The sequence below is a fragment of the Flavobacterium sp. LB2P53 genome (genome assembly GCF_003970305.1).
Classification (GTDB): Bacteria; Bacteroidota; Bacteroidia; order Flavobacteriales; family Flavobacteriaceae; genus Flavobacterium.
On sequence record NZ_RYDG01000006.1, the window covers coordinates 1 to 115,343 of the forward strand.

At 35.0% G+C, this 115,343-nt stretch carries 103 protein-coding genes and 3 pseudogenes; 58 read left to right on the forward strand and 48 right to left on the reverse strand.

Going from position 1 to position 115,343, the window contains the following annotated elements; translation table 11 throughout:
• The first annotated feature begins 681 nt into the window (after positions 1–681).
• Together sbcD and EKL95_RS08795 are read left to right on the forward strand one after the other, a co-directional pair.
• Positions 682–1,914 (forward strand): exonuclease subunit SbcD, encoded by a 1,233-nt coding sequence (gene sbcD, locus EKL95_RS08790; RefSeq protein ID WP_126563985.1) that lies wholly within the window; start codon positions 682–684, stop codon positions 1,912–1,914.
• 176 nt (positions 1,915–2,090) lie between these two features.
• Positions 2,091–5,675 (forward strand): AAA family ATPase, encoded by a 3,585-nt coding sequence (locus EKL95_RS08795; RefSeq protein WP_126563986.1) that lies wholly within the window; start codon positions 2,091–2,093, stop codon positions 5,673–5,675.
• A gap of 106 nt (positions 5,676–5,781) precedes the next feature.
• Here EKL95_RS08795 and EKL95_RS08800 read toward each other — a convergent pair whose 3' ends face one another.
• From EKL95_RS08800 to EKL95_RS08825, 6 genes are all read right to left on the reverse strand, one after another.
• Positions 5,782–6,132 (reverse strand): glycoside hydrolase domain-containing protein, encoded by a 351-nt coding sequence (locus tag EKL95_RS08800; protein ID WP_231507430.1) that lies wholly within the window; start codon positions 6,130–6,132, stop codon positions 5,782–5,784.
• Between the two features lie 144 nt (positions 6,133–6,276).
• Entirely contained in the window at positions 6,277–7,803 is a 1,527-nt protein-coding gene (locus EKL95_RS08805) for an alkaline phosphatase family protein (protein WP_126563987.1), read from the reverse strand.
• A 129-nt stretch (positions 7,804–7,932) separates the two neighbouring features.
• A complete protein-coding gene (locus EKL95_RS08810) occupies positions 7,933–9,408 on the reverse strand; it encodes a SusD/RagB family nutrient-binding outer membrane lipoprotein (protein WP_126554287.1) in 1,476 nt (491 codons plus the stop codon).
• Positions 9,409–9,428: 20 nt separating this feature from the next.
• Positions 9,429–12,890: a SusC/RagA family TonB-linked outer membrane protein gene (locus EKL95_RS08815; protein WP_199736799.1), complete on the reverse strand. Its 3,462-nt coding sequence runs from the start codon at positions 12,888–12,890 to the stop codon at positions 9,429–9,431.
• A gap of 71 nt (positions 12,891–12,961) precedes the next feature.
• Positions 12,962–13,570, reverse strand: coding sequence for an RNA polymerase sigma factor (locus EKL95_RS08820; RefSeq protein WP_126563988.1), 609 nt, complete (start codon positions 13,568–13,570; stop codon positions 12,962–12,964).
• Positions 13,560–14,543: a FecR family protein gene (locus EKL95_RS08825; RefSeq protein WP_233589400.1), complete on the reverse strand. Its 984-nt coding sequence runs from the start codon at positions 14,541–14,543 to the stop codon at positions 13,560–13,562. Before EKL95_RS08825 ends, EKL95_RS08820 begins: the two co-directional genes overlap by 11 nt.
• 513 nt (positions 14,544–15,056) lie before the next feature.
• Here EKL95_RS08825 and EKL95_RS08830 point away from each other — a divergent pair.
• The 3 genes from EKL95_RS08830 (at position 15,057) to EKL95_RS08840 (ending at position 23,570) form a co-directional block, all read left to right on the forward strand.
• Positions 15,057–15,866: an NIPSNAP family protein gene (locus tag EKL95_RS08830; RefSeq protein WP_126563989.1), complete on the forward strand. Its 810-nt coding sequence runs from the start codon at positions 15,057–15,059 to the stop codon at positions 15,864–15,866.
• Between the two features lie 338 nt (positions 15,867–16,204).
• Complete coding sequence (locus EKL95_RS08835; protein WP_126563990.1) at positions 16,205–21,178, forward strand: translocation/assembly module TamB domain-containing protein; 4,974 nt, start codon at positions 16,205–16,207, stop codon at positions 21,176–21,178.
• 97 nt (positions 21,179–21,275) lie between these two features.
• Positions 21,276–23,570 carry a BamA/TamA family outer membrane protein gene (locus EKL95_RS08840; RefSeq protein ID WP_126563991.1) on the forward strand — a complete coding sequence of 765 codons (2,295 nt, stop codon included), beginning with the start codon at positions 21,276–21,278 and terminating at the stop codon, positions 23,568–23,570.
• Positions 23,571–23,638: 68 nt separating this feature from the next.
• Here the strand turns inward: EKL95_RS08840 and EKL95_RS08845 are convergent, their stop codons facing one another.
• On the reverse strand, positions 23,639–26,146 hold the full coding sequence (locus EKL95_RS08845; RefSeq protein ID WP_126563992.1) for a M14 family zinc carboxypeptidase: 2,508 nt from the start codon (positions 26,144–26,146) through the stop codon (positions 23,639–23,641).
• Positions 26,147–26,383: 237 nt separating this feature from the next.
• Between EKL95_RS08845 and EKL95_RS08850 the strand changes: the two genes are divergently transcribed.
• From EKL95_RS08850 to EKL95_RS08865, 5 genes are all read left to right on the forward strand, one after another.
• Positions 26,384–27,811 (forward strand): L-serine ammonia-lyase, encoded by a 1,428-nt coding sequence (locus EKL95_RS08850; protein WP_126462207.1) that lies wholly within the window; start codon positions 26,384–26,386, stop codon positions 27,809–27,811.
• 23 nt (positions 27,812–27,834) lie between these two features.
• Positions 27,835–28,005: a hypothetical protein gene (locus EKL95_RS15040; RefSeq protein ID WP_197037241.1), complete on the forward strand. Its 171-nt coding sequence runs from the start codon at positions 27,835–27,837 to the stop codon at positions 28,003–28,005.
• A gap of 260 nt (positions 28,006–28,265) precedes the next feature.
• Positions 28,266–28,655: a hypothetical protein gene (locus tag EKL95_RS08855; RefSeq protein WP_126563993.1), complete on the forward strand. Its 390-nt coding sequence runs from the start codon at positions 28,266–28,268 to the stop codon at positions 28,653–28,655.
• An 87-nt stretch (positions 28,656–28,742) separates the two neighbouring features.
• The gene (locus EKL95_RS08860) at positions 28,743–29,618 is read left to right on the forward strand and encodes an HAEPLYID family protein (protein WP_126563994.1); all 876 of its coding nucleotides are present in this window, start codon (positions 28,743–28,745) and stop codon (positions 29,616–29,618) included.
• Positions 29,619–29,965: 347 nt separating this feature from the next.
• Complete coding sequence (locus EKL95_RS08865; protein ID WP_126454498.1) at positions 29,966–30,418, forward strand: endo-arabinase; 453 nt, start codon at positions 29,966–29,968, stop codon at positions 30,416–30,418.
• A 238-nt stretch (positions 30,419–30,656) separates the two neighbouring features.
• On the opposite strand, the gene EKL95_RS08870 is transcribed toward EKL95_RS08865, so the two are convergent.
• The gene (locus tag EKL95_RS08870; protein WP_126563995.1) at positions 30,657–31,781 is read right to left on the reverse strand and encodes a cysteine desulfurase family protein; all 1,125 of its coding nucleotides are present in this window, start codon (positions 31,779–31,781) and stop codon (positions 30,657–30,659) included.
• A 16-nt stretch (positions 31,782–31,797) separates the two neighbouring features.
• On the reverse strand, positions 31,798–32,718 hold the full coding sequence (locus tag EKL95_RS08875) for an EamA family transporter (protein ID WP_126563996.1): 921 nt from the start codon (positions 32,716–32,718) through the stop codon (positions 31,798–31,800).
• A gap of 204 nt (positions 32,719–32,922) precedes the next feature.
• Between EKL95_RS08875 and EKL95_RS08880 the strand changes: the two genes are divergently transcribed.
• Entirely contained in the window at positions 32,923–33,867 is a 945-nt protein-coding gene (locus tag EKL95_RS08880) for a hypothetical protein (RefSeq protein ID WP_126554266.1), read from the forward strand.
• A gap of 138 nt (positions 33,868–34,005) precedes the next feature.
• On the opposite strand, the gene EKL95_RS08885 is transcribed toward EKL95_RS08880, so the two are convergent.
• Together EKL95_RS08885 and EKL95_RS08890 are read right to left on the reverse strand one after the other, a co-directional pair.
• Entirely contained in the window at positions 34,006–34,557 is a 552-nt protein-coding gene (locus EKL95_RS08885; RefSeq protein ID WP_126554264.1) for a Smr/MutS family protein, read from the reverse strand.
• Positions 34,547–34,732 carry a hypothetical protein gene (locus EKL95_RS08890; protein WP_126462226.1) on the reverse strand — a complete coding sequence of 62 codons (186 nt, stop codon included), beginning with the start codon at positions 34,730–34,732 and terminating at the stop codon, positions 34,547–34,549. Before EKL95_RS08890 ends, EKL95_RS08885 begins: the two co-directional genes overlap by 11 nt.
• Positions 34,733–34,834: 102 nt before the next feature.
• Between EKL95_RS08890 and EKL95_RS08895 the strand changes: the two genes are divergently transcribed.
• Positions 34,835–35,113 carry a DUF2752 domain-containing protein gene (locus EKL95_RS08895; protein WP_126554262.1) on the forward strand — a complete coding sequence of 93 codons (279 nt, stop codon included), beginning with the start codon at positions 34,835–34,837 and terminating at the stop codon, positions 35,111–35,113.
• 35 nt (positions 35,114–35,148) lie between these two features.
• On the opposite strand, the gene EKL95_RS08900 is transcribed toward EKL95_RS08895, so the two are convergent.
• The gene (locus EKL95_RS08900) at positions 35,149–35,847 is read right to left on the reverse strand and encodes a DUF1003 domain-containing protein (RefSeq protein ID WP_126462232.1); all 699 of its coding nucleotides are present in this window, start codon (positions 35,845–35,847) and stop codon (positions 35,149–35,151) included.
• A 444-nt stretch (positions 35,848–36,291) separates the two neighbouring features.
• On the opposite strand from EKL95_RS08900, the gene cysM reads away from it, so the two are divergent.
• The 3 genes from cysM to EKL95_RS08915 all read left to right on the forward strand — a co-directional run bounded on the left by cysM (position 36,292) and on the right by EKL95_RS08915 (position 39,414).
• On the forward strand, positions 36,292–37,179 hold the full coding sequence (gene cysM / locus EKL95_RS08905) for a cysteine synthase CysM (protein ID WP_126454514.1): 888 nt from the start codon (positions 36,292–36,294) through the stop codon (positions 37,177–37,179).
• 122 nt (positions 37,180–37,301) lie between these two features.
• Entirely contained in the window at positions 37,302–37,997 is a 696-nt protein-coding gene (locus tag EKL95_RS08910; protein WP_233589392.1) for an SGNH/GDSL hydrolase family protein, read from the forward strand.
• Positions 37,998–38,061: 64 nt separating this feature from the next.
• Positions 38,062–39,414 (forward strand): M28 family metallopeptidase, encoded by a 1,353-nt coding sequence (locus EKL95_RS08915; protein ID WP_126554260.1) that lies wholly within the window; start codon positions 38,062–38,064, stop codon positions 39,412–39,414.
• A gap of 181 nt (positions 39,415–39,595) precedes the next feature.
• On the opposite strand, the gene menD is transcribed toward EKL95_RS08915, so the two are convergent.
• On the reverse strand, positions 39,596–41,257 hold the full coding sequence (gene menD / locus EKL95_RS08920) for a 2-succinyl-5-enolpyruvyl-6-hydroxy-3-cyclohexene-1-carboxylic-acid synthase (RefSeq protein ID WP_126563997.1): 1,662 nt from the start codon (positions 41,255–41,257) through the stop codon (positions 39,596–39,598).
• Between the two features lie 94 nt (positions 41,258–41,351).
• Here menD and EKL95_RS08925 point away from each other — a divergent pair, with 94 nt between their 5' ends.
• Positions 41,352–41,849, forward strand: a complete 498-nt coding sequence (locus EKL95_RS08925) for a GNAT family N-acetyltransferase (protein WP_126454520.1) — start codon at positions 41,352–41,354, stop codon at positions 41,847–41,849.
• A gap of 111 nt (positions 41,850–41,960) precedes the next feature.
• Positions 41,961–42,911, forward strand: a complete 951-nt coding sequence (locus tag EKL95_RS08930) for a tRNA dihydrouridine synthase (RefSeq protein WP_126562006.1) — start codon at positions 41,961–41,963, stop codon at positions 42,909–42,911.
• A 188-nt stretch (positions 42,912–43,099) separates the two neighbouring features.
• On the opposite strand, the gene EKL95_RS08935 is transcribed toward EKL95_RS08930, so the two are convergent.
• The 5 genes from EKL95_RS08935 to EKL95_RS08955 all read right to left on the reverse strand — a co-directional run bounded on the left by EKL95_RS08935 (position 43,100) and on the right by EKL95_RS08955 (position 48,742).
• Complete coding sequence (locus tag EKL95_RS08935; RefSeq protein ID WP_126562005.1) at positions 43,100–43,687, reverse strand: glutathione peroxidase; 588 nt, start codon at positions 43,685–43,687, stop codon at positions 43,100–43,102.
• 143 nt (positions 43,688–43,830) lie between these two features.
• Positions 43,831–46,044 (reverse strand): TonB-dependent receptor, encoded by a 2,214-nt coding sequence (locus EKL95_RS08940; RefSeq protein ID WP_126563998.1) that lies wholly within the window; start codon positions 46,042–46,044, stop codon positions 43,831–43,833.
• 6 nt (positions 46,045–46,050) lie between these two features.
• On the reverse strand, positions 46,051–47,346 hold the full coding sequence (locus EKL95_RS08945) for a tetratricopeptide repeat protein (RefSeq protein WP_126563999.1): 1,296 nt from the start codon (positions 47,344–47,346) through the stop codon (positions 46,051–46,053).
• A gap of 123 nt (positions 47,347–47,469) precedes the next feature.
• Positions 47,470–48,024: a DUF4331 family protein gene (locus tag EKL95_RS08950; RefSeq protein ID WP_126562002.1), complete on the reverse strand. Its 555-nt coding sequence runs from the start codon at positions 48,022–48,024 to the stop codon at positions 47,470–47,472.
• Between the two features lie 64 nt (positions 48,025–48,088).
• Positions 48,089–48,742, reverse strand: coding sequence for a DUF4331 family protein (locus tag EKL95_RS08955; RefSeq protein ID WP_126462256.1), 654 nt, complete (start codon positions 48,740–48,742; stop codon positions 48,089–48,091).
• Between the two features lie 234 nt (positions 48,743–48,976).
• Between EKL95_RS08955 and EKL95_RS08960 the strand changes: the two genes are divergently transcribed.
• From EKL95_RS08960 to EKL95_RS08970, 3 genes are all read left to right on the forward strand, one after another.
• A complete protein-coding gene (locus tag EKL95_RS08960; RefSeq protein ID WP_126462259.1) occupies positions 48,977–49,507 on the forward strand; it encodes an RNA polymerase sigma factor in 531 nt (176 codons plus the stop codon).
• A complete protein-coding gene (locus EKL95_RS08965; protein ID WP_126462262.1) occupies positions 49,507–50,292 on the forward strand; it encodes an anti-sigma factor domain-containing protein in 786 nt (261 codons plus the stop codon). The genes EKL95_RS08960 and EKL95_RS08965 overlap by 1 nt, the downstream gene beginning before the upstream one ends.
• Before the next feature lie 493 nt (positions 50,293–50,785).
• Positions 50,786–51,526 (forward strand): class I SAM-dependent DNA methyltransferase, encoded by a 741-nt coding sequence (locus EKL95_RS08970; RefSeq protein WP_126564000.1) that lies wholly within the window; start codon positions 50,786–50,788, stop codon positions 51,524–51,526.
• A 53-nt stretch (positions 51,527–51,579) separates the two neighbouring features.
• Here EKL95_RS08970 and EKL95_RS08975 read toward each other — a convergent pair whose 3' ends face one another.
• Positions 51,580–51,930 carry a 4Fe-4S dicluster domain-containing protein gene (locus EKL95_RS08975; RefSeq protein WP_126454541.1) on the reverse strand — a complete coding sequence of 117 codons (351 nt, stop codon included), beginning with the start codon at positions 51,928–51,930 and terminating at the stop codon, positions 51,580–51,582.
• 136 nt (positions 51,931–52,066) lie between these two features.
• Between EKL95_RS08975 and EKL95_RS08980 the strand changes: the two genes are divergently transcribed.
• The 5 genes from EKL95_RS08980 (at position 52,067) to EKL95_RS09000 (ending at position 56,242) form a co-directional block, all read left to right on the forward strand.
• A complete protein-coding gene (locus EKL95_RS08980) occupies positions 52,067–53,125 on the forward strand; it encodes an acyl-CoA reductase (protein ID WP_126462269.1) in 1,059 nt (352 codons plus the stop codon).
• Between the two features lie 93 nt (positions 53,126–53,218).
• On the forward strand, positions 53,219–54,289 hold the full coding sequence (gene serC, locus EKL95_RS08985; protein WP_126564001.1) for a 3-phosphoserine/phosphohydroxythreonine transaminase: 1,071 nt from the start codon (positions 53,219–53,221) through the stop codon (positions 54,287–54,289).
• A gap of 113 nt (positions 54,290–54,402) precedes the next feature.
• Positions 54,403–55,353 (forward strand): D-2-hydroxyacid dehydrogenase, encoded by a 951-nt coding sequence (locus EKL95_RS08990; protein ID WP_126554246.1) that lies wholly within the window; start codon positions 54,403–54,405, stop codon positions 55,351–55,353.
• A 164-nt stretch (positions 55,354–55,517) separates the two neighbouring features.
• A complete protein-coding gene (locus EKL95_RS08995; RefSeq protein WP_410503653.1) occupies positions 55,518–55,907 on the forward strand; it encodes a DUF6146 family protein in 390 nt (129 codons plus the stop codon).
• Between the two features lie 32 nt (positions 55,908–55,939).
• Entirely contained in the window at positions 55,940–56,242 is a 303-nt protein-coding gene (locus EKL95_RS09000) for a DUF6787 family protein (RefSeq protein WP_126454551.1), read from the forward strand.
• 16 nt (positions 56,243–56,258) lie between these two features.
• On the opposite strand, the gene EKL95_RS09005 is transcribed toward EKL95_RS09000, so the two are convergent.
• Together EKL95_RS09005 and msrA are read right to left on the reverse strand one after the other, a co-directional pair.
• Positions 56,259–56,558 carry a hypothetical protein gene (locus tag EKL95_RS09005; protein ID WP_126462282.1) on the reverse strand — a complete coding sequence of 100 codons (300 nt, stop codon included), beginning with the start codon at positions 56,556–56,558 and terminating at the stop codon, positions 56,259–56,261.
• Positions 56,559–56,602: 44 nt separating this feature from the next.
• On the reverse strand, positions 56,603–57,250 hold the full coding sequence (gene msrA / locus EKL95_RS09010; protein ID WP_126462285.1) for a peptide-methionine (S)-S-oxide reductase MsrA: 648 nt from the start codon (positions 57,248–57,250) through the stop codon (positions 56,603–56,605).
• 145 nt (positions 57,251–57,395) lie between these two features.
• Between msrA and EKL95_RS09015 the strand changes: the two genes are divergently transcribed.
• From EKL95_RS09015 to EKL95_RS09165, 32 genes and pseudogenes are all read left to right on the forward strand, one after another.
• The gene (locus EKL95_RS09015) at positions 57,396–58,058 is read left to right on the forward strand and encodes an ABC transporter ATP-binding protein (RefSeq protein WP_126454557.1); all 663 of its coding nucleotides are present in this window, start codon (positions 57,396–57,398) and stop codon (positions 58,056–58,058) included.
• Between the two features lie 137 nt (positions 58,059–58,195).
• Complete coding sequence (locus tag EKL95_RS09020) at positions 58,196–58,960, forward strand: TIGR02757 family protein (protein WP_126554242.1); 765 nt, start codon at positions 58,196–58,198, stop codon at positions 58,958–58,960.
• Between the two features lie 418 nt (positions 58,961–59,378).
• A pseudogene (locus EKL95_RS09025) lies at positions 59,379–59,758 on the forward strand (IS1595 family transposase); the annotation flags it as partial.
• 249 nt (positions 59,759–60,007) lie between these two features.
• Positions 60,008–60,136, forward strand: a complete 129-nt coding sequence (locus tag EKL95_RS15300) for a hypothetical protein (protein WP_255416239.1) — start codon at positions 60,008–60,010, stop codon at positions 60,134–60,136.
• Complete coding sequence (locus EKL95_RS09030; protein WP_126462291.1) at positions 60,129–60,497, forward strand: response regulator transcription factor; 369 nt, start codon at positions 60,129–60,131, stop codon at positions 60,495–60,497. The genes EKL95_RS15300 and EKL95_RS09030 overlap by 8 nt, the downstream gene beginning before the upstream one ends.
• Positions 60,498–60,529: 32 nt before the next feature.
• Complete coding sequence (locus tag EKL95_RS09035; RefSeq protein WP_126564003.1) at positions 60,530–61,633, forward strand: hypothetical protein; 1,104 nt, start codon at positions 60,530–60,532, stop codon at positions 61,631–61,633.
• A gap of 2 nt (positions 61,634–61,635) precedes the next feature.
• Positions 61,636–63,072, forward strand: coding sequence for a glycosyltransferase family 2 protein (locus EKL95_RS09040; RefSeq protein WP_126462297.1), 1,437 nt, complete (start codon positions 61,636–61,638; stop codon positions 63,070–63,072).
• 6 nt (positions 63,073–63,078) lie between these two features.
• Positions 63,079–65,469 carry an LTA synthase family protein gene (locus tag EKL95_RS09045; protein ID WP_126564004.1) on the forward strand — a complete coding sequence of 797 codons (2,391 nt, stop codon included), beginning with the start codon at positions 63,079–63,081 and terminating at the stop codon, positions 65,467–65,469.
• Positions 65,466–66,731 (forward strand): YaiO family outer membrane beta-barrel protein, encoded by a 1,266-nt coding sequence (locus EKL95_RS09050; RefSeq protein ID WP_126462303.1) that lies wholly within the window; start codon positions 65,466–65,468, stop codon positions 66,729–66,731. The genes EKL95_RS09045 and EKL95_RS09050 overlap by 4 nt, the downstream gene beginning before the upstream one ends.
• Positions 66,732–67,541: 810 nt before the next feature.
• On the forward strand, positions 67,542–69,023 hold the full coding sequence (locus tag EKL95_RS09055; RefSeq protein WP_158614852.1) for a PAS domain S-box protein: 1,482 nt from the start codon (positions 67,542–67,544) through the stop codon (positions 69,021–69,023).
• 2 nt (positions 69,024–69,025) lie between these two features.
• Positions 69,026–70,417 carry a sigma-54-dependent transcriptional regulator gene (locus EKL95_RS09060; protein ID WP_126462309.1) on the forward strand — a complete coding sequence of 464 codons (1,392 nt, stop codon included), beginning with the start codon at positions 69,026–69,028 and terminating at the stop codon, positions 70,415–70,417.
• 649 nt (positions 70,418–71,066) lie between these two features.
• Positions 71,067–71,273: a gas vesicle structural protein GvpA gene (gvpA, locus tag EKL95_RS09065; RefSeq protein ID WP_126462316.1), complete on the forward strand. Its 207-nt coding sequence runs from the start codon at positions 71,067–71,069 to the stop codon at positions 71,271–71,273.
• A 130-nt stretch (positions 71,274–71,403) separates the two neighbouring features.
• Positions 71,404–72,033 carry a hypothetical protein gene (locus EKL95_RS09070; RefSeq protein WP_126462319.1) on the forward strand — a complete coding sequence of 210 codons (630 nt, stop codon included), beginning with the start codon at positions 71,404–71,406 and terminating at the stop codon, positions 72,031–72,033.
• A gap of 51 nt (positions 72,034–72,084) precedes the next feature.
• A complete protein-coding gene (locus tag EKL95_RS09075; RefSeq protein WP_126462322.1) occupies positions 72,085–73,152 on the forward strand; it encodes a hypothetical protein in 1,068 nt (355 codons plus the stop codon).
• Positions 73,153–73,227: 75 nt separating this feature from the next.
• Positions 73,228–73,545 carry a hypothetical protein gene (locus tag EKL95_RS14930; RefSeq protein ID WP_158614853.1) on the forward strand — a complete coding sequence of 106 codons (318 nt, stop codon included), beginning with the start codon at positions 73,228–73,230 and terminating at the stop codon, positions 73,543–73,545.
• Positions 73,546–73,749: 204 nt separating this feature from the next.
• Positions 73,750–74,676, forward strand: coding sequence for a gas vesicle protein GvpN (gvpN, locus tag EKL95_RS09085; protein WP_233579299.1), 927 nt, complete (start codon positions 73,750–73,752; stop codon positions 74,674–74,676).
• Positions 74,677–74,702: 26 nt separating this feature from the next.
• A complete protein-coding gene (locus tag EKL95_RS09090; RefSeq protein ID WP_126554233.1) occupies positions 74,703–75,017 on the forward strand; it encodes a hypothetical protein in 315 nt (104 codons plus the stop codon).
• A gap of 16 nt (positions 75,018–75,033) precedes the next feature.
• Positions 75,034–75,339 (forward strand): gas vesicle protein, encoded by a 306-nt coding sequence (locus EKL95_RS09095; RefSeq protein ID WP_126462327.1) that lies wholly within the window; start codon positions 75,034–75,036, stop codon positions 75,337–75,339.
• Between the two features lie 29 nt (positions 75,340–75,368).
• A complete protein-coding gene (locus EKL95_RS09100) occupies positions 75,369–75,887 on the forward strand; it encodes an Hsp20/alpha crystallin family protein (RefSeq protein WP_126462330.1) in 519 nt (172 codons plus the stop codon).
• Between the two features lie 4 nt (positions 75,888–75,891).
• Positions 75,892–76,827, forward strand: a complete 936-nt coding sequence (locus EKL95_RS09105; protein WP_126462333.1) for an ArsA family ATPase — start codon at positions 75,892–75,894, stop codon at positions 76,825–76,827.
• A gap of 166 nt (positions 76,828–76,993) precedes the next feature.
• Complete coding sequence (locus EKL95_RS09110; protein WP_126561993.1) at positions 76,994–79,147, forward strand: CDC48 family AAA ATPase; 2,154 nt, start codon at positions 76,994–76,996, stop codon at positions 79,145–79,147.
• A 105-nt stretch (positions 79,148–79,252) separates the two neighbouring features.
• Positions 79,253–80,293: a GvpL/GvpF family gas vesicle protein gene (locus EKL95_RS09115; RefSeq protein WP_126564006.1), complete on the forward strand. Its 1,041-nt coding sequence runs from the start codon at positions 79,253–79,255 to the stop codon at positions 80,291–80,293.
• Position 80,294: 1 nt separating this feature from the next.
• Positions 80,295–81,068: a GvpL/GvpF family gas vesicle protein gene (locus tag EKL95_RS09120; protein ID WP_126462343.1), complete on the forward strand. Its 774-nt coding sequence runs from the start codon at positions 80,295–80,297 to the stop codon at positions 81,066–81,068.
• 67 nt (positions 81,069–81,135) lie between these two features.
• Positions 81,136–81,918 carry a GvpL/GvpF family gas vesicle protein gene (locus EKL95_RS09125; RefSeq protein WP_126554227.1) on the forward strand — a complete coding sequence of 261 codons (783 nt, stop codon included), beginning with the start codon at positions 81,136–81,138 and terminating at the stop codon, positions 81,916–81,918.
• Between the two features lies 1 nt (position 81,919).
• On the forward strand, positions 81,920–82,147 hold the full coding sequence (locus tag EKL95_RS09130) for a gas vesicle protein GvpG (protein ID WP_126462349.1): 228 nt from the start codon (positions 81,920–81,922) through the stop codon (positions 82,145–82,147).
• A 12-nt stretch (positions 82,148–82,159) separates the two neighbouring features.
• Complete coding sequence (locus tag EKL95_RS09135; protein WP_126462352.1) at positions 82,160–82,441, forward strand: gas vesicle protein GvpO; 282 nt, start codon at positions 82,160–82,162, stop codon at positions 82,439–82,441.
• Positions 82,442–82,453: 12 nt separating this feature from the next.
• Complete coding sequence (locus EKL95_RS09140) at positions 82,454–83,248, forward strand: GvpL/GvpF family gas vesicle protein (protein ID WP_126564007.1); 795 nt, start codon at positions 82,454–82,456, stop codon at positions 83,246–83,248.
• A 38-nt stretch (positions 83,249–83,286) separates the two neighbouring features.
• The gene (locus EKL95_RS09145) at positions 83,287–83,451 is read left to right on the forward strand and encodes a gas vesicle protein (RefSeq protein ID WP_231507445.1); all 165 of its coding nucleotides are present in this window, start codon (positions 83,287–83,289) and stop codon (positions 83,449–83,451) included.
• Between the two features lie 2 nt (positions 83,452–83,453).
• Positions 83,454–84,212, forward strand: coding sequence for a GvpL/GvpF family gas vesicle protein (locus EKL95_RS09150; RefSeq protein ID WP_126564008.1), 759 nt, complete (start codon positions 83,454–83,456; stop codon positions 84,210–84,212).
• A 5-nt stretch (positions 84,213–84,217) separates the two neighbouring features.
• Positions 84,218–84,565, forward strand: a complete 348-nt coding sequence (locus tag EKL95_RS09155) for a gas vesicle protein K (RefSeq protein ID WP_231507434.1) — start codon at positions 84,218–84,220, stop codon at positions 84,563–84,565.
• Between the two features lie 4 nt (positions 84,566–84,569).
• Entirely contained in the window at positions 84,570–86,375 is a 1,806-nt protein-coding gene (dnaK, locus tag EKL95_RS09160) for a molecular chaperone DnaK (protein WP_126564009.1), read from the forward strand.
• 12 nt (positions 86,376–86,387) lie between these two features.
• Positions 86,388–87,080, forward strand: coding sequence for a hypothetical protein (locus EKL95_RS09165; RefSeq protein WP_233579300.1), 693 nt, complete (start codon positions 86,388–86,390; stop codon positions 87,078–87,080).
• 366 nt (positions 87,081–87,446) lie between these two features.
• On the opposite strand, the gene EKL95_RS09170 is transcribed toward EKL95_RS09165, so the two are convergent.
• The 16 genes and pseudogenes from EKL95_RS09170 to sufB form a co-directional block, all read right to left on the reverse strand.
• On the reverse strand, positions 87,447–87,869 hold the full coding sequence (locus EKL95_RS09170) for a SufE family protein (protein ID WP_126564010.1): 423 nt from the start codon (positions 87,867–87,869) through the stop codon (positions 87,447–87,449).
• A 5-nt stretch (positions 87,870–87,874) separates the two neighbouring features.
• The gene (locus EKL95_RS09175) at positions 87,875–89,131 is read right to left on the reverse strand and encodes a cysteine desulfurase (RefSeq protein WP_317125156.1); all 1,257 of its coding nucleotides are present in this window, start codon (positions 89,129–89,131) and stop codon (positions 87,875–87,877) included.
• The gene (locus tag EKL95_RS09180; RefSeq protein ID WP_126564011.1) at positions 89,128–90,306 is read right to left on the reverse strand and encodes a stage 0 sporulation family protein; all 1,179 of its coding nucleotides are present in this window, start codon (positions 90,304–90,306) and stop codon (positions 89,128–89,130) included. The genes EKL95_RS09175 and EKL95_RS09180 overlap by 4 nt, the downstream gene beginning before the upstream one ends.
• 5 nt (positions 90,307–90,311) lie before the next feature.
• Positions 90,312–90,764 carry an OsmC family protein gene (locus EKL95_RS09185; RefSeq protein ID WP_126564012.1) on the reverse strand — a complete coding sequence of 151 codons (453 nt, stop codon included), beginning with the start codon at positions 90,762–90,764 and terminating at the stop codon, positions 90,312–90,314.
• A 21-nt stretch (positions 90,765–90,785) separates the two neighbouring features.
• Positions 90,786–91,355: pseudogene (locus EKL95_RS15415) on the reverse strand (protein adenylyltransferase SelO family protein).
• A gap of 196 nt (positions 91,356–91,551) precedes the next feature.
• Complete coding sequence (locus tag EKL95_RS09195) at positions 91,552–91,773, reverse strand: CDGSH iron-sulfur domain-containing protein (protein ID WP_126554213.1); 222 nt, start codon at positions 91,771–91,773, stop codon at positions 91,552–91,554.
• A 41-nt stretch (positions 91,774–91,814) separates the two neighbouring features.
• Positions 91,815–92,684 (reverse strand): lipoyl synthase, encoded by an 870-nt coding sequence (gene lipA, locus EKL95_RS09200; protein ID WP_126554211.1) that lies wholly within the window; start codon positions 92,682–92,684, stop codon positions 91,815–91,817.
• Between the two features lie 36 nt (positions 92,685–92,720).
• Positions 92,721–93,662, reverse strand: a complete 942-nt coding sequence (locus EKL95_RS09205; RefSeq protein WP_126554209.1) for a WD40 repeat domain-containing protein — start codon at positions 93,660–93,662, stop codon at positions 92,721–92,723.
• Positions 93,659–94,012 (reverse strand): 4Fe-4S binding protein, encoded by a 354-nt coding sequence (locus EKL95_RS09210; RefSeq protein WP_126462383.1) that lies wholly within the window; start codon positions 94,010–94,012, stop codon positions 93,659–93,661. The genes EKL95_RS09205 and EKL95_RS09210 overlap by 4 nt, the downstream gene beginning before the upstream one ends.
• A 38-nt stretch (positions 94,013–94,050) precedes the next feature.
• Positions 94,051–94,515 carry an RrF2 family transcriptional regulator gene (locus EKL95_RS09215; protein WP_126554207.1) on the reverse strand — a complete coding sequence of 155 codons (465 nt, stop codon included), beginning with the start codon at positions 94,513–94,515 and terminating at the stop codon, positions 94,051–94,053.
• A 127-nt stretch (positions 94,516–94,642) separates the two neighbouring features.
• Positions 94,643–95,194 carry a BrxA/BrxB family bacilliredoxin gene (locus EKL95_RS09220; RefSeq protein WP_126554205.1) on the reverse strand — a complete coding sequence of 184 codons (552 nt, stop codon included), beginning with the start codon at positions 95,192–95,194 and terminating at the stop codon, positions 94,643–94,645.
• Between the two features lie 32 nt (positions 95,195–95,226).
• Complete coding sequence (locus EKL95_RS09225) at positions 95,227–95,547, reverse strand: iron-sulfur cluster assembly protein (protein ID WP_126462392.1); 321 nt, start codon at positions 95,545–95,547, stop codon at positions 95,227–95,229.
• 10 nt (positions 95,548–95,557) lie between these two features.
• Positions 95,558–96,646, reverse strand: a complete 1,089-nt coding sequence (locus tag EKL95_RS09230) for an Mrp/NBP35 family ATP-binding protein (protein ID WP_126554203.1) — start codon at positions 96,644–96,646, stop codon at positions 95,558–95,560.
• Positions 96,647–96,666: 20 nt separating this feature from the next.
• Complete coding sequence (gene sufD, locus EKL95_RS09235; RefSeq protein WP_126554201.1) at positions 96,667–98,031, reverse strand: Fe-S cluster assembly protein SufD; 1,365 nt, start codon at positions 98,029–98,031, stop codon at positions 96,667–96,669.
• A gap of 10 nt (positions 98,032–98,041) precedes the next feature.
• Positions 98,042–98,806, reverse strand: coding sequence for a Fe-S cluster assembly ATPase SufC (gene sufC / locus EKL95_RS09240; protein ID WP_126554198.1), 765 nt, complete (start codon positions 98,804–98,806; stop codon positions 98,042–98,044).
• A gap of 26 nt (positions 98,807–98,832) precedes the next feature.
• Positions 98,833–100,284: a Fe-S cluster assembly protein SufB gene (gene sufB, locus EKL95_RS09245; RefSeq protein ID WP_126561984.1), complete on the reverse strand. Its 1,452-nt coding sequence runs from the start codon at positions 100,282–100,284 to the stop codon at positions 98,833–98,835.
• A gap of 440 nt (positions 100,285–100,724) precedes the next feature.
• Here sufB and EKL95_RS09250 point away from each other — a divergent pair, with 440 nt between their 5' ends.
• Positions 100,725–101,699 carry a hypothetical protein gene (locus EKL95_RS09250; RefSeq protein WP_126462408.1) on the forward strand — a complete coding sequence of 325 codons (975 nt, stop codon included), beginning with the start codon at positions 100,725–100,727 and terminating at the stop codon, positions 101,697–101,699.
• Positions 101,700–101,846: 147 nt separating this feature from the next.
• Here the strand turns inward: EKL95_RS09250 and EKL95_RS09255 are convergent, their stop codons facing one another.
• The 11 genes and pseudogenes from EKL95_RS09255 to EKL95_RS15305 form a co-directional block, all read right to left on the reverse strand.
• On the reverse strand, positions 101,847–104,258 hold the full coding sequence (locus tag EKL95_RS09255) for an outer membrane beta-barrel protein (RefSeq protein WP_126564013.1): 2,412 nt from the start codon (positions 104,256–104,258) through the stop codon (positions 101,847–101,849).
• 66 nt (positions 104,259–104,324) lie between these two features.
• Positions 104,325–105,593 carry a sensor histidine kinase gene (locus EKL95_RS09260; protein WP_126462413.1) on the reverse strand — a complete coding sequence of 423 codons (1,269 nt, stop codon included), beginning with the start codon at positions 105,591–105,593 and terminating at the stop codon, positions 104,325–104,327.
• On the reverse strand, positions 105,586–106,263 hold the full coding sequence (locus EKL95_RS09265) for a response regulator transcription factor (protein ID WP_126456009.1): 678 nt from the start codon (positions 106,261–106,263) through the stop codon (positions 105,586–105,588). Before EKL95_RS09265 ends, EKL95_RS09260 begins: the two co-directional genes overlap by 8 nt.
• Positions 106,264–106,436: 173 nt before the next feature.
• On the reverse strand, positions 106,437–107,564 hold the full coding sequence (locus EKL95_RS09270) for an efflux RND transporter periplasmic adaptor subunit (protein WP_126554188.1): 1,128 nt from the start codon (positions 107,562–107,564) through the stop codon (positions 106,437–106,439).
• Between the two features lie 182 nt (positions 107,565–107,746).
• Positions 107,747–112,087: a CusA/CzcA family heavy metal efflux RND transporter gene (locus EKL95_RS09275; protein ID WP_126564014.1), complete on the reverse strand. Its 4,341-nt coding sequence runs from the start codon at positions 112,085–112,087 to the stop codon at positions 107,747–107,749.
• Positions 112,088–112,116: 29 nt separating this feature from the next.
• Positions 112,117–112,740 carry a hypothetical protein gene (locus tag EKL95_RS09280; protein ID WP_126564015.1) on the reverse strand — a complete coding sequence of 208 codons (624 nt, stop codon included), beginning with the start codon at positions 112,738–112,740 and terminating at the stop codon, positions 112,117–112,119.
• A 10-nt stretch (positions 112,741–112,750) separates the two neighbouring features.
• The gene (locus tag EKL95_RS09285; protein ID WP_126462428.1) at positions 112,751–113,434 is read right to left on the reverse strand and encodes a HupE/UreJ family protein; all 684 of its coding nucleotides are present in this window, start codon (positions 113,432–113,434) and stop codon (positions 112,751–112,753) included.
• Positions 113,435–113,505: 71 nt separating this feature from the next.
• Positions 113,506–113,721, reverse strand: a complete 216-nt coding sequence (locus EKL95_RS09290) for a hypothetical protein (RefSeq protein WP_126515421.1) — start codon at positions 113,719–113,721, stop codon at positions 113,506–113,508.
• Positions 113,722–113,759: 38 nt separating this feature from the next.
• A complete protein-coding gene (locus EKL95_RS09295; protein WP_126564016.1) occupies positions 113,760–114,188 on the reverse strand; it encodes a hypothetical protein in 429 nt (142 codons plus the stop codon).
• 251 nt (positions 114,189–114,439) lie between these two features.
• Entirely contained in the window at positions 114,440–114,829 is a 390-nt protein-coding gene (locus tag EKL95_RS09300) for a hypothetical protein (RefSeq protein ID WP_126554177.1), read from the reverse strand.
• A 334-nt stretch (positions 114,830–115,163) separates the two neighbouring features.
• Positions 115,164–115,262 (reverse strand): annotated as a pseudogene (locus EKL95_RS15305) (heavy metal-binding domain-containing protein); the annotation flags it as partial.
• Positions 115,263–115,343 lie beyond the last annotated feature (81 nt).

The window sequence follows — 115,343 nt, forward strand, 5'->3', positions numbered from 1 at the left end:
AAGCTTTATCAAATCTTTTTTTGAAAATAAATTTTCCTTTTGATCTAAGTAACTTGCCAGTATTTTAAAGAACTTCTAAACCATTACCTCACTATAATTATATTCTAATTGGTGTTCGGTAAACTTGTTTGCGGGTGCAAAACTACACCCTTTATTCGCTTTTACAAGCTTTTTAATCCCTTTTTTTTATCCTTTTCTTAACTTTTTCTTTAACTAGCTGATATCACGTTTTTTGAAGATCAAAGTTTTTTAAATAATCCTAATTCTTAACTCCCCTTTTAATCCGTTTCAATCCTAAATCACCTTTTATCTATCCTCACAAAGCTTTAATCTCCATTCCCTTTTTTGAAACCTATCCAAATCACGCTTTATTACACTTTTTATGCGCTTCCTTCTTTTTCATTTACTGGAAATTAACGCCACCATACACTATCCTAACAAAAAATCGCAACACAGTAAACGATTTTATACTATACCATATATAATGACTGAACAGCTCTTTGCTTTACTATAACTCATACAAGCTACAATTACTTGCGGCAAAACAACAAAATATTCTGGTTTCCAAATCTTCGCGTTAGGGATAGTAGTGGAAAGTCAATAAAAAAACTGAAATTGCATCATTATTTAGTCAGTAGCATCTTCTAAAACTAGTAAAACAATCTCATTAACAAAAAATTCATGTCGTTAAAAATAATACACACCGCCGATTGGCATCTTGGACAAACCTTTTTGCAAAAATCAAGAATAGAGGAACACCAATATTTTATAGAGTGGTTGTTAAAAACCATACAAACGCAGGCTATTGATGCCATTATTATTGCAGGTGATGTTTTTGATGTTTCGAGTCCTTCGGTAGAAGCCATAAATAAATACCATTATTTTTTATTGGAGGCTTATAACTTAAATGTACAGGTCATCATTATTGGTGGGAATCATGATTCGGCGTCTCGATTAAATTCTTATAAAGATATTTTCAAAATTTTAAATGTAAGTATTGTCGGTGGAGATCTGAACAATGTGGGAGAATTAATCCCAGTTTACAAACGCGGAACAACAAATGCCGCAGCCGTTATTGCCGCAGTGCCTTACCTTCGTGATGGTGATATTCGTAAAATTACCGAGGGCGAAACCGTCAATGAAGCCCATGGTTTATTTACATCGGAAGTAAAAAAGCACTACGATAATTTGTTGAAACAGGCAAAAACGAATTATCCAGGTGTACCCGTTATTGGCACGGCGCATTTGTATGTAACCGGCTGTATTCTAAGTGAACCCGCCGAAAAAAGAATGCATTCTTTAGTGGGCACACTCGGACAAATCCCATCGAGTGTATTTTCAGCCGGATATGATTATATTGCCATGGGGCACATTCACAAACCTCAGATGGTCCAACATCCGGATAATGTGATTGCAAAATATGCCGGTTCCCCTATTCCACTCAGTTTTAACGAACGCAATGATCTTAAAGAAATAACTGTTTTGACGATTGCCGATAATAAAATAGCCCATGAATCTCTGTCCATACCTTTGCAAAGGAGTGTGATACGATTTGAAGGAAAGGCTGATGAAATTATTGAAAAAATAAAATTACATAAACCGTCACAAGTATTGCCAACTTGGGCAGAAATCATAATTACTGAAGCTGTCAATTTTATTGACTTTAATAACGAGATAAATGATTTATGTATTGATAGAAAAATAGAAATTTTGAACCGAACTACTAAGTATACCTCAATTAATAATCAATCAATAAGAGAAGAATATATTGCCGGTACCGATAATAATCCTTTGGATAATATCCCAAAAATCTTTACTATAAGATGCGAAAAGAAAGGAATGAATGAAGAAAGTATTGCCGGAATAATGCCGTTGTTTATGCAGATATTGAATGAAATTAATAACACACATTAGGTTTTCAAAAACATTTTTTGACCCAAGCGATAACCCACCGGCGAAGCATTACAGAATTCTGTCCGATTTCAATAAAAAAATAGCATCTTCTTATGAAATCGCTATGATTCCAAATCACAAACAGGAATGAAGAATGGCGATACCATATTCCTTTAAAAAGCAAATATTATCTTAGTATGAAAATTTTAAAAATAAACATCAACAACATACAGTCTTTGAAAGGGGTTCAACCCGAAATTAATTTTACAGATGGAATTTTAGCCCATGCGGGTTTGTATGCTATTACCGGTCAAACAGGAGCCGGAAAATCGACCATTTTGGATGCAATTACTTTGGCGTTATACGGTAAAATAAATCGATATGGTAATGACAAACCGAGTTCTGAAATAATCACCCGCAATCAAAAAGAAGCTTATGCAGAGGTTACATTCGAAGTAAATGACATCGTTTATTTGGCCAGATGGGCAGCTTCATTCAATAAAAATAACAAAATAAATGCGACGGATGACAGAAAATTGTCTAGAAAAGAGAATGGTGAATTTCGGTTAATTGCCGAAAAAGTATCAAACGTCAATCCAATGATAGAAGAAATTATTGGGCTAAAATACGAGCAATTTACCAAATCCATTTTATTGGCTCAAAATAATTTTTCAGCGTTTTTAAAAGCAAAACCGGATGAACGTGCCGAAATGTTGAGCAAAATAACGGGAACACAAATTTATGAAGAAATCTCGAAGAAGGTTTTTGAGCATACAAAAGCCTTTGAAACTGAAATTAATAACCTAAGAGCCACCATAAACGGAAATATTTTAAATGAAGAAGAATTAAATGCTATTGCCGTTTCATTTGAAGAAAAAGAAAATACGATTAAGGAAATAGAACCGAAATTAACACGAATTCTGGCGGAAATTGCTTGGTTGGCGGCTGTTGAAAACACGAAAACAGAAATAAATCAGCATAAAAATTCGCTTGAATTGGTGAAACAACACTTTTTAGATAATATCGAATTATATCAAAAATTAGAGCATTACAGCAAAGCAAAACTAATAGAAAGAGATTGGCTAGCTTTTCAAAACAGTGAAAAAGAGTGCGCTAAAAATACCGTAAACACGCAAAGAACGACTGATGAAATTGAAAGTCTAAATAAAAATTTGTCTACCACTGAACCCGAATTAGAAAGGGCACTCCTTACATTTGGAGAAATTCAGAAGGAACAAGCAACCAAAAAACCATTAATTGAAAGTGCCAAAATAACGCTCGGAGCTATAGCAAATACGACTGTTTCATTAGAAAAAAACACTAAAGATTTAGAAACTACAAAACTAAATTTCGATTCTAATATAAAAAGATTATCACTCCTCACGGAAGAAAAAGCGACGATGGATGCCAAAATTTTAGCCTGTCAGAGTATCATCGTTCAATATAACAAATATGCTTCTTGGGAAACTGAAAAAGGTGCCGTGAGCTTGAAATATAAGGATATCGAAAAGTGGGAAACCGAAATTAGTGCTTTAGATCTTGAAAGTTTACACCGCAAAATAGCTTTTTACGATACCGAAAATATTGGAACAGAAAAATTATTGAATGCTGTTGCAAATGAAAGCACTACTTTGAAAGAACAGGTAGAAGCTTTGGAATTACAAAAGAAAACCTCATCAAATCTAGAGGATTTGAATGCCAAAAAAGAAAAGGCACAATCCGATTGGGATAATTGGAAAAAACTGTCTGACTATTTCCCTAAATTAGAAAATGAAACTATTTTATCATCGAAAAACAAAGACGAATTTATACTTGCCAAAGCGTTAATCGTTTGTGTTGAAAAGAAGATTTATGACAAATCGAATTCATTAATACTGCATACAGAAAATAAAAACTTAAAGCTCCTCGTTGCAAGTTTTGAAGAACACAGGCACCATTTGAAGGAAGGTGAAGCCTGTGCTTTATGTGGCGCAACCGAGCATCCTTATACCAAAAACTTACCTGCTTTATTTTCAGAAAATGGGATTGAAGAAAAAATAAAGGAATTGGATAATGAAATAAAAGCATTGGGAAAAAACAAGGATAAAGCGCTCGAAAATGCAGCAGGAATTGAGCAGCAAATTAAAAATAACAATGCCAATATTACAGCATTTGAAAATGAAATTCTCAGCTTAAAATCGGATTTAGGGGTTGATGAAAATTTGAATTTCGAAGCTATTCAAACGAATATTATTCATTCGCAATCTGAGTTAAAATCCCTTAAAAATCAAATAAATAACATCTCTGAATTAAACAAAAACTACGACGATTTCAGTATATTATTTTTAAAAAAATCTGACACGTTACAATTAATCCAATTGGCTGATAATGAATATAAAAATATCAAAAAACAGATTACCGAAAAGCAGGCATCAATCAATGAAAACTTTGAATTTATAAAAGAAAAATTTCTTTTATTTGCTACTCATTTAGAACAAAATAAGATCCAATTAGTTGTTCAAATAGGGAAAGAATTATCTGAAAATTTAAGAAAACTACAGGAAGAAAATGTGAATTTAAAGGCAAATCAAACTAAGATTACTGACTTGACTATTTCGATAATGGAGTTTGAAACAAAAACCAGCAGTTTAAAAGAAAGCGTTCAACTGTATGAAAAAGGGAATGAAGAATTGACTGCCCAAAAAAATGCCTTAGAGAATGAATTTAAAAATCAAACGGCCAATTTTGAATTAAAATCGCCACAAGAGGAAGAATACCGTTTGCAAATAAAAGGTAAAACGGAACAAGATTCAGTAACCAAATGGAAAGGTGAAAAGGAAATCACCTTGGCTTCCATCAAAAACAAACACGCTGATGTAGGGCAATTGGTTGCCGAAAAATCAGAACTAGATGAAGCCTTTCGTTTGGCAACGGTGCATTTGGATCATAAACTGACTGAAAATGGTTTCGAAAATGGTTTCCAATTACAAGAAGCATTAAACTTAGAAAACAGTGCTTTGTTGATTATACAAAAACAAACATTTGAGACTAAAAAACAACAAATTGAAGGAGCATTGAATGCTAATTTACTCAAACAAGAGGAACTCAATTCCAATCCTTTAACGGCTAAATTAGTAGAAGATTTAAATCTCCAAAAAGTGGCTTCAGAGCAAGAAAAAACAAAAATAAATCAAGAAATTGGACAATTAAAGGAACAAATTAATAATGACAATAAAATAAAAGAGGAAAATCAGCTGATAATTGATGTAATCAAAACAAAAAACAATGTATTCCAGAAATGGGATTTATTAAATAAAACGGTAGGTTCTTCTGATGGCAAGGCTTTTAAAAAATTCGCTCAAGATTTTACCCTTTCCTTATTGGTACAACACGCCAATAAGCATCTAGAAACCATGTTCAACAGATATGAACTTTTTAAAGATGACACCTCAGATGAAATGGAATTGCAAATAAAAGACAAAAACTTTTTTGGAGAAATTCGCAATATTAATTCGCTTTCTGGTGGTGAAACTTTTTTGGTAAGTTTATCGTTAGCGTTAGGATTATCCGACCTTGCGAGTAAGAATACTAAAATCCGTTCCCTTTTTATTGATGAAGGTTTTGGTTCACTCGATCCCGAAAACTTGAATAATGCATTAGACACGCTCGAGTTGCTTCGCCAAAATGACGACCGCCAAATTGGGATCATCTCACATGTGGAAGAATTGAAAAAAAGAATTACCACTCAAATTCAAGTAAAAAAATATACGAGTGAGTTTAGTACTATTGAAATTGTGGATTAACAACGACGAATTAGCACCAGTATAAAGTACCATTTTGTCGCAAATATCTCGTGTTTTTGCGACAAAATAAAACGATTTAAAATACTGCCAATTCGCATTCTTTTAATTAATCCTCTGCCTCTGCTGTTTTTGAAATCCACTGATTCTCGATTCCCCACTTTTTATTTGGTACAGCAGCAGTTTCAAGGATCAGAGTTCCTCCTTTGCTAATCTCCTCTTGTGTCAACCAATTTCTGTATATTGGCTGGCCGTTTAATTGAGCTGATTGAACATAAAAGTACTCTTTATTATAATTAGACACTTGTATGTGAAATGATTTTCCATTTTCCCAATTTAATTTTACGGACTCAAAGATTGGAGCTGTCAAATAATAAATGGGGCTGCCAATATTTGCCGGAGACAGACCTATACTTCGCATTACAAACCAAGAGGACATCGTACCGGCATCATCATCCATAGTGCGGACATAGGCTTGGGGTTCGTTTTTATAAATCTTTTTTATATTCTTTGGTGATTTTTAGGATTTCAAACTATTTATTGAACAAAAAAATGGTGTCTTAACATTTAAGACACCATCTTTACTTTTATATTGTAGGCAATATTATCTTTTTACTCTAACTACTCTTGTAAAATTAGGATAGTTATATTTCCCCAAAACAGATCTTTCCATTTCTAGTTTATAAACTCCCCATGGTAACTTTACTTCAGTTTTAATTAGTTCAATCTTAGCGGTAAGTGGAACATTATTAGAAACTTTTTCTGTTAGCAACTCATACATAACCCGACCGTCCATTTGTTTAGGAATTGTTAAATTATGTAGATGGAGAACAGTGGGAATTATATCTACATTTGATGTAGGCAAATTACCTTCAAACTTGTTCTTAAAACTAGGGCCATTAGCCAGTAATGCAATATGAATTTCATAAGGGCTAAATCCACCATGACCTGCAACACCTTTTGCGAAACTTGTACCTGCATATCCAGCATCATTTTTGTTATCATTCCAGTTCATGTCTACAAGAACATCTCCTGATCGGCCATGATCCCAATATATTGATTCGAAAGAAAGCGTCCCTTCTACAAAACCATTTACATCTCCTTCTTTTAAAGCTTTTGTATAAATACCCCCTATCCAGTTCTGTTCCTGTAAGGCTGCAACAATATTTTTTATGGTCTTTTCATCATGATCCTTTACATAAACTGCTCCTTCAGCAACCACTACTTCTGTTGATTCCTTGTCTTTTTTTAGTCCTTGCTGGATTAGGAAATCTGCAAGGCCAAGTTTTCCAATATGTGTCACAAAACCATGGTCGGAAGAAATGATAACATTAAAGTTTTGATCAAGTCCTTTTAATTGAAGTGATTTTATAATCCTTCCAAACTGCTCATCTACATATTTGATAGACTCAATTGCTTCGGGCGATCCTATTCCGTTTTTATGAGCAGCCGAATCTGGGTCGCCATACCACAATGTACTAACTAAAGGACCATCTAACGTTAATCCATATTTTATAACGGCATCTGTTAACCATTTGTGTTTTCCAAGACCGCTTGGAACTGTTCCAATTTCACCTAGTATTTTAGATTTCATAGTCTCTGGTAAAATCATAGTGGTATTAATGATTGCGCCTCCACTGACCTTATGATTTTGCATTAAAGCTTGTCCTGTAGAACCTGAGCTAAAAACAAAAAGACTTTTACCATTTTGTTCTAAAACTTCTCCCAGCGAAACTGATGTTAATAAATGATTATCTGTAGCTTTAGCGATTTTATTTAATTCCTCTGCATCACCAGTGTTTAAACCTGATGTTTCTTTTATCTCAGGAAAATACACCGTATTTCCCATTAATCCATGACTGCCTGGATAGCATCCGGTAGATAGCGAAGATGCATTAACCCTAGTTACTGTGGGGAATACACTGTGGTGCTGTTTACCATAACTTCCTTTTTTACTGAATAAATATACATTCGGCATTAATTCAGGGGTGATATAATCCGGTCTTAAGCCATCAAAGAAGACAATTAATGTTCGAATATTGGTTTTATCAACCTTTGTTTGCGCTTTGCTAGCAGTACTACCAAAGAGCGCCAATGATAGAATTAAGAAACTTTTATTTACGGTTTTCATAATAGAATGATTTAGTTTTAAATTTAATCCAACTGGAACGCCTAGGTCTTTGTGGCTCTTAGAAGTATTTCCCTGTTTCTGTTTTATTTTTATATTTAATAATGTAAAATAATTCTACTTTTTATTTAATTATTTAGCCCACCAAACTTTACTAACGGTATTATCTCCTCCCATTGCTGCTGAGGCTGCTGCAAGATTTTCAGGATTAAGCGATTGTAGATATGTTGGATAAGGCACCCGATTTGGAAATACTCTTTCTGCTGGTATACCCGTTCCTCTTGGCAAAATCGGATATCCCGTTCTTCTTTTTTCAAACCATGACTGATAGTCAACAAAAAACGAAGCGTAATATTTCTGTGTAATGATTCTCTCTAATTGCGCTTCTACTGATGCATTGGTATCATAAACTACGCCCGCTTGTGTAAGATAATTTGAAGGCATAGTTGCGCCCCATTGGATCATTGATGCAGTTATTGCTGAATCATAATGCTGCTTAGGCGATTTTCCGGTATTAAATCCTTTTAATGCTAATTCTGCTTTAATAGACTCTACCTCAGACCAAGTCATCATTATACCCAATTGGGGTAAAGTTTTCATAAGATCATTATAGCTTGTATTGGCTCCGACCTGGTATTCAGTAGTTATAGGATAACCACTTTCTATACCTTGGTATACATTTTGACCGCCAACCATTACTGTTCTAAACCATATAGTTCTTCTTGGATCGTTATCTGTATTCATTTTATTGATGAAGTATTTGGTAACATAGGTACCATCTCTCCACTCCAATTGTCGTGTATTAAAATACGGATTGTAATAAGGGTATATTCCTGTATATTTAAAAATAGCATCATCAGTATTACTAGTAAACACAGGGTATTTTACAGGATCCGCTAATAGTGCCGTAATTTGTTCATTGATATTAATCTCCCCATTACGTTTCGATAATCGTAGCAATAATCTCATTTTTAATGAGTTACAGAATTTTTTCCATTTTACAATTCCGGGATTTGCACCTCCTGAAAGGCTATTGGAATTGTATAAAAGATCACCACCATAAGTCAGCGCTTTAGAGGGATCAAGCAAAGCATTGGCTTGTTCTAAATCACTCAGGATTTTAATATATATATCCTTTTGTTTATCGAATGCAGGTTTAAGGTTGCCTTCAGTTGCTTTAACGGCTTCTGAATAAGGAACATCTCCGTACAAATCTGTGATAATAGAATAAGCCCAACATTTATAGATCATCGAGATCGCTTTATAGTTATTCTCTCCTAATGCTTCGGATGTTCTATTAATATCCTCTATATCTGCCATATAACCATAGAAACTTGTCCATATTCCTGCACCAGGATTAATTACATATCGATGCACTCCCTCTCCCGAGGGACTAGATCGTGGTGCATCAACTTGCATCAACTCATGGGTAAGATTTCGAGAAGCAGTGATACTAGAGTTAACAATTCTATATTGCAACTGTCCCAACATAACTCCCGGTGTGATCTGTTTAGGTCGGTTTGGATCGGTATTTATATCCTCAAAATCTTTGGTACAAGAGGATAGTAGTACTACAAACAAAAAAAGAAAATTATATGTTTTATTCATTTTTATCATGATCTATTGATTTAAAATTTTAGAGTAAGATTAGTTCCTATAGTTCTCGTGGAGGGAAATTGAGCTAATTCAACTCCTGGTGTCAGTGTCCCATTATTTAGATTTCCTCCCTCAGGATCAAAACCAGGAAACTTAGTAAAATTAAACAGGTCTCTTCCGAAAAAAGCAAGACTTGCCGATTTCATTCCTATCTTTTTCAAGAGGGTTTTCGGTAAGTTAAATTCGATCCGAACCTCTCTAATCTTAATAAAAGAAGCGTCAAATATATTGGTCTCTCCATTACCGATGTTATAATAATTTTCATAATAGGAACTAGCAGCTACTCTTACAGTGTTTGGAATATAAGTTCCGTCCGATTGTAAAACGACTCCTTGTCCTACAATTCCGCCATCACGACCTGGAAGCGTTACTCGGGTTTTCCCTAAGGTATTATTCTTATGATTGGTTTGCGAATACATACTTCCTCCTTTTTGTCCGTCTAGAAGTACACTCAATCTTACTTTTCCAATGGTAAACTCATTCATGATTCCTGCTTTCCAGTCAGCAAATGCATTTCCTCTTATTTTCAACACTGGATCCAATGTTGCAGGCAAACCAGCCGAAGTATATATAATCTGCCCGTCAGGAGATCTCTGGAAACCTCTACTGTACATATCTCCCATTCTTCCTCCAACTCTAGCTTCTATGCTTACATTATTCTCGTGGTTATAAATAACTTGGTTTGTAATCCCTGGAGCCAATTCTTTTACATAACTTCTGTTTCTACTCCAAGTCAAGGTGGTATTCCATTTGAAATTGTTTTTGGCTATTATTTTTCCTGTTACAGCTAGCTCCATTCCTCTACTGTTTATTAAACCTGCATTTACGGTTGCATTAGAATAACCCGTAACTGGATCTAATGGAATTGCTAAAATCTGATTGCGACTATTATTATTGTAATAGGCCATATCAATTGATAATCGGTTTTTAAACATCCTAATATCAATTCCAGTTTCTATACTTGAAGTTATCTCTGGTTTTAAATTTGCATTAAATAAGATCGAAGTATTCGTAAAGCTATTGCCATAAATCCTGTCATAATACTTATCAGTTTGATACGGTCTTGTGTCATTACCAACCTGGGCCCAAGACAATCTAAATTTAGCAAAAGAGAAAATAGAGGGAAGATTTGTCATTTCGTGAATCAAGAAACTGGAACTGATAGAAGGGTAGAAAAAGGAATTGTTACCATATGGCAAAGTGCTTGACCAGTCATTCCGTCCCGTTACATCTAAAAATATTTTTTCCTGATAGGAGATTTGCCCTAAACCATAAAAACTGTTAATCGCTTTCTTTGTTTTTAAAGGATCTGCAACAGCTTGATCCAAGCTATTTGAAATTTGGTATATTCCGGGCTGCGATAACTGATCCGCATAAAGTCCTACAAAATCATAGTTTTGCCTCATTGAATTGGCACCTGCAATAATGCTATAATTGATATCCTTATTTAGCGCATTCTTATAGGTTAACAGTGCATCTGTATTTATTTCATAACTAAATACATTTTGTTCTCTATACATTCCACGAGCATATTTAGTCATACTAAAAGGACGTTGTTGTGATCTGAACTCATTTGACATATCTAGTCCAGAACGGACCATCAATTCAAGTTTATCATTAAACTGATAGGTAGCGGACAAGTTTCCAATTACCCCGTTTTTATTCATTTTGTTAAGCATTTCATACATACCTAGATAAGGATTATCAGGTCCCGTATTAAAAGGATTTTTTTGTTTTACACCTACTAGGCCAGGCTGCCAATAAGGTTTAAACCATTCCGGCTTAATGTTTGGAGCGGTACCAATCATTAGAAAATACATTATGGATTGATTGTTGTAACCTGCAGCTGGTAGATTATCACTTTTCTTATTCGTATAATTTACTTTACCATTTATTTTTAACTTATCAGAGATTTTTTGATTTATAGATAAGGAGGCATTTAATCTTTCGAAACCCGTATTAGGAAGAATCCAATCATTTTTTAGATGAGTAATCGATAATCGAGTAGAGCCGTTTTCATTCCCACCTTCTAATGCGATACTATTTGATTGTGTCGTTCCTGTTCTAAAAAATCCAGAAATATAATTTTTGTTGGCAACCCATGGTGAACGTTCAGTAGGTTTGCCATTTGCAGCATTAGGATTATATTGAAAATAAGATTGACCATCAAATCTTGGCCCCCAGGCTCTTCCTGCTCCTACATTTGTACTTGTATTTAGTCCGTCAGCACTATCTAAATAAGAATAGTATTTATCAGTTCGACCTTCTCCATATTCAAATTGATAATCCGGCCAACGATTCACTTGATCAAAACTAAAATTACTACTTATAGTTACTCCTATTCCTCCTCCTTTAGTTTTGCCAGACTTGGTAGTAATAATAATTGCGCCACCTGCAGCTCTTGTTCCATAAAGTGCCGTTGCACCTGGCCCCTTCAAAACTGTTATTTTCTCAATATCTTCAGGGTTAATATCTGATAATGTTGAACCAAAGTCAACTGGACTATCCTGAGAAAGGTGTGATGAAAATCCTGTACCGGTGATCTTACTACTTACAGGTACTCCGTCCAAAACAATCAAAGCTTGATTGTTATCAAGGTTAAGTGAGGATTCTCCACGAAGAGTTATTCTGGAAGAACCCATTGGACCAGCACCAGATCCCTGGATATTTAGACCAGCAACTTTTCCGGAAAGAGAATTTACCCAGTTATTTGATTTGGCATCTTTTACAGCATTTTCACCAAGAGATTGTGCTGAATATCCTAGCGACTTTTCTTCTCGTTTTATCCCTAATGCTGTTACAACCACCTCTTTTAGAGCCGTTTCATCTTGTCCTAGTATTACTTTAATTTCAGTCTTATTTTCTATATTGATTTCTTTCGTTTCAAATCCTACATAACTCACCGATAAAACCGTTGTATTTGCTGGAACACTAATCGTGAATTTTCCGTCAAAATCCGTTGTTGCAGTGATCGTGGTTCCTGCTACAAAAACAGAAGCTCCGGGTATTGGCAAATTAGATTCGTCTAAAACCACTCCTGTAATTTTTCGGTTTTCCTGATTCTTTTTTGCCGTGCTTTTTGGAGTAATCCCAACCAATTCTTTGACTAAAACGCCATTTTTAGTGATCTTAAAATCAAGACTCACCTTAGTTTTCAAAACGGCTAATACCTGATTTAAATCTTGGTTGTTGATGGTAATAGAAATTTTCTTTTGAAGAAATTTTTGGTCGGACATATAAATAAACCTATTGTTTATTTGTCGTTCTATAAGAGTAAAGGTTTGCTTTATGGAAACGTCTTTTAGATTTAAATTGATTTTCTCTTTTTTGACTGCAATCTCTTCAATAGCACTTGTATTTGAAGTCTTTGAATAAGATATTCCATTACCAAACAGAAGCAATAAGGATACCGTTAGAATAATTTTTTGTTTCATTTTATCTGTGATTATTTATTGTTTTTTACAAACCAAAACTGATTTTAGAATAGTTGGTTTTCTACTAATTATTAGATGGAGTTCAGTAAACCTCTTTTTTTATAGGATTCTAAAGCCCTACTAATATATTTAAGTGCAATAGCGATATGATTTTCAACCGTTTTAGGGGTGACGTTTTGAATTTCCGCAATTTCTTTGTATTTTAATCCATCGATTCTACTGAGTTCAAATGCCTGACGTGATTTTTTAGGAATAATATCTAATATTTCACGTATCAAATTAGTTTTCATTTCTTTTTGTTCATTTTCAATAATCTCCTGCTCCCTACTAGGTGAAAATATAGAGTTTATAGTTTTTGTTTCATCGATTTGTTGGCAAAACGGCTCTGATTTTCGTACTGTTTTTAAACTGTTTTTCACTATTACATAGATATAAGATTTAGGGTTTTTAATTGTATCAAGAATATTTCTATTGGTCCACAACTGAATAAAAATATCAGCCACTTTTTCTTCAACAAGGCACGAGTTCGATTCATAACTCATTCCAAAACGGCACAGAGGCGTGTAATACCTTTTAAAGAAAAGTTCCATCGCCTCGTATCGACCATTCTGAATTTGCTGAAATAAATAATCGTCTGAAAAACAATCACTACTACCCATTTTTGTTGCATTAATTTTCATGGTACTTGGATATCTCGATGTTGTTTTGAATAGTTTTTGTGATGCTTACCTCTGAAATAAACTCCAGAGACGATATAAATTCATCAATGGTTAGGTTTTTAAAAGCCCCTTTTATATGCTGATTTGCAATGGCAGCATCAGCATCCTTAATGATAAAGTTTACGCCATAGAATTTATTGATTTTCGGGAGTGCATCTTCGAATTTTTCATCATCCAATATAAGTATATTGTCCTTCCAGGCAGCAACCTTATTCACATCAAAATTTCTTTTGATCACTAACTTGGTTTTAGAATTCCATACTAATTCTTCATTTGGCAATAGGTTAATTTCATCCTTACTTTCTTTAAGCAATACGTTTACTTTTCCTTTTGCCAAAGAAACAGTTTGATCAATGGTATTGCTACTGACATTAAATTCTGTTCCTAAAACTTTCACATCAAAACCATTTGTATGTACAACAAAAGGAGAATTAGTATTCTTCGTAACTTTAAAGAAAGCTTCCCCTTGCAACCAGATGGCTCTTTGTGTACTGAAATCACTGGAATATTTAACTTCACTGCCTGAATTTAAAATAACGGTGCTGCTATCCGGTAACTTAAAAGTTAGCCGCTGCCCTTTAAGGGCAATTTTATGATTGGTATACCCGGAAGGAGTCATTCCTATAAAATAAAAACCCAGACAAAAAACCATAAGAAAAGCCATAGAAAAAACAGCCTTCTTTTTGATAGAAATTTTTACGGATTTTATCTTTTCTGGTTTATTATATTTTGTGATGATTTCCTCAAAAGAAATAGTTCGTATTGGTACTTCACTATTGGGATAATTCATCCAAATGGTTTGAAAATTTTCAAAAACAGCAAGGAGTTCATCATCTAAAGACAGTTCAATTTCAAACACAGATCGCTCTGCTATAGACATTTCGTTGGTAAGATACCGCACACATTTTTTTTCTTTCTGACTAACATTCAACATAAAAAATTCTCTTTACTAATAGGAGTCAAAATAAGAGAAATACCCCTAGTTTTCAATACCATCAAATCGACACGATATCGTTAATGAATTGTTAATCGTCCGGTTTAAATCAGCTTCGAATAGCTGAGCTTGAGAGAACACGCAAAGTCACAGTACTAAAAGAGATATCAAAAAAAAAGCAATAAGCTTCATTTATAAAAAAAGATCCATGATTAATACTTTCCAAAAAAACAACGAAAAGATATTTCCCATTGAAAAAAGCCTATAGTATTGCAACTGGGACAATGAATTTATCACCACTGGAAAAGCCAAGTCTTATTAGCGTGGAAAATAGTAAATAAGGGACTTACGTACTATTAGATACATTAAAAAATACTTCCATTTCATAAAACGGAACAACATAATAAATAGGGTTTTAACAGCAAGACATTCATTTAACTTCTTTTTTTATCGGACAATAATGGTTACTTTTATAAAAATTATTCAGGCTAGCCTACCACCAAAAAAAATGAAATGAAATTAACCAACCTGTTTTTCACACTGCTGATCGTATTTACTAATACCAGTTTTAAACCGGTACCCGCGCAAACGATTGTACCAACACCTGTTCAAAAACCTATGGAATTATATCAACTCAAAACCTATATTTTCAAGACAGAACAACAAGAACAAACAACTGACAAGTACCTAAAAGAAGCTTATTTGCCGGGATTAAAAAAACTAGGAATCAAAAATATTGGGGTGTTCAAGTTAAAACCAAACGCCACAGATACCTTAAAAAAAATTGTGGTACTGATTCCGTTTTCCACTTTGGAACAATTCCTTGCACTTGACGAAAAACTAGCTAAAGACAAAACCTACATAACTGCCGGAGCAGCCTATTTGAATGCGGTTTACAATGAACCTTCATACTTAAGAATAGAATCCGTTTTGTTACAGGCTTTTTCAGACCATCCTTTCCTGACAAAACCCGCTTTGAACAGCACAAGATCCAGTCGTGTATACGAATTGAGAAGCTATGAATCAGCCACAGAAGCAATTTACGCCAACAAAGTAGCCATGTTTAACGGAGGAGGAGAAATAAAACTCTTTGATCGATTAGGTTTTAATCCTGTTTTTTATGGCGAAGTGATCTCTGGTCCCAAAATGCCAAACCTTATGTACCTCACTACTTTCGCAGATCAAACAAGCCGAGAAGCACATTGGAAATCTTTTGTAGATTCGCCGGAATGGAAAGCCCTAATTGCCATGGAAAAATATAAAAATAATATTTCCCACATCGACATCACTTTTTTGTATCCAACTGAATATTCTGATTATTAGTTTTGCTTCTAGACATCTTGCAAAACCAACTACAGGTGGTTTTCTTTTAATCCTACATAGAAACCAAAAAAAAAAAATACCTCTCTTATTTTCTGTTGGAATTTGGTTTAATGTTCAGAGGTCTTTCCTTTATGAAAACGGCTATGAAAACTCAGGTACAAGACCTAAAAACGGTTAATGAGCCTTAAATTTATATCAAAAATTTAATGCCATATTTTTTTGATTTTATACTAACTTTCCTTTTTTTAATTTTGAACTTTGTTTACTTATTCCATTTGTACTTGAAATTGCAATTCTGATTTAAATTGGTTATTTTTAGCCACAAAATAAAACCACTTTTGAAAAAATATTTAAAGAAAAGTTTAAAAATTTTCCTTTGGATAATAGGATCCCTAATTCTATTGTTCTTAGTCTTGGTTGTGGCCATCCAAACTCCGTCTGTTCAAAATTATGTCAAAGAAAAAGCAGTAACCTATCTGGAAGGAAAAATCAAAACTAAAGTTACTATTGACCGAATAGAAATTGGATTTCCAAAAAAAATAATGCTGCAAGGTGTTTATTTTGAAGATCAAAAAAAAGACACCCTTTTTGCCGGAGAAAAACTAGCTGTAGATATTAGTCTTTTTCAATTGATGAATAATAAAGTCGAAATTAATTCCGTTCAGCTCGAAGGCATCACCACTAATTTGAGTCGGGATTCAAAAGCAGTTTTTAATTTTGATTATATCCTGAATGCATTTGCCTCGCCAGAGGAACAAAAGAGCGATTCGCCACCCATGCAATTCTCTGTATCCGAAATTAAGCTCGACCGAATCCAGTTAACGTATTCCGATGCGATTACCAAAAATTATCTATCTACCAATCTAAATCACTTTGAAACGAAAATTAAAACTTTCGATTTAGAACAAATGAATTTCGAAATTCCAAAGGCTAAAATCAACGGACTACACTTTAAATTAAAGCAAGGTTTGGTTCAGAAATCCGCTGCTAAAGAAGTTCCCACAGGAAATACACAGGAACCCGTTTTCAAATTAAAACTAGGAGAAATTGATTTTGCAAAAATTGATTTTGATTACCAAAGTGAGGGAACAAAGTTATCTACTGCTTTTTATTTGAAAAAACTAGTAGCTAAAATTGACCGGTTGGATATCAATAACAAATTTGCACTCCTTGAAAGTATTGAATTATCGGGTCTAAAAGGAGCTTTAGCTTTTGGTAAATCAGAACCCGTTAAAACTAAAAAAAATCCTGCTTCGGAAGAAGGCAATAACTGGCAAATCAAAATCAAGAATACGGAAATCAAGCGAGTAGATTTTAGGTATGACAACAACAATGTTGCGGCTGTTGCCAAAGGCATGGATTACAACCATTTGCATCTTACTAACTTAAACCTGCAAATTGATGCCATAAATTACGGCTCAACTAACATATCCGGAGTAGTAAATTCCTTAAGCGTTAAAGATCATAGTGGTTTGAATATCCAATCCTTCAACGCAGAATTTTACTATGGCAAAAAGAATGCGTTTCTCAAAAAACTGTATTTAAAAACACCGCAGACAGAATTGAGAAATGAAATCAGAATTGGATATCCATCTCTTGCCGCTTTGGCTGATACTCCGGGAGAATTGGGTCTGATTGCTTACTTGAAAAAAAGCAAATTGGGTGTCAAAGATGTGCTGCTCTTTGTACCAACTTTAGCAAATACAGACCCATTTAAGAGTAATCCCAATGCCATCTTGCTAATCAACGGTGACATAACCGGAAAATTGAGTGCTATCACATTCCCATCTATGGAGATTAGCGGCATTGGTACTACAAAAGTAGCAGCAAGCGGCAGCATAGTAGGTTTGCCAGATGTAAATAAAGCCTATTTTGACTTGAATATCAAAAACTTACAATCAGGATCCAAAGATTTTATTGATTTTTTACCCAAAGGAACAATCCCAAATTCGATCCAGTTGCCTCCGCAGTTCAATGCCAAAGGAACGTTTAAAGGAACCATTGCTAATTTCAATACGAACCTGAATCTGTCAAGTAGTTTTGGTACCGCCAAGATTAAAGCGGCGTTGAATCAAAACAGAAAAAATTACGAGAAATATGATGTTCAAACCGAGTTTACAAATTTTGATTTGGGACGCTTTATCAAAAATGATTCTATTGGAAAAATCACTCTGAAAGCAACCCTAAAAGGAACTGGATTTGATCCAAAAACAGCCAATGCCTCTTTGAATGGCAACATTCTAAAAACAAATTACAACAAATACACCTATCAAAATTTAAGCTTAAAAGGAAACGTTCGCAACGGAAATTTCAATGCTACTACCTACGCAAAAGATCCTAATTTAACGTTTGATTTAGTGAGTAACGGAAGCTTTAGAGACAAATATCCTACCGGAAAATTAAAACTGAATGTGGATATTGCTGATTTAGAAAAACTAAATCTCCATGCAGGACCACTAAAAATAAGAGGCGTTGTAGATGCTGACATTCAATCCGCAAATTTAGATTATCTCAACGGAAGTGTAAGTGCAAACCGCATAAGCATCACTAATGCAACAGAACAATTTGAGATAGACTCGATCACTCTTGTTGCAATATCTACTGCTCAAAAGAATACATTATTGCTGCGTTCGTCGCTTGCAAATGCAGAAATAAAAGGAAAATACACGCTGTCTAAAGTTGCTACAGCATTAACAAACTCGATTGCTAAATATTATGACAAGAATCCTACTGCTAAAAAAACAGTCGTAGGAAAGCAACAATTTGCTTTTCAAATTGGTATCAAGGACAGTCCTCTTTTAATAAAATTAATTCCTAGCATAAAAAGTCTGGAACCCATTAGCATCAGCGGAAGATACAACTCTCTCAACGACTCAATTGTTCTTAATGGCGCTGTTCCAAAATTAATTTATGGAGAAAACACGATAACCAATGTAATTTTCAAACTAGACACACAAGCAAATGCACTTGTTTACAGCTTAATTATAGACGACATTCAAAACAAACAAATTCAGCTCCCACATACGAGTATTACAGGAAAAGTAGCGCAAAATATCCTGGATTACACCTTACAGCTGAAAGATGCAAAAGACGCAGAACGATATGGCATAAGCGGAACACTAAAAGCGGCAAACGGAAATAACGAAGTTCGTCTAGACCCCGCTAAACTACTGCTGAATTATGAATCTTGGACAATAGCGGATGCTAATTTGATTCGGTTTGGCAAAAAAGGAATTTACGCAGATAATTTCGAATTAAACAAGAACGGCAGCACCATTCGCATTCAATCACATTCTGAAACTCCTAATGCGCCGATCACTATTGATTTCAAAGATTTTGACATTAAAACGATTACGAGTTTTGTGGAGAAAAAGGATTTACAACTGAGTGGTAAGATCAATGGAAACGCAGTGGTGAAAAACACAACTACATCGCCCGTTTTTACTTCGGATTTAAATATTGAAAATTTTACTTTCAAAAAAGATACCATTGGAACTATCAGTATAAAAGTAAATAATGCCATTTTAAACCAATACGATGCTGTTGTTGCTATTACAGGTCAGGGAAACCAAGTCAAATTAGAAGGAAACTATAAAATAAACAACAGTAGTTTTGATATGAGTCTGGATATTGAAAAGCTGAATTTAAAAAGCATTCAAGGTTTTACGTTAAATAATATTACTGAAAGCACCGGTTTTTTGAATGGGAATTTTAAAATCACTGGGAATACCAGCCAGCCCAAAGTAATTGGAGAATTACAATTCAATGAAATTGGTTTCAAAGCCACGCCGCTCAATTCTAAATTTAAGTCGTTAAATGATAAAATTATCTTTACTGAAAACGCTATTGTTTTTGATAATTTCATTATCAATGATGAGAGAGACAATGATTTAGCCATCAACGGAAAAATTGACAGTGCCAATTTTAGTAATTTTGGGTTCGATTTAGCCCTGGATGCGGATAACTTCAAAGCGGTCAATTCTAAAGCGAAAGACAATGATTTGTATTATGGAGAGCTGTACTTAGACAACCATTTAAAAATAACAGGAAATTTAGACAATCCTATTGTCGAAGGAACCATACGTATTAATAAAGAGACTAAATTCACTATTGTTTTGCCCCAATCAGATCCTTCAATAGCTGATAGGGAAGGAATTGTAGAATTTATTGACCAAGACAATCCAAAATTAATGGAGACCATTGTTCTGGAAGAATTCAGCAGTGAATCCACTATAAAAGGGGTTAACGCATCCGTAAACATTGAGGTAAACAAAGAAGCTGAATTATCAATGGTAATTGACAAAGCCAACGGGGATTTCTTGAAATTAAAAGGCGAAGCGCAATTAAACGGAGGAATTGATCCTTCAGGAAAAACAACGCTGACCGGACGCTATGAATTGTCCGAAGGGAGTTATGAAATGAACTTTAACGCCATCAAAAGGAAATTTGACATCAAAAAAGGCAGCTACATTCTATGGACAGGAGAGCCCACAACTGCTGATATTAATATAACTGCAATTTATAAAACAGAAGCGGCTCCCATTGATTTAGTCAATGACCAATTAGGAAGTGTTACCACCGAAGTGAGAAATACCTACAAACAAAAAATCCCTTTTGAAACCGCATTAAAAATGAATGGTGCTTTACTCAAACCCACTATTTCATTTGATATAGTTTTGCCGGAGGGGAACAATAGTGTTTCAACAGAGATTATAAATACCACTCAGGCTAAACTGACCCAATTGCGTCAGCAACCTGATGAGCTGAACAAACAGGTTTTTGCCTTACTGCTCTTGAATCGTTTTATTGGAGAAAACCCATTTGCAAGTCAATCCGGCGGAGCAACCGTTTCCTCACTGGCCAGAGAAAGTGCCAGTAAAATTTTATCCCAACAACTGAACAACCTCGCCGGTGATTTAATTCAAGGAGTAGAGCTGAATTTTGATCTGAATACGTCCGATGATTATACTACCGGGCAACGCGAGAACAAAACAGATCTTAATGTAGGCATTTCAAAAAAATTGCTGAACGACCGATTGAAAGTTACTGTTGGCAGCAGCTTTGGGATTGAAGGGCCCCAGCAAGCCAATCAAAATACCAATAATATTGCCGGCAATGTTTCCTTAGATTATCAACTCTCAAGAGATGGAAGGTATAAAATGAGAGCCTACCGCATAAACAAATACCAAGTGGCGCTGCAAGGGGAAGTCGTCGAGACTGGAATTGCCTTTATAATCACTTTAGATTATAATAAATTCAAAGAATTATTTACAAAAAGTGAGGCGAAGAAAGCAAAGCAAAAAAATAAATAAAAGTTTTTTTACCATTAAGAAATTAGACCAATTGATTTTCCTTAATAAAAACCTAATCTCTTAGTGGTTTAATTTTTTTTAATAAATAATAAAATTAATGAACAATAACCATTTAGTATCTTTTCTTTTCTTTGCAATGTTGGCTTCATCGTGCAGCAACACTCGCTTTTTGCCCGAAGGAGAGCTGCTGTATACCGGTGCTAAAGTAACCGTAGAAGGAAAAGAAACCTCTAAAAAAGAAAACAAAGCATTAAAAACCGCTCTTGGAGAAGTGGTAAGACCAAAACCCAATTCCTCGATTTTAGGATTGAGGCCTAAGCTATACATTTATAACTTGGCTGGGACGCCAAAGAAAGAAAAAGGATGGCGCTACTGGTTAAAAACTAAAGTAGGCGAAGCCCCTGTTTTATACAGTCAGGTAGACTTAGAATACAACAAAAACGTTTTACAAAATTTCACAGAAAACAATGGCTATTTCAATACAAAAACAGCGGCTGATTCAACACGACACGGAAAAAAAGCAACTGCAGAATATCTTGTAAAACCCGCAAAACAATACAAAATCAGAGCCGTCAAATTCCCTGTAGACTCCGCAGTGATTTCGAGTGCTGTTCGCAATACCAGACTTAGAAGTTTGTTAAAAAAAGAAGAAGGATACAGCCTAAATACCATCAAAGAAGAAAGAATCAGAATCGATTCCAGGCTAAAAGAAAAAGGATTCTTTTATTTTAATCCTGATTATTTAAAAGTACAAGTAGACTCGACAGTTGCAGATCATCAGGTCGATCTTATTGTAAAGATAAAAGAGGAAACTCCGAAACTGGCCGAAACTCCGTACAAAATTAATAAAATCATCGTATATCCAAACTATTCTATTAGTTCTGACAGTTTAAAAATCAGTATCGATACCATTACAAAATATAATGATTTAACCATTATAGATCCAGAAAATTTATTCAAACCAAGGATTTTTGACCGGGCTTTATATTTTAAAAAAGGGGATCTATACAACCGTAGCGACCATAATTTATCATTGAACCGATTGGTAAACCTAGGTACTTTCAAATTTGTAAAAAATCAGTTTAAGGTTTCTGATACACTCGGAAATTATTTAGATGCCTATTATTACCTGACGCCATTGCCTAAAAAATCGCTTCGGATGGAATTATTGGCCAAAACAAATTCTGCTAATTACACCGGAACCGAACTCAATTTAAACTGGAGCAATCGCAATGCGTTCCGGGGTGCTGAATTATTAACAATCTCAGCTTTTGGGGGTGTAGAAGTGCAAGTTTCCGGACAAAATAATGGTTTCAATGTGTACAGAGTTGGTACCGAAGCTAATTTAATTTGGCCCCGATTTGTATCCCCTTTTAAGCTAAACCCGTCAAGTGGTTTTGTTCCAAAGACAAAAGCAACATTGGGATATGAATTTCAAAACAGAACCAATTTATATTCCCTACAAACATTCAAAGGTTCTTTTGGCTATTTATGGAAAGAAAACGAAAGAAAAGAACACCTTTTAAATGTTACCGAAATCACATACGCCAGTCCGCAAAACATAACTAATTTGTACCATGAACAAATTGCAAACAACCCTTCTCTGGAGAAAGTGGTTGAGAAGCAATTACTATTTGGACCATCCTATTCCTATACGTACACTAATACTTTGCAAACAAGAAAGAAAAACACTTTTTACTACAAAGCTAGCCTTGATCTGGTGGGAAATATAGCAGGATTAGTTTCAGGAGCAAATATTCGAAAAGGAGATACTATCAAATTATTTGATGTTCCGTTTAGTCAATTTATCAAAATAGAGCAAGATTTCAGACATTATTTGAAATTAGGAAAAGAGTCTCAATTAGCCAGCAGAATCATTGCAGGAGCCGGATTTACGTATGGAAATTCAAATGAAATGCCTTTTATCAAGCAGTTTTTCATTGGTGGGACCAATAGTTTGCGAGCCTTTAGAGCCCGTTCCTTGGGACCTGGAAGTTTTGATGGAGCTGCAGCTAACACCGGCACTTTTTTAGCGGATCAATCCGGTGATTTAAAACTAGAGTTTAATACCGAATACCGAACTAAAATATATGGACTGGTAAAAGGAGCTTTGTTTCTAGATGCCGGAAATATTTGGTTACTGAATGAAAATCCGGATAAACCGGGAGCAAAATTTTCCAAAAAATTCCTGAATGAACTGGCCGTTGGAGTTGGAGCCGGATTACGCTTTGATTTCTCTTTTCTGATTCTGAGAACAGATCTTGCTTTCCCGTTACGCAAACCGTATTTACCAAATGGAGATCGCTGGGTTTTAGATCAAATCAGTCTGGGAAATAGTGCCTGGAGAAAAGAAAATTTAGTTTTCAATCTTGCAATTGGTTATCCTTTTTAGAAAAACAATGAAACAAAAAAGAGCTCGATACCTCGTGCTCTTTTTATGTAACCTATCTTGTACACTCTTTAATTGACTAAGAACAATGCATTGCTGAACAATAGATTTCCATTTTCCCAAAAACCTCTGAATAATGGATTATCTACCATATAAATTACAGATCCATCGCCTTTTTTATCAACTGCAAAGCTCACGGTATTGTTCAGTTTCTTTTTGATTTCATTACCTACAAAACCATAACTCTTATAATCTTTAGGAACATAAGCAACATTTATGGCTTTTTTCAATAGTGAATAATGTCTGTCATCCGTTTTTAGACTGAAATATGTATCGCCTAAACCAAAAGACATGGGATGTGTTTTATTCAATAGGTTTTCAATTATGGCTCCGGGAATCGATTTAGAAATATACCTGCGTTCTGAATCCTGAAAATCTAAGAAGCGTTCTTTTAGTTCCTCTTCTTCAGCGGCTTTCTCAGAGCTTAATTTGTCTTCTTCAGTTGCAAAAGGACTTAACGCATATCCTTCTTTTGCTTCAAAAAGGGTAAGCGCACTATTCATTGCAATCACTTTTCCACCGTTTTTAATCCATTCGCCAATTTTCTTTTGTTGGTCATCTGAAAAATCATAATATCCGTCTGCTAAAATCAGTGTGTTGTAGTTAAAAAGATTAAATCTATTGAAATTATTTACTTCAACCACACTCACCGGATATGCAATAGTTTCTTGCATATAATACCAAGCGGCACCAAACTCTGTAGAGCCCACCCCTTTTCCGGATAATAAAACTACTTTAGGCGCTTTCAATAAATTAAAATTTTCGCCGCCTACATCTTTAGAATTAGACGAAAAACCTGTAAGTATGTAATTATAATCGGTTTTTATTTTTACGAGTTCACTAATCGTTTTTTCAAAATCAACCACTTTAGGATTATCCGCTTTGGTCACTAACAGTCCACCCGGCTCTACAATCACATCTCCAAAAATGGCTTTTTTCATCGCAGACCTCACTTTGATATTATTTTGGTGCAACAAAGACAACACCTGAGCTGAAATTCTGTTATTCCAAGGAATATGAAACGCATAAGCATTTTTAGGAACGATCTTTTCTTTCACTTCAATAGTTGCTTTAGTCTTTATGTCCAGACTATTTTTTAACGCATAGCCTTCAACACCGTATGCCAAGGGCAAAGCCCAAGAGGTAATATCATACGATAAACTGTCATTCAACTTTTGGTCCGGTTCAAAAAGCACTTGTGCTAAAACAGCTTTTTGTTGATCTACTTTTACAATTAAATCATTGGGTTCAATCGTAAAACCTTTATCTGTTTTTGTATTGTAATTGAATCCGGATACTTTTTGACTGGCATCAGCGTAACTGAATTCTACATTATTTTTTTTCAACAAATCCGCCATTTGAACCAACTTCGGATTATTTTTCATCACATACATTTTATAATTTCCCTTCACTGTTTTTCGGGAATTATTCATAAAACCTCTGAAACCTTTCAGCAAAACATCCGCTTGTGCGGCGGCTGATTCTACCACCGTCAGGACTGCCGTAGCGTGATGTGTCAATCGGTCTTGTATCGTTAAGGTGATTCCGTTGCCCATAGTAACGGCTCTCCCCGCACCTATTCCGCCTTGTTCCATCGTCATACCAACCGCGCCATTGTATGTAGGATACGTATCCCCATAACTTGGATAAAACAAATCAAAACGTTCACCGGTGTTATACATCCAGTTTTGAGCATCAAATTTTTTAGAAATATTTTTACCTAAAGTGTAGTGAAAATCTTTCTGGTATTTCTCAATATATTCGTGCAAAGGTTCCGCTGAGGGTGGAAAAAAATACGGAGAATCGTATCCCATTTCATGCACATCTGTATGAACTTGTGGCATCCATTGGTTGTACAACACAATACGCTGTTGGGTTTCCGGTTGTGTTTGCCACGCCCAGTCTCTGTTTAAATCAAATATATAATGGTTGTATCTACCGCCCGGCCACACTTCCATGTGCTCTCTGTCTGACAATTCCGGATGCGTTTTTTTACCTGAAATTTCTCTTAACCAATTTCCGTATCTGGAATATCCATCCGGATTGATGCATGGATCCAGTATTACAATGGTATTCTCTAACCACTTTTTAGTATCGGCATTCAAAGGATTTACTAATTCGTACGCCACGGTCATAGCACTTTCGGTTCCGGCAAATTCATTTCCGTGCACATTAAAACTCAACCAAACAATTAATTTATCGCCAATCATTTGTGATTTATTTTTGGATAAACCAATGGCTGCCAAATTGTTATTCCTAATTTGTTCCAAATTAGCCAAATTCTCCGGGCTCGATATAAAGTATACATTCAAATCCCTTTGTTCCGGCGTTACACCATATTTCTGGTGTTTGATAAAAGTAGACTTTTCCGTAAGATGCTTAAAATAATTTTCAGTCTGATGGTAATAGGTTATTTGTTTTCCGTAATTGGGTATAAATTCAGAAGGACTTTGCACTTGCGAATGAACACTCAGCACCAAAGTTAGCAGTAGATAAAAAGAAAAAATAATCTTTTTCATATTGTTTTGGGTTAGTTAAGCTTCAAAAATAGCCATTTACAAAGTATTGCACAAGCTAAATTTTGGATTAAAGAAATATTGATTTTAACAAAGTATTAGTTTTGCTAAATCCTTTTTTTTGAAGAATACTAACAATACAGCAATATTAATTATTAAAAAAACAATATTATTCTATTTTCAATTCGTATCCTTGCTACATTCTATTATATTTGCAGGTAACAAAAATTCACACTTAACATGGAAGAATGTATCTCCGTTTTTGATATGCTAAAAATTGGTGTTGGACCTTCGAGTTCACACACACTTGGGCCTTGGAGAGCTGCCGAACGCTTTCTTAGTGAATTGCGAAACGAAAATTTACTTCATGCGGTCAACAGGGTGAAAATAGATTTATACGGTTCCCTTTCCTTAACCGGTAAAGGACACGCCACGGATTTAGCCGTAATGCTGGGTTTGAGCGGACAAGATCCAGAATACATTCCCATAGAAAATATTGATGCAATTATCAAATCCATTGAATCAAAAAACAAAATCAACTTAGGAAACGAAAAGCCAATTGCTTTTTATTTCCTCCAAGATATCGTTTTTAATAAAAACTTCCTTCCCTTTCATGCCAATGGAATGACTTTCACAGCCTATATGACTGATGATCGTCAATACGTTTCTACCTTTTATTCTATTGGTGGCGGATTTGTAGTAAAAGAAGAACGCATCAACGCTAAAAAGAAAATTAAAATAAAATGTGCTTTTCCATATCCAATTGAGAAAGCGGCAGAACTACTGGATTATTGCATAAAAGAAAACAAATCGATATCGGAAATCATTTATGAAAACGAAAAATCAATGCGTTCCGAAGCAGTTATCGATCAGGAACTAATACGCATTTGGCACACGATGCTCGAATGCATGTACATTGGTTGTCATTCCGAAGGGATTCTTCCCGGCGGACTAAACGTGCGTCGCCGTGCTTTTGACATGCACCAAAAACTAATTGGTTTATCCAATTATAATTCCCCTCAAACCTGGCTTGAGGAGATCAGAAAAACAGAAGTGAAATTCCGCCAAATCCTGAAATGGGTTTCCTGTTTTGCCCTTGCGGTAAATGAAGTAAATGCCGCTTTAGGACGCGTGGTCACAGCCCCAACAAATGGAAGCGCAGGCGTAATTCCGGCCGTTTTAATGTATTATTTAGTGATTGAAAACCACAATGCAGGAGAAAAAGAAATCAAACAATTCCTGATGGTTGCCGGTGAAGTAGGCAGTATTTTCAAGAAAGGTTCTACCATTTCTGCGGCAATGGGCGGTTGTCAGGCCGAAATAGGCGTTTCATCTTCCATGGCTGCTGCCGCTTTATGCGAATTGATGGGCGGAACTCCTGCACAGGTTTTAATGGCTGCCGAAATTGCCATGGAACATCACTTGGGGTTGACCTGTGATCCTATTGGCGGTTTGGTTCAGATTCCCTGCATCGAAAGAAATACTATGGGTGCCATAAAAGCCATTAATGCCGCTGAGTTAGCCCTGGAAACCGATCCGAAAAATGCCAAAGTCCCTTTAGACAAAGTCGTGGACACGATGTGGCAAACCGCCAAAGACATGAACAACAAGTACAAAGAAACCTCCGAAGGCGGATTAGCCATCACCGTGAATATGTCAGATTGTTAATTTACGTATTAAACAAAAAAACAATGAAAATCAATTGGGTAATAGTTGGACTTGTACTCTTCTTCGGAATTGCTTTGATAGTATTTCTCATCAGAAAAAATCAAAAAGACAAAAAGAAATACAAACAGTTCTTGAATAAAGATTTCAAAAAAACAACTGAAGAAGATTCTGACTGGAATGATGATACGCATTGATGAATATTTTAATCATTTTAGAAAAATTTAGAAATAAAATCCAATAACGTATTATTAAAAACAAAAACTGCTTGCAAACAGATCCGTAAAACGGATACAACCAAAGGAAATTTCACTAGTACCATATTTTCTCTTTTAAACTTAAAATAATCCAGAAAAGCACCCTTTAAACACTTGGCAGATGGCGACTCGCTTAAATTATAATCGACTTTAACGAAAATTTACAACTATTAAGCAAGAAAATAGTGTAATTATGCAAAATGATTAAACAAATTCGACATACTCTTTTAACTCGATATTTTTGGGGTTTCATGTCGTTATACCTGCTGAACTGCTTTGTTGATTCCCCGGATGCGCAACCAAATCATTTACCTGAGGATCTGACCCACAATGATCTGGAAAGCATTATTGAAATAGTGGTTGAACAAATATTAGGATTCGAAAATGCCATACCTGAATACGATGATAATGATACCAATCAAGATTTTGCTGCAAAAAGTGCTTTTTTTATAGATTTTTTTGTAGTACCAAACAGTGCAATTAGTCTTTATAAAAAATATTTATATTTAAAAAAGGGGAAATTAGCTGAACAAAATTCGATTCCTCCGACCCCGTATTTTGAAATACACACGCCTCCCCCTAACATTTAATTTGTTATTTAGATCATTAATCCCTGCCTTATTTTCTCATGAAAACTAGGGTTGCAATTCGTATACTAAAACATAAAACAAATTAAAATGGCTCTTCAATATTTAAAAACAGCGGTATTTACTCTGCTATTAACGGTACTTACGGGTACACATTCTCAAGCACAAACAGAAAAAAACCAACAAAATACGATCAAAGACAGTCTTTACATTCAAGAAGTTGAAGGCAAAAAAAAACGTCCAAAAGTGTTACATGCTGAACCTCTGTACATCGATCTCATTAGAGATTTGGGAGCCCGAAAAGGAGAAAAAGAATGGAATTTAGGTCTCGGTTTGACAGACAATATCACTCATGATGAATATACTGCACTGCTAGAATATGAATGGGCTCCAATTGATCGATTAGGACTTGAAGTAGAATTGCCTTTTTCAATTTATTACCCTACTTCCGGCAACGGAAATTCGCCGGGAAGTAACCTGAATAGTATAAAACTAGCGGCACAATATACCTTTTTTGTTTCAGAAAAAAAGAAAATATCAATGGCTGTTGGCTATATTCACGAATTTCTATTACCCAATTTTAACAACTACAGCAATAGTACTTTAATAACCGGAAATGGATATAATCCGTTCTTGGTGATTACTAAACGCTGGGGACAAAATTTTCATACCCTTTTATACACCGGGCCACAATTTACGCACCACTTTTCAGATAATACAACACAGACGAACTGGCAGATTAATTCAAATATCCATTACATGATCCCCGGAACGCGAAATTTTATTGGACTGGAGTTTAACAAAGAAATTAATAATGCTGATTTTGATATGACAATCCGACCTCAAATGAGAGTAGAAATTACAGATAATTTACTAATAGGCATAGTAACCGGAATTCCTATAAATAGAGAAAACCAGCGGTTTAGCTCCTTTTTACGACTCATTTATGAACCTTCGTCGCATTAAAAAAACAGTGCTTTTTTGATGCAAGTTAGTAGGATCCAATACTAAAACCTTAAAATAAAGCGACCTTTCTTTAATTAATATTACCACTAGACTAGCCGGATTTTTTTAAACACAATCCGGTTAATCAGTGATAATTAGCGGGATAGTGTCAAGAGTCTTTTTTTGCAGCTGTTGTAAAACTCTCTCTTAATACAACAACGCACAAAAATGAAATCCTATTTGTTTTCATAGGATTAAATTATATATTTACGTTCGTAAAAAACCTTAAAATTCTTGAAAGCACATGTTTTTAGCTGATTTTACGCCATAAAAACGAAAAACATAATATTCTAAAAAACAGGCCTGATATGAAATGGACAATATCCTTTTATCTTATACTAGCACTAAATTTGGTAGGTTATAGTCAAAATAATGATGAATCTGAGAGCATCAAAAAACTACTTGAAAAAGAGTCTGCCACATGGAGAGCTGGCGACAGCAAGGGACATACGGACTGCTGGTACATTCAGCCCTACAGCCGAATATTAATTTCAACTGGAGACGGAACCGTACTCGACATTCCGCCTACGGCTATGATTAATACAAATCCGGAAGCAATGGGTAACGGTGGCTATTCTGTAAATACAAATTACAAAATGAGTATTCATAAGGACAACGCCTGGGTAAGCCACAACGAAGAGTCAACGGCCAAAGATGGTAAAAAAACGTTCTCGTATGAAATTCGGTTATTAGAAAAAATTGATGGACACTGGAAATTAGTGGGGCAATCCATTCATATTTCTAAACAAACAGGTGAATAACTTGTAATTGAACTGCAGCTTACACTTTTTTTTTAATTAACACTCGGCAACTGTCTATTAATCACAAAAGACAAATACATCAACATTAATCAAGGTTCTGAATCTGCATTATGCTTTTTTAAAGCGCGCTTAATCATGGAAAAATATGCAGAAAAGCCATCGATTTCATTATAAATATCCAAAACTAGGTGCGTAAATACGTTAATACTACTGAAGAAACTACTTTACAGCAGATTTTTTATATCGTTTTCAAAGCTGCAATAAGCAAATCAATATCTTCTTTAGTATTATAATGGCTGAATGAAATGCGCAAACTTGGTTTCTTTAAATCGTCATTCGAAAGCATTTCGGCTAATACATGAGACGGTTTTATACTCCCGGACTGGCAGGCGCTACCGCGGGAAACTGCTATCCCTTTCATGTCTAAATGAAACAAAATCATCGCTGTCTTTTCGTCTAAAAAAGGCAGTAAAACATTTAAAACCGTGTAAAAACCATCGCTATTCCCATTAATTTCGAAACCTGGAAAATCAATTTCAAGCTTGGTAATTAAATAACTCCGTACTTCAGAAATGTGCTTTCGTTCCGTTTCTAAATTGGTGTATGAAAGTTCCAGAGCTTTTGCCATTCCTGCAATTTGATGTAGAGCCTCAGTCCCGGCGCGCAATCCTTTCTCTTGTTCGCCACCAAAAAATAAGGGTTGCATTCCTGAATTTTTTCGAATAAATGCAAAACCAACGCCTTTAGGTCCATGAAATTTATGCGCACTGGCCACGATAAAATCTATAGATAAATTTTGCAAATCTATGCCGGTTTTCCCTATGGACTGTACGGTATCCGAATGAAACAAAGCACTGTGCTCTTGACAAATACGGCTTATTCGTTCTAAATCTAAAACAGTTCCAATTTCATTATTCACATGCATCAAACTGACTAATGTTTTCTTATCCTGTGATAATAACTCTACTAAATCAGTAATATCAATTGCTCCATTTGGCTTTATTGCTACATAATCAATCTGAATTCCATACTCTTTTTCTAAAACTAAAGCCGTGTACAAAACCGCATGATGCTCGATTTTACTGGTAATGATTCGTTGCACTTTCAAGTCCTTAACGGCTGACCGAAGAATCCAGTTATTGGCCTCGGTACCACAGGAAGTAAAAATTATTTCCTGCGCAGTGGCATTCAGGTTTTTGGCAATTGACTTTCTGGAAAGCTCCAGAACATTTTTTGCAGAACGCCCTAAGCTGTGCGTTGAAGATGGATTTCCATAATCTTCCGTTAATACTTTAGTCATTTCCTGGATTACTTCGGGACGAATAGCAGTTGTAGAAGCGTTATCGAGATATACTTTTTTCATTTTTTAAATTATAAAATTATTTTAAAACTGGTATTTCTGAAGGGACGAGTTTTAATTTTCGGGGAAAAAGCAGTTTTTCATTAAAAACAACAATTGAAACCAAAATCAGCAAATAAGAAAACAATTGAAGCGAGCTAACCTGCTCGTTATAATAAAATATAGCCAACAAGAAATTAATAATCGGGTTAATATAAATCATAATTCCCACCGCGGAAGAGTTGATTCCTTTGAGCGCATAGAGATTTAGAAACAAAGGGATAATCGTAAAAAAAACCACAATCAGGAACATGTAGCCGTAAAACAGAGGCTCTACAGGAATTGTTCCACTGTATTTTGGATAAAAAGGGAGCAGTACAAGTGCCGTAAAAATCAATTGAATCGTCAGGCTGAGGAATTTATCTAAATCATTATTTTTACGTTGACTCACTAAATACAGCGCATAAGTAGCAGCCGTAATAAGACTGTAGAATATATCCTGAAAATGATTAAAGGATAATAAAACGCAACTAAATACACTAATTAAAACAGCAATCCACTGCCATTTGCTCAGCGTTTCTTTCAACATGAAAAAGGCAAAAACAGTTGTTACAATTGGACAAATTAAATACGCCAACGAAGCCGCATTTACACTTACGTGATTCATCACATAAATGTAAACAAACCAGTTTGAGGAGAGAAATATACCTCCGCCAAGTGTTAGCATAACAACACTCTTCTGTTGTTTGAGAGGTATCGTCTTGAAGTGATTCCAGTTTTTACGCATTACATTTCTACGGAAAACAACATTGATCAACACCATGGTAATGGCACTAAAAAACACTCGGTAAAATAATATATCCAGCGACGGATAATTGTGTAAAGGCTTTAAAGCAAAACTAAAAAAACCCCAAACAAAAAAAGCTAAAAAAGCAGCCGAATAATATTTGTTAAGTCTCATCTATCGTATTAAATTTAGACAAAGATACTGATTTCAATCGGCTTTAAATTCTCACTATCTTTCAATTTTATAACTATTAAAACAGGTACTTTATCACTTAATTGATAGTTGCTAAAACACAATATCCTGTTAAATAATCTATTTTTAAGCGGTTATGCATTTGGAATAAATTAAAAATTCTATTTTTGTTTTAAATTTTATAAAATGAAAAGAATTGTTAGCCTGTTGGTTTTTGCATTGCTCCTAAACGGATGTGATGATGGAGATTTAATTCAAGAAACCATCACTTTTGAAGATGTAGCCACACAAAATTGCACGACAAATGGGATCATTTATAAATTAAAAGATAGCGAAGCGTTAATTCTTGAAATAAAAAATGTTGTTTTTCCGACAGAAACAAGTGTGCAAGAACTGGATATCAATGGTACAAATCGAGTTTTTTACCGTTTTTATAACGGAACTGTCACAAATGCTACAATTTGCGAAACTATTCCTCCGGCAACACCTACAGTTACAGGCCAATGGACCGCAACTGGCGGGAAAATTGTAATAACTACAACGGCAATAAAACCCCTAAATCCTGATGATAACAGTACTAAAATTACAGGATACAATCATAATATAAAGTTCAAAAACATCACTTTTGATAAAGGAAACGGAACGCAAGTGTACGAAACATTCTTTTTTGGAGACTATCAAATAGCAGCAACACCGCTGCCTTTTAGTTTCAATAAAACATTGGAACAATGTGCTACTTCCAAACAATTATACGATTACAACAGCAGTGAAGCGCTAATTCTGGATATTGATGCCAGTTTAATCGTGAATGCCGTAACACCGCTGAACACTCCTAGAACCGGATTGATAGGCGACACAGAAAACAAACTGACGTATCGTTTATTCTCTGGCTTGGTTACAGGAAATTATTTTTGTAATACTACTTTTCCTACTACTCCGACATTTAGTGAAGAATGGATTGGAGTGTCAGGAATAGCAAATACCAGCGGTATTATAGAAGTAACAACTACAACAAATGGATCAGGTTTTAGACATACTGTAGTGCTAAAAAAAGTAAAAATGAAGAAAGGAAACAGTGATTTTATTCTAGGTGATGCTTATATTTATGGAGATTTATTGACTACCAATTAGGGGCCAAAAAACTTATAATTTCAGATAAGAAAAAGTTGTTTTCATGGTTACAAAAAAGGGTCTAATTTAAGAGAATTTCAAAGGAGAAATCATCTTAAATCAGACCTTTCGTTTTGGAATTAAAAATTAAAAATGAGCTTACATAGCGCTCTGCTTAATGAAAACTTCTGTTGCTCCTTGACCGTATTTTTGATAATTACCTTCTTGAAAAGCGATGTTATCATACCGTCCCAATAAGAAATCTAGCTCTGCTTTCAAGACTCCTTCCCCGACTCCATGTATAAAAACAATCTTTGGAATGCGATTTTTAATCGCAAATTCAATATGGCGTTTTGCTGTTTCAGTCTGTAGCGTCAGAATATCATAATTCGACATTCCGCGTTTATTAGGCACCAGTTTTTCAATGTGTAAATCAAATTCAGGAGCTGGAATTTCGTGTTTAGATTTCCTTTCTTTTACAAAACTACGGGGTTTTGGGATCTCTTTCTCTTTTGCAATTTCACTTACATTTATTCTTCTGATTGAATCCATTAAGTTACTGGAATCGTTTATTTTAAGTAATTCATTGACAATAAATGTCATCGTAAAACCATCCTCCGTTTCTATCGTAACCTGCTGGTCTTTGACTGACAACACTATCCCATTCATCGCTTCATCCAGCACGGAAACTTTATCTCCTTTATTGAACATTTTCGTCTTCTTTTTCTTGATTTTTACTCGGAGTTTTAGCACTCAACTGCATCATTCCAATCATAAAAACTACAATTGCAACAACCATGATGTACACGTTTTTTTCGGCACTCACCTGCTCGTATAAAGCAACTGTGATGGCGAGAATCATTATGGGGATTATATATTTTTTCATCTTTTAAAATATCAGATTCCAAAAGTACTGAATTTAAAATTACTCTATTTACTCTTGATAAAATTTCTTACTTTTACGTATACTTGTAAAAAAGAAAAAAAATTGAATCTAGAAAAATACATGCTCCCGTGTTTCAGTAAAACACTCTTTGGAATAGAGTGTTTGGGCTGTGGTTTTCAGCGAGGATTTTTATTGCTTTTACAAGGCGATTTTGGAGGTGCCTTCGATAGGTATCCGGCAATTTTCACGACCTTATTATTTCTGGGAATTCTGGCTTTGAATTTCATAGACACCAACAGAAACTACAAAAAAATAATTATCGGCGCCGCTGTCCTTAATGGTGTTTTTATGATTGCAGGGTATTATTTTAAACACTACTAATGAGTTTCTTTTTATCCCCTTTACAGCAACAACAATTATTTGATTCGGGCTAGGATATCATTCATCATTTCGATTTGTACTTTCTGAATTTCAATTAATTCTTCTTGCTGATGCATAATCAAATGATCCAGTTTTTCATGAAGCATTCTGATTTCAAGTTCTGATTTCAAATTAATCATATAATCTTTTTTAGCTCTTTCCCGATCTTTTTCTTCCTGACGGTTTTGGCTCATCATAATTACCGGTGCTTGAAGTGCAGCCAAACAGGACAAAATTAAATTTAATAAAATAAATGGATACGGATCAAAACCTTTATTCAGCAGAATATAAATATTAGCCAAAATCCACAACAAGATAAACACCCCAAAAAGAATGATAAATTTCCAGCTTCCGCCAAAAGCAGCTACCTTGTCTGCCACTTTTTGCCCTACGGTTCGATCACCATTTTCATCCTCTACAGTATTCACCAGCGATTTATCTTCGCTTAAGGAACCGATTACTTTAGCCTCCAGATTAGACAATTCCCCTATTTCGACCAATAAATAATTCGAAATATATTTTTCCCGATACCTATTAAGTTCACTTATTGCTAATAATTTATTGGCATCAAAATCAGGATAATCATTTTGAATAAGTGCTAATATTGGGTTCCGTATGGTCTTAGCAGCTACTTTATCCGCTATTGGGAATACCTTTTTAGAAATGTCACTTATAAAAGTCGAATTACTTTTCATAGCTAGTTATTTATTGGCTAATTTAAAAAACACTTCTATCGAAACTAATAATCAATTTGTATACCTTGAAAATATAAACAGTCTAGCAATAGCTGTTTATATCTTAAAATTGTAAAAAAAGCTATTGATTTAATTTTTATTAATTCCAATTAACGGATATAACAAAAATTTCAATTGCATTCAAAAGCGATAAATTTAACAAAAATGTAGCAATAAACAAGATAGCTTTATTGACTAAAAACAAATAATCCAAAATTGTTCAATACCTTTACCATTCGTTTTAAAAACCATGAAAATGCCACTGAATTATAAAAATATTCCTTTCTGCTATTGTTGTTGCTATTTTTAAAATAAGCTTGTTAAAAATAGTTTTTATAAACGAATACTTATCAAATTTAGTCAATACTCGGATTATTACAAATCAAACACAACACACCCAATAGCATGAAATCTCAAACAATACTAGATTTAATAGGCAATACACCTTTAGTTGAATCTACCCATTTGATACAAAATGACAAGGTAAAACTTTTACTGAAACTCGAAGGAAATAATCCAGGCGGAAGCATAAAGGATCGTGCGGCATACAACATGATCAAATCAGCATTAGAAAGAGGAGAAATCAAAAAAGGAGACAAGTTAATTGAGGCAACCAGCGGTAATACCGGAATTGCTTTGGCGATGATTGCCCAATTATTCAATATCGAAATCGAATTGATACTCCCGGAAGATTCCACTATAGAACGTACGCTTACTATGCGTGCTTATGGAGCTACGGTCATTCTAACGCCTGCTGACACCGGAATAATTGGTTCCAGAGATTATGCTGATAAAAAGGTAGCCGAAGGCGGATACATAATGCTCAATCAGTTTGCTAATGATGACAACTGGAAAGCACATTACAAAACCACAGGTCCGGAAATATGGAATGATACGGAAGGAACGGTAACCCATTTCATATCAGCAATGGGAACTACAGGGACAATTATAGGAACGTCAACGTATTTGAAAGAGCGGAATCCAGAAATTCAAATTATTGGTGCGCAACCCAGCGACGGTTCGCAGATTCCGGGAATCAGAAAATGGCCTCAAGAATATTTACCTAGAATTTTTGATGCTTCAAAAGTAGATACCATCATTGAAATTTCGGAACAGGAAGCACGTGCTATGACCAAACGTTTGGCACTTGAAGAAGGCATTTTTGCAGGAATGAGTAGTGGCGGTTCCGTGGCTGCAGCACTAAAAATAGCAAATACAATAGAGTCCGGTGTGATTGTCGCTATCATTTGCGACCGAGGCGATCGGTATTTGTCTTCCGATTTATTTGATTAAATACCAATACACTATAAAATCAACCTTCCTTTTCTCTATCTTTCGGATAAGAATGGAAGGTTGTTGCGTTTTACTGCACTACCACTTATTTACTGTTTTCAAAATTTCTAATCCGGTTACAAATGAAAAACATCCAATTTATTTACAGCATCTTATTTTTATCAATCGTTATGGGAGAAACAATACAGGCGCAGGACTGGCCAAATTTAAGCAAATACCAAGAGCAGAATGTTGCGCTGAAACCACCAGCAGCTGGACAACAACGAATTGTCTTTATGGGTGATTCCATAACCGAATTCTGGAGTGCAACCAATTCTGAATACTTTTCAGGAAAACCATATATAAATAGGGGTATTAGCGGTCAAACAACCCCGCAAATGCTCATCCGTTTCAGAGCTGATGTTATTGCTTTACAGCCAGCCGCAGTACTCATTTTAGCAGGAATCAATGATATTGCCGGAAATACAGGCCCCACAACATTAGATAGGATTGAAAACAATATTATTTCGATGGTTGAATTGGCACAAGCAAACCAGATCAAAGTTATTTTGTGTTCCGTATTACCCGCTTTTGATTTTCCTTGGAAACCCAATCAAAATCCGGCTGAAAAGGTTATGGAGCTTAATCAATTACTAAAGAAATATGCTGATGCGAATGGAATTATCTACCTGGATTATTTTTCAGCAATGGTCGATGAGAGCAACGGATTAAAAGCTGCCTATTCCGGTGATGGAGTACATCCTAATAAATTGGGCTATCAGGTAATGGCGCCTCTGGCTGAAAAAGCGATTGCGCAAGTTCTAGCAATGAAACACTAAAGCACAATTTTGTGCCTAAAATCTTTTCCTTTTCCCTAACTTTGAGAAAACTAAAAAAAATTAGATGAAATCAACCTCAATTCTCTGTTTCTTCCTACTATTATTCATTACTCATGCCAATTACGCACAAACCACCGTCGATGATCCCGAAATAAAAAAAATGGTGGCTGAGGTACAATCGGAAAATATGGAAGCTACGGTCCGAAAACTAGTGTCTTTTGGAACCAGACATACCCTAAGCGACACAAAAAGTAACACTCGCGGTATTGGCGCAGCGCAACGCTGGGTTAAATCGGAATTTGATAAATATGCTTTGGCTTCTGGCGGCAGACTAACTTCGGTTATTGACTTTTTCACCATCAAAGCAGATGGAAGACGTATTGCCACCGACAGCCAATTGGGTAATGTCATGGCAACCTTAAAAGGAACTGATCCTACGGACGATCGTGTATTAATTATAAGCGGCCATTTAGATTCTCGTGCTTCGGATGTCATGGATGCTAAAATTGATGCGCCAGGTGCTAATGACGACGCTTCCGGAGTAGCCGCCATGATGGAACTGGCCCGTATAATGAGCCAAAGAGAATTCCCTTTTACACTGATTTTTGTGGCTGTAGTTGGTGAAGAACAAGGATTATACGGAGCTAAGCATTTAGCGGATGTTGCCAAAGAGGGAAAATGGAATATTATTGCCATGATCAACAATGATATGATTGGAAACAGTTTATCCAGCGGTACTTTATTACGAGACAATACTAAAGTGCGCGTTTTCAGTGAAACAATTCCATTCTTAGAGACAGAAGCCGAGTCAAAAATGCGTAAATCGACCAATCGTGATAATGACAGTCCATCCAGACAACTAGCGCGATACATCAAAACGGTTACCAATCAATATGTGGAGCAACTGGATATTAATTTAGTGTATCGCAACGACCGTTTCTTACGTGGTGGGGATCATACTCCTTTCAGTCAAAATGGATTTACAGCTGTTCGTTTTTGTGAAATGAACGAAAACTACGACCACCAACATCAAGATGTTCGAAAAGAAAACAACATCCAGTACGGCGATCTTGCAGAATTTATGGACTTTGAATACATGAAGAAAGTAACCTGTTCTAACTTGGCTACGTTCAGTAATTTGGCTTGGTCTCCAAAAGCACCAACAAACGTAGGAATTGAAGTAAAGGATTTGACTAATTTTTCTACTTTAGTTTGGACCGCACCTGAAGGGAAATCGGTTTATGGATACAACATTCTTATTAGAGAAACGGCATCACAACATTGGGAAAAAACAATTTTTGTACAAGATACTAAAGCTGAAATCCCATATTCTAAAGACAATTTTTTCTTTGCTGTTCAAGCAGTTGATGCATTAGGACATTCCAGTTTACCGGTTTTCCCTTTGCCAATTCGTTAAAACACTAGAAGGTTTTAAACAATTAAAGTAATTTTTTATAGTCACGTTTTTATTAATGAATCTTACTTGATGGTTCAACACAACAATAAATAAAAAAGCGTTTGCTTATGCAAACGTTTTTTTTTATGTTTCCCATTTATAAATTAAGTATAAATGGTAAATATCAATGATCCGAAAATAATTAAATCAACTCTTTAAAATATTGCAGTAAAATACTGTCGTTTTTCAAGGTTGGTGTGAAAATTTCCAAAATACTTGGTTTTTCATTTTGAGCATACAAAGCAGTCAAACTTATTGCTAAACTCGCCTCATCACTGGCAATACTGTATTCAAAACCATACATTTTAGCCAAATGTTCCGCAGTTAAACAATGTGAAGTTTCAAAGAAGGTATTAAAAACCGGTGTTTCTTTGTGTCCGGGTAAAATCCTAAATATTCCTCCTCCACCGTTATTAATCAATATAATCTTGAAATTTTTTGGAATGTAATTGTTCCATAATGCATTGCTGTCGTACAAAAACCCTATATCACCTGTTATAAAAACCGTTTGTTTTTCATTGGCAACAGCCGCACCAATAGCCGTAGAAGTACTACCATCGATTCCGCTGGTACCGCGATTGCAATATACTTCAATTGAAGGATCAACAGCTACTAATTGCGCATACCGAATTGCCGAACTATTACTGATTTGTAATTGACTATTTTTTGGCAAATACTGCATCACTTTTTCAAAAACTTTAAAATCCGAAAAAGGAATTTTGTTTAAATAAATATCACTTTTTAGCTTTCGCAGCACTTTAACCGCGTCTAATTGCTGAAAATAATTACTTTCTGTTGCTTTTGTAAGTGGCAAGAAAGTATCAAAAAAAACATTTGGGTCTGCTTCAAAATGTTTGGTCAAAGCGCCAAACGTGTCGTAAGCTCTTAAAGAATCAATATGCCAATGGTGTTTTGGTTTGTGTTTTCTTAAAAAAGCCTTGATTCGTTTTGAAACGACCATTCCTCCAAAAGTGACTAAAATTTCCGGACGAAAATTTTCAAAATCGGCATTCGTAAAAGGCGTAATTATTGTGTCTATAGTATTGATGAAAGTATCGTGATGCACGTTAGAAGTTGTTTCAGTCAGCACGACTATCGACACGTCTTTGGCGAAGGCCTCAATTATTTTTTGGCTGATAGCATTTGGGGCATTCACACCAACCAAAATCATTTTTTTAGTGGAATTGTTCCAAATTGTTGCAAATTCCGAAACGTCTTCTATGGAAATCGTCTGAGTCACTTTTGCGGAAGCGATACTATTCACTTCGATTGAAAGTTCCGAAACGGTTTCATACAATGGTTCTTCAAAAGGCGCATTGATGTGAACGGGGCCTTTTTGAGTGATGGCCGCATTGATCGCCGCATTGATTTTTAAATCATTTGCCACCGAAACATTCTCAAGTAAATTAGCATTGTAAAGCGAATGGTTTTCGAATACATTTTCTTGCCGAATCGTTTGGCCGTCACCAATATCAATCTTGCTTTGGGGCCTGTCTGCCGAAATCACAATCATAGGAATCTGGCTGTAAAATGCTTCCGCAAAAGCCGGATAATAATTCAATAAAGCCGAACCGGAAGTACACACCAAAGCCACTGGATGCTTGGTTTGTTGTGCTATTCCCAATGCAAAAAAAGCAGCCGAACGCTCGTCAGCAATGCTGTAACATTGAAAAGCGGGATTGTTTACAAAACCAATTGTGAGCGGGGCATTACGAGAACCTGGAGAAATAATTATGGTAGTAATTCCTTTGGCCAAACAGATTTCAATAATGCTTTGTGCCAAAGGTATTTTAGGGTAAATCATTGTTTTAGTTTGAAAAAAACAAAGATACAAAGATGTGAAGGTTTTTCTCTAATCTTAAATAGTTTTCTTAAATTTGAAACAAAATATATTCTTTATGGAAATCAAAATAAGACCGGCAGTTTTTACCGATTTAGATACAATATTGGAGATCATCAATCACCAAATACTGCACAGTACTTCGATTTATGATTATGAGCCCCGTGATTTTGAAACCCATAAATTGTGGTTTGAAGACAAAATAACTAATGACTTACCTGTTATTGTTGCTGAAACTGAAAATGGAACAATTGGGTACGCTACTTACGGAACTTTTCGTCATAAAATAGGATATCGTTTTACGGTAGAACATTCTGTTTATGTTGCGGAGGAGTTTTTAGGAAAAGGCGTTGGGAAATTATTACTGGCTGAACTAATTCAATTGGCAAAAAAACAAAAATACCATACAATGATTGGCGTTATTGACTCCGAAAATAAAGGCAGTATCGCTTTTCATAAAAAATATGGGTTTGAAACCGTTGGCGTTATTAAAGAATCCGGCTATAAATTTGATCGTTGGTTGAGTTCCGTTTTTATGCAATTAATTTTAGAATAATTGAATTTGTACCAGCATATAATAGTTTATTTATTAAACATGTTAGGCTTTAAAAAATTTATACCTTTAAGACTTGCCACTTTATAGTATATTTGCACAACTAAAAATTTCATGGACTACACCTTACTCTCCTCGCCTTTACAGGGATTTACTGACTTTCGTTTTAGAAATGCCCAAAACAAACTTTTTGGAGGAATTGATACATTTTACTCGCCTTATATTCGATTGAACGGAAAGATGGTAATAAAACCTTCGTATGAACGAGACCTGCTTCCTGAAAATAATCTTGATTTAGAAGTTATTCCGCAAGTGATAACAAACGATGCCGATGAATTTTTATTTGTAGCCAAGTACGTTCAAGAATTGGGATATAAAGAATTAAACTGGAATTTAGGCTGTCCGTATCCTATGGTTACTAAGTCTGGTATGGGTTCCGGATTGATCAGCAATCCCGATAAAATAAATACTATCCTTCACAGAGCGCATACTGAATCGGATATTATTGTCTCTATGAAAATGCGTTTGGGGTATGAAAACAGTGAAGAAATACTGGATGTTTTACCTATTTTAGATACCTATCCAATCAAGAACATAGCGATTCATGCGCGTATTGGCAAGCAATTGTACAAAGGTGGCGTAAATCTAGATGCATTCCAGCATTGTGTTGACAACACCAAGCATAAATTATATTACAATGGCGACATAACCTCCGTGGCTAAATTTCATGAAATGCAGCAACGCTTCCCAACCATTGACCATTGGATGATTGGCCGAGGATTAATATCAGATCCTTTTTTACCAAGTATGATAAAAAACAATACTTCAGAATATCCTGCAAACAAAATAGAATTATTCAGTGCGTTTCACGATACTTTGTATGCTATTTATAGCGAATCACTTTCTGGTTCGACACATATTTTACTGAAAATGTACCATTTATGGGAATACTTTTCGGCTACGTTTTCAAATCCGCACAAAGTTTTAAAGAAAATAAAAAAAGCACAGAGTATTCGGAATTACGAAGCAGCTGTAGCCGAAATTTTCAAAAATGAAAAATTCTAAGGAAAAAAATAAACGATTAAGAAATTAAGAAAAACTAAGCTCTGATTCTTAATGTAACTTAATTTCTTGATAGTTAAATTTAATCGAAGCTACATTAATACTATAAACAGCAAAAAAAAGAGATTTTCATTTGACTGAAAATCTCTTTTGATTATTTACATAATAATTAGCACATTAGTTACATAAAATTATGCTTTAATCCAATTCAATACTTCCGGATCCGTTACTAATGTTCGTGGAGCGATCACTTTTTCTAATTCACCTTTTTCATTGATTAGGTATTTTTGAAAATTCCATTCTACAGTGGAATCTTGTAATCCGTTTTTAGATTTTTGAGTCAAAAACTGATAAATAGCAGCCATATCCTCTCCTTTTACAGAAACTTTGTCCATCATAGGAAACGTAACACCGTAATTCATTTGACAAAAAGTAGCAATTTCATCATTGGTTCCTGGCTCTTGTGACGCAAAATTATTAGCAGGAAAACCCACAATCACTAATCCGTTGTCTTTGTATTCTTTATATGTAGCTTCAAGATCTTTGTATTGAGGAGTCAGTCCACATTTTGAAGCCGTATTCACAATCATGATTTTTTTTCCTTTCAAAGAAGCAAAATCAAAACTGTTTCCTGATAAATCTTCTACTTTAAACTGATAAATGGTTTCTTTTGCAATTGGAGTTGTGTTCATATTTATTTCAGATTTTTTAGGTTGTGCCTGATTTTGGCAACTAAATAACAGTAAAGCGCAAGTAGCTATAAATACACTATTTTTCATAATTGAAATTTTTTATAAAATTAGATAAATATTTGTTTTGTCAAAGTAATTTTTTGTTAAACAACAGTTAAAAAAACAAGGAGCCTAACATTATAAAAATGCTAGACTCCCAAACAAATAAACAACAAATCTTACTGTGGTATTTAAAAAGTATACGTTATTTTTCCTTTCATGAAGAAAGGCGTTCCTGGAGTTAAATGAATTTCTTCGACACTTTGTGGTTCATTTTGTAATCTGGATTCAGTGGCAAACTGGGTTTCGTTCCATTCAGTATCAAAAATATTTTCTACTGAAATTCCAAAATTCATATTCTTATATTGATAGTTAACATTCAAATCGGATATAAAATAGCCTTTGGCAACAATCGAATTATCTTCATTTGCCGGGCGATTTTTTAGATACCGATACCGAATTCCTCCCGAAAAACCATTCACTTTTTGGAAACTTAATCCTCCAGTTGTGGTAAAATCCGGTGCTAACGGAATGTAATCCTGCCCTTTGGGCTCATCAATACTTCTGGCATAAGTATAATTAGCATCCGCATCAAAATACAACCAATCGTTCAATTGATACCGCAATCCCAGTTCAGCACCCATGCGTCTTGATTGTCCGCTTGGTTCAACAATTCCAGCATCTCCCACATAAACAAATTCTTGTTCTAAGTACAAATGCCATAAAGCGGCATTGACAATCAATTTTGGAAATGGTTTAAAAATGGTCCCTATATCCGTTCCTATTGCAGTTGGTAGTATTTGTTTCCCATTGTTTTGAACCACCACACGGGCATCATTCGAATGGAAACCCATTCCTGATTTTATAAAAAACTGCAAATTGTTATTTTGTGAATAAATAAAATTCAGTTTTGGAGAAAACTTTACTTTCGATTCGGATGCTGTTTTATAATTTTCCATCAATTTATCCTGATAATTGAATTTGAAATAATCCAATCGAATGGCCGGATTAATTATCAGTTTTCCAAAAGTAAACTCAGAGTTCAAATACGTAAACAAATTAGACTCATCAATATCTCCTAATTGTATATTTTCAAGAACAGTTCTTCTATTCAACGTATGCGAAAGTTCCGTATCAGTTGTGGCATCCGTACGGAAACCCGCTCCAAATTGGAACAAAACATTGGTATCATTCCATTTCGTTTTCTTGTTCAACTCAGCATTCATTCCATAAATATCCCTGTTTTCCTTCTGTTTAATCTGGTCCCCATTGATGGGGTCATTTAGGAAAAAAGTAAAGTTAGAATACAATTCAAATTCATATTTTGAATAAAAAGCATTTGCTTTCAGAAATGTATTTTCGTCAATAGATTTACTCAAACTGGCATTGAAGTTCGTTCTGGATGTATTTCCGCCTTCAGTATCGTCAACAGAGCCAAATCTTGAAATCGTTCCATCATCAATCAGCCGTTGCGGAATTTGGCCTGAAGCATCCCATTTGCTGGAAAAGCGAGAAGCCAAGATTGAAAACTTGCTGTTATCTTTCAAAATAGCCGAATATTTTCCTAATATGTTAATTCGGTTAAAATTTTGGGGAGATTCAAACGGACCGTCTGTCAGGATATACTCTGTGGCAATATAAGCACTTTGTGTTTTTTGATTCCCTAAAAGGTTAAAAAGCCCAACTGTTCTTAAGGTATTGAATTGTCCGACTTCGATACCAATACTGCTTTTTTCGATTTTGTCTTTAGTTTGGAAAGCAACGTATCCCGCCGTAGCAAAATCCCCTTTGTTGGCATAATACGTTCCTTTTCCAAAATCTATTTTTTCTACTGTTTCCGGAATTACAAAATGCAAATCGGCATAGCCTTGACCGTGAGCGTGAGACACCATATTTACCGGCATTCCGTCTACTGAAATGGCAATGTCTGTGCCGTGATCAATATCAAAACCTCTTAAAAATATTTGCTCTGCTTTTCCCCCACCGGCATGTTGTCCGATAAATAATCCCGGAACTTTTCGAAGAATTTCCTGCGACGAATTTACAGGAGTGGTTTCTAAATCTATTTTTGAAATGACATTCATCGCCGAAAGTTTTGGTTGGATAACAATTTCATTCAATCTAAAAATATCATCTTCCATCACAATTACCTCCTCGGAAAAATTCAGGATGAAATTTGTTTTTTTATACCCTAAAGCAGTTATTTTGATTACATCTCCCAAAATCGTTTTATCCAAACTAAACAATCCAAATTCATTAGTGTGGGCATGACTTTCAGAATTTGTATTGACTAAATAGGCATTTTCAATTGGATTTCCATCACGATCCAAAATTTTTCCCTTTTGAATTTGGGCGTAAGAAGACAGCCCAAAAAGGGATATCAATACTAAAACAATATTTTTCATAATGAATTATAATTGGTTTACCTTTTTCTCAAAGTTAGGCCCCAATTCATACAAACTAGACAGTAATTCGTCCTTGATAGGTTTGGTTTTGAGTGGTAAATTATTCGATTTATAAATCATCGCTAAATGGTATTGAATCTTTGGCTCAAAGGATTTCCCTGCTACATGAAGCTGAGCAATTTCTAAAGCCTTTTTATTATCGCCTACATTTAAGTACGCCCAGGCCAATAAATCATAAGAATCAGCAGTGGGCCTGTGTGCTACTTCAATCTTAGCAATTTCTATTGCTTTTTGCGCCATTTTTTTGTCCTCAGCATAAATCAAAGCATTGTATTTGTTGTACATTGCACCATAATTATTTTTCTCCATCATCGAAAAATAAGCGTTTCTATTTTTTATTTCTTCACTTTTATTTCCATCAAATTGAGCAATTTGAGATTTTAATAAATAAAAATCTGGGGTGTTGTGTGTGGTGGCAATAGCATCAATAATTCGATTCGCCTCTTCAGTATTTCTTTCTTTCGAAAAAACAATCCAGGCAATTCCTTTTAGAGCATAGGAATAATTAGGATCTAGTGCTACTGTTTTTAAGAAACTGTCATACGAATCCTGAATTCTGCCAGCGTGACCATAAAAATCACCTAAGTTCGAATAGGACCAAATTTTAAGCACTTTATTATCTTCTTTTTCAGCAATATCTCTGGCTTTTTCCATAAAAGTAATAGCTGTTTCAAGATCGCCTTTGTGATCGTTCCACTTTGCCAGACGAATTAAATAATCAAAATCAGTCATGTCTCGAATAGCATTCAAATTTTTGACTGCTTCCGGATAATTCCCAAGTTCCATTTGAACGTCGAAAAGTAATTTTTGAGTTTCTTTTTTTCCTTCACCTATAGCTAATGCTTTATTAGCTAATACCAACGCTTCTTTAAAACGATGCTGAGAGATATAATTTCTTGCTAAAGATCGAACCGTTGACACTCTGGAATAATCGTAGGCTTCGTTCGATTGTATTAATAATTCTTCCGTTTTATATAGGTTTTTAATATCGCCTGTATATTCAAAAAGGGTACTGTAATTAGCCGCTATCTGACTTAAATAACTAATTTGATTGGGTGCTGCATCGAATTTTTTTTGCCAAAAATCAATTTCATTCTGAGCAAAAGTCACTGATTTATTATCTTTTAAACCCAGATATTTCGTGTAATCATCTGCATTTGTAATTTGTTCTGATTTAGTCTCGCAACCGAATATTAATAGGATTGTGAAAACCAAAAATGGAATTATTTTTAAAGTTTTCATACTCTAATTATTTTGTTTGTTTGTTTGTTTGTTTGTTTGTTTGTTTGTTTGTTTGTTTGTTTTAAAAATAAAAAAACAGAGCGAAGATTATTAAATAAAGCGCTCTGTTTTTTTAAGAAAATACTACCAAGCAGAAGCTAGGTAAGGGAAAGTTGTGCTAAATGTTTTATCATTTGAATTCACATTATCTTTAGTAAGCCCTGGATTTGAAGTACCCGCTGATCCACCAAAAACCAATAATAATTCCACATCGATTACATCATCAGCCAAAGCTCTTCCTGTCAAAATATTAGTCCCATCAAAGAAAGTTGTTTTTGCTGTTTTAGAAACTCCTAATACATCCGTAGCTAAAAGACCGGTAAACTGAGCAGCCGTTTGTCCTAATGCATTAGTAGTATACCCTGGATTCAAGGCCATTAATCTAGATTGAAAAACAGATTGATATTTAGCACCCATTGCTGAAGGAATGGTACCGTTAAATTCATCTTTAGGAGATCCTGAAGCAATAAATACAGTGTTTATTGCCGGTCTAGCCATTTGATCTTGCTGTACAAAAGTACCTGTGAAATTAATACTTGGTTCAGAAACAGAATCTGAATCATTATTATCACAATTTACTGAAACAACTGCAGTTATTAATGCGATTGTTATAATTTTGAATTTATTTGTTTTACTCATGACGTTTGTATTTAGTTATTTTAAAAATCGTAGATTCCGATTTCATACTTTAAAATTAAAATAGTTATTGTTTTTTCTTGGTTTCTGCCCAAACATTTACTGTTCCTGAAGTACCTAGCATTGCTTTAGGAACTTCTACAACTACTGAAAGCACATTAGTCCCTGCAAAAGTATCTGTTCCAGGATTCTTGAATCCAGTTGCTGTACCAGCAAGAATAGCTTTAAATTGACCTAAGTCAAAAAAGAAGGGATCGTCTCTTGGTCCTGCAAAAAATTTCATTCCATTATTCTCGGCAGTTAGTGCCGCAGCTCCATAAGAAGATATGGTAACACTTCCTGAGGCAGCAGCCGTTTTAATCGTGCTTGAAGTTCCTGGAGTACCTGGAGCTACCGGACCAAAGAAATACATCTTGTCATCTCTTTTGATAGCTTGGATCACTAAATCCTCAACATTGTCACCATTGTTGTCAATATTAATTTCGATCATTGTGTTTTCATCGAATTTTGCAGCACCAGTTGCATTTGGACTTAACAAGCCTTGTGTATTTACAGCAAAAACTAAATTATTAGTGTCTTGCCCTTGAAAAGCGTACACGTCAGTAATATCATTTGCACCACCCGATGCTGTAGCAGGAGCATCAATGTGATCCGCAGCTACTAAAATTAAGCCTGAAACCGCCACTAGCGAAAGACCTAAAATCATTTTTGATTTTTTCATTTTATTATAAATTTAAAAGGTTATACAAGCATTTACGGGATTGTACTTGATTTGGTTTTTTTTAACCCTAAAAAAAAAATAGACTTTTATTTAAGTTGCTTACAATCAATATTTTAAATACTTAAATAAAATTAAATTATTTTAAAAATTATTTTTTTTGGTATTACTAATCATAAAAAAGGTCAATTGTAAAGTAAGATTGTATAAATTTGTAAGAGATAAATAAAAAATAGTATGAGCCAAGAAGAATTGTTAGTCTTAATTTACAAGAAAGATGAAAGGGCATTTACACATCTATATGATATGTATTCGAAAAGCTTATTTTCCGTGATCAATGTTCTCGTAAAAAACAGAGAAGAAGCTGAAGATGTACTTCAGGATGTATTTGTCAAAATCTGGAAAAACATTGATTCCTATCACGAAAGTAAAGGTCGGTTCTACACATGGATTCTAAATATTGCCAGAAATACCTCTATTGATAAATTACGTTCTAAAAATTTTAATAACAGTCAAAAAAACCTTTCTTCAGATAATTTCGTAAATCATTTTGAAGACAGCAACAAACTGTCTGACAAAGTGGATACAATAGGGTTGCAGGAATTTGTAAAAAGACTGAAACCAAAATGTATTCAAATAATAGATTTACTTTTTTTTAAAGGTTACACCCAGCAGGAAGCTTCGGATGAGTTGGCAATACCTTTAGGAACTGTAAAAACACAAAATAGAAATTGTATTAATGACCTACGAAATTATTTGAAAGTATAATGGAAACAAAAGAATATATTGAATCAGGAATTCTGGAGCTTTACGTTTACGGTTTACTGAGTGAACCCGAAAACGAAGAAGTTACCACTATGGCGAAAAACAGTCCGGAAATAAATGCAGAAATTATTGCTATTGAGAAAGCGATTATTGCTATATCATCCAGCTTTTCACCCTTTCATTCTGTAGCTAATTTCGAAAAAATAAAAGAAAAGCTAGAACTTAAACATGCTCAAGTCATACCATTACAACCTACTAACAATAGAGCTCAGTACATTGGTTGGGCTGCAGCTATACTATTATTAGTTGGTATTGGGTACCAATACAATCAACTGGATCAGACCAATACACAAGTTGCTACTACAGCAATTGAGAAAGCTAAATTAGAAAAAGAATTTAATGTCTTAAAATTAAAAAATACAACAATTGAAACGAGTTTAGCCGTTGTAAGGGATACTAAAAATACAGTCGTAGCTCTTGGAGGGCAAACTGTAGCTCCGGAATCCTTTGCAAAAGTATACTGGAATCAAGACACCAAAGTGGTTTATATTGATGCTGCAGGCTTGCCAGAACCGCCAGAAGGAATGGTATATCAGGTTTGGGCGTTAAAATTAAGTCCGCTGACTCCTACCAGCATTGGATTATTAGAAGATTTTGATGTAAATGAACAAAAATTATTTGCAGTAAATAATGCTAATGAAGCGGAAGCCTTTGGAATTACATTAGAACCCGCAGGCGGAAGTTTGACTCCTACAATGGAACAATTATACACCTTAGGAAAAGTATAACTAATTCCTTTTTTGGATCAATATAAATAGGCTATCTCAAAAGGACAGCCTATTTATATATTCAAATTAACAGAATAAGCATTCTATTTTTACGATTTTCTGGTTTTTAATCCATACTATGTAATTTCAAAAACCTGTTTTTAAAGCCTTTCATCAAAAGCAAATAAAGCTTTAGCCTTCTTCAAGACAAGACTTAGTGCCGCTAGGCCATCTATTTGACGAAGTAATTGAAGTGAGTATACATCAAATTATCCTCAAAGCACAACCAAATCCGAAAAACAAGAAGTTATTCCGGGAGAAAGAAATTCCTATTCCATCGCTGCTTTTTACTTTTTATCAAACTCACCTCCTTGAGAGTGAAATAGATCTTTGGAAATCATAGGTTTTCCCAATTCGAAATACAAACAATAGTGACTGGTTTATTTTTAATTTGAGACAACCCTTTTTTTATATCATTTATTCTCCCTAAATTTAGTCTTTAAAACACCTTATCATGGCAAATCTTTATGATGGAAAAATGGCCTCAATTTTTGATGCCATGTACCAAACCTTTATTGATTATGATGCAGAATATCAATTCTATACCAATTTAATTAAGGAACACGAGTGCAAAACAGTTTTGGAAATTGGCAGTGGAACAGGCAATCTAGCCAAACGGTTTTTACAAAATTACATCGATTATATTGGTTTGGATTACAGCCAAAGTATGATTGCAATTGCCAAAAAAAGAAATGAAAATGGGATTTTTATTCTGGGAGACATGAGGGATTTTAAACTACAAAAACCTGTTGATTCCATATTAATTACGGGACGCTCTACCAGTTATTTGATAACAAATCAAGATCTAAATAATACGTTCTGTTCTATTTATAAAAACCTGAGTAAAGAGGGAATTCTCATTTTTGACTTTATAGATGCTAATAGATTTATCCCTTTTATTAAAGAAAATCCTGTAACACTTCACGAAGCTACCTACCAAGGAATAGACTACTATCGCAACAGCAAGTGGAGAACAACTGCCTTAGAAAATTTCATGCTGGATTGGACAGCACTTTATTACACCATGAAAAATGATAAAAAAGAAATAATTGCCGATAATTTTTCTACCGTTCGTGTTTTTACCTTAAACGAAATACAACTATTTTTATATTTAAATGACTTTGAAATCATTCAAACCATCGATAGAAAAACCTACGCTTACGATACGTATGTTATTGTTGCACGAAAAAAATAGAAAAAAAAATCCCGAGCATCAGACTCAGGATTTATATAATACAAAATTATTTGCTATTCGTTGTGTAAAAACGCTTGTCTGTTCAGTAAAGTCTCTTCGCTTTCTACATGATTGTCATCCGGAATACAGCAATCTACCGGGCATACGGCCGCACATTGTGGCTCATCGTGAAATCCTTTACACTCCGTACATTTTCCGGGTACAATATAATACACTTCGTCAGAAATTGGAGTTTGAGCTTCATCGGAATCTACTTCGGACCCATCAGGCAAAATCACTTTCCCTTTCAGTTTTGTTCCGTCTTTGTATCTCCAATCGTCTGCTCCTTCATATATTGCGGTATTTGGACACTCGGGCTCACAAGCACCACAATTGATACATTCGTCTGTTATAATAATTGCCATCTTTTTATTGTTTTAAAGTCAAAATATCGAAGGTAAAATATCAAATGTTCTTTTGACATTAGGACTTTTGACTTTCGACATAATTATGCTTATTTTTGTGCAAAATTACAATCAAAACTATTCATAAGCAAACATTATGACATTAGAAACAAAAAAAAGTGTTTTTGTTGAATTAGGGAAATTTTTAAGTCAGTTTTCCGAAAACAACACGTTAAAAAATCCGACTGTTTTGCACAACGAAGCGTTTTTTGATGCTTTTGTTGACTTGATACAATTATCGCAATCGCATAATGGCTGGTACACCCCAGAAAACGTCTATTTCTCGATACATTCTTGGGCAGAAGCTCTGACAGAAAAGAACTTAAACCAATGGCTTTCCAGTTATACTATTCCAATACAAGAATCTAAAAACATCGCCTTAATTCTTGCCGGAAATATTCCGTTGGTGGGTTTTCACGATTTTCTATCGGTTCTAATTACAGGAAATAATGTGTTGGTTAAAACATCGTCAAATGACCAGCATTTATTACCTTTTTTAGCTAAATACATCATTGCAGTACAACCAGGATTAGCTAAGAATATTACCTTTGTAGATGGAAAATTAGAGAATTTTGATGCCGTTATTGCCACAGGAAGCAACAACACAGCCCGTTATTTTGAATATTATTTTAAAGACAAACCGTCTATTATTAGAAAAAGCAGAAATTCAGTAGCGGTTTTAACCGGAAATGAAACCCAAGAACAACTTACTGCTTTAGGCGAAGATATTTTTCGCTATTTCGGATTGGGTTGCCGCAATGTTTCTAAACTTTTTGTACCAAAAGAATATTCGTTTGTCCCGTTTTTTGAAGCCATATTTGTGTACCAAGACGTCATTCATTACGAAAAATATGCTAACAATTACGATTACAATAAGGCGGTTTTTCTGATGAGTAATTTCAAATTACTGGACAATGGATTTCTGACTTTAAAAGAAGATCAAAGTCATGCCTCGCCAATTTCAAGTGTCTTTTATGAGTTTTATGACGACATTAATGAATTAAAAACAAAATTAAAATTAGAAAGTGAGCAAATACAATGTGTTGTAGCGGATAGAACGATTGATGACAATGTGGCTTTTGGACAAACTCAAAATCCCCAATTATGGAATTATGCAGATAATACCGATACTATTTCGTTTTTGTTAACAATATAGCTGAAAAAAGTACAATTATTCCGAATTAATTAACGTTTTTTAAACTCCTATTGTCGAAATTTGCACTTTAATTTTTTGGACATAAACTACACCATGAAAAAACACAACTACAGCGCAGGACCTTGTATTTTACCGCAAGAAGTTTTTGAAAAATCAGCACAAGCTATTTTAAATTTTAATGATTCCGGATTATCCCTTTTAGAAATATCACACAGAAGCAAGGATTTTGTTGCCGTTATGGACGAAGCGAGAACACTGGTTATTGAACTTTTAGGACTTGAAGGCAAAGGCTACAGCGTCTTATTTCTGGCAGGCGGAGCGAGTCTAGAATTTATTATGGCTCCCTATAACTTGATGAAAGAGGGCGGAAAAGCGGCGTATCTTGATTCCGGAACCTGGGCAGCTGGTGCTATAAAAGAAGCTAAGCTTTTTGGTGACACAGTAGTTGTTGCTTCCTCAAAAGACGAAAATTACAATCATATTCCAAAAGGATACGCAGTACCAGCAGATGCTGATTATTTTCACTGCACGAGTAACAACACTATTTTTGGTACACAAATGAAGGAATTCCCGGCATTGGACATGCCAATTGTATGTGACATGAGCTCTGATATATTTTCACGACAATTAGACTTTTCTAAATTTGATTTGATTTATGCCGGAGCCCAAAAAAATATGGGACCAGCAGGAACTACCCTGATTGTTGTAAAAGAAGAAATCTTGGGTAAAAGTGGTAGAATTATCCCAAGCATGTTGGATTATACTAAACATATCAAAGCAGAAAGTATGTACAATACACCCCCTGTTTTTCCGGTTTATGCTTCCTTGTTGACCTTACAATGGTTGAAAAATCTTGGTGGTATTGCCGCTATTGAAAAAATAAACAATGCAAAAGCAGCGTTGATTTACGGAGAAATTGACAGAAACCCATTATTCAAAGGCGCTGCAGCTGTTGAAGATCGTTCGAACATGAATGCTACTTTCTTATTAAATGATGAAGCACATGCTGCCACATTTGATGCAATGTGGAAAGCAGCGGGAATTTCAGGTTTGCCCGGACACCGTTCAGTAGGTGGTTACAGAGCTTCTATGTACAATGCACTCCCGTTAGAAAGTGTTCAAGTATTAGTGGATGTAATGCAGGCTTTGGAAAAAGGAATTTAAAAATTAAAATATTGAATGATTTAAAGATTTGAAAAATCAATTTTTAATCAATCACACATTAAACAACATAGATTGAATCTTTAAATTTTTCAATCTTTAAATATAAAATACAAATGAAAGTATTAGCCAATGACGGAATTTCTAAAAGTGGAATTCTAGCTTTAGAAAAAGGTGGATTTGAAGTAATAACAACAAAAGTAGCACAGGAACAAGTGGCTAATTTTGTAAACGAAAATAATGTAAGTGTGGTCTTGGTACGAAGTGCAACTAAAGTTCGGAAAGATATCATTGACGCTTGCCCAGGGCTGAAAATCATAGGTCGTGGTGGTGTAGGTATGGATAATATTGATGTGGATTATGCTAAAAGCAAAGGGATTCACGTGATTAATACTCCAGCTTCATCCTCAGAATCAGTGGCTGAATTGGTTTTTGCACATTTATTTTCCGGCGTTCGTTTCTTGCATGATTCGAACAGAAATATGCCGCTTGAAGGAGATACCAACTTTGATGGTTTGAAGAAAGCTTATGCGAACGGAATTGAACTAAGAGGAAAAACACTGGGAATTGTTGGAATTGGCCGTATTGGTCAGGCTACCGCTAAAATGGCGTTAGGACTAGGAATGAAAGTGATTGCTGCCGATAGTTTTATCCCGCAAGTAGATGTTAAAGTCGAATTTTTTGACGGACAATCCATCACGACCACAATCGTTTCTCAATCATTAGAATCTTTATTCAAAGAAGCTGATTTCATTACGTTACACGTTCCTGCACAAGATGGTTACATCATTGGAGAGGCAGCACTTGCTATTATGAAAGAGGGTGTAGGAATTGTAAACTGTGCCCGTGGCGGTGTTATTGACGAAGTTGCATTAGTAAAAGCATTAGACAGCGGAAAAGTATTATTTGCAGGATTAGACGTTTTTGAAAATGAACCAACTCCTGAAATGGCTATTTTGATGCATCATAAAATCTCGTTGACTCCACATATTGGAGCGGCAACAGGAGAAGCACAAGATAGAATTGGGACTGAATTAGCTTCCCAAATTATTAGTATATTAGGTTAGTGTTTTTCAAATTAAATATTTAATGAGAGGCTGTTTGTATCAAACAGCCTCTTTTTTTGTTTAAAATCCTACCAATCAATGATTTGTTTTTCGTAACTTTATAATTCAATTTTTTATCATGAAAAAAAGTTACTGCATCATTATCGTCATTTTTTTGTGTGATTTTGGGCTGCACATCTTCTAAAACTGCATTTCCAAGTACTGAAAAATCTGTTGCCGCTCAAGGCGACACGGTTCGTATTGCAAATGAGGAACTGGAATACGAGGTGATAATTATTGATCCCGGTTTTAGCATGTGGCTTAACTCAAGGGCATTTCCAAGAAATTATCATTCCCAACCCTTTTTGGAAAGCAAAAACCAACTTTATGTGATGGAATGGAACAGTCGGGTATTGCAACCACAACGCTATGATCCCAATTTGTATGAATTGACAATCAATTATGACCTTAACATTGATTATGGGTATGAAGTAAATTATTTGATCTACAATTATATGATTTATTTTCAAAACACGCATAAACAAAAATTCTTTGGTTTTGTCCCCATCAGATAATGTCACTATCTTTGTATTGATTATAAATAAAAATGAACAAACTGAAACAGCGTTGGGGGATTGAAACTAATTTCCAACTTACCCTTATATTTATTGTTTTTGCAATAACCGGATCAGCATCGGCATGGTTGTCCGAACCTTTTTGTATTTGGCTGGGAATTACTTCCGAAGAATTAGGGCATTGGTTTACTCCTGTTCGGTTAGTTCTAATTTTCCCCATCTATCAAGTATTATTAGTGTTAATAGGCTTTTTGTTCGGACAGTTCAAATTCTTTTGGACTTTCGAAAAAAAGATGCTTAAACGCATGGGATTAGAATTTATTTTTAAGAAATAACTAAAAACGCCTCGAATTACGAGGCGTTTTTGTTTTTAATTACATACTTGTAAATCCAAGTTAAGGTAAAGGTGGGAATAAAATCCGAAAACGGTAAAATTTCTTCCAGAAAAGTAATCACTCCTCCTACCCGTCCAATTGTTCCTTTATACATCCATGTCATCAAAAAACCGGCTAGAGGAGCCCAAATTACATCTGAAAACTCCCCTATAAAAGGAACAACGAACGAAAGCATACCGATGGCATCAAACAGAATTCCTAAAAAGAGATTTCTGGTCTTGCTACTTTCTGCGCTAACGGACACCTGTTCTGTCATAGAATTTTGATTTTATTTTGGAATGCGTACAAATCTAGTGCCAATTATTTTTTGAGTTTATCCTGATATATTTTTTTTAATTTATCAATTTTGGGTGTGATCACATAACTGCAATATCCTTGTGTTTTGTTCTGATTGTAGTAGTTTTGATGGTAATCCTCCGCTACATAAAACTTCGTTGCTGATGAAATTTTAGTAACAATTGGTTTTCCAAATGTGTTCTCAGTAGTCATCAAAGCCATATAATCCTCGGATAACTGTTTCTGGAAAGGATTGTGGTAAAAAATTTCACTTCGGTATTGCGTCCCAATATCATTCCCCTGACGGTTCAAGGTTGTAGGATCATGTGTGGCAAAGAATATTTCCAATAGCTCTCCAAAACTTATTTTATTAGGATCAAACGTAATTTCAATCGCTTCGGCATGACCAGTGTCACCAGTACCTATTTGCTGATATGTAGGATTTACTGTGTTTCCGCCTATATATCCTGAAACTACCTTGCTCACGCCGTCTAGTTGTAAAAAAACTGCTTCGGTACACCAGAAACAACCTCCCGCAAAGGTTGCAACTTCCATTTTGTTTTGTATTTCCATATTTTTTGTTTCTATACTTTTAGGCAAAGTACTATTTTTTTCTTTTGCACAAAATGAAAAAGGCAATAGTGCTAAAAAAATCCCAATTATTTTATTCATAACCTATGATTTAAGATCAAATTTATTCATTAAATCGTTGTGAATATCCACTCTTAACTAAAGTTTATAGTTTGTCAAAGGAAAATAAACGGTGTTCCAATTCATAATCATGAAAATCTTTGTTTCTTTGTAAAAATAGATTATAATGATACAAGCCAAAAATTTACATAAATATTACGATCAACTCCATGTGTTGAAAGGAGTTGATTTACATATTCAAAAAGGAGAGATTGTCTCTATCGTTGGTGCTTCAGGAGCCGGAAAAACAACACTTTTACAAATCCTTGGTACTTTAGACAAGCCAAGCCTTGAAAACGGAATTGAATTGCGCATCAACAATGAGGACATTCTGACGATGAATGACAAAAACTTATCCAAATTCAGAAACTTAAATTTAGGTTTTATATTCCAATTTCACCAATTGTTACCAGAATTTAGCGCATTAGAAAATGTGTGCATTCCTGCTTTCATTGCTAATAAGCCCAAAGTTGAAACGGAAATTGAAGCTAAAAAACTACTGACTTATCTTGGTCTTTCCCATAGAATGAATCACAAACCCAACGAGCTTTCCGGCGGCGAACAGCAACGTGTGGCGGTGGCCAGAGCGCTTATTAATAAACCTGCTATCATTTTTGCTGATGAGCCTTCCGGGAATCTAGACACGGCTTCTGCTGAAAACTTGCATCAATTATTTTTCAAACTGCGTGATGAATTGGGACAAACGTTTGTAATTGTGACACACAACGAGGAATTAGCCAATATGGCCGACAGAAAACTAATAATGGTAGACGGTTTGATTAGTAATTAGGAGCTATTTCCAGCTATACACTCTATCTTTTTATTTTTAAAGAAAAAATAAAAGGATGCCGTTTCTATCTGGGCTATACATTGAAAGAACTAGCTGTACTTCCTAAAACAAATTAGTATCCAAAGTCATCCTCTATAATGAATCCATCAGAACTTAAAGATTTCCTCGACGAAAAAGTCCTACAATACAACACACTCGATTTCATAGAAAGTGATCCGGTACAAATCCCGCATTTGTTTTCACAAAAAGAAGACATTGAAATTGCCGGTTTTCTCAGCGCTACCATTGCTTGGGGAAACCGTAAGATGATTATCAAAAATTCACATCGCATGATGGATTTAATGGGAAATGCACCGTATGATTTTGTCATGTCACATACAGAAAATGATTTGGAACAATTGGAATTGTTTGTACACCGCACTTTCAACGGACAGGATTTTGCTAGTTTCATCAGAAGTTTGCAGCACGTTTATGCCAATCATGGTGGTTTAGAAGTGGTTTTCAGCAAACATCAGGAAACTCATTCGATGCAAAAAAGCATCCATGAATTCAAGAAAATATTTTTTGAAATTCCGCATCCGCACAGGACCCAAAAGCACATCTCCGATCCGCTGAACAATTCAGCAGCAAAGAGAATTAACATGTACCTCAGGTGGATGATTCGTCAAGATAATAAGGGAGTCGATTTAGGAATCTGGAAAAGCATTTCTCCCGCTTCATTATCTTGTCCTTTGGATGTGCATTCCGGTAATGTAGCCCGAAAATTAGGTCTCTTGACACGCAAACAAAATGATGGAAAAGCCTTGTCAGAATTAGATACAAACCTTCGTAAATTAGATGGTATAGATCCTGTTAAATATGATTTTGCTTTGTTTGGACTGGGGGTTTTCGAGGGATTTTAGCAGGGGTAAAAGTTAATTTAATTTTAGGGGATTTTTTTTCTATAATGTAAAATAGTTTACATTAAAATAACCCGAAAATTTCATCTGTCATAAATAGCCTTAGAAAAATCGAACTTAAACTTGATGAAAACCTACTTGCGTATCTTCGCTTAAAATATTTATCCTTTACAATTGTGTTTTTAAAATTCTATTTATTGGATCTTGAAAGCCACCTATTCTTTTGTCTTCTTTTCGATTAAAATGATGGCTCCAAACCAAAAATTTTGACTTTAAAAAAAACAAAAAATTTGTTTGGATAAAAAAGTATTGAGGTCAGTATTAAATTTCATATATTTAAAGTCTATAAAAGACCGATAAAATGGTAATTCCCAAAGGTCAAAACCTTATAGAGTTTGCTGAACGCTTTAATAGTGATTAAATTTGTAGATAATACCTTTTAAAAATAAAATGCTCAGAGAAGTATGTTTGTAGAAACTGTAGTCATACTAAAAGTCAAATTCGCAAAGACTATGCAAGAACCTAAAATATTTGTAATGATACTGAATAAACTATGGCTAATACGCTATTCCATAAAGTGAAATTTGGATTAAGAAAAGCATTTTTCATTTGCTTTGAAATGGCTACAACCACAAAAAGTCTTTCTGCATCTCAAATGGCTGTTCAATTTGGAGTTCAAAAAAAAATAGCAAGAATGTTTATGTAAAAAGTTCGAGAAGCAATGAAATCAAGTAAAAATTTTCCATGAAAGGGATTATAAATGTAGATGAATCCGTTGTTGGTGGTTTGGAGAAAGGCAGATAATATTTGTCATAAAGAAATAATATGCGGTTAGATACCGACCTCAAGAAACTAATTCATTAAAAATAAAAACTATTCAATATGCGATTGCGTATATAAGTAATAGGAACGATATGTTGTTGCTTATTATAATGTCAAACCTATAATAAAGACTGAGGTTGAGTTAAAAACAAATACAACATTATTTTAATCTCATTACTTAATTAAATATTAATAATAATTTTAATTTAGATTTTCCAAATATAATCCATGAAACAAAAATTTATAACAGTACAAAAACTAAATAAAATGGACGAACTTATACTGTTTTTCCCCTTAAAAATAAAAGACAAAAACCGTACTTTATTCCCAAAATTAAAAGCAGTAGACAATGAGTGATTTGAAAAAAATCGTCTTGGCTGAAGATAATTCTATTTTTTTATTATTATTAAAGTTTCGATTGGAAAAAGAGGGCTATAAAATCCTGACAGCTGTAAATGGAAAAGAAGCACTTGAAATAATAGAAGAACACAATCCTGACTTAATTTTGACTGATATCATGATGCCTTTTATTAGTGGTTTAGAAGTTATCAGCTATGTAAGAAATAAATTGAACCTACAAATCCCAATCATCGTTTTTTCATCGGCGGGACAAGAGGAAATTGTTCTTAAAGCATTTGATTTAGGCGCTACTGATTTTATGAGTAAGCCTTTAAGTCCTAACGAACTAGTGATTAGAGTAAAAAGATTATTGCGCTAACAAGTCCCTATAAAGAACCCTGGGGTTGCTATATGAATACAAATTATTACTTACTTGACTATTTCAATGGGTCACCACTTATCATTCAAGTGGCATGGATGATAAGTGGTCTTTTTATTCTTATTCTTCTTCCTCTAATACTATACTTGAAATATTTGAGAAGCCATCTGAGAAAAAAAGAACGGATTACGGCTGAATATGAAAGCAAATATGAAACGCTTCTAATCCGATATCTATATTCTGGAGATGAAGAACAAGAGATCAGTCCGGAACAGCAAGTGATAATAGATGAATTAAAAGACTCTCTAACGGATCTATTCAAACGAAAAATTTTAATTGCTGTTTTGCTAAAGTTAAAAAATGAGGTTTCAGGAGAAATTGATGAATCTATTCAAAAACTCTATTTTCAAACTGGTCTTATCAACTACACTTTATCGCGATTAAAGCATAAAAAATGGTATATTATTGCCAAAGTAATCCGGGAATTAAAGCAATTTAAGGTAAAGGAAGCACATGATGAAGTGATTGTTCACATAAACCATCCCCGAAGAGAGGTTCGAAAAGAAATGCAATTGTATATGGTCAATTTATTTTATTTTGAAGGACTGAATTTTTTAGACATTTTAGAAACACAACTGTCTGAATGGGATCAGATTCAATTATTAGAAGTCCTACAAAGACTGGAAAATCAGAATATCTCTAATATTAAATCCTGGTTGGGTTCCCCTAATGATTCAGTAGTCATATTTTCTTTGAAACTAGCAAAAACGTACAATCAGTTTGAAGCAAAAGAGGAACTAATCCATTTGTTGTACCACATTAATAAAAAAATAAGACTAGAGTCCATTCAAGTATTGAGTTATTTAAATGCCTCAGAAGCCAAAGAAATTTTGAAAATCAATATAGAGCAACGCAGTCCGGAGGAACAAATTGCTTTTTTTAAAATGATGGAAAATTTATATGAAACCAGTGACGAATTGTTTCTGATGCAATACATACATTATACAATTTTTGAAATTAAGGTTTCCTCATTAAAAATTTTAAAAATCCTTAATACCGAAAAATTTAATCTGCTTAAATTAGAATCTTCTGATCCACAATTTTTGAAAATTGTTAATTTTATTGAAAACAATTAAGTATGGGAAACAGTACTGAACAAATTATATTTGAAACAATCCATTATTTGTTTTTTATTTATAGCATGACGGCTATAGTGTCTTATCTCATACTTGCCGCCATTTCTGCTGTAGAAACAATAGAATACAAACGAAAAAACAGTTTTGTGAATTACATAGAAATATTATCTTCAAATAGCTCCCCTTCCATTTCAATTATAGCTCCAGCCTATAATGAAAGTTTAAATATCGTTGAAAACGTACGCTCTTTATTGTCAAACCACTACGTAAATTATGATGTAATTATAGTAAATGACGGTAGCAAAGATGACAGCTTAGAAAAACTCATTCTGGTGTATGAACTAGTGCCCGTATCCTTGCTTATTAACGAACAAATCCCAACCAGACCGCTCAGAAAAGGAATTTACAAATCAACAAATCCTGCATTTGAAAAATTAATTGTTGTTGACAAAGAAAACGGAGGAAAAGCAGATGCTTTGAATATGGGCCTTAATATAAGCAACAGTAAGTATGTTGCCTGCATAGACGTCGATTGTTTATTGCTTGAAGATTCACTCCAAAAAATGATTAAACCCTTTCTTGAAACTACTGACAGAAGAGTTATTGCTGCTGGAGGAGTCATTAGAATTTCGAATTCCTGCATTGTCAAAGAAGGCAAGTTGCAAGATATCAATTTTCCTAAAAAATTACTAGAGCAAGGCCAGATCCTAGAATACATTCGTGCTTTTTTATTAGGAAGAATGGCCTGGAGCAGACTTAATGGGTTGTTAGTGATTTCCGGCGCTTTTGGCTTGTTTGACAAAAAAATTGCGATCAGGGTAGGCGGTTATGACATCCGTACGGTAGGAGAAGACATGGAACTTGTAGTACGAATGAGAGGCTACATGGAAGAACAGAAAAAAAAATACAAAGTTGCCTATATTCCTGATCCGCTGTGTTGGACGGAAGCACCTGATAATTATAAAACATTTATTTCACAAAGAAACAGATGGACTCGCGGAACTATTGAAACTTTGAGAAGACATCGAAAAGTTGGATTTAATCCAAAATACAAGGCGCTGGGAATGCTGAGTTATCCCTATTGGTTTTTTTTCGAAAGAATGGCTCCTATCATAGAAGTGGCAGGTCTGCTCTATTTTGGAATTCTTATTGTGTTTAATCAAGTACGCTGGGATTATTCTCTTGCCTTTTTACTTTTAGCCTATTTATTTACCGTTTTCTTTTCTTTAATATCCTTAATTACAGAAGAACTCACCTATCATCAGTATAAAAAGAAAGGAACAGGCGTTCACTTATTGCTAATTGCTTTTTTAGAACCATTTGTCAATCATCCCTTTATTTTATATGCAGCGATTCAAGGGAATAGCGATTACTATTTTAATAAAAAGAAAAAATGGGGAGAAATGACCCGAAAAGGAATGACTAAAGCATCTAATTAAACGCAAATGAAAACGAAATTTACTTATAAAAAAAGTTTAGAATATATTTACGCTACGGTTTCGTTGATCCTTATATTTTGTCTGTTGAGTTTCATTGATGTATTCAAAAATTTTGAATTACTGTCATTTATTTATAAAGTATTGAATGATTTTTTTACGGGAATACTCCTCGGAGTATTATTTTTCCCACTGTATTTAGGATTAGAATATATAAAAAATACTATTGGAATACTGGTTATCAGAATACTATTCTCCAGTATCGTACTCATCCAAGTTGGATTAACGGGATACAGCCTTACCACTCATATCAATCTTGGAGCAGACCTTCTAGGTTATTCATTGAGTGATATGTACACCACTGTTTCTGCATCTTTATCCTTATCCTTGCTGACATTTTTACCTTTTGTAGTTATACCTGCAATGTATTGGGGACTGAACTGGTTGTTCCATTTATTTGGACATAAAATCAACACAAAAATTTTACTTTTAGTGGTATTCTTTTTTGGAAGTTTGAATTTATTAATTGCCAATAGCAATAAAACTGCTTCTCAAAACAAATTAAATTTTTTGTTGAGTGATATTCTAAGAGCTAAAAATGACATCGCTTTAGCGTCTCAAGGCGACTTCTCTTTTAAGAAAGAATACCCATTAGAACGAGCCTCTGAAGAAACTAAAGATGTCCTGGCTTCGTTTTTTAACATTCAAAAAGAGAAACCAAATGTGGTTTTTATAATTGTTGAAGGACTTGGTAGCGATTTTACTAACAATGGCGATTATAAAGGTTTCACGCCTTACCTTGACGCCTTGGTATCAAAATCGCTTTACTGGGAGAATTTCGTGAGCAATGCAGGTCGAACATTTGGCGCACTCCCTTCATTAATAGGTTCGTTGCCGTTTGGAAAAAATGGCTTTATGGAATTGAATCCCTTACCCAAGCACAATTCACTAATCAGTATTTTGAAATCAAATGGATACACTACCAATTATTTTTGTGGTGATGACTCCAGTTTTGACAAAAAAAGTAATTTCCTGGAATACAATGGTATCGATAAAATTGTAGATATCGATAAATTTGGCCCAGGATATACAAAAACAAAGAAAAATGCAGGCGGTTTTTCCTGGGGCTATCCTGATGCGGAGATTTTTCGTAAAACATTATCTGAATTAAAAGATACTAAACAACCTCGCCTGGATATCATCATGACGCTTACCAATCACGAACCCTTTAATTTTCCTTCTAAAAAAGCGTATTTAGAAAAAGTAGAACGCATTTTAGAAACCAAATCATATTTTGAAAAAGACAAATGGAACGATTACAAAGATATTTTTGCGTGTTTGTTGTACACAGACAATGCGATACAGAATTTCATGCAAGCCTATGCTAAAAGACCCGAGTATGCAAACACCATTTTTATTATTACGGGGGATCACAGGTTAATTCCAGTTCCTCAAAAAGATAATTTATCCCGTTTTCATGTTCCTTTTTACATTTACAGCCCCATGTTGAAGAAAACGGCAACATTCAAATCTATTTCTTCCCATAGCGATGTTACTCCAAGTTTAATTTCTTTTTTGACAAATAATTATGAATTTAATCCATTAGAAAAAACGACCTGGCTTGGTCAGGGACTCGACACCGTGCGAGAATTCAGAAATATCCATAGCATTCCGCTGATGCGATACAAAGGAAGCATCAATGATTATATTTATAAGGACTATTTCTATTCTGATGGGACTGTATTTAAGATTGATAAAAATTTAAATCTTAGTGAAGCAAATAACGACATGACTGAAACGATAAGCAATTTTTTTACTGATTTCAAAAAATTAAATGCTTATTTAACTACAAAGAATAAAATCACAAAGGCTGCTACAAGCTTTAAGAAACCTGCTTATACGTTTACTGCTGAAGAATTTTTGACCATTAAAAAATTAACAAAAGGATTGAATCGTGATCAGGTTTTCTTTTTAGCCAGAGAATTAGCATTTACAAAAGAGCGTGAAAAATCCCGATTATTATGTGATTACATCTTGAATGAACTTCCTAATTATGGCGAAGTAAGAACACTCAAAGGCCGAACGTTAGCTTGGGATGGCGATTATAAAAACGCCGAAAAAGAATTATTGGAAGTTATCAACAGAACCCCTTTTTATAGCGATGCCTATTTAGCACTGATGGATGTGTATTGGTGGTTAGGGCAAAACAATAAAGGGGTCGCAATTGGCAAGCTAGCATTGGGTAATCAAATAAATGATGCAGAATTGGGTTATAAACTGGCACAAGCATACTATAGAATTCACAATCTAAAAAATTCAAACACACTGATTGATAGCCTATTGATACTATATCCTAAAAATAAAGAATACTCTAATTTTAAAAAAAATCTGAAAAAATGATTTCAAAAATAATGCTAAAACTACTTTTTCTAGCCCTGTTTTTTGGCGGCTTTCAAATGTCCGCACAAGAAACTAAATTTGAGGGAGATCCTGATGCTTCTTTTGAAATTGCTCGCAATTTAGCTTTTAATCAACAACGCAAGCAAGCACAAGACACCTTGTTATTCATTTTGACAACATATCCTAATTACCATGATATCCGCTCTTTTTTAGCGACAACCTATTCTTGGGACGGCGACTATAAAAAAGCAAGAAAAGAATTTAATTATGTCCTCGAAAAAGACATTGAGAATAAAACTACCTGGATAGCTGCCATAAAAAATGAATTGTGGGGAGATTTGCCATTTGCCGCATTAGAAATGACAAATAATGCTTTAAAAATATTCCCAAAAGACACTGAACTATTGTATTTGAAGGCGAGCGCACAAGAAAACAGCAATAATACATTAGAAGCATTAAGCACGATTCAGCTCCTATTAGATACAAATCCGGAGGATCAGAAAGCCAAAGACTACAAGGCGAATTTAAACAATGGCTTGAGCCAAAATGCCATAGGAATAACTTCCTCCGTAGACCTTTATTCCGATGTTTTTGATCCAATGCAATACCATGCGCTAATGTACAGGCGGCAAACGAAATACGGAAGCATCATAGGAAGAGTAAATTTCAACAGGAGATTCAACGAAAATGGAGTGCAATATGAAGTAGATTTATACCCAAAAATTACAAAAGGACTATATGCCTATGTGAATTTTGGCATCGCCAGTACTTTTTTGTTTCCAGATATAAAATATGGTGCTGAATTATTTAAATCACTACCTAAAAGCTTTGAAATTTCCCTAGGATTCCGCACCTTGAAATACAATACTACCACCAATATTTATACTGGATCTCTGGGCTGGTATACCGGAAACAGTTATTTATCTTTCCGTCCTTACTTTACTCCCGGAGTAACAGGAACCAGTATATCCGGGACTTTTACCTATAGAAAATACCGAAGTGACGCTGATAATTATTTAGGAGTAGCCGTTAGTATGGGTTTCTCTCCGGAAATTAATCAGTTCGCTATTGATGAAAATGCAGCTAAATTTGTCGCCTTAGAAGCCCAAAGAATTAATCTTGGGTATTATTTTACCTCCTCTAATAAGCAAAATGCCTGGGGAACACAATTAGCGGTTACACACCAAGAAATAATATTTGACCAAGGAAATTTCTTTTGGATTTATTCTCTAGTACTTTCATGGGAATTAAAATTCAAATAACCGATTCCCATTTCTAATTTAATTTTTCAAATCTTTTTTTGCTTCAAAAGAAGGATTCTTCATGTATAAAAAATCGAACTCACTGTTTCTAAAAACCAATAAAACAAATGCTGAAAAACTGCTTTTTGTTAAAAACGATTCTGCTTTTTTAAGATTATGTGTTTTGAAGCATTTTAATGCAATACATCAAAAATATTTTTTTTTGATGTATTTTATATGTTATATTATAGTGCAAAATATTAATAATCAAATACCTATTAAAAAAAATTCCACTTGACAAACATTAATTTAAGTAAATGATTGAAAATAGTATGATTCGCTTTAAACGCAGTTTAAAAGGAAAAACATCCGAGCAAATCAATATTTTTTATCAAGCACTATAACTTGATAAATATTCAGCTGGTTTAATTCTTCATTTCAGAAGCTTTTACAGATGCCAAAATTTTTATCTTTATCCAATTTGTTATTGAGTAAAGTCGAAATAAATAGTATAAACGATATTCAGGATTAATTTAAATGTATAGATTTGCAGTAGGATTTTTAATCAATAAGTGTAATTTTTTTTCAGGACGAGACACGGCTATGTAAGAAAAGAACTTTTAATACAATTAGTTCTCATGATTCATCCGCCCAAACGCTGTGATGAAATAGACGGAATTGCTTGTGAAATATTAAACGGAACGCCAGATTTTTGTTCTGTACCATTTATTGTAAAGTCCGGCATACAAATTTTTGTGGAAACTAAGGTATCACAGAGTGTTTGGCATGGTAAACGGATCATTTTCAGAGTCAGCTAAAGATATATCTCAAATGAAACTATCAGAAAAAAAATTTTTAAAAATATTTCATCACAATCCATCTGCTTGTAGTTTAAGTGATTTGGTTACAGGAGAATATATTGAAGTGAATGACGCATTTTGCAATTTGCTCGGATTTGATAAAAATGAAGTCATAGGTAAAGCATCTGTGGAATTTGGTGTTTTAACACTTGAAAGTCTAAATACCCTATACTTGAAGATAGATGCCAATGAAAAAGTATCTAACCTGGAAGCAAATCTGATAGCGAAGAATGGAGATGTGAAGCATGTGCTGTTATCGGCAGATAATGTATATATCCGGAATAAAAAATGCCGTTTTACTGTTGTCCATGACATTACCAATCACATACAGGCCAAGCAGGCGCTGGAAGTAAGCGAAGGAAAATACAAAACCTTGCTAAATGCATCTCCCGATGGTATTTTATTAATCAATATGAAAGGAGTCATTACTGAGGTTTCTGAAATCGGGCTTGAATTATTTGGCACCGATACCAAAGATGATTTGGTAGGCAAAAAAATTTTCCGATTCATTCCATTTGATGAAAAAAATACGATAAGAAAAATCATTGAAAAGACAATGAATGAAGGACTATCACAAAATATTGAATTAAAAATTAGAAAGCTAAATCAATCGTTATTTGCCGGTGAAACGAGTGTCACTTTAATACAGGACCCGGATGGTGTGTCCTTATCATTCATGATCATCATCCGTGATATTTCACAACGTAAGAAGATAGAGGCAAAACAACTTCATGCCGACCGGATGGCCAACCTTGGAGAAATGGCCACAGGTATTGCACATGAGATCAACCAGCCATTAAATATCATTTCTATGGTAATGGATAAGATTTTATTTGAGTCTGCCAAAACCGAAACTATCAACATTGAATTCCTTGAAAATAAATCAAGCAAAATTTTTGAAAATATAATCCGGATCAGGAACATTATAGATCATATCAGGGCATTTTCAAGAAACGACAGCGATTACATATTGACAGCTTTCGATATTAATTCAAGCATCGAAAATGCCGTTACTATATCAATAGAACAGTTGAAACACCTTGGAATCAACCTGAACCTCCAACTTGATAAACAAATTCCTCATATAGTTGGCAATACCTACAAATTTGAGCAGGTTATTATTAATCTGCTGGCCAATGCCAAAGATGCAATAGAAGAAAAGCAAAGCATACAGGAAGATTATTTTGAAACACTCATTGGGATCAGAACGTATCAGCAGAATCAATTTCTAATCGTAGAAGTTACAGATAATGGTATTGGCATTGGAAATAACGATATCAATAATATTTTACTTCCTTTTTATACTACAAAAGATGAAGGAAAGGGAACCGGAGTTGGATTATCAATCTGTTATCAGATAATCAAGGAAATGAACGGGACCATAGACATAACGAGCGATCATTTTTATGGAACGAAAATAAAACTAGTTTTGGATACTCAAAAGAAAAAGTAAAAATGGAAAAAAAAGAGAAAATAAAAATCTTGATCATTGATGATGAGAAGCAATTCACAGAAGAATTGATTGGTTTTTTTCTGGATTCAGACTTTGAATTTTATGAGGCCAACACAGCCGCAGAAGGGAAAAAAGTATTAAAAAATAATAAAATTGATCTTTTAATCCTTGACGTGCGGTTGCCTGGTGTGAATGGCCTTGATATTCTGAAAGAGGTAAAAATCCAATACGCTGAGATGGAAGTCATCGTCATTTCGGCTCATGGCGATATGGATACGGTGATCAAAGCCATGCGATTTGGGGCATTCGATTATTTGCGCAAACCTTTCCGGTTTATTGACATTCAGATTGCGATTGAGCGTACCCGAAAATATCTTCAGATGCAACGAAGGCTGAAGCAGATGGAAGAAAAGAACTCATTAATATCCAAAACCCTCGAAGATAAAATCAACCGACAGTTTATCGGAGTCAGCCCACAGATTTTGAATGTATTTGAACAAGCCATCATCGCCGCAAATTATCCCGATGCTAATGTGCTGATAACCGGCGAAAGTGGAACCGGAAAAGAAAATATTGCCAGAATCATACATTATTCGAGCGAAAAGAAGGATCCTGTTTTTTGTGCCGTTAATAGTAGTGCCATTACAGAATCACTTTTGGAAAGCGAATTTTTTGGCCATAAAAAGGGATCGTTTACCGGTGCCATCTCCGATAAAATGGGTTACTTTGAAGTGTGTAACGGCGGTACCCTATTTCTTGACGAAATCGCAGATATGCCATTAAATCTACAGGCGAAAATTCTGCGTGCCACGGAAGAAAAGGTAATCACCCGGGTGGGGGATACAAACCCGATACATACTGACTTCCGGATTATTTCTGCCACCAATCATGATATTTATAAAAAAGTGGAGCAAAAAAAATTCAGGCTCGATCTGCTTCACCGGCTCAATACACTGCATATACATATTCCGCCCCTTAGGGAAAGGCCAGAAGATATCAAACCTCTGTTGATCCATTATGTTGATGACTATGCAACGAAATTTAAAAAACCAAACATTCATATCTCCAAAGAGGTTTTTGATGCGCTCCTAAAATATGATTTTCCTGGAAATGTCAGAGAATTGAGAAATATGACCGAAAGGGCCCTCATTCTTTGCAAAGGCAACCTGCTCGGGATAAATGACTTCCCTGTAAAATCGCAAAAAATATCCTCATCGGAAGCTCATTCTGATTCAGTCAATCTGAGAACCCACGAAATTAAAATGGTACGTAAAGCTCTACAAAATTGTAAATGCAATCAGACGGCTGCAGCTGATATGCTGGGAATTACCCGCGATGCTCTCTTGCGAAAAATGAAAAAGTACAATATATCTGTTAATAAAAACGAAGAGTAAAAAACGATAACCAACAATACTTCTGATATAAAAAGTATCGTTCTATTCAGGAGATCTCAGATCAGGTCCGGGAAGGCTCAATGTCATTATCAGATTCGGGAAGGACGGTCGGGTTAGGAATGCTCCTTGACTCAGGAAGTCTCGGACTTACAAATTTACCTATCCGTTTTGTAAGTTGAATTCGTTAACCTTTTTGTGGATAATGTAACTGACGAAGTTAATTGCACTTAACCATTTGTTGAGAGCCTGCCTACCAGATGAAGTTCTCCCATTTCCGCACATGTGTGCGATAATTTCAATTATTATCCATTTTTACTAATCTTTTCGTAAAAAATATATTAATATAATTTATTTTTTTTATAAAAAATCACAATTAATTAATGATATTGAAATAATGTCTTGTTTGTTTTTAACTCAACCCCAGTCTTTACTGAAGGTTTGACATTATAATATGCAACAATATATCGTTCCTATTACTTATATAAACACCTATATACCTCAATTACAGCATACTGTACTGTATAATACAATGCAATATTCCTGTTTACTTACTTTTCGGCACACTACTTGTAATACGCTCAGGACAAGAGGTAAGCCGTCCCTCTAATTTGTAAAGCACGGTTTTATTAATAACTTAATTTAATAAAAAATGGCAGTAGAAAAAACAATTGGATCATCTAGCCTCGTAGAGGTTATTGATCGTATCTTGGACAAGGGTGTTGTAGTTGATGCCTGGGTAAGAGTTTCGTTGGTAGGTATTGAGTTACTTGCTATTGAAGCAAGAATCGTTGTTGCCTCAGTTGAAACATACTTAAAGTATGCAGAAGCAATTGGATTAACTGCTAAAGCCGCTTAGGCATTTGTAGTTAAAAAATAGGTGTTCTTGCTAAATCATCCTTACGGATTAATGCTCGGAAGCATGATTTACCAAGAATTTCTATTTCAAACTCATCAATCCCTATTTTTCATCAACCTATTCAACCACAATGAATACTCAACCTGAATTAAATATAGATGGTTTTTTCGACAATATTATAACATCTTATGAAAGCCGGATTCAAAAAATTCAAACTGTCTTTCAATCATCCGAAAATATTACAGAATCATCTTATTCCTTGTTCGGGAATGTCAATAATTCTCTAAACGAACTTACAAAGGAAATAGAGATATTAAATTCCAGACTTAGCGAAACTCTGGCAAAAAATGGTTCCCTGCGAAAAAAAGATTACAATACAATAATGTCGTGTATTTTTGATATAATCGATGAAAAGAGAAGCGAAGCCGAAAGCCAGTTTTTGAATTTTGTTGAAACCCAGAAAGAAACTGCCCAATCGCTTAAGAATGGTCTGTTAGGTCTTAAAGACATTACCTCACCAGATGCGCTGGAAAGAATAAGCATCATCAAAGAGCAGCTTTCTCAAATCCCCAAACTACAGGAAATGAGAAAGGAAAAGGTAATGAAAACATTCTTGAATTTTCAGAAAATACATAACAGTATGATAGAATGCCTTGAAAACTTACTTAAAAAAGGCGATAATATTCTGGTAAAGGATATAAAAAAAGTTAAAGATCAAATAATTAAAGAGAATCAAGGCCTTATGTCAAGTATCCAATAGGGTAAATAACCATAGGGAATTAAATATTCATTAATAATTAAAAAATAAAAAATGAGACTATCATCAGAAATGAAAAATTTAAGCGAAGACATACTTGCTTCATTCAAAAAAAGAAACAAGGAAAATGAAGAGCTTGTAATTGAAGTACAAAAAACCCTTGATGGATTTCAAAAGGATCATCAAGAGATGTCAGTGGCTTTAAATGCCAATGCTGTAGCTTTAAGAGTAAAACTTGAAAAGGACGAACAAAAACGGTTAAAAGATTCAGATATTTCCTTGAAAAAAATTAGTAAAGAAAATAAGAATATGGCAACAGCTCTAAGAGCAGGGTTAAATGAGGGTGAAAAAAATAGAATGAAAGAATTTGTTGCTCTTATGAAAAGTATCAACAATAAGATTTCAGAGATTTTTACTTACACGGATAATTTGCTTGAAACTAACGAAACAGAAAGGCTCAAGGAATTTGCTAGTCTTATGAAAAACATAAATACAGAAGTTTCAGATATTTTTACATATACCCATAGTTTGCTTGAGAAAAGCGAAACGGACAGGCTTGAAGAATTTTCCATCCTTATGAAAGGTATAAATGGAGAGATTTTAAGGATTTTCACATATACTCATAATTTGCTTTCTAACGGCGAAATAGCCAGGCTTAAGGAATTTGATGTAGTAATGAAAGGGATCCAAAATGATGTAAAAAACCTTAAAAAAGCAATTAAAGCGCTACTTGGTGATTATGCGAAAGACAGAGGTGATGCATCAGCATCATGGAAAAAAATGTCGGAAATTCTTACTCAATTACGAAATAAAGTTGTTGCTCAGCCTAAGGAAGTAGCTAAAAAAATTGAAAAAAAAGAAGTTAAAATAGAAACTCCAGTTAAAGAAGTAAAGGTAATTCAGGTTGAAGTTCAGCAAAAAGTGGAAACCAAAGCAGTAATCCCAATAACTTTGGAAGAGAAAGTAACGGATTATATCAACAACCATCCACAAGGTGTAAGAATTTCAGAAATGGAAGAGCCACTGGGAGAAACACGCATGAAGCTTGGGTTTGTAGCTAAAAATTTATTAGATGAGGGGAAAGTTCAAAAAGTTGAAAATATTTACTTCCCGATAAAATAATATCCTGTACTGAGCAAGAGTTGTGGGGCATTTTCTTCAACTCAGCATTTTTAATTTATAATTGATATAAAAACCATGTCAAAAACAATCAGTTGCACCTTTTGTAATGGTCTTGGAAAGGATCCTTATGATTTACTCTCACCAATGTCGGGTTGTCAGGTTTGTAAAGGAACTGGGCAGGTTGAAGTGGAGAATCCTGCAATAGCCTGTGTTTTTTGTTCGGGTACAGGTAAAAATCCGCTGGGAGCCAGAGTCCCTTGTATTGTATGTGGTGGAAAGGGAAGTAATTATTGCCAAAGCAATACAAAATGTTCGCAATGTAAGGGTACAGGAAAATCAAATGACGGCTTGCCTTGTACACGTTGTAAAGGCAAAGGATATGAAGGTAATTAACAATGAACAATACCAGCAACACAATAAGGAAAGGTCTTACGAAAAGATTAGAGGCCATGGCTAAGCATTATGCCCGCAAGGAAGAATTTGTAAAAACAAGGGCAAGAATGATACAAGACATTGAAGAGGCGAGGAACATTTGGAAATTGACTCTGGAACAATTACCTAAACAGGAGTTTTAATCAAATAATAAAGGTGAAAATTATGGAGAATAAAATAATGAACAATGAAACTAACACGGTCCTTGAACCTAAGCCCATGTCGGATTTTGTTGAGACAGCGTACATTAAAGATATTACAGAGCGTAGTCTTACCTACATAAAAGCAGGATTTCCAGTACATTTCAGAGGCCCATCTGGAACTGGAAAAACAACTGTGGCTATGCATTTAGCAAGTAAAATTGGAAGACCAGTAGTCATTATTCATGGCGATGCGGAGTATAAAACATCCGATCTGGTTGGTAGCGAGTCTGGATATAGATTTAAAAAATTAGACGATAGATTTATACATAGTGTTCACAAAGTTGAGGAAGACATGGAAAAAAAATGGGTGAATAATCGTTTAACAATAGCAGTTAAAAATGGTTTCACACTTATTTATGATGAATTTACCCGCTCACGTGCCGAAGCAAATAATATATTACTGCCCATCCTTCAGGAAAAAATGATGAGCACCTCGGCAGGAAAAGAAGAGGATTATTATATGAAAGTACATCCAGAATTTCGTGCCATCTTTACTTCAAATCCTGAAGAATATGCGGGTGTTAACCGGACTCAGGACGCATTGCGCGACAGGATGGTAACCATGGATCTCGATCATTTTGATTACGAAACTGAGTTACAGATTACCAGGGCTAAATCAAACCTTACATTGGACGATGCTGAAAAAATCATAAAGATTGTGAGAGGCTTACGCGAATCTGGGAAAACAGAATTTGACCCAACCGTTCGTGGCTCTATTATGATTGCAAAAACTTTGGCAACCATAAATGCAACTCCTTCTAAAAACAACGAAATGTTTAGATTAATATGTCAGGATATACTTACTTCTGAAACTAGCAGGGTTGGCTCAAAAACCAATCAGGAAAAGGTTAGATTAATTGTTAATGAACTGATCGAAAAAAATTGCTAATTACCCATCAACTAATATAATATATTATGCCAACTTCAAGTGCAGTAAAAGGGATTGGAAGTATCAAAACAATGTACAATACAAAAAAATCAGCCATTTCAAATAATGAAGGTTCTGATTTTTTAAAAATGTATATGCTTGAAAAGGAAAGAACTCGTTTGCGAAGCGAAGAAATATTGATTTCGCGAAGACTTAATATCATTCAAATTAGGCTAAACGAAATTCAAGAGTTTTATAATGGACAATCTATACTGCTCCAAAATCCAGATAGGACAGAAAGCTATCAAACAAACAAAGATGAGGAGAAACCGAATTTTAAAACCATGTCGATAGACTATTAAAAACAATACGCTTATTATGTCACAAACACAACCCACCCATTCAATTAATGCGACTGGCCTTGCTGATATTCTTGAAAGAGTACTCGATAAAGGGATTGTAATAGCAGGTGATATTAAGATACAAATAGCTGATATTGATTTACTTACTATAAAAATCAGACTACTGGTTTGTTCAGTTGACAAGGCCATGGAGATGGGTATCAACTGGTGGCAGGAAGATACTTACCTGTCCACTAAAGCTAGAGAAAAAGAGCTGATGCAACAACATGAAACTTTAGAGGCTCGTCTGGAAAAGCTTGAAGCTATTAGTAAACCATTATAATTTACAGAACCTAATAAATTATCAATAAAATGGAAAACGATAAAAATAAAGGAAAAAGAGACGAAGCTGATTTTGAAATTTTCGGACTTGGCGGTTTATTCAAAGGCATCGAAAAATTGGTTGACCTTGCGGGAAAGCTCGAAGAAAAGGCCGGAATAAGTAAGGAAGGGGAGATCAATTTTGATCATATCAAAAAAGGCATGAAAGGCGTTTATGGCTTTACCATCAACACGGCAGGTGGTGGTACCCCAAAAGTGGAAACTTTCGGGAACATAAAAAAAACACCCGAAGGGCCTAAAGTAGATGAAGAGCGGGAACCGATAACAGACATCTTTGATGAAGAGAATGAAATTGTTGTCATTGCCGAAATGCCTGGAATAGAGGAAAATGACCTTATAATCGACTTGAAGGAAGACATTCTTGAAATTTCTGCGATCAGCAAAAGCCGAACATACCGAAAAGAATTACTGCTTCCGGTAAAAGTCATTAAAGAAAATTTAAGTCACAAATTCATCAACGGTATCCTTGAAATCAATATTAAAAAATAAAATCATGGCACTTGAGTGCTTAGAAAACAAGGACTTAAAACTCATTATTTTCGGAGGAAAAGGTGGTGTTGGAAAAAGTGTTTGTGCCATAGCTACTGCCCTGGCATTATCTAAAAATTTTAAAACGCTACTTATATCTACCGATCCGGCTCATTCCGTATCAGATTGTCTCGAACAAGAAATTGGTTTTAAAGTAGTAAATGTTGACGGTACAGCTAACATGTCGGCCCTTGAAGTAGATGCCGACAAAGCACTTTCCAATTTTAAAACAGAACACCGGAATGAGCTGAAAAAACTTTTTGATACCTCTACAAATCTTGACAGCGAGGACATCGATGAAATGCTGGACTTATCAATACCCGGCATTGATGAGATGATGAGTTTTAAAACCATCATTGATTTTATTGAAGAAGGTGGATACGATAAATATGTGGTGGATACAGCACCCACCGGGCATGCATTGCGATTGATTTCATCTCCAAAGTTATTGGATGATTGGATAAAAGTTGCAGCCAGAATGAGATGGAAATACCGCTATATGGTTACCAGTTTTTCGGGGTCCTATCAACAGGATGAGGTGGACGCATTGTTATTCAGCCTGAAAAAAATAGTAAAAAGAATCCAAAACCTGTTGCGGGATAAAACCAAATGTGAATTTATTCCTGTATGTATCCCCGAAGCGATGGCTACCATGGAAACAGACAGACTGCTTGCTGATCTTAGCGCATCCGGAATAATTGCGAGGCAGATTATCGTGAACAATGTAATGGTTTCGGATGATGGTGATTTTTGCAAAAGAGTAAAGGCTAATCAATTACCTTATTTACAAGAGATTAAAAAAACGTTTAGCAATTTAAATATAGTTCAAGTGCCAAAATTTGCTGAAGAAATTAAAGGACTGGAAGCGTTGGATAAATTGAGACAAGTATTGACAAGTTAATAAAGCGGTTGAAGAGTTTATGAAATGTCCCTTTGAAAATTTTGAAGTTTGGAAAACGCCAATGAAACTGGTAAATATCGAACAAATAAACTTATAAATCAATAAACCTATCAACAAATAAATAACCCAACATATTAACTTTTTCACCAACCTTTTATCAACGAAAATGAAAGACGAAATAATATTACGTGTAAAAGAAGCCCCGGTAAAGGATGTTGGAAGGGCAATTGCTAGGATTGACCCAAAAGACATGAAGTTGATGGGTTTGGAAAGTGGCGATGTGATTGTTATAGAAGGCAAACGTGCCACGCCTGTTAAGATTATGCCTTGTTTTCCAGAAGACAGGGACAAACGTATTATTCAGATTGATGGCATTACCAGAGAAAATGCTCAGGCTGGGATTGATGAAAAAGTGAAGATCATTAAAACTACCTGCCGCCAGGCTTCAAAAATAAAACTCAAACCTGATACAAACTCTGGTTCTTTATTTAAGGCCGATGACGCAAAATATATTGGTTCGCTCATCAATGGTCTTTCGGTAACAAAAGGAGATAAAGTGAGAGCCACCCTTTTTGGTTCCCGTGCGGTTAATTATACCGTAACCGGCACCAACCCTGATGGGGTGGTACTGATACACCCAAATACCACGTTTCAGCTTGAATTGACCAAGCAAGAAGGGGAAAATAAAAGTAAGGTTTCGTACGAAGACATCGGCGGACTTGGAAATCAGGTACAGCGCATTCGGGAGATGATAGAACTGCCCTTGAAGTATCCTGAAATTTTTGAACGTCTTGGTGTTCAGGCTCCCAAAGGTGTATTTCTGTATGGCCCTCCTGGAACAGGGAAAACGCTCATCGTTAGAGCGGTGGCTCATGAAACAGATGCTTATTTTATCAACATCTCCGGTCCGGAGATCATGGGGAAATTTTATGGGGAAAGTGAAGGCCGGATAAGGAAAATTTTTGAAGAGGCTCAGGCACATGCACCATCCATCATTTTTATTGATGAAATTGATGCTATTGCGCCCAAGCGGGAAGATATGGGTGGCGAAAAACAGGTTGAAAAGCGTGTTGTAGCCCAACTATTATCACTTATGGACGGATTGGAATCAAGGGGGAAGGTCATTGTAATTGGCGCAACCAACATTCCTAATTCCATTGATCCGGCATTGAGAAGGCCGGGACGTTTTGATCGCGAAATTTCTATCTCTATTCCCGATAAAATAGGCAGGCTGGAAATTCTTCACATCCATACTAGGGGAATTCCTTTGTCGCTGGATGTAGATATGGAAAAACTAGCAGAAATTACCCATGGTTTTGTGGGTGCTGATTTGGAAGCTTTAGCCAGGGAAGCCGCCATGACTGCTTTGCGGAAAATACTCCCACAAATCGATTTCGAGATGGCCGAAATCCCTTACGAACTTTTGATGTCGCTCGAAGTAACCATGGATAACTTTTTTGACGCGATGAAAGAAGTAGAGCCTTCGGCCATAAGGGAGGTTTTTGTGGAGGTACCCAATGTGAAATGGGATGATGTTGGCGGCCTCGATGAAATAAAAGAGGCTTTAAAGGAAACCGTAGAGTGGCCACTGATATATGACGACCTGTTTAAAAAAGCCGATACCAAACCTCCCAAGGGAATTATCCTTCACGGGAAACCTGGCACAGGTAAAACCTACCTGGCAAAAGCGCTGGCAAGCGAGAGCGGAGTTAATTTTATCTCTGTAAAAGGGCCACAAATTTTAAGCCGCTACATCGGTGAATCGGAAAAAGGGGTAAGAGAATTATTCAGGATGGCAAAACAGGCATCGCCTTGTATCTTGTTTCTGGATGAAATAGATAGCCTAACCCCCAGACGCAGTAGTGACGGTTCAGGTTCCGGGGTAATCGAAAGAGTGATTGGCCAGTTCCTTACCGAAATGGATGGTATTGAAGACCTGAAAGGAGTGATTGTGCTGGCCGCTACCAACAGAATCGATTTAATTGATCCAGCTTTGCTAAGAAGTGGCCGGTTCGATCTGATATTTGAATTGCCGTTCCCAGATGTAAAAACAAGGGAAAAAATATTCGGTATTCATACCCGGAATAAACCACTTGGAAAAAAAGTAAGCCTAAATAAACTGGCCCTGAAAACAGAAAGCCTCACCGGATCAGATATCGAATTTATTTGTCGTAAAGCGGCCATGCTTGCTATTCGCGAATTGATTGATAAAAGCAAAGGGAAATCGAAGGAAGTTACCGGAGAAATCATCATCATGGAGAATCATTTCGAAGAAGCGATCGGGCTGGTATTACAACAAAATTCAACGAAAAAAGGTTGATAGAAAAGTTGATAAGTTAAGTCGTTTATGAAATATTCATTTGAAAATATGGAAGTTTGGCAAACGTCAAGGAAACTAGTTAATATCAACCAATAAACTAATAAAATGACAACAAAAGGAATATACATCTATGGAATAGTGCCGAATTTTTACAGTACGGATATATTTAAATCATTTGAAAATTCAGGGATTTATGCCATCCCCTTCCAAAATATATCTGCCATTGTTTCCGACAGGGAGAGTGCACACATTGATTATTTAGACAGGGAAAGTTTGGGATACTTGCTGGTTCATCATCAAAAAACCATAGAAGAACTCATGGAGAAAGGATTCAACATGCTTATCCCTATACAGCTCGGTACGATTGTAAACTCAAAGGAAGAGGTTATTAAAATACTTGCAAATGGCCATGATTTAGTTATTGATACCCTAAATAAAATTGAAACCCTGACAGAAATTGACTTAGTGGTTACTTGGGCTGATTTTTCTAATACCCTCATAGAGATTGGAAACCACCCCGAGATCATCGCAATAAGAGATGATATTCTAAAAAAGACAGATACGCTTTCACAAATCGACCAGATAAAAATAGGGATGCTAGTTCAGGAAAAAGTAAAAGAAAAAAACACAAAGGTTGAAACGAATATTTTGGATTCGCTGTCATCAATCAGTCTCGATATAAAATCACATGAGGTGATGAATGACGAAATGGTGGCCAACTCTGCTTTTCTCATTAACAGGAATAAAAAAGAAAAATTTGAACAGATAATTGACCAACTTGATGAAGAATACAAAGGCTTGTTGAACTTCAAATTGGTTGGACCCTTGCCCTGCTATAGTTTTTATACTATTGAAGTTAAAGAATTAGATCAGGAGAATGTGGCACAGGCAAAAATAGAACTTGGCTTAACAATAGAAACTTCTGACTCTGAAATAAAAAGGGCATATCAGGAAAAAGCAAAAGAATTTCATCCCGATGCAAATCAGAATAATCATAATAAGGAAAATTTCAATAGGATTAATAAAGCCTATCATACATTGCTCGAATATTCAGAAGCGGAAAGGCAATCTTCAAAAGAGAGTTTAACCTTTAAGGGAAAACAAAAAGTGAATGAAAATTTGATTTTGATAAAAATAAAGGAATAATATGCAACGTGACGGGAAATATATTTATTGCATCATTGCAACGGATTACGACATCAATCTGGGTCCAATAGGAATAGGCGGACGCGGCGACCTAGTCTCCACTATCAGTTTCGATGGCTTGTGTATGGTGGTGAGTGATCATCCCCTTAACACGGTAGTGGCTAATCCAGAAAACATGCTTGCACACCAAAAGGTTATAGAAGTGGTGATGCAGGAATTTAAGAGCATACTTCCCATTAGGTTTGGCACCATTGCGGCAACTCCTAACGAAATACGAAATCTACTTAACCGGAGATACAACGAATTTATGGAATTGCTCAAACAGTTTGAAAATAAAGTGGAGCTTAATGTGAGAGGAACATGGAAAAACATGCGAATGATATACAAAGAGATCGACAAGGAACACGTTGAGCTACAAAAAATAATGACCGAAATTGAAAAACTACATGATCAGGAAAGGAAGAACATGGAAATTGCAGATGCCGGAAATCTAGTAGCAGATGCACTGATTGAAAAGAAAGTAGAGGAAACTGAAACGATTATCGATGCTTTGCGCAGATCAGCATTCGAGTATAAACATAACAAAACAAATGGTGATGCCATGTTTATGAATACTGCATTCTTGGTGAATAGTGGCAGGGAGATCGAATTTGACCACATAATGGCCGACCTTGGTGCCAGATACGAGGACCGAAGTGATTTTGTATATACAGCTGCCTTACCTATTTATAATTTTATTGACCTGAAAATATTTCCAGAGAAATGGGAATTGTAATAGAAAAACAAAACGCTGATGACGCAGATTAATTAATAAAATAGTAACAACATATCTGAAGGATTTTATGGAAAAAGAAGTTGATATACCGAAAGAAGGAAAATATATTTATGGGATTATCAGGCATTCAGATCCATTAGACTATGGTCCGATTGGTATGGGTAAACGGACGGACCTGGTTTATGGGATAAATTTTAAAGATATTAGTGCTATCGTCAGTAATTCGCCGATCATCGAATACGAAGTCCGAAGAATAAACATGATCACTCACGAAAGAGTACTTGAAGAGGTTATGAAACAATTTACGGTTCTTCCTGTTCGGTTTTCAACTATTTCCGAACATAACGATGACTCTGGTATCCTGAGAATTCTTGAGAAAGATTACAAAAAATTTGATGACTTACTTACTAAAATGGAAGGCAAGAAAGAACTGGGTCTCAAAGTACTGACAAAGGAAGCTGTGATATATGAAAGTATCATTGAAAAATATGACGAAATTAGGTTACTCAGGGGAAAATTGATGAGTCTTCCGGCCGATAAAAGCCATTACCAGCGCATGAAAATAGGCGAAATGGTAGCAGAAGCACTCAAAAAGGAGACGGAAAATTACAAAAATAGCATTCTCGATATTTTAAATCCACTTTCTGTTGATGTAAAAATAAACGATAGCTACGGAGAAATGATGATTATCAATGTTGCCTTTCTTGTTAAAAACTTAGCTGAATCTGCATTTGATAAAGCTGTGAATGATTTAGAGGAGAAATTTGGCCGCTTTATGACTTTCAAATATGTAGGAACATTACCACTCTATAATTTTGTCACCCTTGTAATAAACACTAAAGGAATATAATATGTTTTTAATCGATAGCATACTGTTAGCACCCCTAAAAGGAGTAGTTTTTATCGCTAATAAAATCAATGAGATTGTTGAGAAGGAAACGTCGGATGAAGGCTCCGTCAAAGAAAAACTGATGCGACTACAGTTGAAATTTGAATTGGATGAAATTGATGAAGAAGAATACGACAGAAGAGAAGATGAATTGTTGAAATTACTGGAAAATATAAGGAAAGATAAATAAGGAGTAAAAAATATGAGCAACATTATTGAAGTTAAAAAAGTAGTGATTAAGTTCCTGAGAGAGAACATCAAAAGTTATGATGTAACGGTCATAAAAATTGAAAAAGTGAAAGAAATCTGGAATGCTGTGGCAGAGGTATATGAAGACGATTCATTTCTAAAATCAATGGATCTTCCGTCAAAAAAAGTGCGGCTTTTCTATGCGGTCAAACTGGATGAAAATCTTGAAATTACATCCTTCGAACGGCATGGTTCCTTGGAAGGAATAGATAGCACTGACGAATATATTAATTAACAAATTTCTGTCATGATAAATGATCTGATATATGTTTATTGCATATCACGTACTCCTCCCCGGCTTATAACGGGCATGGGGTATAGTACAGTGGAATCACTTATGTTCGATGATTTTCACGTGATCGTTAAATATGTTTCCAAAAGTGAATTCTCTGAAGAAAATTTCAAAAAGAATTTATCAGATATTCAGTGGGCGGAATTAAACGCACGGAATCATATCAGGGTAATCAGCATGATTATGGAACAGAGTACTGTGATTCCTTTTAAATTTGGCACCATCTATCATACTAAAGCCAGTTTGAAAACCTTCATTATTGATTATGCTGACTCATTGATTGAAAGCTTCAATCATATCGAGGGAAAGGAAGAATGGTCGATTAAAATTTATTGCGATCGTAAAACACTGTGCGAGCAAATTGACGAATTAAGCGAGGAAGCTGCTGCGCTTGAAAAGCAGATTATGGAAAGTTCGCCTGGGAAAGCCTTTTTGCTGGGAAGAAAAAAAACTGACCTAATCGAAAATGAGATGGACAGAATTTGTAAGAACTACGGACAGAAATATTATGATGAATTTAAAAAACTGAGCGAATCAACCAGCCTCAACAATCTACTCCCGAAAGCGTTTACCGGAAGAGAAGAGACCATGATCCTCAATACCACCTTTCTTGTAAGTAAAAACAAAGTTGCTGATTTTATAAGTACAGTTGAAACATTGAAAAAAAAAGAAGGGGATTCCGGCTTTATTATTGAAGCAACCGGTCCCTGGCCACCATTTAGTTTTATTTCCATTAAAGAAAAACAATAATGCACAATAATGTAATCGACCGGTCTAAAGACATTACCATGCTTGAATTGCTTGACAGAGTATTGAACAAAGGGGTTATCCTCAGTGGGGATATTATAATTTCAGTAGCAGATATCGACCTGGTATATGTAGGAGTGAAATTGCTTCTAAGCTCTGTTGAAACCATGGAGCAGTTAAAGTCTGGAAAGCCAATAATTTTGTAGAAATGAAAAAAATGATTTATTCCATATTATCCGTAAAAAGAAATCCAGAGAAGTTAAATGCTCTGCTGGTTGGGATGAAGGGCATTTCTGGTTCTGACTTATGTGCTGTTTCTTTTGGTGAAATTACTGCTGTAGTAAGCGATGTAAAAAGAGCTGAATTAATTGCAGATAGATCCAATGCTATTGAATATGCAGGTGTGATCGAAAACCTTGCGCAACAATTTACAGTTCTTCCCATGCGATATGGCTCAATAATGGAATCAGCCGAATTAATTAATAAAATGCTCGAAAGAAACTACCATGAATTTCAACAAAATCTCCATGAAGTTGAAAATAAGTATGAATTTGGGCTAAAGATTTTTTGTGATTCCGAAAAATTAAAATCAGAACTGAAGATAAAATCAGAGGCAGATACCCAAACAACCGAGAATTCTGCGACGGAAATCAAAAATTCAGTTTACAAGGATTATCTGGATAAAAAACTTAAAGAGCACAGGCTTGAGGAATTGATGCTAACTTATGTTAATTCGGTCATTGAAATGATCACTGGATACCTTTTCCGGTTAAACACCGTCAATAAATTCAAAAAAAGGGCAATAACAACAACAGCTATCATTGATGCCGTTTTCTTACTTGATATGGAGCGGAAAGATGGACTAATTCATGTAATTGGGGATTTGCAAAACCAATATCCAAGGCTTAACTTTGTCCTGACTGGACCTTGGCCTCCGTATAATTTTGTTGAAATCGCCATAAAATAATCGGTATGATAAGTGAAAATAAAATACTGTTTAATACCGGATCGCTTGATGAGCTTTCGGAGGAGATCGGGAAACTAACAAACAATGAAGAATCCAGGCTAAAGCTAGGCCCAGACAATGCTGATTCCGGCTTGGCAAAACTGGTACTAACCCTGGTTGAACTCATTCGTAAACTGGTTGAAAAGCAAGCTATGCGCAGAGTTGACGGGGGATCATTGACTGAAGATGAGATTGAACGGCTTGGTGAAACCCTTATGAAACTTGAACTAAAAATGGAAGAGCTGAAAAAGCACTTTAATCTTACCGACAGGGATTTAAACATCAATCTTGGCCCATTAGGCAATTTAATGTAATATAATGAGTAAAATTTTAGGTATAGATTTAGGAACCACAAATTCCTGTATAGCTGTTATGGAAGGTAATGAACCGGTCGTAATCCTTAACAGTGAAGGTAACAGAACAACGCCTTCTGTAGTAGGATTTACTGACAGTGGTGAGCGTAAAGTTGGTGACCCGGCAAAACGTCAGGCCATTAGCAATCCAGTAAACACGATTTTTTCCATTAAACGGTTTATTGGTGAATCATACGATCTGGTTGAGAAAGAGATTAGCAGATTGCCATATCAGGTTTCAAAAGGCGAAAATAATACACCCCGTGTAAACATTTCCGGGGAACTGTATTCGGCTCAGGAGATTTCGGCTATGATTCTTCAGAAAATGAAAAAAACAGCTGAAGACTACCTTGGACAAGAGATCAAGGAGGCGGTGATTACCGTTCCTGCCTATTTCAGCGATTCACAGCGGCAGGCAACCAAAGAGGCTGGTGAGATTGCAGGGTTAATAGTCAGACGTATTATTAACGAACCTACGGCGGCAGCTCTTGCCTATGGATTGGATAAAAGGCATACAGATATTAAGGTTGCAGTATATGACCTTGGTGGCGGAACTTTCGATATTTCGATACTCGAACTCGGAAATGGTATTTTTGAAGTGAAATCTACCAACGGGAACACTCACCTTGGTGGCGATGATTTTAATCAGCTGATCATTGACTGGTTGGTTGATGAATTCAGAAAAGACGAAGGTATAGATCTCCTTAGAGATTCTATGGTACTTCTGCGGTTGAAAGAGGCGGCCGAAAACGCAAAGATCGAATTGTCTGGATTGATGGAAACTGAAATTAACCTACCCTATATTATGCTGGTTCAAGGCATACCCAAGCACTTGGTAAAGAAGCTTACCCGTGCCAAATTTGAACAGTTGGTTGATAACCTGTTGCAGTCAACTATTCTATCTTGTCAGCAGGCACTTAAGAATGCCCGATTGAAGGTCTCCGATTTAGATGAAATCATCCTCGTTGGCGGATCAACCAGAATACCTGCTGTTCAAAAAATTGTGCGTGACTTTTTCGAGAAAGAACCTTCCAAAGGTGTTAACCCAGATGAAGTTGTCGCTATTGGCGCTGCCATCCAGGGTGGAGTTCTTGCTGGCGAAGTAAAAGATGTATTGCTACTTGATGTTACACCGCTTTCATTAGGTATCGAAACCCGGGGTGGTGTGATGACACGGCTGATCGAAGCCAATACAACCATTCCTACTCAGCAATCAGAAGTCTTTTCTACGGCTGCTGATAGCCAACCCTCTGTAGAAATACACATATTACAAGGAGAACGGCCAATGGCTAACGATAACAAGAGCATCGGGAGGTTTCATTTTGATGGAATTCCGCCATTCCATAGGGGTATTCCTAAAATCGAAGTTACCTTTGATATTGATGCTAATGGCATTCTTCATGTGACTGCCAAAGATCAGTTAACTGACAAATCGCAGCAGATTCGCATTGAGGCCTCTACCGGACTTTCGCATGAGGATATTCATCGGATGAAGGAGGAAGCCAGGCAACACGCTGTTTCGGATAGAGAGACAAAAGAAAAGGTGGTTCAAAGCAATCAAGCCGACACTCAGATCTTCCAAACGGAAAAACAGTTAAAGAAATTTGGGGATACAATTCCAGGTAACAAAAAGGCTGCTATTGAAAATGCACTTGAAGAGTTGAAATCAGCGATTAAAAACCGAAGTTTTACCGATATTGAACAGGCTATGGAAACTCTGAGTACCGTATGCCAATTGGCTAGTGAAGAGTTGAGTATAGATCAAAGCTAAAAACCTTTCACAATGAAGACACTAATATATGTTCCCATCATTCATACAAGTGCCGACATGGGATCCATGGCAGCCGAGCTAACCCAGAAGGGTATTGATGAATTTGGGAGAGAATTTTGGGAAACACATGTTGATACCGTTAACAAATACTGGGAGATAATAAGCCAATATTGTGATACTATTGGGCTTGGCGGAAAAGTTGTAAAAATATACCAGGATGGAATGGTTGCGGATGGAGAGATCGCAATAAAAATCATGGAAGATAGCATAAAGGCAGGAAGTAAGAACTATGAAATTATTTCAAGACTGGTCAAACGGGGAGCTATTATCGTGCAAACCGAGGATATTTCGATGGTTAAAAAAGAATTGGAAATGCTAAAATTGATACCCTCTTCCGGCCCATTAATCATGAAACTGATCAGGATTATTAGGTTTAAAATTAGCCGATCCAAACTGTTGAATCAACGGGATGAGTATATTGCTGGCAGGATTTCGGCAACACTCGGCCCAAATGAAACGGGTATAATCTTTCTTGGGGCTTATCATAATATTTTAGATAAACTGCCGAAAGATATAAGAATAAATGAACAAAAAGAAATCCATAAAGTAAGGGAATACCAAAAACTCCTTCCGTTCTATGCTATAAAAAAACAACGTTTTGAAGAACTCTCTCAGTACCTCATAAAACCTATAGTGAGCAAGTGACAGCAGGGTATTAACAAAGCCCTTATTTAGTATCTGATGGTGGAGAGAACAAATCAAAATTCTGGGTTTGGCTCTCCACTTTTTTATCAATAGTTATTACATTTATTTGTTATGTTGTATAAATAACCTTTATTTACCCAAGGTTGTTGCACTAAATTGTATGTTGTTCCTGATGTTGGGTTTGAAGCTCCTACCCCATCTTGTCATTCCGTCCACATATTCCAAGTATCTAAAGCTACTCCAACAAAAGGTTATCCTTTTCCCTAAGATGAAAAATATTATACTACACCAATACTTCCTACAAAACTTTTTGTTTCCAATAATTTCAGGATTTAATTCAATTCTTTATTAGGTTAAGAAAGTAGCTCAATCCTTGGCTTTGTAAACCACCGCATCAAGTTTCATTTGCTTTATCATGCTCTCCAATCCTCCGGCACGTTTCATCGAAAGCATGCTTTTAAATCCTATCCTTTCAATAAAATTAAGCGGGGCGTTAATAATTTCATCAGGTGTATGCCCTGAAAGTACATGAATCAACATGGCAACAAGCCCTTTAGCATAATCGGCATTTGCATCTGCATAAAAAATAATTTTACCATCTTTTAATTCACTATATAACCACACATGTGCCTGGCATCCTTTTATCATACGGTTATCCGTTTTCAATGAAACGTCTAATGGTTTTAGATTTTTACCTAAATCAATCAGGTATCCGAATTTATCAAACAGGTCCTCAAACTCCGAGAATTCTTCCACGAGTTCCTGCTCTATATTTTCTATTGTTTTCATCTCTATCATTTTTGGTTTATTCGTTTAATTGATTTCACAATTGCGTTTGCAAAAACATCTATTTCCTCCTTTGTATTATAAAATGAAAAACTTGCACGCACAGTCCCCGGAATTTGATAATGTGCCATTAGTGGTTGCGTACAGTGGTGCCCTGTTCGTACTGCTATTCCCTGCGCATCCAGGAGCATGCCTAAGTCAAGCGGATGGATCCCATCCACAACAAACGAAATTACACTTGCTTTTTCTTTTGCCGTGCCGATAATTCGCAAATTGTCAATCGCTGAAAGTTTTTCTGTAGCATACCCAAGCAGTTCGTGTTCATAAGTAGCAATATTTTCAAGACCGAGTACGTTGATGTAGTCCAGTGCCACTGCAAGACCAATTCCTCCTTCGATATTCGGAGTTCCTGCCTCAAATCGAAGAGGGGATTCTGCGTATTCTGATTTATCGAATGAAACTGTTTTAATGGTTCCGCCACCTACTTGATAATTCGGGAGTTTATTAAGCCATTCTTCTTTTCCGTAAAGTATTCCTACTCCTGTGGGAGCATAAACTTTGTGCCCGCTAAAACAATAAAAATCAGCATCTAAATCTTGCACATCCACTTTTATATGAGGGATTGATTGGGCTCCATCCACAAGCACAGGAATATTTTTCGAGTGAGCGATAGCAATCATCTCTTTTACGGGATTTACCGTACCAAGTGTGTTTGATACGTGTGTAATGGCGATCAGTTTTGTTTTTGCAGAAAGTAGTTTTTTATATTCGTCCATACACAATTCTCCGCTATCAGTGATTGGGACAACTTTAAGTACTGCATTTTTTTCTTCGCATAGCTGTTGCCATGGGAGAATATTACTGTGATGCTCCATCTCACTAACAACAATCTCGTCGCCAGCATTCACATACTTTTTCCCAAACGCAGTGGCTATAAAGTTGATGCTATCAGTAGTTCCGCTTGTAAAAATTATTTCGTGTTCCTGTTTAGCACCTATATGTTTTTGAACAGTAATTCGGGCATTCTCATATTCATCAGTTACATCCTGACTCATTCGATGAACTCCACGGTGAATGTTAGCGTTCTGCACCGTGTAATATTTTATGAGGGAATCAATCACTTGTTGCGGTTTCTGTGTAGTAGCACCGTTATCAAAATAAATCAATGGCTTATTATTCACCATCCTTGAAAGGATAGGGAAATCTTTTCGGATTTTATGAACATCCAAAAGAATTACTTTTTCTAAGTTTTTTGGCAGTTTCATTTATTCCTTTTTATATATTTATTTGTTCTTTTTTTTTCGAATCTTGTTAGACTATCTTGACCTACAACATTTACATAACCCAAGAAGTTATCAATAGCCGGTTCCTCAATTATGATTTCTATCTCTTCCTTTAAATCTTTCAGAATCATGCCTTCTTTAATTAGTGTTTGAATTTCTTTAACCCTTGAGATTTTTATAGGTATTAAATCATCTTCATTCGGGTAACTAAACCACATTATATTTTTTTCAATATCTGTTTTTTGACGGCTGGCGATACCTTTAAGCGTTTTAATTCTATTGAGATCATTGTCCTTCAAAGAAGATTTGTTGTTTTCTCGATCTTCTATTAAGCAACATTTGAATTCAGTCCATTGTTTATCTTTATTCCTGCCGTATAATGTAGCCCTAGTATTAAAATCTGTTAACCAGGCAGAATGACAAAACTCTCTTCCACAAGTACCGATACCACCTAAACGGGCGGCTTCCTCGAACAGGCTAATCTGACGCATTACTATTTTGATATGAAACGCTGTAGCCATTACCAGAATTAGTTCCCGGAAATCTACCCGTCCTTCAGCGGTATAATAGAAGGTGGCACTTGACTTATCCCCTTGATAATCAACATCACATATTTTCATCTTCAAGTCCAAATCTTTAGCTAAAATTCGGGCTTTATACATCGTTTCAGATTCCAAACCCTTCGCTGTTTTCCATTTTTCAATATCCGCTGATGTTGCCTTTCTATAGATTTTTTTAATGACTTCTTCCGTCTGGATATTGTGTTTTTTTAATTGCAACCTAACCAGTTCTCCTGTTAATGAAACATGACCTGTATCGTGTCCTCCAATGGTTTCAACAACTACTATATCTGTTTGTTTAAGAGATATATTTTCATGCTTCAAATAAAAATCTTTACGTCCTCCTTTAAATTTTACTTCAACAATGTTGAATGTTTGTTGATTGGGTGGCAATGGTATATCGGCAAGCCAATCATATATATTTAATTGACTATAACCACTGATTAGGGATGGTACATCATTTTTGTGTTTTGTAGTAGTATCCATAGCTATTGTATAAATTCCTTTTTCATGTTTGTCAATATATACTGTTTTGTTCCTTTTGCTGAGCATATTAAACTTTAATTTTTTATCTAAAATTAATTCACCTTTGCTCAATTACTTTAATAAACCGGTTCAACAATTATCTCTGTTAAAACCGAATTGGCTATAAAACATTCCCGGTGAGCACGGTGGTGCATTGCATTAATTATTGTTTTATCGGGTATATTATCTCCTTTAAAGCTGATGTTCGGCCTTAGATACACGGTTGTTACCGCCATTTTTAATTTCTCATTTTTACCCAGTATGGCTATTGCATTATCTTCATACATTGCCACCGTATATTTTTTCATGGAAGCTATAGCGAGAAATGTGAGCATGTGACAACTTGCAAGCGATGCGGCAAAGGCTTCTTCCGGGTTCACCAACTCTGACCTACCCAGATAATCTGGAGCAGCAGAAGCTTTTATTAAAGTTTCTCCTTCAAATTTCCACAAGTGACTGCGGTCATACGTTTTGTATGATAAATCATCTTCTTTGTTTTTCCAGTTTAAATAAACTTTATGTTCTGACATGTTTTTATGTTTTAAATTATTTTACACTATTTTATTTTTTTGCAAGAACTTAAGATGAACAGGAAACACTATAATTTTCTTTTCTGTAGGCGTTGGTTTTGAATACGATTCATATTCTGGATGTTCGGCAAATGGCGAATACAAAATTTCTAACCATTTTTTTAATTTTTCATTCCCTCCTTTTTCTACCTCCTCAATTATTTCCTGAGCAATATAATTTCTTAATACATACTTTGGATTTACGCGTTTCATTTCCATCTGGCGTTTCATTTCGTCAGATAATTCTCTTTTCAATCTTTGGTCATAAAGTGAAAGCCATAGTATCACTCTTGAGGCAGGAATTCCTAAACCGTACATGGTTTCTGAGCAAAGATATTCTCTGACTGATGAACGAATTACGGCTTTGCCATCTCCCATTCTGGAAAAAGAAGTTTTGCCTGATCCTTTAGTTTGTATTTCCCATCGCTTTCCATCAGAAGTTAAAATTTCGCACTAGGAAATTGCCCTGCCATCGCCTAACTGTCCGGCAAAGCTCCCAAATTGATGACCGGTATAACGGGTAGCAATTCTCTGCTCATTACTAATCTTGATTTAGCCATTTAACCATTTTTGTAAAATGGAATCACTAAGTGAATCAAGACCAAGTTCTTTTTTTAACACCATTACATGAATAAGAGTAGGATCTTTTAATGGGGTAAGCGCAACATGTTCATGCAAAAATGCAGGAAGTTTTTGGAAAGAATTATCAAATTAATAGCAACGTCGAACATGATGTTTGTTTAATATATTATTTTTTTGGAGGCAATCCAAATGCAACAGCCTCATGTTCAAAGTGTCCGTTATGAGCACCATCACAAAAAGGTTTATTTTTAGAAAGACCACAACGGCAAAGTGAAAGCATCTCTCGTCCTGCTAAATCATATACATTCCCATTTTTATCTACAATCTCAAAGTCATTTTCTATTCTCAGGGAACCATTATTGTTTACTGTAATTTTTGTTTTAGTCATAATTATTTTTGTGAGCGTAAATATTAAATCTATTTTATTTATTAAAACAAGTGTCTTTCTGCATGATAAGATGATCTTATTAATGGTCCGCTTTCAACAAAACGAAAACCCTTGTTCATGCCTATTTCTTTATACTTTGCAAATATTTCTGGCTTAATAAATTCTATAACGAGTAAATGGTTTTTAGTAGGCTGCATATACTGGCCAATAGTTAATATATCAACACCAACGCTTCTCAAGTCGTCCATAGTTTCATATATTTCTTCTTCTGTTTCACCTAAACCCAACATGATACCTGATTTAGTTTTCATCCCAGCTTCCTTTAATCTTTTGAGAACCTCAAGGCTTCTGTCATACTTTGCCTGTACCCTAACTTCTTTCGTTAATCTGCGTACGGTTTCAAGATTATGTGAAACTATTTCGGGATGCGCATTAATAATTCGTTGGAGATTTTCCCATTTACCCTGAAAATCCCCAATAAGCGTTTCCATGGTAATTCCCGGGCATGCTTTTCTTACTTCATTTACGGTTTCTTCCCATATCATAGAACCACCATCTTTCAAGTCATCTCTATCAACCGAAGTTATTACGGCATGTTTCAACTTCATTAGGCGAATAGATTCGGCCACCATCTTAGGTTCCTCCGGATCAGCAGGCAGAGGTTTACCAGTATTTACATTACAAAATCCGCAGGATCTTGTACAGGTATTCCCCAATATCATAAAGGTAGCCGTTCCATTTCCCCAACATTCACCCATGTTAGGACAACTGCCGCTTTCACATATCGTATGTAGTTTATGTTCGGATACTATTTGTCTTACTTCGGCATATTCTTTTCCTGTGGGTAGTTTTACACGAAGCCAATCTGGCTTTTTAGTATATTTACTTTCTTCTTCAATTATTTCTGACATAATCTAAATTTTAACCAATATTAATTTTTTATTTTATTACATTGGTATTATAATTCCCCATAGCATGATAGTTTTATCATCACCGGTTGAAATCAAATAATTATTAAAATCACTCCATAAAAGTTTATTTACCGAATGGGTATGGCCTCCGTGTTGAGACTTATCTATTCGATAGGGTAGTTCAAAGTTTTCTGCATCCCATATTTTAATTGTTTTATCTCTGCTACCCGTAGCAAAAAACTTTTTATCAGGACTGAAAACGATGCTGTAAATAGCGTAATTATGGGCAGGAATATGATGGATCAACGCATAATCGTTTTCAATATCCCATACATTCAAATAGGCATCTCTAGAACCAGACAAAAGGTATTTCCCGTTTGGATGATAGCGTACTGTATTTACCGAAAAATCATCAAGATGCCCCTTAAGGATTTTCTTTTCTTCATAGGTTTCAAAATCAAAAATTCGAATAGAACCATCACCGCATCCAATAGCTGCTTCTTTCAAAATAATATTAAAATCGATGCTACGGATATTTTTATCACAAAGTTTTAGAGCTGTTATCAATGAGAAATCATTGATTGACCAAACTGAAAGTGTACCGTCACCAGCTAAAACCCAAAAGCATTCTGTTTCTGGTAAATATTGGATATCAAAAATGTATTCCTTATGAAGCTGTAATAGTTTTATTTCCTTATTTTCTTTTAAGTCAATAACATGAATACCTCCTAATGACTGACCGATAAGTAATATATTTCTATCGGGAACATATTTCAATGCCATGGCTTTGGCAGGTAATTTCGCAACAACTTTGTTTTGTTGCTGGTCTTTCATATTCCATTCTACTACAAGGTTATCACTGCTGCCAGAGTAAAAAAGATGAGCTTCATGAGCAAATTCTAATGTGTAAATAGCACCTCCGTGTCCATTAAATTGACCTGTTTTTTCTATTTGTATTTTTGTAAGTGCAGTTATCATATAAGATGCATAAATTCTTTTTTGTGTAGTAATTCTTCTATTGTTTCTCTGTAATCCGGATCATCTACGCAGCAATCTACCGGACAAACTGCGGCACATTGTGGTTCATCATGAAAACCGACACACTCGGTACATTTATCAGTTACGATATAATAAAAATCCATAGAAACAGGCGTATTGGGAGTATCAACATCAACGGTATTACCTGAATTTTGTCCTGTGTAAAAGCCTTTGAGTGCGGTGCCGTCTGCATATCTCCATTCATCACCACCTTCATAAATTGCATTATTGGGGCATTCAGGCTCGCATGCTCCACAATTTATACACTCCTCTGTTATCATTATTGCCATAGTAATGAATTTTAGTAATCAAGATTTAATTTAATAATTTATTTAGCGCTTCCTTCTATAATATTTTGTAACACTCCGGAAACATCTTTTTCATTTTTCATCATGTCTGCCATAGTTACCTTATCTAGTAATTTATCCAGTGTAGCCTGCATCATTGACCATAATGATCGGATGGAGCAGTCTACAGAATTAGTGCATAAGGTCATTATTCCTGAATGACTATCACAGAATTTTTTATCGAACAACTTTCCGCTCAAAGCTTTTAATGTGTCATTTACTGTTATAGCGGCAGCAGGTTTTGCGAGTACATACCCACCCATGTGGCCTCTTGTACTGTTAATTAATCCCTTTATGCGAAGTAGTCGGGTTAATTTAGCAACATAGTTAATAGATAATCCTTCTGCTTCACTTAGCTGACGAATGCTTAGTCCTTTCTCATCTGTGCAACGGGTTATCCTTACCATTATTCTTAATCCATATTCTACCTGAGCTGTTATTTTCATAATTGTATTATTTAATTAGTTTGTGTATTTAATTTACTATTACAGACAAAGTTCGCAAATAAAAAAGTAGCTTACTATTGCAAATTTATTATAAACCATAAACACAAACTAAATAGACACAAACTATTTAGTTTTTATCCTTACCTAAATCAGTATAACAACCGTATTTGCCTTGAGTAATATTTTCAAAATCTTTTGCAGAAATTGACGGCCCTGTATTACTGCATTCGTTGTTAAAAATAGTCACCAATTGGCTGGCAATACTTTCTGCTGTATGTCCGTCAATATCGGAACGTTTAAAAATTGCAACTGGCTCACCATTTCTAAAAAGGGCAATGTGGGGTGAAGAGGTGTGATGATTTGCAAGATATTTATTCCTGTACCAGTCAATTGCATCTTTTTCCATTCCGCCAAACAGCGTGTAAAGCTCATCAGGGATACTACTGTTTTGCAACGCCATCATTACTCCTGGTCGTCCACTACCTGCCGAACAACCGCATACAGAGTTGATTACAACAAGTATCGTTTTGTCATCATTTCTGTCTAATGCCTTATCTACATCTTCAGGGGTTAATAATTCTTTGCAACCTACAGCTGTTAGTTCCTCTCTCATGGGCTGAACATAAACGGCATCATAGCTGGGTTGTTGCGTGATTTTGGTTAAATTAGATTGTTCCATTTTTTTAATGATTAATTTTGTTATTGTTTAATTTACATCATTCCAGTTTCAAATTTAGCCGTCTCGCTCATCATGTCTTTTGACCAAGCGGGATCCCAAGTTACTTCTACATTAGAGCTGCTAACTCCAGGAATATTCCTAATCTTTTCTTCCACTTCTGGAGGAAGTGTTCCCGCTACCGGACATGAAGGGGAGGTTAGTGTCATTATGGTATGCACATTGGCTTCATCATCAATGTTGATTCCATATACCAATCCTAAATCATAAATATTGGTAGGTATTTCTGGGTCGAAACAGGTTGTTAGAACCTCTATGACTTTTATTTCCAATGCTATTTTAGCTGCTATTTCCATTTTTTAATTGTTAGTTGTTAGTCTTTACAGCTTTAATGTCTTTTACGCATTCCATTACTTTTAGGGCTAAGTCTTTAAATATTTTGCTTTCAATCGTATTTTCATTTAATGCTGCTGGCGCTCCAACATCTCCTGCTTCCCGTATTCTTGTTATTAAAGGAATTTGACCCAATAATGGAACATTCATTTCTTCTGATAATTTTTTTGCACCATCCTTTCCAAATATGTACTCTTTTTTATCAGGATTACCTTCCGATATATAGTATGCCATATTTTCAACCAATCCAAGCACCGGAACATTAACCATTGGCATCCTGAACATATCGATACCTTTTCTGGCATCAGCCAAAGCTACTTCTTGTGGTGTACTAACTACAATAGCACCTGTAAGCGGAATTTTATCTACCAGCGTAAGATGAATATCACCTGTGCCTGGCGGAAGATCCACAAGCAGATAATCTAAATTACCCCAATCTGCATCCTGAAATAATTGAATAAGGGCTTTGGAAACCATAGGTCCACGCCATGGAAGTGCCTGCGATGCTTCCGTAAAAAAACCAATAGATAAAACTCCTACTCCATGAGATACAATTGGTTCTATTAGATTTCGACCAGAATCATTTGAAACTTCAGGCTTTCTATTCACTAAGTCAAACATGAGTGGCATTGATGGCCCATAAATATCGGCATCTAATAAGCCCACTTTTGCACCTAATTGGCTTAATCCCACTGCAAGATTGGCGGAAACGGTAGATTTACCTACACCACCTTTCCCGGAGGCAATAGCAATAATATGTTTAACACCAGGCAATATTGTTCTAAGTTCAGGAGCTCTATCCTTAAAACCAGGTAGGGCTTGCATATCTATATCCACCTTAATATCCGTACCTAATGCTTGCAAAAGGCTATCCATACAAGCCTCTTTTACTATCTTTTTACTATTCATAGTAGGGCTGCTAATCTTAACGATAAAGCTGATGATGTTCCCTTCAACATGAATATCATTCACTAATCCTAATTCAACAATACTTCTCTTGAGGTCAGGCTCAACGACGTTAGTCAGTATTTTTAGAATATCCTCTTTAGTTATTTCAGGCATGTCATTTATCAATTTAATAGTTAATTGTTTGTTTCCGTAAATTGCTTAAATTTATCAACAAGAAGCTGTTCTACTTTTCCCCTTACAGGTTCAATTTTAATTAACTCCGTTATTTCTGTTAAAAAAGCTTGTTTTAAAACTGATATAGCTTCTTTTTCAGATAAGCCTCTGGAACGCATATAATATAATGCCTCTTTATTTAATTGTCCAATGGTTGCCCCGTGACTGCATTTAACATCATCCGCAAAAATTTCCAACTGGGGTTTGCTATTCATCGAGGCGGTTTTTGATAATACAAGGCTATGGTTTTTCTGAAAAGCATTTGTTTTTTGAGCATCGGGTCGTACTATTATTTTACCATTAAATACTCCTTTAGCTTTATCTGCAAGAATTCCTTTGTACAATTCGTTGCTGTTACAATTCGGACACGCATGGTCTATAAAAGTTTGGTTGTCTATATGCTGCTTATTTATACCAACATAAAGTCCATAAAAATTAGTCATTGTTCCACTATCCTTTAAAATGGAGCTTAGGTTGTTCCTTACTAATTTTCCGCCCAAATCAACTACATAAGAGCTGTAGGTACTATCACGCATCTGCTCAACTTCTGTATTATTGATAAAAAATGCATTCTCACCTTCATCTTGAATTCTATAATGATCAACAATCGCATTTCTTTTTAGAACCAACTGTGTAACCGTATTCGTGAAATACGTTTGTTGGGAATTAGTGAGATGATGATACGTTTCAATAACCGTTAATTTACTATTTTCTCCGGCTACGATTATTTTTTGCGGACTGATAACTGTTGGCTCTTCTTCTGTATGTGCTATATTTAGTATATGAACAGGGCGATCCAGCACTAATCCATCAGGCACATAAATATAAATTCCATTGTGAGCGAAGGCAGTATTTAATACAACGAAGGAATTCATTTCTTTAATTGCCCATTTCGACAGGTATTCAGAAACCGTTTCTTTTGTAAGCCTATCTTCTCTCAAACTAGAAGGAATATCCTGCACTATGATTTTTTGCGATAATTCATCTTTTGATGAAAGTAATTTATTGTATTTACCGTTCACAAAAACTAGCAGGTATGCATCCAACCCTTCAAAAAGAAAAGGCTTAATATCTTCTGTTGTAATGTCAACCAGTTTTGGCTGCTGGTATGTTGGCTGAAGTAACTCGGCAACATTGGTATATTTCCAATCCTCATTTCTTCTGGTTGGAAAATCTACGTTATTGCCAAATCGTTGAATAGCAACTTTCTGGAGACTATGCATTACATTATTTTTCTGTCCATTTAATGAATTTTCATAAAGACGGAATAGTTCAATAAACTTTCCCCTGTTATCATTTTTATCTGGTGTATTTTGAATTTTCATGCTTATCTTTTTAAGATATTGTTAATGTTGCTACTTCTTCTTTAATCCAGTCGTATCCCTTTTCTTCCAGCTGTAATGCTAAATTTTTGTCGCCCGATTTAACGATTTGTCCATTGTATAACACATGCACAAAATCAGGGATAATGTAATCGAGTAAACGTTGGTAGTGTGTAATTACTATAAAAGCATTGTCCTTTGTTTTTAGTTGATTAACACCATTGGCAACTATTTTAAGCGCATCAATATCAAGCCCTGAATCAGTTTCATCCAACACGGCAAGTCTTGGTTCTAAAACAGCCATTTGTAAAATTTCATTGCGCTTTTTTTCTCCGCCCGAAAATCCCTGATTTAGAGAACGGCTTAAAAAACCATCTTCCATCTCCACCATTTTTGCCTTCTCTTTAATATATTTTAGCATTTCGGTTGCACTCAAATCCGTCTTTTCTTGATGTTTTCTAACAGCATTAATGGTATGTTTAAGAAAGTTTGCAGTGCTTACACCCGGTATTTCTATCGGGTATTGAAATGCCTGAAATATACCTTCCTTGGCACGTTCATCTACTGATAATTCGAGGAGGTCTTTCCCCATATAGGTAATACTACCCTCAGTGATTTCATACCCTTCTCGACCTGCTAAAACGTGTGCCAGCGTACTTTTACCACCACCGTTTGGTCCCATTATAGCGTGTACTTCGCCAGCATTTATTTGAAGGTTAATACCATTCAATATTTTTTTTCCTTCAATTTCTGCGTGTAAATTTTTTATTATTAACATGAGTTCTGTTTTTTTATTTAATTATTTTATCCAACACTACCTTCTAAACTTACAGCAAGCAATTTTTGTGCTTCCACTGCAAATTCCATTGGTAATTCTTTAAACACATCCTTGCAATACCCATTAACAATAAGATTAATGGCATCCTCCATTTTTAATCCTCTTTGCATACAGTAATAAAGTTGATCTTCACCTACTTTAGAAGTTGTGGCTTCGTGTTCAATTTGAGCTGTATCATTGTCAATTTCGAGATAAGGGAAAGTATGCGCACCACATTTATCTCCCATTAATAAGGAATCACATTGTGAAAAATTCTTGGCATTTTCCGCATTTTTTCCTACTTTAACCAAACCTCTGTACGAGTTATTGCTTTGACCTGCTGAGATACCTTTGGAAATAATAGTACTGCTGGTGTTTTTACCAATATGCCACATCTTAGTTCCTGTATCCGCTTGTTGTAAATTATTTGTAACTGCAACAGAATAAAACTCACCCGTTGAATAGTCACCTTTTAAAATGCAACTTGGATATTTCCAAGTAATGGAAGAACCTGCTTCTACTTGTGTCCAACTGATTTTTGACCTTACACCTGCGCACAATCCTCTTTTAGTTACGAAGTTATAAATGCCTCCTTTTCCGTCTTTATCTCCCGGATACCAGTTTTGGATAGTGGAATATTTGATTTGAGCATCGTCAAACGCTATGAGTTCAACCACTGCAGCATGCAATTGATTTTCATCTCTTGTAGGAGCAGTGCATCCTTCCAAATAGCTAACATAACTGCCTGCTTCGGCCACAATTAATGTTCTTTCAAATTGGCCTGATCCCTCGGCATTGATACGGAAGTAAGTTGAAAGTTCCATCGGACACCTAACCCCTTTTGGAATGTAACAAAACGAACCATCTGTGAACACGGCGGAATTAAGTGCAGCATAAAAATTATCAGTAGAAGGAACAACCATTCCTAAATATTTTTTTATTAGCTCAGGATGTTCTTTTACGGCATCACCAAACGAGCAAAAGATAATTCCTAATTTGGATAATTCTTCTTTGAAGGTAGTTATCACAGATACACTGTCAATTACGATATCAACGGCAACACCTGTTAATCGTTTTTGTTCTCCTATTGAAATACCTAATTTCTCAAACGTTTTCAATAATTCAGGATCTGCTTCATCCAAGCTGTTGAGTATTTTTTTTTGTTTTGGAGCAGCATAATAAATGATGTCCTGATAATTTACTGGTGGATATTTCACATTCGGCCATTTGGGTTCTGTCAGGGTCTCCCAATGCCTAAATGCTTCTAAACGCCAGTCAAGTAGCCATTGCGGCTCCTCTTTTTTAAAAGATATTAATCGAATAGTATCTTCATTTAAACCTTTTGGAATAAGTTCAGTATCAATATTACTGGTAAATCCATATTTGTAATCACTCTTGGTGTAATCTTCAAGAGTTGCTGTGGACGCTTCTTTGCTCATGATTTTAGCTATTAAATTTAAATCTTCTCTGCAAAGATAAACGAAGTTATTTATTATGTACTAAAAAGTATAAATTAATTTATACTAAAAAGTATAATAATATTACGTGACTATAAATATGAGTTTATTTAGATATATAGGCAACATAAGAATAGCTACTTTATTTGAATATTCATCCATTTTTTGGTATAAACAATATATATAGAGGAGTGGGATTTGGATTTCAAAATGGATATATTGCAGCCTTACCTATTTTAGGAAAAGCTGGACTGAAAACTCTGGGTCGTAATAATCAACATTGTTAAAACCTGCATTTAAACGAAGGTTTTACGGTACTGTCCAAAATTTGAGATTTTTCATTCTATAATAAATTAGGCAAAGAAAATAATAATTTATGGCTACATTTGGAAAAAATTAAAACTTAATATTTCTGAATATTGATGACACATACGCTTTTTAATCCTTTTAAGGATTTGAATTTTGACGAACATTTTTGCTTCCTTTCAGGAGCTTTGACAAATGAAAACATGACCGTTTTTCCAGTATGGCTGATGGATCATTTTAAATTAGGTAATGAAAGAATTGAGATGATGGATAAAACCAAATCTTATAATTATTCAGATCTTAAATTACCGTGTTCTTCCGAAGTGAAAACAGCTTTTGAGGAGCTGGATGTAAAAGTTGAGGCTGCGTATAAAAAAGGTTTTGAAGGCATGGCGTCACTCGATCAAGAGTTGCTTTTTCAATGGACAGGCAGAATGGTCTATGGTATGCTATACTACGAAATGCTTTATGAAAGAGACAGGCTGCTAAGGCAAGGTGAAGATTTTGAGCTTTCCGTCACTCTCAGGAAACGCTTTGGTTACTTCCATTTAATGCTACAATCCTTAATAGAACCGATTTCCTTCGTTGGAAAAAAACCATGGAGCATCGCCGTATTTCCACTTAAATATTCTGCCGATATTTTTAGCTATCGCAACGATGCAGTTAATTTAATGTTCTCATTTGGAGTCAATGAATTTGGTTTTATTGCATGTTTACAAGATAACGGCGTAATTGGGGAGAAGCAAAAAGAGATTCTCGATAAAATGGAAGGTCATGTTTTACATCCCATCCAGTTTGAAGAGTTGTACGCTAGGTTTCATTATTCAGATTATATATTACAGTACAAACCTGAATACAAAATTGAAAACCAAGACAATGGGATTGCTATAGAAGTTGAAACGGCTGGTAAGCAACCTCATTTCGGATTTTGGGATGAGGATATATATGCCCAATTGCTATCCAATTATTGGCAGGTTTACGGTATTGAAAAAGAGGATATTCTTAAATTTCAAATGCCGCCACTTAGCTTTCTTGAAAATCCGTATACCAAAGATTTTATTAATCCAGAATCTATTGACTTACCATTTTAACGGCTTAACAGCAAAAATTAGTTAGCCAACGCATAACCAATATTTAATGCCATTAAAAGTAAGTTTTCAGCTGTTTCTCTAAAGTAGTTGCACAAATTCTCATTATCTAAAATACAATCGGGATTTCCGGTAATTTTCTTATTTGAGTTAAAATTTATAATTATAACCTAATCGAACTACCTGTGTTTCATTATAGTCAGTGCTGTTATAATTAAAATTCAGACCTTGAATTTGTTTCCTGATTACTAATGTATTTAAAATGTCGGTTGCATTTAGAAAGAATTCTCCTTTGCCATTTTGGACTGATTTTTTAATCCCTAAATCAATTGAAAATCGAGAAGCAATTTTTCCTTGCGGAATAATATCTGGCGCCAAATATATAGCGGTTACTTGAGCATCCACTTTTTTGGATAAGTGCAAGATATTGTTCCATTTAATATTTCCAGAAAAAATGTCTTGCTTCTCTGCCGAAAAAGTATTGGGAATTGGATATTTATTTTCAACAGCAAAAGCATTAATTTGATTGTGATACGCAATTAAGTTGAAGTTAAACGAGTACCATTTTGCAATCTCTTGTGAAAAGATCATTTCAATCCCTGTATTGAAACTTTTATTTGCATTTTGGAAAATAGCATAGATTAAATTGCTGTCTGGAACTGTCGATGCTATTCGAGTAATGGTAGCATTTGCAAAACGGTGGTACACTGCCGAATAGAAATATCCTTTTTTTAAGTTCGTTTTATAACCCAGTTCTAACAAATTGGTGAACTGCGGACGAAGTGCAGGATTCCCAACCTTTATTATTTCTGCATCATCGTATTTTGGAAATATTCTAATATCGACTTCATTTGGCCTGTCTACTCTACGATTGTAAAATAATGATATTTTATTGCTGTCATCAATTTTGTATGCCAATCGCACATTTGGAAAAGGTTGGGTATAGTTGTACCCGTCACTTTTATAGGTATTATGATCTGGATTGATATTGTATTGCAAATCGACATATTCTACTCGCAAACCCAGTTCTGCCTCAATTTTATTGTTTTCAAAAATATAATTTCCGTACACGGCCGGAATAATTTCTTTGTAAGTTGCTTGACCGCCAGCACCGCTATCTATGGGAGAATTTGCGCCGGGAAAGAACTGCATATTAGTTGGAATATCCCTTTTTCTGAATTTAAAACCGGTTTCAAATCTTCCGTATTTTAAGGGTTTGATATAATCAATATTAAAGTCGGCTACTTTCTCCTCTGATAACAATTTGAAAGCATCTTTTCCGGTGTAGGTTGGCAGAATATTGTCAAAAAAATATTTTTCATCCTCTCTGTGAAAAGTATAATTTAAACCAATATTTAATAACCGTCCTGCTTCTTTAAACTTGTGCTGGTATGCCGCAGTAGCCATAGCGGTGGTTTTTAATTCATCTTCCAAAAATTGCCAAAGTCGCAATCGTTCCGAATAATTTTCATTGAAAAAGGGCTGATCTCCATTGTCAATGATTTTTTCGGTTCCAAACAGACCAGAAACGGTTAATGAATTTCGGTCATTAATATTCCAGTCAATTCCAGTTTTTAAAGTAGTAAAGTGCGTATTCCGATTTCTTTTGGTTTGTTGATTAATAATAGTTCCATCAGTGTAGGTTCGCGTTACAAACTCATTTTTATTGAGCGTTTCTGTATAAAGATAATCACCCTGAAAAAAAGCATTGATTTTGTTTTTACGATAATTAAGTGATAACGTCGGATTAATTTTTGGTGTTAATGAGTATTGCGGACGAATAGTTGGTAAATTTTCTTTTCTTTCCCACAGCGCACCTAGTCCAGAGGTAAAACCCACTTTTCCGTTGAATCCCTCTTTTTTATTTTTCTTGTAAATAATATTGATAATTCCAGCGTTTCCGTTGGCATCGTATTTTGCAGAAGGATTGTTAATGATTTCAATTTTTTCTATCGCAGATGCGGGTATATTATCTAAGCCCGATTGGTTTCCAAACCCTGTTAATGCGGTTTGTTTTCCGTCAATTAAAACGGTGACTTTATCATTGCCTCTAATTTGTACTTTCCCGTCTTGCACAGAAACACCAGGCAAATTTTGCATTGTTTGTAAAACAGAACCACCACTCTGACTGATATTATCTGCCACAGAGAAGGTTTTTTTGTCCATTTTCTGATTAATAAGTTCTTCCTTTGAAACGACCACAACTTCATTTAAAATAGTAGCATTATCTTCCAATTCAATGCTTCCCTCATCTAGAAATTCAGAAAGTGAACCTACATAAATAGGTTGGTTTTTTGTTTTGTATCCATCAAGTGTAAACTCTAGAAAGTAATTTCCAGGAACTACATTCGAAAATGAAAACCTACCCTCTTCATTGGTAACAGTTCCCGTAATCAAAACGTTATCCTTTGTGTTTTTCAAGAGTACATTTACATAAAGCAAAGTCTCTTTTGAGGTTTTATCTTTTGTAATTCCGGATAGTGTGACCGCTTTGTTTTGTCCTAATAAATCTGAAATTGATAGTATTAGAAATGATACTAATAATATTGTTTTTATTGGCATATCCTTAATTTTTATTCTTTATTTAAACGACAAAATTGCAATTGGAGTTTGAAGAAATATTGAATTTTAGAATTGAATTTCGAAAATGTGTAACTTATCTTTGTAACTATAAATAACTTCCCAATTGTTGTTCTCTACAATTTTATTAATTATTGACAAACCCAAACCGTTCCCTTTCGAGGATGGATTTACTTTAGAAAAACGTTCAAATAATTTATCTGTTTCGAGCGATTTTAATATACCCGTATTGGAAAAAACTAAAGCATTCTTATGCAAAACAACATTTATGCTTCCATTAGCAACATTATGATTAATTGCATTCAGAAACAAATTACTGATCAAAACTTCAGATAAAAACATGTTCGTTTGAACGAATGTATCCGCTTCTAAATCTGTGTTGATGCTTATATTTTTTGCTAATGCCTGTTCGTTAAAAAAATCTAATTGATTTGTGATAACCTCATTCAAAAGAACCTCTTCAGGAATGTTATATTGTTTGCTTTCTATTTTTGATAAAAGCAACAGGTTTTTATTTAATCGGTTGAGCCTTGTTGTTGTATCATTTAATTTATCCAGTATTTCAAATTGTTCTTCCGATACATCGTCTCTTTGCAATAATGTTTCCAATTTTCCTTTAAAAATAGCAATTGGTGTTTGCAATTCGTGTGCCGCGTTCTCAATAAATTCTTTTTGGCTTTTATAAATGCGTGTGTTTTTTTCAATCAATTTATTTATTGCCTGATTGAGTCGATTGAATTCCTCAATAGTATTTACAACTAATTTTGGATGGGAACTTTTATCGATTTCAAATTTCTCAATTTGCTCGAGAGTGTCATAAAATGGTTTCCAAAGCCTAAGAGATAGCCTTTTAGTAATGATAAATAATCCAAATAAAAGAATTAAAATAATGATGGTAAACACCATTAAAATACTGACAATAAAATCCTTATTGTCAACTAGGTTTATTCTGGCAGAAAAAAGGTAGTGTTTATTATTAATTGTAACTGGAGCATTTAGCACCCGATAGGGTTCGTTTTCTTTATCCAAATTATTATAATAACTATTGCTGAATAGTGTGTCTCTAGAAATTATTTTCTGAACTTTCTCTATTTTTATATCCCTATTCCATTTATTCCAAACTGCAACATCCTTGTCTTGTAATTGCGGCGCATACAATAACTCGAATTCCTCTTTTTGAAGTAGCAAGGCTTCATCTGTTTCATGTAGATACAGTAATTGAGTTATATAAAAGAATAATGGCGCTGCTGAAAGCATCACTATTAAAGAAAATAAAACATAATATTTTAGAGTAGTATGTAATAATTTTTTATTCATTGTTCCATTTGTAACCAATTCCGTAAACTGATTTTATGTAATCATTGCTTCCGGCATCGTTTAGCTTTTTTTTCAAATTCTTGATGTGGGCATAAACAAAATCATGATTGTCCAGCATGTCCGCCATATCACCTGAAAGGTGTTCAGCTATGGCACTTTTAGACAAAACCTTGTTTTTATTTCCAATTAAAAACAATAATAAATCAATTTCTTTCTTGGTGCATTCTATTTTCTTCTCTCCAATTTTTACCGATTTTGCTAAAGTATCAATTTCTATTTCATTGAATTCAATTTTATTGTTTCCGTCGTATTTTTTTCTTCTAACCAAGGCCTGAATTCTGACCAACAACTCTGAAAGATGAAAGGGTTTCGTCAAATAATCATCTGCGCCAAGATTGAATCCCTCGATTTTGGTCTCTAACGTTTCTTTAGCCGAAATTATAATAATCCCCTCTGATTTGTTTAGTATTTTCAATTTCTTCAAAATGCTAAATCCATCACCACCCGGAAGCATTAGATCTACTAAAATACAATCATAATCATACATAATAATTTTGTCTAAAGCCGTTTGATACGTGCTTGCGGTTTCGCAATGAATATCATTTGTTTTTAGATAACTTTTTATGCTGTTCGCAATATCGATTTCGTCTTCGATGATTAGAATTTTCATATTGCAAATTAACAATTCAATTTTGAATGAAATTTGAATTTAGGTATTAAATTGTTTTTTCTAAATTTAACTGAGTTATTCACTTATAAAATTCTGACAACTAATGCAGCTACATCAGACAGCGTGGTTGATTTTAAAAATTATTTTCTGTCATTACTGTAAATTTATGTTTTTTATTCTTCTACATTTTTCATTTTCATTAAAAGTGCATAAGCTCCTTTGATAACAATTCTTTCGTCTTTTAAATCGTCTGAAAGAATTTCAGTGAATTCATTTTCTGTAGCTCCTATTGTGACTTCTTTCATTTCAAATTGTTTGTTTTGTTTGGCAACAAAAATATAATTCTTGTTTTCATAATTTACAATAGCATCAGATGGCAGTACATTTGATTGCTGACTTTTTAATTCTATTTCGGCATTCATATACATGCCCGGTAAAAGTGTTTTATCATAATTTATAAAATGGCAGTGTATTTCAGTGCTGTGGTTTTCTGAAAAATCTTTACCTATCAAAATAATTTGGCAAGGATATTTTTTCTCGGGATTGGTATTAGTATAAGCCAATACCGATTGACCAATAGCCAATTTATTGATGTCTTTTTCAAATACGGTTAAGGCCAAATGAATATCCGATGGATTTACAATCTCGAATAAAACATCGCTCGGGTTTACATACTTGCCAATATTTACATTGACCTTAGCTACATAACCACTTATTGGCGAGTATACATTGATGCTTTTTGAAATGTTTTTTGTTGAAACATTATTCGGATTTATCCCTGCAAATTTTAATTTCTCGCCATACGATTGTACCATTACAAATAGTGAGTTGTATTCTGATTGTGCTTGTTGATACACTTTATCGCTGCTGGCTTTGCTTTGGTTGAGTTCTTTTTGCCTTTCAAATTCGGCTTTTGCATACCCAATTTTTGCTTTCGCCAAAAGGTAATCTTCCTGCAGTTGAATGTATTGTTGGTCTTCTACAACGCACAAAACCTGCCCTTTGGTAACATGCATTCCTTCTAACAATTTGGTGTGTTTTAAATAACCGCCCATTGGAACACTAATGGAAACTAAGCTTTGAGGCGGCACATCTATTTTACCATTTAATTTTAAGGTAGATGAAATTTGTTTTTGTGTGATTTTTCCAGTTTCAATACCTGCATTTTTTATTTGTGCATCGGTAAGAGTTGTCGTGTTTTCGATAGTTGGATTAGCTTCGGTTTCGCTTTCCGTTTTCTTGTTTCCACAAGAAGAAAGGAATACTATTGCCAATATTGTAATAATTGTATTTTTAATCATGATAGTATTTTTATTTTGGTATTTGTGAATTTTCGATTCTTTTTCATAATTTAAAATTAAGGTTTTTATTCTTAACTTTTTATGCGGGTAAAGTTAGCAAGTCCAGTCATATGTAATTCGCATATCATCATTGGCGCTTGCCACTCCAATTACGATCATGCTCCTTTCATAATTAAACTATTTTAATTAGTTAAAGCATTGATTTCAATAACAGCGGTGTTTAATTTTTTAACTGCTTCGATGTATCTGCTTTGAATTTCGGTACCTTGATTAATAAGCATTACCCATTCCATATAATTAATGTCACCATTGATAAATTTATCATTAGCAGCTTTAGTTACTAAATCAACATTTTTTAAAGCTTGACTCTCGTAATAGGCGATAGTTTCTTTGTGTTTTTTATATTCCTGGACTAATTCCTGATTCTTGCTTTCCAGTTTTAGTTTTTCATTATTTAAATTATTTTCGGCTATTTGCGTATTTATCTCTAAAGCCTTTTTCCTGTTATTTATTGCTGTATTAAATAATGGAAGCGCCACTCCTAATTGTCCGTAAACACCATTATTACTGTCTTGAAATACAGTATTTGTTTTGAAAGTCTGGTAATAAACACCACCAATTAATTCCGGTAATTTTTTAGATTTTTCAAGTGAAACTTCTGCTTTACTGCTATTCACTTCTTGCTCAAATAATTTCACACTGGGTTGATTGCTAATAGCATTTGTATCTGAATTTTTGATGAAATCCATTTTAAATTTATTTGAAACTGGGACAAAGTCTTTATCCGTATTAAGTAAATACTTGAATTGTGATTGAATTATTTTGTAATCACTTTGTAATTCCAAAAGTTGAATTTTTATTTGTCCAGATTGGTTTTCAGCGGTTGCTTTTTCTAATATATTGCTTTCGCCTTTATCAAACCGAAGCGTTGAGATCCTTAAAAAATCAGAATATATACTATCGCTTTTTAGCAACAGCTTTTCCTTTTCTTTTAAATACAACATTTCGTAAAACACGATTGTTACCTGTCTGGTCAATTGCTTTCTTTGCAAAGCTTCGTTCCATTGTCCTTTTTTGGCTTCTTCTATTAAAAGTTGTTTCTGTCTTTTATAAACGGTTGGGAATTTTATGCTTTGCGAAACACCAATTTTCACATCATTTACAGTGCTGTTAAACTGACCATATTCGCTTATAATTCCCGTGTTGGAAATATCATAACCTGTGTTTTCCATTATTTGCAAGTACTCTGAATTCAGTTTTTCATTTTTAATTTTGATATTGTTTAAAAGAGCTGTTTCAATCGCGCGCTCTATTGAAATTTTTTCCTGAGCATTGGTACTTTGAAAAGAAAAGAACAATCCCAATACCAGGATAGTCGTAATTGATTTTATCTTTTTGGGTTGTAATTTAATTCCTTTTTCAAACATGATATATAAAATTGGTAAAACAAATAGAGTTAAAAATGTTGCAACCAACAGACCTCCGATGACAACAGTTGCCAATGGTTTTTGTACTTCTGCACCAGAACCATTGCTCAATGCCATGGGTAAAAAACCTAATGATGCTACAAATGCAGTCATTAAAACGGGGCGTAATCGTATTCTAGTTCCTTGCAAAACAATCGCTTTTAAATCGGTTTCCCCCGATTTTCGAATGCTGTTGAATTCTGCAATTAACACCAATCCATTCAGAACCGCTACACCAAATAAGGCTATAAAACCAACTCCGGCACTGATACTAAACGGCATTCCTCGCAATGCTAAAAAGAAAATACCTCCAATTGCCGATAGTGGAATTGCCGAATAAATCAACAGTCCTTGTCTTACGGAATTGAACGCAAAATAGAGCAAAATAAATATTAATAGTAATGAAACTGGAACCGCAATCATCAAACGATTTTTGGCTTCGTTTAAGTTTTCAAAAGCACCGCCATACGTAGGATAGTAACCCGCAGGAAATTTTATTTGAGCTTCGACTTTACCTTGCAGTTCTTTTACAATACTTTGTACATCACGGCCTCGTACATTAAAACCAACTACAATTCTACGTTTGGCATCTTCCCTTTGTATTTGATTCGGTCCTTCGATAATTTCAACTTTAGCTAATTGAGATAAAGGAATTTGCAAACCAGTGGAGGTTGGAATTAATAAATTTTGAACATCTGCCAAATCCTGACGTTTTTCGCCTTCTAAGCGAACTACTAAATCAAATCGTTTTTCACCTTCATAAACAACCCCTGTGCTTTGTCCTGCAAATGCGGTATTTACAATTCGATTAATATCCTGAATGTTTAATCCGTATTGTGCAATGGAAGCTCTGTTGTAGTCAATTACTACTTGTGGCATTCCGGTAACAGTTTCTACATAAAGATCGGAAGTTCCTTCAACTGTATTTACAATTTTACCTAATTTATTGGCGTATAACGCCAACGTATCTAAGTTTTCTCCAAATATTTTACAGACCACATCTTGCCTAGCACCAGTCATCAATTCATTAAAACGCATTTGAACCGGATATTGAAAACCAAAGGAAACTCCAGGAACAGCTTCCAATTCCTTGGCCATTTTTGCTGATAATTCGTCAAAAGTTGTGGCAGAAGTCCATTCACTTTTGTTTTTTAAAATGATCATCATATCGCTTGCATCAATTGGCATTGGATCGGTAGGCACTTCGCTACTTCCTGTTTTGCCTACAATTTTCTCCACTTCGGGAAATTTTTCTATTAATATTTTTGCACCTTGTGAAATAGCTGTCATTGAAGTTTGCAAATTACTTCCCGGCAAAACCCTAGTTTCTACTGCAAAATCTCCTTCTTCTAACGAGGGCATAAATTCACCACCCATAAACGAAAGTGTAATCAGCGCTAAAACAAACAATCCTAATGTTACAGCAATAATTGTTCTTGGAATTCCCAATGCTTTGTTCAAAATGGGTTGATAGAAATTTTCTAATTTTTCCATCATTCTATCTGAAAAAGTTTTTTTGTGGGATATATTTTTATTTAAAAATAGAGCGGTCATCATCGGAACATAAGTCAACGACAATATAAAAGCGCCAAACAGAGCAAATGCAATGGTTTGTGCCATTGGTAAAAACATTTTCCCTTCAATACCGCGCAACGTAAAAATTGGAATGTACACGATCAATATAATCAATTCCCCAAAAACGGAAACATTACGCATTTTTATTGACGTTTTTAGTACGGTGCTGTCCATTTCTTGTTGTGAAATTTGAGCAGTTTTCCTGCTGTGCAAACTAAACAAACACGCTTCAACAATAATAACAGCACCATCTACAATCAATCCAAAATCTAATGCCCCTAAACTCATTAAATTACCGCTCACCCCAAATATGTTCATCAATATGACCGCTATCAACATAGCCAAAGGAATAACTGACGCCACAATTAATCCTGCTCGTATGTTTCCTAAAAAGAAAATAAGAACAAAGAGAACTATTAATGCACCTTCTAATAAATTTTTTTCGACCGTCGAAATAGAATTATTTACCATTTTGGTGCGGTCTAGAAAAGGTTCCAGAATAACACCTTCGGGTAATGTTTTTTCAATTTGTGCAATACGATCCTTAATGTTTTTAATAACCACATTACTGTTGGCTCCTTTTAACATCATTACTACTGCACCCGAAACTTCACCAGATTGAACCTCTTTTTTGTGAAATGTCATTGCTCCGTAACGGATAGCACTACCAATGCGAACTTCAGCTACATCACGAATAAACAAAGGACTACCGCTATTAGTGTTTTTAATAGCAATATCTTTTATGTTTTCGATAGTATTAATTAATCCCTCACTGCGGATGTATAAAACTTTAGGCCCTTTTTCAATGTAAGCACCACCCGTATTTTGATTGTTTTTTTCTAAAGCAGTGAAAACATCTGTAATAGTGATATTATAGGATTGCAATTTATTTGGGTCAACGGCTATTTCAAATTGTTTCAATTTTCCACCAAAACTGCTCACTTCCGCCACACCTTCAACGCTCAATAACTGCCGGCGAACAATCCAATCTTGAATGGTTCTTAACTCCGTGATATCGTATTTTTTTTCATAACCGGGTTTGGTTCGTACCGCATATTGATAAATTTCGCCTAGTCCTGTTGTCACCGGTGCAAGAACTGGATCTCCAATACCGGTGGGAATTTGGTCTTTAACAGCACTTAATCGTTCTGTTACTTGCTGTCTTGCCCAGTACACATCGGTTGCATCATTAAAAACAATGGTAACCACTGATAAACCAAAACGAGAAAAACTACGAATTTCTTTCAGTCCAGGAATATTACTATTGGCTTGTTCTATTGGAAAAGTAATCAGTCTTTCAATATCGGTCGCACCCAGTGATGGTGCTGAAGTAATTACCTGAACTTGATTATCTGTAATATCAGGAACGGCATCAATTGGTAATTTGGTAAATTGATAACTCCCATATCCGATGAGAGCTAAAATAAACAGTCCAATAATGAGTTTGTTTTTGATTGAAAACTCAATAATTTTATTTAGCATAATTTTTTATATTAAGGAATGTTCACTACTTATATTGAATACTGACCTTTTAATTTTATTGTAACTGTAATGGCTGTCTTTTCATTATTTCTGAAAAACCAACCGTGTTTTCCTTCATACGGAGCATAAAAAGTTCCAACCATATTATTGGAATAGGCAAGCGTGTAACTTTCAAAATAAACGTCATTCGTTTCTTTAGCTTGTTTTACTTCCCCGTGAAAATCAAAATAAACAATTCCTTTATTAGTCGTCCATTCGTATTTCATTTTGCCATATTTCAGCATATAAATTTTATATTCAATTCCTTTTCCTGCCGGTACGATTACTTCAACCGTGTCTTCTCTTTCTGCATATTGTTTTTCAGGTGCAGGATTATTTGCTTCGATTGGTCTTTCTACTTCAGGTCCAGAACCTGCTTTTTCCATTTTAATTAATGGGAATGTTTTTCCTGTTATTGTAGCTAATCCATCATCAGCATCCGCTGGTACATAAAGCTTACTGAACCCGAACAGTTTGCCTGTTCCTATTGGATCCATTCCATATTCGGCAGGTAAAACTGCGCTTACTAAAATTAGTACAGAAAGTAGTAACGCGAAGATAACTGCTTTGATAATTTGTTTTTTATTTACTATTTGATGATTTATTTCTGACATTTTTTAATTTTTAAGATGTAAAATAACCCGTTAACTGATATCCTATTAATACAAATCCAGCAGCCATAAGCAGCGTATTTGTTATTGTTGAAAATTTCATAAAGCTGGAATGTCTGCGCCATAAAGTAATCAAGATTAGCACAAAAGTCAATGCTATGAACTGACCTATTTCGACACCAATATTGAATCCAAGCAGATTGGTAAACAATCCTTCTTTTTCAAATTTGAAATCTTGCAATTTGCTGGCAAGCCCGAAACCATGAAATAATCCGAAAATCAAAACAGCTGCTTTTGTATTGGGTTGCCTTCCGAAAAATTTCTTGAAACCACCTAAATTATCAAAACCTTTATACACTATTGACAGTGCGATAATGGCATCAATTAAATACGAATTAATTGATATAGTACTCATAACTCCAAACAATAATGTTGCGCTATGACCAATTGTAAAGAAACTTACATAAAGTAGCACTTCTTTCGGACGATAAAGGAAAAAGATAACACCAACTAAAAAAAGCAGATGATCGTAACCCGTAAGCATGTGTTTTGCACCAATATAGAGAAATGGGCCAAAAGCAACGCCATCATTTCCTGACAAAAAAGTTTGTGTATTTTCATCGACACCATGAGCAAAAACGCCTGTGATGCCGACAAAAAAAAGTATAACAAGAAATATTATTTTTTTTGAATTCATAATTTTATTTTTCTTTTAAAAACTACTTCTCTCCTGAAATTTTCGCAAGAGAAGCAGCCTGTTAAATTATACTAATGCGTGTGACCATGAGCCGCGTCAACTTTATCTTGCTCCACTTGATTAATACTGTCCGTACCTACTTGATCCGTAGAATCTGTGACCACTTGAACTTGTTCTACTGTTTCAGTAGATTGACTTTCAGTGTTTTCAGTTTCGTTATTTGCTTTGTTGTTGCAAGAAGTTAACATTCCGATTGCGATAGTCGCTACGATTAAAAAATTTTTCATAATTGTAATTTTAATTGGGTTTATAAAGAATAATAAAATTAATGTTGGTGTCCATGATTAATATCTTGTTCAGAAACTTGGCTATTTTTAAATTTGGAAGAGATTGTTTTTCCATTGACAAGTAATGTGATGGTACAATAAGCATATATGCTTGCTTTAGGAACTTGTACAAATAAAGCATTGTTGGTGTCCAAAGAAACTGGATTCGTTGCTTTTGTTTTATTAAAAAATTCAAAAACAGCCAAGCCAGTAATTTTTTTATTTGAAACCGTTTTTCCTTTCGCATTCAGTACGTAAAAACTAATATTGTTTTCTCTTTCGACCCTTTCAATTTTGTAGTCGCCTGAATCTTGTATTATTCCACCGTGCGGCATTTTGGATTGATTTTCGTTTACTTGTGCATTAGAAATTGTTGTGCCTGCAATAGTTATCAGTATCGCAACTGCAATGGATTTAATTGTTTTCATTATAGATGTTTTTCGAATTAAATAATATTGATTGTCTTACAGATCGACACTAAAAACGCTAGGAGATTTTTGTGAAGTCTAAAAAGATTTTAGTTATGGAGAACCTAAAACTCTTAAACGTCTAGTTAGTGATGAATGCTAATGTAATTCATACAACGTATCGTTCGCTATACGTAAATAGCAAAGTATATTTTAAAATAGCAATCAGAAATATTTAAAATATAACTAATTACGGTTTAAAATAAAATTAATTAACTCAACTTAGGGGGAAGCCAGATAGAGGTAAAAACGCTGGAAATGTAAAAATCCTGACTGAAAGCTACAGTGCGGTTTAGATAAATAATAGTAGGCTTGCGAAAAGAAAACGCTGTTTGGTTTATAAAAGCAAGAACCGTATTTACATTTGTATTAATTGTCTTGAAAGGTAAATTTTGATGACTATCTTTTTCTTTACTTGAATGTTGATGACTATCATTGTAATGAATAGCTATAAAATCAAGTAATGAAATATTCTGACCAATGTTATCTTCTTGGTGATCTGAAAAGTGTTGTAGTAAGTTCGGCAATTTAAATAACTGTCCAATCTCTGTGTTAGCACACAAAAAAGCAAAAAGGAATGATATGACAACTATTTTTTTCAAGATTGTAAAAGTACTAAATTTTATTGATTGCCAAAAATTTAAAATTGTAAGTAAATCTTGATCTACAGAAATTCCTAGCTAATGTGTCTGATGACACATTAGCTAGGAATTTCTTTTTGATTGCAGTATTTATTATAATATTTTGTGTCCAAAAATCAACGAATATATTTGATGCAGTATTAAAAACTCAAGCGAAATGATGGAACACCAGGAGCAACATCACATCATTTTTGGATTCTTAAGCTCCATAAAGTATTATGTTTTTTGGTGAACCTGTAACTACTTTTGTGGGTACTACTTTATTTTGAACCGTTAGTTGCTAATAGAATTTTTACTCTTTTTTCTCCACTAAATTCATTCCGCATTTGGGACATTTTCCGGGTTTATCCAACGTAACTTCTGGATGCATTGGGCAGCTGTACGTTTTTTGAGTTTCCATTTTTTTTCACTACTAACCGACTAAATAAATTCAAGACAAAGGGCCACTTTTAACAGTAAGCCCTTTTTTTCATAT

Coding starts and splice junctions, on each gene's coding strand:
- sbcD (WP_126563985.1), top strand. CDS start 682: ATGTCGTTAAAAATAATACACACCGCCGATTGGCATCTTGGACAAACC.
- EKL95_RS08795 (WP_126563986.1), top strand. CDS start 2,091: ATGAAAATTTTAAAAATAAACATCAACAACATACAGTCTTTGAAAGGG.
- EKL95_RS08800 (WP_231507430.1), bottom strand. CDS start 6,132: ATGGATGATGATGCCGGTACGATGTCCTCTTGGTTTGTAATGCGAAGT.
- EKL95_RS08805 (WP_126563987.1), bottom strand. CDS start 7,803: ATGAAAACCGTAAATAAAAGTTTCTTAATTCTATCATTGGCGCTCTTT.
- EKL95_RS08810 (WP_126554287.1), bottom strand. CDS start 9,408: ATGAATAAAACATATAATTTTCTTTTTTTGTTTGTAGTACTACTATCC.
- EKL95_RS08815 (WP_199736799.1), bottom strand. CDS start 12,890: ATGAAACAAAAAATTATTCTAACGGTATCCTTATTGCTTCTGTTTGGT.
- EKL95_RS08820 (WP_126563988.1), bottom strand. CDS start 13,570: ATGAAAATTAATGCAACAAAAATGGGTAGTAGTGATTGTTTTTCAGAC.
- EKL95_RS08825 (WP_233589400.1), bottom strand. CDS start 14,543: ATGTTGAATGTTAGTCAGAAAGAAAAAAAATGTGTGCGGTATCTTACC.
- EKL95_RS08830 (WP_126563989.1), top strand. CDS start 15,057: ATGAAATTAACCAACCTGTTTTTCACACTGCTGATCGTATTTACTAAT.
- EKL95_RS08840 (WP_126563991.1), top strand. CDS start 21,276: ATGAACAATAACCATTTAGTATCTTTTCTTTTCTTTGCAATGTTGGCT.
- EKL95_RS08845 (WP_126563992.1), bottom strand. CDS start 26,146: ATGAAAAAGATTATTTTTTCTTTTTATCTACTGCTAACTTTGGTGCTG.
- EKL95_RS08850 (WP_126462207.1), top strand. CDS start 26,384: ATGGAAGAATGTATCTCCGTTTTTGATATGCTAAAAATTGGTGTTGGA.
- EKL95_RS15040 (WP_197037241.1), top strand. CDS start 27,835: ATGAAAATCAATTGGGTAATAGTTGGACTTGTACTCTTCTTCGGAATT.
- EKL95_RS08855 (WP_126563993.1), top strand. CDS start 28,266: ATGATTAAACAAATTCGACATACTCTTTTAACTCGATATTTTTGGGGT.
- EKL95_RS08860 (WP_126563994.1), top strand. CDS start 28,743: ATGGCTCTTCAATATTTAAAAACAGCGGTATTTACTCTGCTATTAACG.
- EKL95_RS08865 (WP_126454498.1), top strand. CDS start 29,966: ATGAAATGGACAATATCCTTTTATCTTATACTAGCACTAAATTTGGTA.
- EKL95_RS08870 (WP_126563995.1), bottom strand. CDS start 31,781: ATGAAAAAAGTATATCTCGATAACGCTTCTACAACTGCTATTCGTCCC.
- EKL95_RS08875 (WP_126563996.1), bottom strand. CDS start 32,718: ATGAGACTTAACAAATATTATTCGGCTGCTTTTTTAGCTTTTTTTGTT.
- EKL95_RS08880 (WP_126554266.1), top strand. CDS start 32,923: ATGAAAAGAATTGTTAGCCTGTTGGTTTTTGCATTGCTCCTAAACGGA.
- EKL95_RS08885 (WP_126554264.1), bottom strand. CDS start 34,557: ATGTTCAATAAAGGAGATAAAGTTTCCGTGCTGGATGAAGCGATGAAT.
- EKL95_RS08890 (WP_126462226.1), bottom strand. CDS start 34,732: ATGAAAAAATATATAATCCCCATAATGATTCTCGCCATCACAGTTGCT.
- EKL95_RS08900 (WP_126462232.1), bottom strand. CDS start 35,847: ATGAAAAGTAATTCGACTTTTATAAGTGACATTTCTAAAAAGGTATTC.
- cysM (WP_126454514.1), top strand. CDS start 36,292: ATGAAATCTCAAACAATACTAGATTTAATAGGCAATACACCTTTAGTT.
- EKL95_RS08910 (WP_233589392.1), top strand. CDS start 37,302: ATGAAAAACATCCAATTTATTTACAGCATCTTATTTTTATCAATCGTT.
- EKL95_RS08915 (WP_126554260.1), top strand. CDS start 38,062: ATGAAATCAACCTCAATTCTCTGTTTCTTCCTACTATTATTCATTACT.
- menD (WP_126563997.1), bottom strand. CDS start 41,257: ATGATTTACCCTAAAATACCTTTGGCACAAAGCATTATTGAAATCTGT.
- EKL95_RS08925 (WP_126454520.1), top strand. CDS start 41,352: ATGGAAATCAAAATAAGACCGGCAGTTTTTACCGATTTAGATACAATA.
- EKL95_RS08930 (WP_126562006.1), top strand. CDS start 41,961: ATGGACTACACCTTACTCTCCTCGCCTTTACAGGGATTTACTGACTTT.
- EKL95_RS08935 (WP_126562005.1), bottom strand. CDS start 43,687: ATGAAAAATAGTGTATTTATAGCTACTTGCGCTTTACTGTTATTTAGT.
- EKL95_RS08940 (WP_126563998.1), bottom strand. CDS start 46,044: ATGAAAAATATTGTTTTAGTATTGATATCCCTTTTTGGGCTGTCTTCT.
- EKL95_RS08945 (WP_126563999.1), bottom strand. CDS start 47,346: ATGAAAACTTTAAAAATAATTCCATTTTTGGTTTTCACAATCCTATTA.
- EKL95_RS08950 (WP_126562002.1), bottom strand. CDS start 48,024: ATGAGTAAAACAAATAAATTCAAAATTATAACAATCGCATTAATAACT.
- EKL95_RS08955 (WP_126462256.1), bottom strand. CDS start 48,742: ATGAAAAAATCAAAAATGATTTTAGGTCTTTCGCTAGTGGCGGTTTCA.
- EKL95_RS08960 (WP_126462259.1), top strand. CDS start 48,977: ATGAGCCAAGAAGAATTGTTAGTCTTAATTTACAAGAAAGATGAAAGG.
- EKL95_RS08965 (WP_126462262.1), top strand. CDS start 49,507: ATGGAAACAAAAGAATATATTGAATCAGGAATTCTGGAGCTTTACGTT.
- EKL95_RS08970 (WP_126564000.1), top strand. CDS start 50,786: ATGGCAAATCTTTATGATGGAAAAATGGCCTCAATTTTTGATGCCATG.
- EKL95_RS08975 (WP_126454541.1), bottom strand. CDS start 51,930: ATGGCAATTATTATAACAGACGAATGTATCAATTGTGGTGCTTGTGAG.
- EKL95_RS08980 (WP_126462269.1), top strand. CDS start 52,067: ATGACATTAGAAACAAAAAAAAGTGTTTTTGTTGAATTAGGGAAATTT.
- serC (WP_126564001.1), top strand. CDS start 53,219: ATGAAAAAACACAACTACAGCGCAGGACCTTGTATTTTACCGCAAGAA.
- EKL95_RS08990 (WP_126554246.1), top strand. CDS start 54,403: ATGAAAGTATTAGCCAATGACGGAATTTCTAAAAGTGGAATTCTAGCT.
- EKL95_RS09000 (WP_126454551.1), top strand. CDS start 55,940: ATGAACAAACTGAAACAGCGTTGGGGGATTGAAACTAATTTCCAACTT.
- EKL95_RS09005 (WP_126462282.1), bottom strand. CDS start 56,558: ATGACAGAACAGGTGTCCGTTAGCGCAGAAAGTAGCAAGACCAGAAAT.
- msrA (WP_126462285.1), bottom strand. CDS start 57,250: ATGAATAAAATAATTGGGATTTTTTTAGCACTATTGCCTTTTTCATTT.
- EKL95_RS09015 (WP_126454557.1), top strand. CDS start 57,396: ATGATACAAGCCAAAAATTTACATAAATATTACGATCAACTCCATGTG.
- EKL95_RS09020 (WP_126554242.1), top strand. CDS start 58,196: ATGAATCCATCAGAACTTAAAGATTTCCTCGACGAAAAAGTCCTACAA.
- EKL95_RS15300 (WP_255416239.1), top strand. CDS start 60,008: ATGAAACAAAAATTTATAACAGTACAAAAACTAAATAAAATGGACGAA.
- EKL95_RS09030 (WP_126462291.1), top strand. CDS start 60,129: ATGAGTGATTTGAAAAAAATCGTCTTGGCTGAAGATAATTCTATTTTT.
- EKL95_RS09035 (WP_126564003.1), top strand. CDS start 60,530: ATGAATACAAATTATTACTTACTTGACTATTTCAATGGGTCACCACTT.
- EKL95_RS09040 (WP_126462297.1), top strand. CDS start 61,636: ATGGGAAACAGTACTGAACAAATTATATTTGAAACAATCCATTATTTG.
- EKL95_RS09045 (WP_126564004.1), top strand. CDS start 63,079: ATGAAAACGAAATTTACTTATAAAAAAAGTTTAGAATATATTTACGCT.
- EKL95_RS09050 (WP_126462303.1), top strand. CDS start 65,466: ATGATTTCAAAAATAATGCTAAAACTACTTTTTCTAGCCCTGTTTTTT.
- EKL95_RS09055 (WP_158614852.1), top strand. CDS start 67,542: ATGAAACTATCAGAAAAAAAATTTTTAAAAATATTTCATCACAATCCA.
- EKL95_RS09060 (WP_126462309.1), top strand. CDS start 69,026: ATGGAAAAAAAAGAGAAAATAAAAATCTTGATCATTGATGATGAGAAG.
- gvpA (WP_126462316.1), top strand. CDS start 71,067: ATGGCAGTAGAAAAAACAATTGGATCATCTAGCCTCGTAGAGGTTATT.
- EKL95_RS09070 (WP_126462319.1), top strand. CDS start 71,404: ATGAATACTCAACCTGAATTAAATATAGATGGTTTTTTCGACAATATT.
- EKL95_RS09075 (WP_126462322.1), top strand. CDS start 72,085: ATGAGACTATCATCAGAAATGAAAAATTTAAGCGAAGACATACTTGCT.
- EKL95_RS14930 (WP_158614853.1), top strand. CDS start 73,228: ATGTCAAAAACAATCAGTTGCACCTTTTGTAATGGTCTTGGAAAGGAT.
- gvpN (WP_233579299.1), top strand. CDS start 73,750: ATGGAGAATAAAATAATGAACAATGAAACTAACACGGTCCTTGAACCT.
- EKL95_RS09090 (WP_126554233.1), top strand. CDS start 74,703: ATGCCAACTTCAAGTGCAGTAAAAGGGATTGGAAGTATCAAAACAATG.
- EKL95_RS09095 (WP_126462327.1), top strand. CDS start 75,034: ATGTCACAAACACAACCCACCCATTCAATTAATGCGACTGGCCTTGCT.
- EKL95_RS09100 (WP_126462330.1), top strand. CDS start 75,369: ATGGAAAACGATAAAAATAAAGGAAAAAGAGACGAAGCTGATTTTGAA.
- EKL95_RS09105 (WP_126462333.1), top strand. CDS start 75,892: ATGGCACTTGAGTGCTTAGAAAACAAGGACTTAAAACTCATTATTTTC.
- EKL95_RS09110 (WP_126561993.1), top strand. CDS start 76,994: ATGAAAGACGAAATAATATTACGTGTAAAAGAAGCCCCGGTAAAGGAT.
- EKL95_RS09115 (WP_126564006.1), top strand. CDS start 79,253: ATGACAACAAAAGGAATATACATCTATGGAATAGTGCCGAATTTTTAC.
- EKL95_RS09120 (WP_126462343.1), top strand. CDS start 80,295: ATGCAACGTGACGGGAAATATATTTATTGCATCATTGCAACGGATTAC.
- EKL95_RS09125 (WP_126554227.1), top strand. CDS start 81,136: ATGGAAAAAGAAGTTGATATACCGAAAGAAGGAAAATATATTTATGGG.
- EKL95_RS09130 (WP_126462349.1), top strand. CDS start 81,920: ATGTTTTTAATCGATAGCATACTGTTAGCACCCCTAAAAGGAGTAGTT.
- EKL95_RS09135 (WP_126462352.1), top strand. CDS start 82,160: ATGAGCAACATTATTGAAGTTAAAAAAGTAGTGATTAAGTTCCTGAGA.
- EKL95_RS09140 (WP_126564007.1), top strand. CDS start 82,454: ATGATAAATGATCTGATATATGTTTATTGCATATCACGTACTCCTCCC.
- EKL95_RS09145 (WP_231507445.1), top strand. CDS start 83,287: ATGCTTGAATTGCTTGACAGAGTATTGAACAAAGGGGTTATCCTCAGT.
- EKL95_RS09150 (WP_126564008.1), top strand. CDS start 83,454: ATGAAAAAAATGATTTATTCCATATTATCCGTAAAAAGAAATCCAGAG.
- EKL95_RS09155 (WP_231507434.1), top strand. CDS start 84,218: ATGATAAGTGAAAATAAAATACTGTTTAATACCGGATCGCTTGATGAG.
- dnaK (WP_126564009.1), top strand. CDS start 84,570: ATGAGTAAAATTTTAGGTATAGATTTAGGAACCACAAATTCCTGTATA.
- EKL95_RS09165 (WP_233579300.1), top strand. CDS start 86,388: ATGAAGACACTAATATATGTTCCCATCATTCATACAAGTGCCGACATG.
- EKL95_RS09170 (WP_126564010.1), bottom strand. CDS start 87,869: ATGAAAACAATAGAAAATATAGAGCAGGAACTCGTGGAAGAATTCTCG.
- EKL95_RS09175 (WP_317125156.1), bottom strand. CDS start 89,131: ATGAAACTGCCAAAAAACTTAGAAAAAGTAATTCTTTTGGATGTTCAT.
- EKL95_RS09185 (WP_126564012.1), bottom strand. CDS start 90,764: ATGTCAGAACATAAAGTTTATTTAAACTGGAAAAACAAAGAAGATGAT.
- EKL95_RS09195 (WP_126554213.1), bottom strand. CDS start 91,773: ATGACTAAAACAAAAATTACAGTAAACAATAATGGTTCCCTGAGAATA.
- lipA (WP_126554211.1), bottom strand. CDS start 92,684: ATGTCAGAAATAATTGAAGAAGAAAGTAAATATACTAAAAAGCCAGAT.
- EKL95_RS09205 (WP_126554209.1), bottom strand. CDS start 93,662: ATGATAACTGCACTTACAAAAATACAAATAGAAAAAACAGGTCAATTT.
- EKL95_RS09210 (WP_126462383.1), bottom strand. CDS start 94,012: ATGGCAATAATGATAACAGAGGAGTGTATAAATTGTGGAGCATGCGAG.
- EKL95_RS09215 (WP_126554207.1), bottom strand. CDS start 94,515: ATGAAAATAACAGCTCAGGTAGAATATGGATTAAGAATAATGGTAAGG.
- EKL95_RS09220 (WP_126554205.1), bottom strand. CDS start 95,194: ATGGAACAATCTAATTTAACCAAAATCACGCAACAACCCAGCTATGAT.
- EKL95_RS09225 (WP_126462392.1), bottom strand. CDS start 95,547: ATGGAAATAGCAGCTAAAATAGCATTGGAAATAAAAGTCATAGAGGTT.
- EKL95_RS09230 (WP_126554203.1), bottom strand. CDS start 96,646: ATGCCTGAAATAACTAAAGAGGATATTCTAAAAATACTGACTAACGTC.
- sufD (WP_126554201.1), bottom strand. CDS start 98,031: ATGAAAATTCAAAATACACCAGATAAAAATGATAACAGGGGAAAGTTT.
- sufC (WP_126554198.1), bottom strand. CDS start 98,806: ATGTTAATAATAAAAAATTTACACGCAGAAATTGAAGGAAAAAAAATA.
- sufB (WP_126561984.1), bottom strand. CDS start 100,284: ATGAGCAAAGAAGCGTCCACAGCAACTCTTGAAGATTACACCAAGAGT.
- EKL95_RS09250 (WP_126462408.1), top strand. CDS start 100,725: ATGACACATACGCTTTTTAATCCTTTTAAGGATTTGAATTTTGACGAA.
- EKL95_RS09255 (WP_126564013.1), bottom strand. CDS start 104,258: ATGCCAATAAAAACAATATTATTAGTATCATTTCTAATACTATCAATT.
- EKL95_RS09260 (WP_126462413.1), bottom strand. CDS start 105,593: ATGAATAAAAAATTATTACATACTACTCTAAAATATTATGTTTTATTT.
- EKL95_RS09265 (WP_126456009.1), bottom strand. CDS start 106,263: ATGAAAATTCTAATCATCGAAGACGAAATCGATATTGCGAACAGCATA.
- EKL95_RS09270 (WP_126554188.1), bottom strand. CDS start 107,564: ATGATTAAAAATACAATTATTACAATATTGGCAATAGTATTCCTTTCT.
- EKL95_RS09275 (WP_126564014.1), bottom strand. CDS start 112,087: ATGCTAAATAAAATTATTGAGTTTTCAATCAAAAACAAACTCATTATT.
- EKL95_RS09280 (WP_126564015.1), bottom strand. CDS start 112,740: ATGTCAGAAATAAATCATCAAATAGTAAATAAAAAACAAATTATCAAA.
- EKL95_RS09285 (WP_126462428.1), bottom strand. CDS start 113,434: ATGAATTCAAAAAAAATAATATTTCTTGTTATACTTTTTTTTGTCGGC.
- EKL95_RS09290 (WP_126515421.1), bottom strand. CDS start 113,721: ATGAAAAATTTTTTAATCGTAGCGACTATCGCAATCGGAATGTTAACT.
- EKL95_RS09295 (WP_126564016.1), bottom strand. CDS start 114,188: ATGAAAACAATTAAATCCATTGCAGTTGCGATACTGATAACTATTGCA.